Source organism: Achromobacter sp. NFACC18-2 (assembly GCF_900108985.1).
Classification (GTDB): domain Bacteria; phylum Pseudomonadota; class Gammaproteobacteria; order Burkholderiales; family Burkholderiaceae_B; genus Achromobacter.
On sequence record NZ_FNYM01000009.1, the window covers coordinates 1 to 114,242 of the forward strand.

Here is a 114,242-nt window from a genome sequence, read left to right on the forward strand (position 1 = left end):
ATGTGTTCGGCACGTTCAAGCACTGGATGGGCTATACGCACTTCCTGACTCGTCGCCTGGGGAATGTGAGCACGGAAATGAGCTTGAATGTACTGGCCTATAACCTCAAGCGGGTCATGCAAATCCTGGGCTACCAGCAGACCATGAAAGCGGTGCTGGCGATGGGCGGCTGAGCCCTTCATGTGACCCATAACGCACCTCAGGCCCTATCCGGGCCGCCCAAACGGCCTTGAGTGAGCCCCGCTTCGAAAAATCGAAGTGAAGACCGCCCAAGGTGATGCGGATCAGGCTATTGCGCTGTAGCTGGCAGGACGAAAAGCGTTTCCACACAGCCTCGACCCGAAGCGGTCAGGCGGTCAACGCGCCGTTATCGGCTCTTAGAAATCACATCGCTCATGTACTTGTTCAAATCGCGAAAATCCTGAACGGTCCAGGAGTGCGGTGCCAGCTTTACGCCGTTCTCCCTCAACGTTCTCGGAATCAGGTCTCCGTTCGGACGATGTATTACCGACGAGACAATGACGCCAGGATAATCATTGAGCCGCTTTTTGAACGCAGCAGTTGTGAGGTCAGGAGTGGGAGGATTGCTTTTCTTAGCCAATGGCCCTGTGCCCTTGATATCTGCACCGTGGCACATCGCGCATCTCTGCGTGTAGAGAGTCTTCCCGTTGATGTTTTGTGCGAAGGATCGTGACGGTTGAGTCAAAACCAACGTTCCTAGCGTAGCGATGAGTAATTCTCTTGCTTTTATGGGCCCTGGCTTATCACGCAAATTGGCGGGGCGCCGAGTATAGACTCCTAAGCTAGGAATGGCTCGTCTTGGCCGCTATTGGCCGAGAGCCGCCTCCAACTGCCCAAACCCGCTCCCGAACCATCGCGGTCCTTCTAATTTCTCAGCGCAGTAGGTGGAGTGGGTCTCCCAGGAGTAACCACGCGTGTTCTCGTTTGCACGCGCTGACATTCGAGCGATTCGTGCGCGAATGAGATTGGCGTTGCGCCACGAGGAATCACACCTAGCCTCCGGGCGGTGGGCGAAAATTGGTAGTTAAATGGGCCCTTCGCGCAGCAGCCATTCCCGGAACGCCACCAACTTCGGCAAGCTGGCGCACTCCGTGCGATAAATGACGTAGTACGCGAGCGACGACGCAACCTGAATCTCTGGAAAGAGCCGCACCAGCCGTCCCGCCGTCAAGTCGTCTCGCGCCATCACGCTGCGAGCCAGCGCAATTCCATGGCCTTCCGCAGCGGCCTGCAATACCGCCGCAGAGTTGTTGATCTTCATGCCCCGAGAGGTGCTGATATCAGACACGCCAGCTGCTTGAAACCAAGTCTTCCACGTAGGAAAACCGGTGTGCCCGTCCATTGAAAGATCGTGGATGAGCGTTTCGCTCGACAAGCTTTCAGGCCCTTCAAAGCCTCCGCGTCCGCGCAACAACTCTGGCGAGCAGACTGGGTAGATCTCTTCGTCCATCAGCTTTTCCGCCACCAGTCCGGGCCACTGACCCAAGCCGTAACGCACACCAATGTCCACCCCTTGCGCCACGAAATCGACGGGTTTGAGATTGGTGTCAAGACGGACATCGGTATCGGGCCACGCGCTTTGAAAGCCGTCGATTCTTGGCAGTAGCCATTTGGCTGCGAAAGCCGGACTGACAGCGACAGTCAACACGCCGCTTGCCGAGCCTTCTTTCAGTGTTTCCAACCCCAGTCGCAATCTGTCGAATCCGGCTCGGATGTCGGGCAGGGCGCGTTGCGCCGCCTCGGTGACAACGAGTCTCGCCCGGCCGCTGGTGCTGCGCCGAAACAGCGGTACGCCCAGCCATTCTTCAAGCGTCCGTACGAGTTGGCCGACGGCAGCCGGCGTCACGTTTAATTCCGCCGCTGCGGCGGAAAAACTTTGATGGCGCGCACTGGCCTCGAATGCCCGCAACGCGTTCAAGTGAACAGGAGACTTCATAGCGGTAAAGATTTTCTATGCCGAACGGACACTTTATCTCGTTTGTTGAGCGAAGGCGATAAGAGAAAAATGACATCCAGATCAAGGAGTGGCCAAGCGTGACCCCTGGTCGGCATCCGGCACTTCCATCAAGCGTGGACGGGTATGGATAGCTTTTCTTGTTTGAAGTGTCGTATTTCCTAAACCAAGCCTGCCATTGGGCATATCGAAGAGGTTTCACTATGAGCAATCAATTTAACGGAAAGAAGCTGCTGGTCGTTGGCGGTACCAGCGGCATGGGCCTGGAAACGGCCAAGATGGTGTTGTCGCAGGGCGGCAGCGCCGTGATCGTGGGTCATCGGCCGGAGAAGACCGAGGAAGCCCGTAAGGAATTGTCGGCGCTGGGCACAGTCGACTCGATCACCGCGGATCTGTCCAGCCGCGAAGGCCTGGATGCGCTCCTCCAAACCATCGATGTGCAGCACGCGGACGTGGACCTATTGGTCAATGCGGCGGGGTTGTTCTTGCCCAAGCCGTTTCTGGAGCACACGGACGCCGACTATGACCAGTACATGGCCCTGAACAAGGCGATCTACTTCGTCTCGCAGCGGGTCGCCGCCAACCTCGTGGCTAATGGTCGTCCGGGTGCCATCGTCAACATCGGCTCAATGTGGGCGAAGCAGGCAATTGCTGCTACGCCGTCCTCGGCTTACTCGATGGCCAAGGCAGGCCTGCATTCGCTGACCCAGCATATGGCGATGGAACTGGCGGGCAAGCATATCCGAGTCAACGCGGTGTCGCCGGCAGTGGTGCAAACGCCCATCTATGAGGGCTTCATTCCGAAGGCTGAGGTGCACGCGGCGCTGCAAGGCTTCAACAGCTTCCATCCCATCGGCCGCGTGGGCACCCCGCAAGACGTGGCGCAAGTCGTCGCGTTCCTGCTTTCGGACAAGGCGGGCTGGGTCACCGGCGCTATCTGGGACGTGGACGGCGGCGTGATGGCTGGCCGCAACTAATGCACTGTGGGCAAGCGCGCCGCGCTTGCCCACGACAGTGTCTGTTTTATCTACCCTGATTCGCAAGGAGCAATGCAAATGGTCTATCTGCAAATCACGCTGAAAATTGCTGATTCCAACCGCGCAGCCGCCGCGGCCATCTACCAAAAGTACAAGGCGCCTTTCCTTGGCACGATCGCGGGCGCCGAACGCAAGGAACTCTTGGTGCGAGACGAGGACGTCCAAGTGCTGCATGGGTTCGACAGCAAGGAAAATGCGAGCGCGTATTTGGAAAGCGAACTGTTCAACGTTGACGTAGTCGGCAGCCTCAGTCCGCTGCTAGACAGCGCGCCTGCCGTGCGGATCTATCAAGTTGCATGAGTCCTGATTTCGGGTGCCGACCGGGCACCCGAAAATGAACGAAACAAGAGAAAACCTATGATGCAAGACTGGAACACCTATCGCGATTCCCTCCTGGGTCGCGTGGGCGAATTCGCCAATCTGAACCCCAACGTGATGAAGGGATTGGCGACGATTGATGGCGCGGCAGCTAAATCCGGCCATCTCGAACCGAAAATGCACGAGTTGATCGCGTTGGCCGTGGCGGTGACCACGCGGTGCGACGGCTGCATTTCCGTTCATACAAAAAAGGCGGTCGAACATGGCGCAACGCTCGAAGAAATTTCTGAGGCGCTTGGTGTCGCAATCGCATTGAATGCCGGGGCAGCGCTGGTGTATTCAGCGCGCGTTCTGGAAGCTCACGGACAACTTCTGAACACCTAAGCCGCCGCGAGTGGTTCGCCAACCGCATGATCGGCGAACCACTCCAGTAGCTTTGAGGGAAATTTATGCTCGTCAACGCCGACTTCTCGCGTCGCGCCATCGTCGCTCCTGACCAGTATGTCTGGATTACGTCGCCCCAGAGCGGGGTCGAACGTGTGATGCTCGATAGGCTGGGCGGGGAAAAAGCTCGGGCCACCAGCATTGTGCGGTACGTGCCAGACTCCCATTTCCCCCACCATCAACATCCAGGCGGGGAAGAGATCTTCGTGTTGTCTGGCACTTTCTCGGACGACGACGCGAACTATCCCTCTGGATGGTACCTGCGCAATCCGCCCGGCTCTTCGCATCGTCCCTTCACGGACGCCGGCGCGATCATCTTCGTCAAGCTGTGGCAGATGCCTGCCGGCGAGGATCGGCGGATCCGCATTGACACGGGTTCGTCTGACAATTGGACAGGCCCACAAGGTCAAGAATCGTGCATGCTGTTTGCGTCAGAACACGAGCAAGTGCGGCTGCAGCGCTTCTCGCCGCAGCAGAGCATTATCTCCGCGGAAGCGGGCGGTTCAGAGTTGCTGGTTCTCGCGGGTGAAGTGATGTTGGACGGAAGTTCGTACCAACGAGGATCCTGGATGCGGCTGCCCGCCGGCGACGCGTTGGACTTGGCATCTGGCTCCCGCGGCGCGACCCTCTATCTGAAAACTGGCCGATTCATCAATACCCAGCTGGAGGCCTGAACGTGAACAAAGTTCGAATCGCAATTGTTGGCGGTGGCCTGAGTGGCTTGCATGCGGCCCGGCGACTGGAGCGTCAAGGCATTCATGACTATGTTCTGCTGGAGGCGCGCGATGCGCTCGGCGGCCGGATTGCGTCATTAGATGCTTCGGGCACGAGCACACTAGATCTCGCCAGTGTTGCAGGCCCGTTCGATCTTGGTCCGACCTGGTTCTGGCCCGACTACCAGCGCCAACTGCACCGTCTGGTGGAGGAACTGGGCCTCGCGCATTTCGCGCAGTTCGAATCCGGGGATACCGTTGTTGAAAATTCGCCGACTGCCCCACCTGTGCGCGTTCGTGGGTACGTGAATTCTCCAACGTCCATGCGACTGATCGGCGGTATGAGCGCTCTGATCGATGCTGTACGCGCAGGTATCGACCCGGAACGGATCATTACCGGTCTGGTGGTCCGCTCCCTTCGGAGCGAGAAGGATTTTGTCGATCTAACCTCGGTCGATTCTGCCGGTCGGACCTCCACTTGGCGGGCCGAGCATGTGCTGCTCGCGCTGCCACCCCGGCTAGCGGCTCAGACGATCAGGTTCGAGCCGCCTTTACCCGAACCCTTGGCAGATGAGTGGAATTCGACTGCTACCTGGATGGCGGCTCAGGCGAAGTACGTCGCCGTGTATGACACGCCGTTCTGGCGGGAGCAGGGACTCTCGGGCGAGGGCCGCAGCAGAAGGGGGCCGATGGTTGAGATTCACGACGCTTCCATGCCCGGTGGCAGCGCGGCCTTGTTCGGCTTCATTGGCATACCGGCCCAAGCACGCAAGACCGTGGACGATGACGTGATGCGCGCGCTTTGTCGCGCGCAAATGGCACGGCTCTTCGGCCCGCAGGCGGGCACGCCGCGCGCTGACGTGGTGAAAGACTGGGCACGGGAACCGTTTACGGCCGTTCCCGCTGACTTGGCTGGTGAGGCAAGCCACGGGCCGGCGCCTTCGAGCATGGCGTCCTCCGGCCCGTGGCATGGACGTTTGATTGGTATGGCCAGCGAATGGTCGCCTCAGTTTCCTGGCTATGTCGCAGGGGCCATCGAGGCGGCTGAACTTGGCTTGAAGGTCGTGTTGTCTGCGATGGCCGACACTGCCGGACGCGAATAGGAGCAACGAAGATGAAAGCAACTTATCGCGCAATGCAGGTTGCGCAGCCCGGAATCTTGCAACTTGTCGAGCGTCCGGCTCCCTCGCCCGGTGCAGGCGAGGTGCTCATCGCGGTCGAAGCCTGCGGCATCTGCGGCGCCGACATTGGCGACATTGAAAGGCCCGATGCAGCCGTGCCGTTGCCGCGGGTGCCTGGCCATGAGGTGGTGGGACGAATTGCAGCCATTGGCCCAGCCACGTCCTCTATGTGGAAGGTCGGGCAACGGGTTGGGGTTGGACGCCTCGGTGGGCATTGCAATGAATGCGTCCAATGCCGGCAGGGCAATTTTCAGCTGTGTCTGAGCCAGCCCGTCGTAGGCCGGTCCTGCGATGGCGGCTATGCGGAGATGATGCTCGCCCGAAGCACAGGCCTGGTGGCGATTCCCGACGAATTGAACTCAGAAGAGGCCGCGCCGATCTTGTGCGCCGGCATTGCTACCTTCAATGCACTCAAGAAATGTGGCGCTCAGGCGGGCGATGTCGTTGCCATCCTGGGGATCGGTGGACTAGGGCACCTGGCCGTGCAATATGCGCGGAAAATGGGTTTCAAGGTTGTTGCGATCGGGCGCGGTCAAGATATCGTTCAGGAAGTAATGAACCTTGGTGCGCATGTGTACGTGGACACCAATCAACAGGATGCTGGCGAGGCCCTCAAGCACCTGGGCGGTGCTGCCGCCGTCGTGACAACGATCAGCAATCCGGCCGCCGTGGCGAGCGCACTGGCGGGGCTTGCCCCTAAGGGGCGACTAGTCGTGCTGGGTGCGGGTAAGGACGAGCTTGCCGTGCCCCCGGGATTTCTGGTGGGAGGCGAACGCCGGCTACTGGGATCGATAACGGGTACGCCCTACGAGAACGAGCGGGCGCTGAAATTTGGCGTGTTGGCTGACGTGCACCCGTGGATAGAACTGATGGCCCTGGAACAAGCCAACGAGGCCTACCAACGAATGAAGTCCGGAAAAGCGAAGTTCCGCATGGTACTGACCGTGGCTGCGAACAGTTGAATCGAATCGCCTGACCGCTACGTCGTTTGAAGAACGGAGATCGACGAGACGCTCATGATGAGTCCAGTTGCGGCAAGCAGTGTGCGCACAAGCAACCGCAGGACTACTGCCGAGAATGGAGGCGGCCTACGTGCGGTCGGCATCGTGACCAATAGCACGATCGGCACGGACATGATCGTCAGTTCGAATGACAGCTCGGTGAAGCCGATCGTCGGCATCATGACGGCGAATCGAATCAGTCCGGCGGCGCCGTTGAGGAACATCAGGGATTCCCGTGTTTTAGCCAGATCCCAAGGCTGCCGGTACAACAGGAATACAAGCGGCGGGCCGCCTGCCGCGAATAGACCGTTCATCAGACCGGAAAGGAAGCCGACTGCAAGAAAGGCGCCTGGTGAAGACGCACAGGCCCGCTGTTGGTTGCTCCGCCCTAGCATCCGGGCGCAATAGATGATGCTCAGGCCGAGTAGAAGACGCAGTAGCTCATAAGCGTTCCCCATGATCCACGCCAAGGCCGCTATCCCCAACATCGTGCCTATCATGCTGGCAATCAGGAGCGGCCACAACTTCCGGTCCAGCCGTAATGCTCGCCGCTTGTAAAGAAACACGGCCGCGTTGACCACTGCAATGATCGAAACGGCATTGGCGACATCCGGCAGCGGCAAGATTCCGCCGGCGCCGGTGAGGCCGAGCAGGACCAGCGCGAGCGCGAAGCCTGTCAGGTTCTGCGCATACACCGCCACCGCGACGAAGAAGAGGAACAGCATGCTGTTCAGCATGGTTCAATCTCCTCGCCGCGACGGTTCGACGTCATTTTGGCGCATGCCGGTCGAGCGTGAACCTCTTGTGGATGCGCGGCTTCATGGGCTCAGTGCCACGGCCTTTCTGCGCATGGCAACGCCAAGGGCGGCGACGGACAGCGCCAGCGGAATGAACGACACCCACAGCACGGTGTTCCAACCGAACGCCGACAGCAGGCCCCCGGATGAAAAGGAGCCGATTGCCATCAAGCCGAAGACGATGAAGTCATTCAGGGACTGGACGCGTGTTTTCTCCTCGGGCCGATGGCATTCCAGCACCAGCGCGGACGCGCCCAGAAACCCGAAGTTCCATCCCACGCCGAGCAGGATCAGCGACCACCAGAAGTGCATGACGTCGATACCTCCCAGGCCCACCGCAGCCGCCACGCCAATCAACACGAGGCCCATGGTTGCTACCCGTCCCGCACCGAAGCGGGAGATCAGTCTGCCGGTGAAGAAACTTGGCGCGTACATGGCAATGACATGCCACTGCAATCCCAGATTGGCCGACTCCTGCGAGTGGCCGCAGATGTGCATGGCCAGCGGTGCGGCCGTCATGAGGAAGTTCATGAGCATGTATGAGACGGCGCCGGCGATCACTGCGGCGATGAACCGCGGTTGCAGCGCAATCTCGGAAAGCGGGCGCCCGCCCGCGACCTCTTCAGCAGTGGGTGCCGGCAGTCTGACGCCGATAAGAATGAACGCGGAAATCGCTGCAACCGCCGCTTGCGCTAGAAAGGTGGCGGCAAACATGTGCGGAGGCCACAGGTTCATGGTCATGGTGACGAGTTGTGGCCCGACTACCCCGGCGGCGACGCCACCCGCCATGACCAGTGATAGCGCGCGCGCCCGTCGCTTTGGTTCCACGCCGTCCGCGGCGGCGAAGCGGAAGGACAGGACCACTGCCGCATAAACGCCGCCGAAGAACGTGGCCAGGCTGAATAGCCAGAAGCTTCCGATCATGACTGCCAGCATCGCCAGCAGACCGGTGAGCACGCCAGCGCCGGTGCCCAGCAGAAATGCCGCACGCCTGCCGTGGCGCCTGGCGACGGCGCCCATGGGCAGCGTGCATGTCGCCATGCCCACCACAAAAATGGAAATCGGCAGGGTCGCGAGCATGGGCGTCGGGGCAAGCATATTGCCGACGATGGAGCCGGTTGCATAAACGACCACCGAATTCGCGCCCGCCAGGGCCTGGGCGGTGGTCAGTCGCCAGATATTGCCGTGTTGGACGCCCTCGGGCAGAACAGCGGGGCGATCATGCCCTGGGGAGGCGCTACTTTGTGTCATTGCTGAGAACGGCGTGAGATGGGGATTGGGGAGAGGGCATTACAACTCAAGGTTACGTTGATGATCTATCGAGAGATTGCCAAGTTATATAGAATCGGCGACATATGAACGCGCTCATGCAGTGGAAAGCCATCACCGCTCCGCCGGATGTCCCGTCGCCTTCGCCTATGACCATGAGGGTGCAGTCGATCGGCGCGCGGCATTATTTCGCTGCGCATACGCATGAATGGCATCAGGTCGTGTACGCGGTTTCCGGCGTACTCATGGTGACGGCGGACGGGAGTTCGTTCGCCATATCGCCGAATCAGGCGGCGTGGGTTCCGTCAGGAACCGAGCATAGCGTTGGGTCTTTCCTTGGTGCCGAATATCGCAGTCTGTGGCTTGCCGATCACCCTGGGGGAACGCTTTCCGAGGGTGGCGTGGCGGTGTTTAGCGTTTCAGCCCTGTTGAAGGCGCTGCTTGTCGAGGCGGCGACGCTTCAAGGCAATCCGGACGAGGAAGGATATTTCGGTCGAATTTACAGGCTGGTGCTCGACCAGCTCTGCCGTGCAACCCCGATTTCATTGGTCTTGGCCTGGCCGTCAAGCGCTGCGTTGCTGACCCTTTGCGAGACCTTGTACAACCAGCCGGCAGATCCAAGAGGCCCCAACGATTGGGGCCGCGAGCTGGGGATGTCCGGCCGCACACTGGCCAGGAAGTTCTTCGCAGAAACCGGTCTGACCCTGCGCGATTGGCGCCGCCGGCTGAAGTTGTTCAGAGCCATCGAGCTTCTGGAAAGCGGACTCGACGTAACGGGGATCGCGCTGGAACTGGGCTATAGCTCCGCATCGTCCTTCATCTTCGCATTCCGTTCCGAAATGAAGTGCAGCCCGATGGCATATAAGCGGGAACGGGCACCAAATCGTGCCGCTTCGCCCGACGAGGACTAGCCGCGGAGACCGGATCTGCCTGACCCCACCGAAAGGTTAATCGGCGGAGCATACCGCCATCCCTGGCGGTATGCGGCTCACTCTGCCTTGATGCCCGCGGCTTCGATGACCGCGCGCCAGCGTGCAACTTCATCGCTCCAGAAGGTTGCGAACTCCGCCGGCCCTCGCGCGTCCACGCGGAAGCCGAGCGAGCGCGTTTTTTCAGCGACTGCGGGAACTTCCATGATGTTCACCAGCTCCTTCCCCAAACGTTGAACGATGGCGTCAGGCGTGCCGCTGGGTAGCATGACCGCGGTCCACTGCTCGACGTTCAGCTTTGGCATACCGGCTTCAGCTGACGTGGGCACATTGGGAAGCTGCGGATTCCTTTCCGAACTAGCGATCGCAATGGCACGAAGTTTGCCTGATTGAACATACGGCAGCGATTCAGCGTAATTGCTGAAGATCACATCCAGCTGTCCGCCCATCAGGTCTGTCAATGACGGGGAACCTCCGCTATAGGGGATGTGCAGGATCTTTGTGCCGTTTAGCTGATTGAATAGGGCCAGCGACAGGTGAGACGGTGTGCCCACGCCGCTGGACCCCGAATTCAAATCCTTGGCTTTCGCTGCCTTGACCAGGTCGTCGAGCGTGTGGATGCTGCTGTTCGCGGGCACTACAACCAGGATCGGCGTCGACGCCAGTAACGCTACGGGCTTCAGGTCTTTCGTGATGTCAAAGCGGCTCCTGTCGCGCAGCAACGTGGCATTGACGGAGTGGGTCATGGTGATAGCCAGCAGCGTGTTGCCATCTGGCGTCGCCCGCGAAACCTGCTCGGCGCCGATCATTGCTCCAGCGCCTGGGCGATTTTCGACGACGACCGACACATTCATCCGTTCGCCGAGCTGCTGGCCGACCAGACGTGCCATGACGTCGGTAAGCCCGCCCGGGGGGAAAGGAACGACATATCGCAAGACGCTACCCTTCTTCAGGTAGTCGGTGGCCTGCGCGTTGACAACGGGCGCGATGGCGGCAAGGGCCAGCGCCGATGCAAGCAGCATTCTTCTGGTAATCATTATGTCTCCTGTCTGTACGCTTCTTATGGTGGCGTCGCAGAGTCAACCCAGTGCTTCGAGGACCTTCTCTGCAACTAGACTGCTTACTCGTTGGTTTGACTCAAGCGTCAAGCCGGCAGTGTGGGGAGTGAGGATCAGATTCGGGCAATCGCGGAAATGCGTTGAATCGGGAAGCGGCTCTTTATCGAAAACATCAAGGGCGGCGCCTCCCAATTGACCGCTTCGTAGCGCCGTCGCCACGGCGATTTCATCGACGATTCCGCCCCGAGCCGTGTTGATCAGCACGGCTCCCGGCTTCATTGCATTGATGCGGCGTTCGTCGAAGAAATTGCGAGTCGACTCGAGCAGGGGCATGTGCAGGCTGATGACGTCCGATTCCTCGATCAGGCTATCCAGACCCGAAATGGCAACGCCGAGCTTCGCGAAAATCGGATTGTCGTGCGCCATACCGGGATCGAAAGCCACGACGGACATTCCAAGCGCCTTCGCGAGCCGTGCGGTCAGCTGGCCGATCGAACCGAAACCGAGTAGTCCTAATGTCTTTCCTGCGATCTCGCGACCCTTTGACAACGCGTCCCGAGGCCATTCGCCGGCGGCGACGGCCGCTGTTGATCCGTACGAGCCACGCAACAGTACCAAGGCAGTTGCGATGACGTACTCAGCGACACTGTTTGCGTTTGCACCGGTTGCTGGGAAGACTTGAATGTCTTGCCGCTTGCAGCCGTCGAGATCGATGTTGTCCAAGCCGACGCCAAGGCGGCCCACCACTTTGCATCGCTTAAGAGATGCCAGCAGCTCGCCCCGCACCTGCGTACGGTTCCTCACGATAAGCGCGTCGCAATCCGCCGCATGCTCGATCATTCGCGGCAGGTCGTTTACCAGTTGGGGGTCGTATGTTACTTGCGCCCTTGACATCAGCCGATCGACTGCCGGGGCATCCATGAATTCGGTTACGACTATTTTCAACGAGCTCTCCTTCTGGCGCTATGAAATGATTTGCACTCGACCGTTGCGGATGATTTGGCCAATCGGGTCGGCGTCACGAGGCAATCCCATAGTAAAAAGGCGCAAGGTTTACCAAAAGCAAATTTTTGTGCATGTGAGCATCGGATATTGCGATGCTCACGGGCGGGAGAGGGCAATCCTGATGCTCTCAAACGGGCTTATTTCGAAAGCGGGGAATTTTGGCCAAATGCTCTGAAGCAGGCGATGAGAACCTGCGTGGCGCGGCTTTCGATATTCGCGGGTCTGACGGCAAGACACACGGTCCGGAATGTCCCAGGCAGATCGACGAATCTCAGTGCGTCATCGTGTCGCGCCGGCCCTTTCAACACGGGTAAGACAGTCACGCCGATGTCGTGCCGGACCAAGGAGAGGACGGCGTCGTGAGAGTCCAGTTCCATGACGGGATGAACCGTTATGCCGGAGTCTGAGATGAACGACTCGATTTGCTTGCCTATCCAGGTGGTCTTATCGAAAGCAATGTACGGATGCTCTTCGAGCGCCGCCTTGACGCTGGTGAAGCTTCGTTGCGCATTCATTACCAGAGCCAGCGGTTCCGTATAGAGCTCGTGAAAGCTCAGCGATGTGGCCACATGCGGAGGGGGCATGGAAATCACCGCCGCGTCGAGCACGCCGGCTTCCACTTGCAGCGCCAGGTCGGGCGATCTTTTCGCGGTGATGCGCAGCTCCAATGATGGATGGTCAGCGCTCAGCCGCTTCAAGACTCCCGGAAGTCCGCCCGACAACGTGCTCGTTATGACGCCCAGGGCCAGCCTTCCTTTGAGCGTACTGCTGCTGCCGAGTGAAGCCATTTCCGCCTGCAGATCCAATATCTGGCGCGCCAGAGGCACAAGCTGGTGCGCCCGGTCGTTCAGCATGATGGATCGGCCGGTGCGTACGAATAGTTCCACACCGAGTTCGTCCTCGAGGTTTCTGAGCTGGACGCTGACGGCGGCGGGGGAAAGGTGCACGGCTTGCGCGGCGGCGCTCACTGTACCGAATTGATGGAGCGCCAGGAAAGCGCGCAGTGAACGGCTCTGCATGATGGATTTTGGCTATTGGGACTGCCAGTCACGGTAGCATTAAAACAAAGTTCTAAAGGCCGAATGACCGCTTTTGGCCGAACGCAGTCGGTCGCCAATCGCTTAAGGCTCACTACTGTCTGAAAGGTAAGTGATCTGGGAGGAGGTCTGCTTTGGATGTGTCGACACAAAGCGGCGCCTAAGTTCAATGAACTTTCTGCGAAAAAGATATTGGGTTCAATGAACCATGAACACCAAGGTGGATGAGCCGAAATTTGCTAAGTCTTTGATCTAAAAGACGTCAAGGTATTACCTTCGATGAACTTCGACATCAAGGCTTTGCCTTCAGTGAACTTCGATAGCGCGGTCGTCGAATCCCCTCCCGACGTTGCCGGCGTAGCGCAAGTCGCCGCTGGAATGCCGCTTGCCGCCCGCCAGTCCGCCAGCGCCTTTGCAGCCTCGCCAAGAATCGGCTTCTGGACCTGAGCCCGAACGGCGCCAGTCTGGTTGGTCTTGGAATGTGCCATCGTATATAGAGATAGCCATCGCCTATCCGTCGGGTGTATTGCACCGTGCCACGCACCGCCTCCTTTCGGGCGGGCGCCACGGCGCGACATGTGGGCTTGGCACCGGGTGCGGTGCTACGATTTCCGCACGTGTGTCAACTTCCGGCGCTGGGGGCAAACCGTAGCGATAAGTGTCCCGGCGGCGTTCCTTCAAGGAGCATTCCATGGCCGCAACCGTCGCAGATTATCTTGTTAAAGTGCTTGCCGAAGTTGGGGTTCGCCGCATCTGGGGCGTGACGGGCGACAGTCTCAATGGACTGAACGACAGCCTTCGAAGGATGGACCAGATCGAGTGGATGCACACCCGCCACGAAGAGACCGCGGCTTTCGCCGCCGGCGCCGAGGCCGCGATTACGGGCACGCTGGCGGTATGCGCAGGCAGTTGCGGTCCCGGCAATCTGCACCTGATCAACGGCCTGTTCGACTGCCAACGCAGCCGCGTCCCGGTGCTGGCCATCGCCGCCCACATTCCGTCGTCTGAAATCGGGCTGGGGTACTTCCAGGAAACCCATCCCCAGGACTTGTTCAAGGAATGCTCGGAATTTGTCGAACTCGTCACCAATCCTGCGCAACTTCCTGGGGTGCTGGCCCGCGCCATCAACACGGCGATCGGCAAACAGGGGGTGGCGGTCCTGGTGATACCCGGCGACGTGGCGCTCGCCGCCGCGCCTTCGGACGTGCCGGCGTCTTGGCCTTTGCCACCCGCGCGCCCGCACATCCGCCCGGACGCAATGGCGGTGCAGGAAATGGTCCAACTGTTGAACGGGGCAGGGAAGGTGTCGATACTGGCCGGCAGCGGCTGCGCCGGCAGCCACGACGCGGTCGTCGCGCTGGCCCAGCGCCTCAAGGCGCCCGTCGTCCATGCGCTGCGCGGCAAAGAGCACGTCGAGTGGAACAACCCCTACGATGTCGGCATGACGGGCTTCATCGGCTTTTCGTCCGGCTACCACGCGATGGAAAACGCCGACCTCCTGCTGATGCTGGGCACGGACTTTCCCTATCGCCCGTTCTATCCCAAACACGCAAAGATCGTGCAGGTCGATCGCGATCCAAGCGCGCTCGGCCGGCGTGCACCGCTGACGTTGGGCATTGCCGCCGACGTGGACGAGACCATCGCCGCGCTGCTGGAGCAGCTTGACGAGCGCCAAGACAGCGCCTTCCTCGACGCCGCGCTCCGGCATTACCGGGATTCCCGCAAAGAACTCGACAACCTTGCCGCACCGGCGCCGGCAGGCCGCCCTTTGCATCCCCAGTATCTGGCCCGCCGCATCAACGAACTGGCCGATGACGACGCCATCTTCGCAGTGGACGTCGGCTCGCCAACCGTGTGGGCGGCCCGATACCTCACCATGAATGGCAAGCGCCGATTGCTGGGTTCCTTCAACCACGGCTCGATGGCCAATGCGATGCTCCAGGCGCTTGGCGCGCAGGCAGCGGCGCCTGGCCGGCAGGTAATTTCAATGTCCGGCGACGGCGGGTTCACGATGATGATGGGAGACTTCCTGTCCCTGTGCCAGTTGCAGCTTCCCGTAAAGATCGTCGTCTTCAACAACGGCGCTCTCGGCTTTGTTTCCATGGAAATGAAAGCCGCGGGGTTTCTGGATACGGGAACCGACCTGTCAAATCCCGATTTCGCCGCCATGGCCGAAGCGGTCGGCGTACGAGGCATCCGAGTCGAATCGTCCGAATTCCTTGATGCCGCGCTGCAGGAGGCGCTTGCTCACCCCGGCCCGGTTCTGGTCGACGTGCTGACCTCGGCGCAAGAGCTGATCGTCCCCCCCAAGATCAAGCTCGAACAGGCCAAGGGGTTTGGCTTGTACATGCTGAAGGCCATCATGAACGGCAGGGGCGACGAGGTGATTGAGTTGGCCAGGACGAATCTGGGGCGGTGAGGGGCGTCTTTATGCTTGGATTTTTGTGAAAGCACGAATACACGCGCAAGCTCATCGCGGCGGTGCCTCGGCCGGATCCCGCTCGGAGGCGCTTGAGAAAGACGCCTGAATAGATCTGGCGTGGTTCATGCGGGCGCGTGGCCGACGGCGGTTACGCTGACCGGATCGACTGCCGTGGGAAAACGGGTGGCCTTGCAGGCGGGCAGCCTGCTGAAGAGGCAGGTGCTGAAGCTGGGCGGGTCGGATCTTTTCATTGTGCCGGCGGATGCAGACATCGCTACTAAAGCCACTCGAGTTTGCCCGCCCACCGAATACTCTAAATAGAGTATGGATCGACCCTTCCCTCTTAATTATCTTTCGCTCTTATGTACAAGCTCGAAGCGCAGTGGCGAAGCGCAAGACTTGCGGACGTGGGGTTGGCTTTCCTATCCATCAGACTGACCGGGCGAGATAACGGTCAACTGCTGGCGAAGAATCGTGGGCCTGCATCGGAGCGCAATGATGACGCAAGAATGCCAGGTGCGTGTGGCGTATCCCCGGTGGCGCGGGCTTTGGGCTCTCGTCCTGGCGGGCAGCCTGCTGGGAGGCTGTACTGCGCTGCCCGATACGCGCGGCTTCACGGCGGCCACCATCCAACTCAAGGACGCGGTGGGAACAACCGGCGAGGCAGTCAGAACGGAGGTCGCGTCCGCGAGCAGCGCCGGCGCCATCGCGCTCGACGACGCCTCGATCAAGAAACTGGACGCGGCGTGGTTGGCAACCATGAATTCGCTGGAAGCGATGGTCGCCTACGCGCAGTCCATCGAACAGATTGTCGACTCGGGCAATAGAGGGGCCGAGAGCGCAAGGCAGGTGGCGGATTCTGTCAAGCGACTGGTTGACACAGTCAAGATTGATGCGACAACGGGAGCCAGCGCGGAGGTAGTGGGTCTCGCGGCAGACACCGTTGCATTCGTCTATGGGGAATACGCCAAGCACGTCGCCGCACAGTCACTCGAGGAAGCACTAATCAAGTTTGGCCCCTCGATGGTCAAGATCACCGCCCTGGTCAAAGCGCAAGTCGCAGATGCACGGCGTCTGTTTGTCCTGCAAATCGAGACCCAGGTTCAACACCTGAAAAGCGGCAATGTATATGGGGATTGGATCAAGCGAAACGATGAGCTCGGCATGCAGCAGAAGAGCGCCACGCTGCAATTGCTTGCCTTGACCTCGGGGCCTGCGAGACAGCCTGCCAAGACCAATGAGCTGAAGGCCAAACTCGCCCAACTGGACATCGTCCGCCAGCAGATCGCCCCTCACATGGACGAGTACAACGACAAGCTCAAGGCAATTCGGCAACGCGAGAAGGCCGGGCTGTCGATAATTTTGGCCGCCGAGAATGCGCTCGCCACGTGGGGTGCAACGCAGTCCCAGTTGGCACTAGCCGTGAAGGAACGCAAACCTGTCAATGTGGATTCGCTCATCGCGGCGGTCGCCGAAATCAAGACCCTTACGCAAAGGTGGCGTGAACTATGAGCAATATCATCGGATTCGCGGCATGTAGCAAAGAGCTAAAGCGGTTGCTCGACGATGTTGCCAAGATAATTAATGCCGCTAAAGACAAGGACTCGGCAGCGTTTGACGAGGCGGTAATTACGCAGTCGAAAAGGCTCGTGGACTTTACGAATCAGACCGAGGCCGAGGACATCTTCGATGCAGTGGAAGTGGACAACATAAGGAGCATCGACGAGCAAGCGGAAGCAGCACGAAAAGAGATTATGGGCAAAACCGCTGCGGAAATTATCAACGTCATGCATGGCCGGATTGTGTTGCTGAATCAGCTGGAGAAGACGGTCAAGCAGCAAACCGCTGAAAACGAGCATAACGCCAAGCGGATCCGCTTGATCCCGGTACGTAACGCGATTGACGCCGTTACCGAAACGATCGACGCGTTCAAAAAGGCCAGAGACGCGCTGGCCGACGACCAACCGAATGAAGCGAACGTCAAAGCGAGAATCGACGCCGTCCTGCGTGCGATCAGCGCAGTGGAGAAGGCTGCCCAGGATTTATAGCGGCGCGCTGAACACTTGAGAGTAGAGAAGATCATGGCATCAGTGCGTAGGGCGCGACATGCGGCTGTATGGCATCAGTTCGCCAGCCGGCCTGGAGCGCCAGCGCGCGTCGGTTTCCGAACACTACGAAATGATCGAGCTGGCCGCGACGCATCAATGCGAGGCGATTTCCGCGTTGATCACCCGTCATATCGATTCATGGAAACCGTTGATGACCTCGGCGCTAGAGGCGCTGTTTAGCGATAGGCCGGGAACGAAACCACGCTAATCGTGAAGGTTTGGTTGCAGTGAACGGCCTTGGGAATCGCGAAGGCTCGCACTCTTGGGAGAGTGCGAGCCATGATCAAGAACACCGCGAACAAGCTTTCCCCTGAAAGGCGCGAGCGCGCGGGGATGCTGCCTAGTCGATGCGGGCGCCGGAGATCTTGACCGCCTCGGCCCACTTCGCAATTTCCTTCTGCACGAAGGCCTGGAACTGCTCGGGCGTGCTGGGCGTGAACTCGCTACCGGCGGCGATCATCTTTTCCTTCGCCTTCGGGTCGGACATGGCTTCGCGTATGTCCGCCGAGATCTTATCCACCAACGGCTTGGGCGTGCCCTTGGGAGCAAAGAAGCCAGACCAGGGCGGTGCGGCATAGCCTGCGAAGCCCTGCTCAGCCACCGTCGGGTAGTCCGGCGCGCTTGCAAAACGCTCCGCCGTGGTTACCGCCACGATCTTCAGCTTGCCGCTCTTGGCGTAGGCCTGCACGGCGGGCAGGCCGGTGATGCCCACCTGGATCTGACCGCCCAGCAGGTCGGTCACCATCGGCGCACTGCCGCGATACGGAATGTGCGAGAGCTCGAACTTGCCCTGGCTCTTGATCAGTTCCATGCCCAGGTGCGAAGCGGTGCCGTTGCCGTCGGAGCCATACGAATAGTGCGCATCGGGCTTCTTCAGCAGTGCGATGAGTTCTTGCAGGTTGTTGGCCGGCACATCATTGTTGACGATGATGGCATTGGGATAGAGCGTGGCTTGCGAGACGGCTTCGAAGTCCTTGATCGGGTCGTAGCGCATGTTCTTGTAGAGCGAGGTGTTGATGCCGTGCGACCCCGTGACACCCAGCACAAGGGTGTAGCCATCGGGCGCGGCGCGCGCCACGTATTCCGAGCCGACGTTGCCGCCCGCGCCCGGCTTGTTCTCGACGACGACTGGCTGACCCCACTTTTTGGACAGGCCTTCGGCTACCAGGCGCGCGGTGAGGTCGGTGGCGCCGCCGGCCGGGAACGGCACCACGATGGTTACCGGTCGCGTGGGAAAGTTGTCGATACCCTGCGCAAAGGCAGGGGCGGTGACAAGCCCGACGGCCCCGGCAAGCGTGGCCAGCATGCCGAGGGCTCTGCGGCGCGACATGCGCGTGTGCGTTGCGGAAGTAATCGAGTGCGTCATGATTCAAGCCCCTTGTTATGTGGTGTAAGCACTGCGTGAATAAAACGGTGACCACGCTATTGCGCGGTGTAGCCGCCGTCGGCACGAATATCCGTGCCCGTGATGAACGAGGCATCCTCGCTGATCAGAAAAACTGCGGTCCGCGCGATCTCTTCAGCGGTGCCGAGCCGCCCGACCGGATATTTGCTGGCTAACGCCGCGTTGGCTGCGTGCGCGCCGCCGTAGCGATCCACCAGGCGGCTGGTCAAGACCGCGCCGGGCGACAGGCTCAAGGCGCGGACGCCGTCGGCGGCATGGTCGACCGCGATGGCGCGCGCCAGTGCGATCAGGCCTGCCTTGCTCGCGCCATAGGCGCCGCGGCCAGGCGCGGCCACGCTTCCTAATTGCGAAGCAATGTTCAGCACGACGCCGCCGCCCGCGCGCGCCATATGCGCAATTGCCCACTTGCTCATCAGCCATGCACCGGTCAGGTTCACGTCCAGCGCAAGCCGCCATTGTTCCGGTGTCAGGTCAGCGACCTTCACGCCTGGCGTGACCGTGGCGGCGTTGTTCACCAACGTGTCGATGGCGCCCCAGTGCGCAGCCACCTGCTCCACGGCCGCCCGCGAGGCGGAGACGTCCGCGATGTCGCAGCTCAGGGCCAGGATTCGGGATGGCGCGACGGCCAGAGTCCGGCAGCATTGCGCCAGCATGTCCGCGTCCCGATCCAGTAAAGCCACGCGGGCGCCCGCATCCAGGCAATGCCTGGCGATGGCCTGGCCCAGCCCGCCGGCAGCGCCGGTCACAATCACAACCTTTCCGTCCAGCACGGGTGCGTTCGTCGTTGTCATGACGTCATTGCTCCCAACGAGGCGCCGCCGCAGACGTAGAGCGTCTGCCCTGTGATGGCTCCCGCCTCGTCGCTCAGAAAGAAGGCGATGGTCGCGGCGACTTCGCGCGCGTCGATCAGGCGGCCCAGCGGCAGGTTCACGCTCGGCGCGGCGCCGCGTTTCGGATCGTGCAACATGGGGGTGTCGACCGCGCCGGGCGCGATCACGTTGACCGTGATGCCACGGCCGACGAGTTCTGCGGCCAAACTTCGCGCCATGCCAATCTGTGCGGACTTGGTGGCGGCATACGCCAAGCGGTGCGCGCGACCCAGCACGGCGCGGCTGGACACCAGCACGATGCGGCCGCGACGGTCGGGGAGTTGCGGCGCCAAGGCCTGGACCAGCGCCATCGGCGCGGCACCATGCAGGCGCCAGAGCAGCTCTGCGTCTTCCGGTCGCGTATCCAGCGCGCCGCCCGTGCGCACCAGGCCCGCGCAGTGCACCAGCGCGGTCGGACCGCAGCCGTCCAGGTCCGCGCACAAAGCGTGCAATGCGGCAGGGTCGGACAGGTCGCAAACAAGGTGGCGGTACTGCGGGTTGTCCTGGACGGCGGCTGGCGCGATGTCCACGCCGGTCACCTGCCAGCCCGCCGCCAGCAGCCGCTGGGTCAACGCAAGGCCGATGCCGGATGCCGCGCCTGTCAGGACGCAATGCGCCGACGCGCTACGCTCGATCATGTCAGTGCCTGGTCAGTTGTCCAGCGTCGTCAGGCGCTTTTCCAGGGCGCGCATCTGCTCGTAGCCCATGAGCTGCATGATGTCTTCGATGCCTACCAGCAAATCGGGACGATCCGCCGGTTCGCCCGTGGTGATCACGCCTTGCATGACCTGCAGGGCCTGGCGCATGCCGTGGATGGCGGCGGCAGGCAGCATGCGTGGGAGGCTGATGCGCTTGACGCCGATTTCCTTCAGGCGCGGCAGTGGAATCAGCGGAGTGGTTGGGCGGTTGCGGATGCCGAAGCCCATGTTGATGCTGACGGGGATGCCCGCGGCGTCCACAAGCCGCTTGATATCGTCCTCGGTGCGCACCGCATCGGGGAACAGCATGTCCGCGCCCGCCTGCGCATAGGCGCGGGCACGCTTGACCGCGCCGTCAATGCCCTCGATGGCGAGCGAGTCCGTGCGGGCGATGATGACGAAATCGTCGTCACGTCGTGCCAGGCAGGCGGCTTCGATTTTCTTGACCATCTCGGCCTGGCTGACAACGTCTTTGCCGGGCATGTGGCCGCAGCGCTTGGGGCTGACTTGGTCCTCAAGGTTGATGCCTGCCACGCCGGCTTCCTCGAACATCTGCACCGTGTGGTAGACATTGACCGGATTGCCGTAGCCGGTATCCGCGTCGGCGGTAATCGGGATGGAGACGGACCTTGCCAGATGGCGGCAGTGGGTGACGTTTTCGGCCAGACCCATTACGCCGATATCGGCGATGCCCAGCAGCGCATTCGACACGGCCGCGCCGCTGGTGCAGGCGGTCTTGAAACCAGCAGCTTCAACCAGGCGGACGCTGTATCCATCGTAGACACCGGGGGACACGAGGAAGGGTTCGTTCTTCAGCAATTGCCGGAACTGGTGGCGCGGGTTGTTCATGTCGTGCTGCTCCAAAGGGCGTTATGCGGCCGAGACGGGATGCCCGGCAATGCCGGATGCCCCTTCTGCCAGGTGTTCAAAGAGATGTTGCGCTGCGCGTTCGATGTGAGACCGCATGAGCGACTCCGCCAGCTCAGCATCGCGCGCGCGGATGGCGCGCAAGATCTGCCAGTGTTCGGCGTAGGCGTCGTCCTTGCGCTCAAGCACGGTGCCGGAGTGCCGGCGATAGACGCGCAACAGGTGATAGAGGTCGCCGCACAGGGCGTTGATGATGCGGGTGTTGCCGCTGGCCAGCACGATGCGCTCGTGGAAGTCGAAGACACGGGGAGCCGGCGCGCCGTCGCTAGCGGCGGCCAGGCGGCGCTGGCGGTCCTGCTCCAGCTCGACCAGCAACTGCGCGATTTCCTCGTCGCTCATGCGGCGAGTGGCCAAGTTGCAGGCCACGCCTTCCAGCGCCATCCGCATTTGGAACAGTTCCAGCGCCGACTCCGCCGACAGCGTCACGACGCGCGCCTTGATGTAGGGCTCGCGCGTGACCAGTTGAATGCCTTGCAAGCGGCGCACCGCTTCGCGAACCGGGCCGCGGCTGACGCCGAACTCCTGCGCCAGCGCGACCTCATTGATGACGCTGCCCGGCGCAAGCCGGCCTTGGTAGATCGCTTCCAGCACTCGGTCGAACACCACGTCGGCCAACGGGCCGGAGGCGTCTTCCTTGGTGGTGATGGGGGGCGTGGAGATGTTCATAGTGTTAACAGCCTATCAAGGGAGTTATTAAAGTGTCAACTCTTTTGGGATCCGGCTTGGCGCGATGCAGCCCGTCGTTTCCGGGGATTTCTACGGAGAAAAATGGATTTTATGCCTATTTATCAGGGTCTTCCCTAAGTGGTGGGCAAGAACTTCGTTGTAGGCACTTTTGGTGTGAGGGATGGATGGACCCGGCAAAGTCCGTAGTCCCATTCTTAGATTCCGCCATAGTGTTGACACTATTGTTTTTAAGGTCGTAAGATGGCCTCAATTGATATTCTCCCGATTACGATTGCCATGATCCAGTCTTTCTCCTGTAGCGGCAGGGCGCTGCGCTACGCGGATCTGTCCGTCGCCGCCCGAGCAGAAGGCCGCGACATCCAGACATATCCCTATGTCATCCGCGTGCTGCTGGAGAACCTTCTGCGGCACCGAGCATGGGGCGCGGCCGTATCCGAAGCGGAAATCACCAGGCTGTGGGATTGGGGAAAGCACCCCGGGGCTGATCTGCCGCTGCATGTTGCCCGCGTGATCCTGCCGGACTCCAGCGGGCTGCCGGTGCTGCAAGACCTGGCAGCCTTGCGCGACGCTGTCGCCCAGGCAGGCGGCGACGCCGCGCAGGTCGACACCCGAATTCCCGTGGATCTGATCGTGGATCACTCGCTTCAGGTCGACTATTGGGGCCAGGCAGGGGCGTTGCAGCGCAATCTGCGCCGCGAATTCGAACGTAACGACGAACGCTACCGATTCCTGAAGTGGGCGCAGCAGGCCTTCAAGGGACTGCGCGTCATCACGCCGGGCATCGGAATTATTCATCAGGTCAACCTGGAGTATTTGGCGCCGGTGGTAGCGCGCCAGACACGACAGGGCGGCGAGTGGGTCTACCCAGATTTCGTGATCGGCGGCGATTCCCACACGCCCATGGTCAACGCGCTGGGCGTGCTGGGTTGGGGAGTGGGCGGCATCGACGCCGAGGCGGCCCTGCTGGGCCACGCCTACACCTTCCCCATTCCGGAGGTTGTGGGAGTGCGGCTGCACGGCGCCATTGAAGCGCCAGCCCTCACCACGGATGCCGCGCTGCTGGTTACGCAGCAACTTCGCGCCGCGGGCGTGGTGGGCAGCATGGTCGAATTCTTCGGCCCGGCGGTGGCGGCGCTCAGTGTGCCCGAGCGAGCCACGATCGCCAACATGGCGCCGGAATACGGCGCCACCTGCGGCTTTTTTCCGATCGACGCGCGCACGCTGGATTACGCACGCATGACCGGGCGCGACGAAGAGCAGCTGGCGTTGATTGAAGCCTACGCGCGCGTCAACCTGTTGTGGCGTGACGATTCGCAAGCGGCGCCCGCCTATAGTCGGGTGGTCGATATCGATCTGTCGGCGGCGCGTCCCAGCTTGGCCGGTCCGCGCCGCCCGCAGGACCGCATGGATGTGGCGGATGTTGCCGCAGACTTCCTGCGCCGTCTGAGCGAGCCGCAGTCGGAAGGCGGGTTCGATGTGAATATGGACACCGCACGTCCGGCGAGTCGGGACGTCGTCGGCCATGGCTCGGTGGCACTGGCGGCGATTACCTCTTGCACCAATACGTCCAACCCCAGTGTGATGCTGGCGGCGGGCCTGATCGCACAGAAGGCGCTGGCGCTTGGCCTGACGCCGCCCGCCTGGGTCAAGCGATCGCTGGCGCCCGGCTCGCGTGCTGTCACCCGCTATCTGGAAGCCGCGGGGCTGCTAACGGCTCTGCAAGCCCAGGGCTTTCACGTGATCGGCTACGGCTGCACGACTTGCGGCGGCAAATCAGGTCCCCTGGATTCCGGGGTGGCTGACGCCATTGTCGAAGGCGGCCTGGTTGCCGCCGCCGTGCTGTCGGGAAATCGGAATTTCGAAGGACGCATCCACAAACTGCTGCGCGCCAACTACATCGGGTCGCCCGCGATGGTGGTGCTGTACGCGCTGGCGGGCCGCATCGACGTGGATTTCGAGCACGAGCCGCTGGGGCCGGGCGCGGACGGTGCGCCGGTCTATCTGCGCGATGTCTGGCCCAGCCAAGACGAGATCACGGCCTTGATGCCGTTGGCGTCGGACCCATCGCTGTTCGCCGAAGTCTATGACCCTGCCAGCCTGGACAGCGCGATCTGGCGAGACTTGTCCGCGCCGGCCGGCTTGCGCTTTCCTTGGGACCCGGATTCGCAATACCTGGTCGAACCTCCGTTCTTCAAAACCGAACCCGGCCGCGACGCGCTGGGCGACCTGGCGGCTGCCCTGGCGCATGGGCGGGTGCTGGCCGCGTTCGGCGATTCGCTGACCACCGACCATATTTCGCCCAGCGGCGAGATCCCCTCCGACACGCCCGCGGGCATGTACCTGATCGGCAAGGGAGTGGCGCCGCGCGACTTCAATACGTATGTGGCCCGCCGTTGCAACCACCACGTCATGACGCGTGGCACCTTCGCCAACATCCGCATCAAGAACGCGCTGACACCGGGCGTGGAAGGCGGCGTCACCCGCCACTATCCAAGCGGCAGGCTCATGCCGATTGTCGATGCTGCGACTGCTTACCGCGAGGCCGGCGAGGCCTGCGTCATCCTGGGCGGCAAGGACTACGGCATGGGCAGCAGCCGCGATTGGGCTGCGAAGGGCTCGGCACTGCTGGGCGTGCGCGCCGTGATCGCGGAGTCGTTTGAACGCATCCATCGCGCCAATCTGGTGGGCATGGGCGTGCTGCCGCTGGCGTTCGCGCCCGGCCATGGCTGGCGTCAGTTGGGGCTGACCGGCGCGGAGACGCTGCGCTTGGAGAATGTGACGAATGGCGTGTTGAAGGGGGAACCCATCGACGTGATTGCCGAGGAAGGGGACCGCCAGGTGCGCTTCCAGGCCTATGCCCAGGTACTCACGCACGCTGAACGCAAGCTCATCGCGGAAGGCGGGATCCCCGCCAGCGTCCTCAACGCATTTTTGACCGACACGGCGGCCGCCGACGCGGCCCATTGCTGACAACGCGCATCACTCTGGAAACTCGACATCATGCTGGATCTCTTACTGAAGAATGCAAGGCTGCTGCTGCCGCAGCAGGGCCTGACCGAGGGCGTGCTGGGCGTCATTGACGGCCGCATTGCCATCATCGCCGAACCAGGCACACCGCTTGAGGCCCGCGAAACGATCGACTGCCAGGGGCTGTGGGTGCTGCCCGGCCTGATCGACCCTCACGTGCACTTCGGCTTCGGCTCGCCGGAAACCGACTTCGAGACTGAGTCGCGCTTCGCCGCGCTGGGTGGCACCACCACCGTGCTGTCGTTCCATCGGTCCGCAGACATCCGCGAATCATTTGAAAAGGTGCGCGACCGCGCGCTGTCGCAAAGCTGCATCGACTTCGGCTTCCATTTCGGCATCACCAGCAATCTGCATGTGGAAACGCTCGAGGAAATCTCACGCCGTTTCGGCGTGTCGTCCTACAAGCTCTACATGATGTACAAAGGCGCGGCGGGCCTGTCCAAGGGATTTACCGACATCGACGACGGCCTGCTGTATTCGGCCTTGCGCGCCACGGCCGCCATTCCCGGCGCGATCATGGGCGTGCACTGCGAAAACGTCGAGGTCATCCCCGTACTGAGAGATCCCCTGCGCGCGGCCGGCCGCGACGATTTGAAGGCCTGGAACGAGCAGAGCCCGGACTTCCTGGAAGCCGAGAACGTACATCGTGTGTGCTATTTCGCGGCGAAGACGGGCGCCGCGGTCAATATCGTGCACCTGAGCAGCCGCGAAGCGCTGGACGAGGCGCGGCGCCATCGGCGCACGCCCGGCGCGCCGCCCATTTACGTCGAGACCTGCCCGCACTACCTCTTCCTGAACGACGAGTCGCCCGCGGGGACCTATGCCAAGGTCAACCCGCCGGTGCGAGGCCAAAGCGATGTGGAAGCCATGTGGGAGGGCGTGCTGGACGGCTCCATCACCACGATCGGCACCGACCACGTGCCCCGCAAGCGGGCCACCAAGGACACAGATATCTGGGCGGCCAGCAACGGGTTTCCGGGCACCGGCCTGATGTTGCCGATCTTGCTGCACGAAGGCTATCACCGCCGCGGCGTCCCTCTGGAAACGCTGATGAAGGTCAGTGCCGAGAGCTCAGCCCGCATCTATCGCATGCCGGGCAAGGGCAGCATCGAGATCGGCAAGGACGCAGACCTGGTGATCGTGGACCCCCACCTGCAACGCACCGTCGATCCGGCCACCCTGGAATCGAACTCCGACTATTCGCCTTACGAAGGCATGACCCTGAAAGGCTGGCCCATACGCACCCTGGTGCGCGGGCGCACCGTGGCGCAGGACGGCCGCATCACAGATGCGGCCCGTGCCAATCCTGGCGGCCGCTATCTCAAGCGTCTTTGAACTGAACCCATCTCCTTTCCGACGGAAACCACTATGAGCGACAACAAGCGAATCTGGGACGACTTCCTCACCGAACGCGACAAGCAAGTGCTGGCTCAGGCCGGCTACGGCAAGCGCGGCGGTTTCGGCAAGCGTCCCGCGCTTTTCATCATCGACGTGCAATACAACTTTTGTGGCGACACGCCCCAGGACATCCTGGAAGGCCTGAAGCAATATCGCACCCACTGCGGCCGCGAGGCCTGGGACGCGGTCGCGCATATTGTGCCGCTGCTGGAACTGGCGCGCGACAAGAACATTCCCGTCTTCTATACCGAGAGCGGCCGGCGCGCCGACCTGCTGGATAGTGGCGTGCAGGTGGGCAAGAACCACCGGGGCGGTGAAAAGACCGTGCTGGCAAACACCCATGCGACGCAGACCGTGGAGCCGCTGGCCCCGCGCCCGCAAGACATCCGCATCACCAAGCAGAAGCCATCCTGCTTCTTCGGCACGATCTTCATGAGCCACCTGAACTTCCTCGACGTGGACACGCTGATCCTGGTGGGCTGCACGTCGTCTGGATGCCTGCGCGCCACCACGGTTGACGCCTACTCCTACAATTTCAAGGTAATCATCCCCGAAGAGGCGGCGTTCGACCGCTTCCAGGCCAGCCACGCCATGAGCTTGTTCGATCTGAACTGCAAGTATGCGGACGTGATTCCATCCCGCGAAGTGCAGGACTACCTGCGCGGCCTGCCCGCGCCCGCCGATGCGGCCCGTGACTGAACTGGAGCAGGATGCAGACGCCATGGCCATCAATGCCGGACCGCTTCCCGTCTACCTGTTGACCGGCTTCCTGGGAAGCGGCAAGACCACGCTCTTGTCGCGTCTGGTGCGCAGCTCGCGTTTTGCCGATACGGCGGTGGTCATCAACGAGTTCGGCGAGATCGGCCTGGATCACATGCTGGTCGGCAAGGCGGATGACACCGACGTCGTGTTGCTGGATTCCGGCTGCCTCTGCTGCGCGGCGACGAGCTCCCTGCAAGACACGCTGGAGTCGTTGTACTACCGTCGCCTGCGCGGTGAGATTCCGGAATTCAAGCGGGTAGTGGTGGAGACCTCGGGGCTGGCTGATCCGTGTCCGGTCATCAACACGCTATCTGCCGATCCGCTGATCGCCCGCCACTACCGCTTCGGCGGCGTGGTGGCGACGGCGGACGCGCTGCACGGAATGGCCACGCTGGACGCCTATCGCGAAGCCAGCACCCAGGTCGCGATCGCCGACCGCATCGCGCTGACCAAGGTTGATCTGGCCGAGGACGCCGCGATCCAGGCGGTGAAGACAGCGCTGCGGGGATACAACGCCAGCGCTCCGATTCGGGCGGTATCGCCCGACACGGTGGATGAAGACGCGCCCGCGCTGTTTGACGGCCTGCGCCCAGAACATCTGGACGCCGCCGTGTTGAGGGAGGCCCCGCCAGCCGCCGTGAGGCCGGTGGCGCACGTGTTGCGCTACGGTATCGTGTCCTATGCATTTCGGCAGCATGCGCCGGTAAGCTGGGAGGCCTATGCGAACTGGACCCGGCATATGCAACGCCAGGTCGGAGAACGCCTGTTGCGGGCCAAGGGCTTGCTGCGTTGGGACGACGGAAGTCTGCGCGCGGCGCATGGCGTGCGGCTTGTCTTCGCCACGCCCGAGCCTATTGCCGAGCGGGAAGGCGCTGCGCGGGCGACGGGCGCCATGGTCCTGATCGTGCGAGATCTGTCGGCGGAAGAGGTTGAGCAGGCGATGCAGCCCCTCGGCATGTGAGACCCGGCAGACGCTTCGCCGAAGGTGCGTTGCTATCCAGCATGCTGCGCAAGTGGCCGACCGCAGTGGGGGCCGGTAAGGCTGAATCTCGCGGCCCATTCACGTTGAGCCCGGTTCAAGCTACGACATGAGCAACCACTTTCTATTCAGTGACGGTCTGCTCCGCCCGCGCTCGTCCCCGTAACACTAGGGTTATCCGGGATTCTTTATGCTTAAACTTTTGTGAAGAATGAGCGGCAGATGCAGGACCGCCGCCACAATGAGGCATCAAGGCGGTTCACCGTGGTGCGGCACGTGACGCACCACTTGAGGGATCGCGGGGTTCCCCCCCCCACTAAGGAGAGTCGCATGCTGCTGCGTAGACGTTGTCTGGCCTTGATGATGCTGGCGCTGACTGGCTGGGCGACGGCCAGCCATGCGCAAACGCCGTCTCAGGCCTGGCCCGTCAAGCCCGTGCGCCTGGTCGTGGGGCTGGCACCCGGCGGGCTGGTCGACGTGCTCGCGCGCACCGTGCAGCCGCACTTGGCCGAGGCCTTGAAGCAGACCGTTATCGTGGAGAACCGGGGCGGTGCGGGCGGCAACGTGGCGGGAGCCGAGGTGGTGCGCAACGGTAGAGACAACCATACCTTCCTGCTCAATCCATCGACGACCGAATCGGTCAACCCCCTGATGTTCTCCAGCATGCCGTTCGATCCGCAGCGTGACCTGCGGCCGGTCGCCTTGCTGGCCAACAGCCAGTTGTTCCTGTTTGTCCGGTCCTCGCTGGGCGTCAATACGCTCGAAGAGTTCGTGGAGTACGCGCGCAAGCGGCCCGATCCGCTGAATTACGGTTCGGCCGGCAACGGCACGACGCCGCATCTGGCCGGCGAGCTGCTCAAGCAGGCGACTGGCATGCAGGCCACCCATGCGCCGTATCGCGGCGTGGCGCCGGCGATACAAGACCTGGCAGCGGGCCAGATCGACTTCGCGTTTGGGCCCGCCACGGTCTTTCCCATGGTGCAAGCGGGCAAACTCAAGGTACTGGCGGTGGCGAGCCGGAAACGCGCCGCCGTCGCGCCCGACATACGGACCTTTTCCGAGGCGGGCATCGACGGCGTTTTCGCGGACAGCCTGTTCGGCGTGTATGCCGCCGCTGGCACCCGCGATGATGTGGTCGATCACATGAACGCCGAAATCAACAAGGTGCTTGCCCGGCCGGAGATCCAGGCGCGCTTTCTGGATGCGGGCGCCGAGGCGATCCCGCTGCGCGTGACCGACTATGCCGCGCGCGTGCAGGACGAAAAGAAGTTGTTCGCCCCGTTGATGAAATCGTTGGGGTTAAAGGAACAGTAGATAGCCAACGCTACAAAAGCCGCCGTCTCCTTGCCGTTATCCGGCGCGCGCAGGCTTACGCCCAAGCGGCTACATCACCTTTACCGCCCGGCCGATGAACTGGATCGGGCCGGTCGGTTTGCCGGTGGGCGAGCCCGTTGGCGGTTCCAGCGTCAATTCAAATAACTGGTTCGCCTCCAGTGGGGGCAGCTTGTCCAGGGCGATGCGGACCGGCTCGCCGGGTTTGATCAGGCCTAGCGACACCGGGCCGTCCCAGCCGTCGGCCTTGGTCCAGAATTCCAGCGCGCGATCGGCCGGCACCTGCATGGCGGCGATCGGCACCAGTTGCACCTCGCGTTGACCCGCGCTGGCCTGCACCACCCAGCCTGGGGTCTGCGACTGTGGCGCGACCAGCACCACCATGTACTGCACGGGCCCCGGGGCTGGCGCGGGCCGCAGCGCCAGGGTGCCAGCCAGCGCCAGTGCGGCGGCCAGGCCGCTGGCGGCCGCGCCGCGCCAGAAGAACAGGCTGTCCCACCAGCCCGGACGCGTCGGCCGGCGGGTTTGCCGGGCAGCGTTCTGGCGATCCAGCGTCCTGGCGATGCGCGGCCACAGGAGGGGCGACGGCTCGATCGGCACGGCCAGGTCGGTCAGCGGCAGCAGACGCGCTTCCCAGCGGTCCACGGCGGCGCGCAGCGCGGCATCGTGCGGCAGACGGGCGTTGACCTCGTGACGGCGCGCGCCGGACAAGGTGCCAAGCACGTATTCACCGGCCAGTTCGTCCAGGTTTTCGGGGGGGACTGTCGGGGCGCTCATGCCAGGCATTCCTTCAGCGCTTTCAGGCTGCGTTTGATCCAGGCTTTCACGGAGCCGAGGGGGGCGCCCAGGCGCTGTGCGATTTCGCTGTGCGACAGGCCGTCCACGTAGGCATGCAGCACGCAGTTGCGGCGCACGGGTTCCAGTTGTTCGAGGCACGGGCCCAGGCGGCCGGCGCTGTCACGCCATTCGAAGGCGTCGCGCGTGTCGTGCCAGGCGTCGATCGCATCGCGCGCATCCAGCGCGGCGGCGGTCTCGTCGTCGACGGCGGTTTCGTGGCGGCCGTCCCGCACCGCGTTCAGCGCCAGATTGCGTGTGACGCTGTAGAGCCAGCCGCGCGCCGAGCCGCGCGCGGCATCGAAGCTGTCAGCCCGATTCCAGACATTGACGAAGGTGTCGTGCACGATATCTTCCGCTTGGGTGCGGTCACGAACGATGCGCTGGGCAACGCCCAGCAGCCGTGGGCCTTCCTGTCGGTACAGGGCTTCGAGCGCCGAGCGGTGCCCCGCGGCGCACTGCTCGAGGGCGGCTTTGTAGTCGAAATCCGGTACAGGTCGGTTCGGCATGCGCGCGGGGCAAGGGGTGAGGGATACGGGCCGGGCGGGCAAGCCCCGGGCGGCGGGAAATCCAGGCACATGTTAGCGGACTCCCGCCGCCGTGGCCCGGCCGGGTGTCAGTTCGCCTTCCAGAAAATGTAGTCGGCTTGGTACGACACCTGGCTGCGCTGGCCGGCCTGGGTGCAAGGCGTCTGGGGCGCGACGCCGCCCTTGAGCGCCGTGCGCTGGATGTAGGCGACGCCCGTCAGCGCGCCGGCGCCCATGGCGGGATTGGCTTTGACCAGTTGATAGGGCAGGTTGCCCGCGCCGGCCGGCGCCACGGCGACCTGTGTGCCGGTCAGCTTGGAGCCGTCCGAGGCCTCCCAGGTGGCGGGCGGGCCATAGTAGGTGCCAACCTGCTTGCCCTGGCGGTCTTTCAGGACCGCCTTCGGACCGGCGAAAACCCATTCCATCTGATCCTTGGCGTCGGCCTTCGCGCGGCATTCATAGGTGATGTCTCCCGTGCCTACGGTTTCCCAGGCCACTTTGTGGCCCGCGGGCACCTGGACAGCGGCGGGCAGGGCGTCTTGCGAGGCGGCCATGGCCGGGGCTTGCAGCATGCCGCAAGCGGCGAGCAGGGCGGCGGTGAAAAGGCCGGTGGCGGGGGCGGGGCGAGTCGTCATGAGCGGTCTCCTGCGGAATAGGAATCTTCAAGTACGGCGCACGGAATGCGCGCCGTTGCAGGTACTACACGCGAGGGCCGCTTTTGGATGCAGGGCGACAGAATTTTTTTTTGGCGCGAGGGAAGGGCTTGGCCTTGTTGGCGCAAGAGGGAGCCATCTTGCCCAGGGGGGGCTCATGGCTCCCGGCGATTCAAGCCACGTCGGTCGACCCGGCAGCCCCCCATGCAATGGGTGTCCGCACCCGCGTGGCGTCCGACAGGCTGCTCACCGCATCCAGGCGCGCAATCTGCTCGGCGGAGAGGTCCACCGTCAGCGCACCCAGATTGTCCTGCAACTGCTCGTTCGAGCGTGGGCCGACGATAGGAATGGAGCCGTGCGTGCCCGCCCACGCAATGGCGACCTGGCTTGGTGTGACGCCCAGGTCGTTGGCGATGGCAATGACGGTGTCAAGCACCGCCGTGCGCTGAGGCGAGTTTTCTGGTTGGAACACGTTGCCTCCGAAGGCTTCCGCGCGACCCTTTACACCCTCGCGGTATTTGCCCGTCAACACGCCGCCGCCCAGCGGCGACCACGTCACGACGCCCAGGCCTAATGCGTTGGAGGCAGGGAACAGATCGGCCTCGGCTTCCCGGCGCACCAGACTGTGCTCGAACTGCGCGGCGGCAATGGGAACGGTGCGGGTCAGTTCGGCCAGCGTCACTGCACGGGCGAGGCGCCACGCTGGAAAATTCGACATTCCGGCATACAGGATCTTGCCCGCCCGGGCCAGATCTTCGAAGCCGCGCACGATCTCTTCGGTGGGCGTCACGTGATCCGGCCAGTGCACCCAATAGATGTCGATGCGGTCCGTCTTCAGCCGCTTGAGACTTGCCTCAAGCGACGCAACCATCGCTTTGCGGCTGTTTCCCGTAACAAGGCGATTCGCGTTGGGTACCGCGCCGCGTGTGAACTTCGTCGTCAATACGAAATCCTCGCGTCGCCCTTGAAGCAGGTTTCCGAGCAGTTCCTCGGACTGGCCGAACTGGTAGACATCCGCCGTGTCGATGAAGTTGCCGCCGGCATCGCTGTAGCTGTTGAAGACGGCTTCGGCCGTATCCGGATCGGCGCCATGCCCCCAGCCGGTTCCGAAGTTTCCTGTGCCCAACGCGACTTGCGAAACCTGAAGGCCTGTCTTGCCAAATGTGGTGTATTTCATGTCTGTTTCGATCGAAATGTTGATTCAGGGATTGCTCGACGGCGTCGTCCTGCGCAGTACGACAAGGTTGCTCACCGATGTCTGTACGACTTCGCCGTCTTGGTTGAATGTGCTCGTCCGTACTTTGACCAGTCCTTGCCCCGGCCGGGATTTCGATGGTCTGACCTCAAGCACTTCACTTTCCACGCGGAGTTCGTCGCCGGGACGCACGGGCCGCGGCCAGCGCAATTCGTCGATGCAAGCCCCGACGATGCCGCCCGCGGGCTTGAACTCGCTGTTCACCAGCAGGCGCATGGTCACTGCGGCGGTGTGCCAGCCGCTGGCGGCCAGGCCCCGAAAGATCGACGCCGCCGCGTCGGTCTCATCGAGATGAAAGGGTTGGGGATCGAACTCGGACGCGAAGCGCTTGATACCGCTTTCGTCGATGCGGATACGCGTGGTTCCAGGGTATCGCTGGCCGGGCTCCAGGTCTTCCAGGTAGAGGAATGTCATGGTTGATCGCTCCCGCTAGAGCGCTTCGAGCGCCAGAGCAATGCCCTGACCGCCACCAATGCACAAGGTCACCACGCCGCGCCTGACCCCATCGCGGCGCATCGAATGCAGGAGCCGCGTGGTGAGTACCGCGCCCGTGGCGCCGATGGCGTGTCCGTGGGCGATTGCGCCGCCTTCGACGTTGACGATTTCCTCCGGCAAGCTCAGTTCGCGCAGGCACGCCAAGGTGATCGCTGCAAAGGCCTCGTTGATCTCGATGCGCTCGATGTCTGTGTGTGTCCAGCCTGCGCGGGCCAATGCAAGCTTGACCGCCGGGATCGGCCCCAGCCCAAACAACCCGGGTTCCACGGCGGCCACGCCGAAAGAAGCCAACCTGGCCCAGGGTTGTAGCCCTTGAGCTTCGGCGTAACCGCGCTCGGCCACGATCAGCGCCGCGGCACCGCTGTTGAGCCCCGGGGCGTTGCCTGCCGTGATCGTGCCATCTTTCCGAAACGCCGGCTTCAGCCTGGCCAGCGTGTCCACCGTGGTATCGGGACGATTGGTTTCGTCACGCTCGAACCGAATCGTGCCTTTGCGGTTGGCAAGCTCGATGGCGACGATCTCGTCGTCGAACTTGCCCGCGGCTTGCGCCGCGCTGAAGCGCTGCTGGGAACGCGCGGCCCAGCGATCTTGATCTTCCCGAGTAATCTCATGTTGGCTGACCAGGTCTTCGGTATGCCAACCGGAATGCTGGCCGCTGAAGGCGTCGTTCAGTCCGTCGCGCAACATGCTGTCAAGCATGAGCGCATCGCCCATGCGGACCCCCCAGCGCCCGCCTGGAACCAGATGGGGAGCCTGATCCATGTTTTCCATGCCGCCCGCGATCACCGCGTTGGCATAGCCCGCCGCGATCTCGAGTGCGGCACTGGCGATGGCTTGCGCGCCGGAACCGCAGACTCGATTCACTGTCAATGCAGGCACCGTGACGGGCAGGCCGCCGCCAATGGCAGCCTGCCTGGCAGGGTTCATCTTCACCCCAGCCTGGATCACGTTGCCCAGCACGACGGCATCGATCTTGTCGGCGGCCAAGCCCGAGCGGCGCAGTGTTTCGCGCACCACCGCCGCACCCAGTTCGGGCGCAGGGGTTTCCTTCAGCGAGCCGCCGTAGGCGCCGATGGGCGTGCGCACCGGTGCGCACAAGACGATTTCAGGATTGCTCATGGGAACTCCTTTCGGTACGAGCAGGGACATCGAGAAGCAGGCAGGTCGGGTTGCCTCGCGTCGGGCAAGGTGGCGAACCGACCGCCATGCAGAGCACCCGGTATTGCGGCGCTTCATTCACCATATGTTTGTATCTGCAATAGTTGCAGGTACAATATATAGCATGAATAACGCCATCAAGCCGCAAGGCTGTACCAACTTGAAGCTGCGCCAGCTTGATCGCGTGGTGACGCGGCACTACGACCAGTATGTCGCCAGGGCAGGGCTGAAAAACACGCAGTACGCCTTGCTGTCGCACGTGATCAGGCTAGGCCCTATCCGGCCGGGGGATTTGGCGCGTCACATGCAGATGGATGCTTCGACGCTCACGCGCAATTTGCAGCCGCTGGCCGCCCAGGGCTGGCTTGTGATTGGCGCGGGCCCTGATTCGCGCAGCCGTCTGGTTGAAGCGACCGAGGCGGGCATCGCCAAACGCGCGGAGGGGCAGCGCGCGTGGAGGCTGGCGCAAACAGCGCTCAATGAACGTCTTGGCGAGGAGCGCGTTGCCGAGCTGCACCGGTTGCTCGACGCTTGCATGGCCTGCCTGGCTGACGAGGCGGGAGAAGACAGCCAATGAGGCGCGGGCAGTCCGGGATGTGGCTTCTTGTGACGGGGAGTGCCGCGGCGGTTATGGGCCGCGCATGAAAACAGCGCCCACACGTTGGGGCGCTGCTTCAGGTTGCGGCCATGCAAACCGGCCGCGGATACTGGCGGCGATCAGCAGCGACCGATGTTCAGGTCAGAGATCAGGTTGTTGAAATTCTGGCGCAGGTCGTTGGCGTCTTCCACGATCGTGAGACGAATCATCTTGAACGCGCCCGTGCGCGCCGCCTCTTCCTTGTAGCGGCCATTGTTGGTGTGCTCCAGGATCTTGCGGCCGGCGGCCAGAAAGCCGTTGACGTCCATCATCATGCTGCTGCAGCCCTTGGGGTCGGCTTCGCGCGTCTTCTTGTCAAAGCCCAGCGCCATTTCATTCATCTTGTCCAACTGCTGCTTGAACGCTTCCTGGTCGGCACCCAGGCCCTTGCCGTCAAAGACGCCCGACGCCTTGTCCATCGTGGCCTTGCCGTAATAGACCATGCCGGCGCGGTAGTAGGCGACCGTGTCCTTCTTGGCCTTTTCGAAGGCCTCCTTGGTGTTGGCCGTGTCCTTGATGGAGATGCCGCGGTAGAAGCCGTTTTCCGCCTTTACGACTTCCGTCAGCGCCGCCACGTAGGCCGGGCTTTTCTCGCGCGCCAGCGTGCCGTTGTCCGACAGGAAGGTCTTCGCGGCCGAATAGTTCTGCAGTTCGTTGCTCAGTGGCGCCAGCTTGCCCAGCGCATCCGAGAATTCCTTGGCCGGTGCGTCGATCTCGGGGATGGGCGTCGTCATCGCCAGCGCGCGGTCGAGTTTCTCTTTGGTGCGCAGGATGGTCGTGTCATTGCTGATGACGAAATCCTTGAGCGGCTTGTTGCTCTTGAGCGCCGGGATGGCATAGGTCTCGTAGCGGTCCAGCGCCTGTTCGAAGGTGGTGGAGATGCTGTTGGCGGTGTCCACGTACAGGTTGTACTTGATGATCTCGGCTTGAGCGGTGGTCGGCTCGGGCGCCTTCGCTTCCTTCTTGGCGCTATCGTCGCCGCACGCGGCGAGCGCCAGCGTAACGGCCAGAATGGCGGACATGCGCAAGGGGCGCGGCATATACATCTTTGTTTCCTGTTGCGGGTGTTATGAAAGGGGACGGATGATATTCCCTTCATTTCGTTAACACGCTACAAAATACTTCGCCGCTGTCACAAGATTTTTCAGGGCGTCCAGGTCGGCCGCCAGATGTGGGCACTTCCACGCAATCGGGCCACTTTGCGCCGCCTGGCCTGCCCCAGATTTCTAGGTTGCCGGCCGAAAGTCCTGGTGCAAGGCAACGATTTCTGTGCTGCCCGTCATGACGGCGGGATATCTTGAGCGCACGAGCGGGTCGTGCCCCGGCACGATGTGATCCGGGGATTCGGCAAACTTCAACAGGGTCTCATAGCCCGCCAGCATGTCAGCCACGTTCAGCACAATTGGAAAGGGCGCATCCAACCCCATGTTGTCGTAGTAGTGGCTGGCGTCGGACGCCAGCACGATCCAGCCGCGTGCGGTGTGCACGCGCACGGCTTGCAGCCCTTGCGTATGTCCACCGATGTGCAGCAGCTGCAGACCCGGAGCGAGTTCATCGTGCCCTTGGTAGAACGAGACCCGCTTGTCGTACACCCCCCGCACCACGTCGATGACGTCTTCCACGGCGTAGGCGTGGCGCAGCATGTCGAAGCGCATATTGCAGCCGCAGGCGTATTGCAATTCGCTCTCCTGCAGGTGCAGTCGCGCGTGGGGCAATTTCCGGATGTTGCCGGCGTGGTCGTAATGCAGGTGAGTCACGATGACATCGCGGATGTCCTCAGGCTTGATGCCCACCGTCTCCAGTGCGTCGATCGGACACCTCAGGAACTCGCGCCCGCGCGCGTCGGCGGCCGCTTTGTTGAACCCCGTGTCGACGAGCCAGACGCGCTGGCCGTCCCTGATTATCCAGACGAAGTAATCCATCGGCATCGGACCGTCATGCGGGTCAGGAGGGGTGATGAAATTCTGCGTACGCTGCCTTGCGACGGTGGCGTAGCGCAATGCATAGACTTCGTAGGTAGGCAGCGTCATGCGATTCCCCGGGCGGCGCGGATCAGGTCCAGTTCTGGTTTCAGGTAGTGCATCAGGCGCTGCGGATTTTCAACCATTGGGAAATGGCCGAGGTCAGGCATGGCCGTGAAGCGCGCACCGGGTATCAGCGCGGCGACGCGACGCGAGTCCTCGGGGCTTGCCGAGTAATCGTAGGCTCCCGTCAGCAGGGATACGCCGAATGCGCTGGCATCGAGACCGTCAAGATGCTCGGTCGCGTCGAAATCCTCGCTGTAGAACCAGAGATCATCCGCATAGGTGCCGAACCCCCCTTGCGCGTATATCCAGGCGGCCTCGCGGCGGGCATCCAACGGCGAAGCGGGACCCATCAGCCCACGTACATAAGCGGGATTGTGCGCAGCCTGATTGACCTGCGGGTGGCACAGCAGTGGGGTGCGCCGGCCGGCCGCCTTGCAGGGAGCTTCAAGCGCCACCACGCCTGCCACTTCCGCGGGGCTGGATGCGGCGATGACCAGCGCCATCGCTGCGCCCATCGAGCAGCCGAGCAGAACCGCAGGCGCGCCTACGATCTGGTGGATGACGGCAAGGCAAGTGTTCAGGTAGGCGTCGCGTGTCAGCCCGGTCTGGGTCCAGGCTTGGCCAGGAAGCGGCATGCTGCGGCCGTGGGCGGGCATGTCGAAGGCAATCATGCGCCACTGGCTCCGTAACTCGGCGTCGGCCATCAATGCGTGGAATTGGCGGGAATCGGCACCGGCGGTGTGCAGCATCAAAAGCGCAGGGCCTTCGGCCAAACCGCTCGTTTCGTAGTACAGAGACGTTTGGGCATGCCCGATATCGAGCGTGACGTAATGGCCGGCAATAGGGCTGCGGTCAAGCAAAACAGGTGAAACATCCACCTGCCCCCGCAGGATTTCAAACAGCCTTTCCAAGGCATGCAGGGCCTGCGCGACAGCCAAGGCGTCCCCCTTCACGTGCAGGCCCTGAGCATGACGGTTCGCAGCGGTGAAGGAGTGATAGCCGGCGGGAGGAGTGGGGTCCAGTAGTTTGCGCCAGGTTTCGGGAGGGGCTGAGATGACGATGCACTGCGAAGGCGTGGCAGGCTGGCCGGCCCAGGCGCTGACCTTGTCGCCGGGATCGGTCCCGGCGTGGAGCCAAATGGCGCAAGGCAGGCCTTTGGCTGCGAGTTTGAACTCGCTATCCTGATGCGCCAGCGTCACGCCGGCTTTCAGTTCCTGAACGATCGTCTTCACTTGGGGCGGTCTCCTCTTGTTGGCGCCTCAGCACTTCGAGTGCGGTGCGTTGCGCATTGACGATATGGCTCTGAGCCGCCGCCTGGGCGCCCAGGGGGTCGCGAGCCAGGATGCGCTCGAAGATGTGATCGATTTCCGCCATGCTTTCGGGTAGCCGGTCGGGGCGCGCGAAAGACGTCGCACGCAGCAAGTTGATGCGCGACAGCAGGCCCGGAAGCATGTCTTTCACCAGGTCGTTTTCGCAACCGGAAAGCAGGACGTCGTAGAAATCGCGTTTGGCCGCGAGCAGGGCGGACTTATTGCTGCCTTTGGCCTGGCGGTTCAGGGCTTGGACGGCCTTGCGAAGGCGTTCCACGTCGGCATCGCTGGCAAGACGGGCGAACTCATGCGCGGCGAAACCTTCCAGCAGCGCCCGCAAGGCGTAGAGGTCGCGAGCCGCCTTTTCGGTGATACGGACGACCGTCGGGCCGCGGTGCGGCTCGATGGAAATCAGGCGTTCGGCTTCCAGCGTTCGCAGCGCCTCGCGCAGCGTGCTCCGGCTGATATTCAATTGCTCACAGAGTTCCACTTCACGCAGGCGCTCGCCGCCCTTGATGCGCCCGTCCATGATGGATGTGCGCAGGAATTCCTCGACGCGGGTGCGCAAGGTGGAAGGTTTCTCGAAAACGGCGCCGGAGGGGCTGGGCATGGCTGTCTCTCGCTTAACTTGGCGGCAGGCTCCAGCAGCAGTCCAGGCTTGTGGCCCGGACAGTGCGAGCCGTCGGTTCAACGTAAAGACGCAATATATCCCGCCAGCGGGCCATGGTCACAGTCCCAGGTAGGCTGCACGCACGCGGCTGTCTTCCAGCAGCCCGCTGCTGGGGCCGGACAGCACCATCACGCCTGACTGCAGCACATAGGCGTGATCGGCCACCGACAGCGCGAGGCGGGTGTTCTGCTCCACCAGCAGGATCGTCAGGCCGCTTCGATGGATATCGATCATGGCCCGATGCATTTCCTCGACCACCTTGGGCGCCAGCCCGTGGCTCGGTTCGTCCAGCAACAGCAGACGGGGGTTGAGCATCAGCGCGCGGCCGAATGCCACCATCTGCTGTTCGCCCCCCGACAGGGTGCCCGCCAGTTGCCGGCGGCGTTCCTGCAGCCGGGGAAAGAGGGCGTAGACCTGGTCGCAGCCGCGTTTGAGCCCAGCGGCATCCTTGCGACGGGAATATCCGCCCAGGTACAGGTTTTCCTCGACGGTCATTTCGGGAAAGACGTGTCGGCCCTCTGGCACGTGCGCAATGCCCAGCTCCGGGATCCTGTGTGGGGGCAGGCGTAGGATGTCCTGGCCGTCGAACACAATCCGGCCGCTGACCTTGCCGAGCAAACCGGATATGCAGCGCAGCAGCGTGCTTTTTCCGGCGGTGTTGGCGCCGACCACCGCGATGAAGCCGCCTTCGGGCACCTCCAATGACACGTCATGCAAGACGGGACTGCGGTCGTAAGAGGCCGTCAGGCCCTGGATCTGCAACAAGCTCATGCCGCCACCTCCGCCTGTTCCATCGATTTGCCCAGGTAAACCTCGATCACCTTGGGGTTGGCCGCGATCTCGACCGGGCTTCCTTCCGCGATCTTCTGGCCGAACGACAGCACCAGGATCCGGTTGCAGAGCCGCATGATGGCGCGCATGTGGTGTTCGACCACGATGAAGGTAATGCCCGACTCATCGCGCAGGGTGCGGATCAAATCCAGCAAGGCGTCCATTTCGGATTCGTTCAGCGCCGCCATGACCTCGTCCAGCAGGAAGACCTTGGGATCGGTGCACAGCGCGCGCGCCAGTTCGACCCGCGCCTGCTCGGGGAAGGACAGTTCGCCCGCCGGTTTGGCGGCGATGGCGGACAGTCCCACGCGGTCCAGGCTGTCGCGGGCCAGTTTCCGCGCGCGCGGCACGTCATGACGCAGCAGGCCCCCGACCAGTACGTTGTCCAGCACAGTCATCTCGGGAAAGAGCGCCACGTTCTGGAAGGTCTTCGTCATGCCCAACGCGGCAATCTGGTGGGGCCGCAGGCCGCTGACATCCCGGCCTTCGAGTTCGATGCGTCCGCCCTGGCTGCGGTACAGGCCGACCAGTAGGTTGAACAGGGTTGTCTTGCCGGCGCCATTGGGTCCGATCAGGCCCAGGATGTCGCCCTTGGCGACACGGAACGACACGTCGTCGACGGCCTTCAGACCGCCGAAGCGCCGCTGAATGTTCGATACTTTCAGGATGTCAGGCATGCTGGCCCCGCGTCAGATTGCGCAGTCGCGCCCACAGTGCGGATAGACCGCGCGGCTCGATCAGGATGATGGCGATCAGGATCAGACCAAACGCCAGCTGGGACACGCCCGCCGTCTGGCCCGACAGCCAGTCGTTGAACACCTCCTCCAGCGGAATGATGACCAGCGCGCCGATGAGCGGCCCGGCAACCGTACCCACGCCGCCGATGATGCAGATCAGCGCCACACGCACCGAAATGCCCACCAGCGAGAACACGGTATCCGGGTCAAAGAAGTAGATGAACTGCGCATAGAGCGTGCCGCAAGCACCCATCAATGCGGCGGATATGACCGCGGCAAGGATGCGCGTCCGGGCCGTGTTCACGCCGATGACTTCCGCCGCCTGCGGATTGGCTTTTACGGCGCGCAGCCGGTAACCCAGCCGTGATCGGCTGATCAACGCGAACACAATCGACGTAATCAACGCGGCGCCAAGCATCAGGTAGTAATAGGGGATGCTGGACTTGAATTGCATCTGCGCGAAACCTTCCGCGAACGGGATGGACAGCCCCACCGGTCCGCCCGTGACCGATGCCCAGGTATTGGCGATGGCGCGCAGCACTTCGCCGAATGCCAGCGTCGCCAGCGCGAAGTAATGCCCGCGCAGCCGCATGGTGGGCAGGCTGAGCAGGCCGCCCGCCACGGCGGCTACGGCCATGGCGGCCACGATGCCCAGCCAAGGCGATATGCCATAACGCATCAACAAGAGCGTGGACGTGTACGCGCCCAGCCCAAAGAAGGCGGCGTGCCCCAGCGAGATCTGGTTGGCCAAGCCGCCTACGATGTTCCACGACTGCCCCATCGCCGCAAACAGCAGAACCAGCGTCAGAACCCGGATGCCGTAGCCTTGGTCCTCCATCATCCAGGGCGCAGCCACGGCGATCATCACCAGCACCGCCCAAGGCAGGAATTGTCGAATCGACGTCATGATGTAGCCCTTTTCAAGAGACCTTCCGGGCGCACCGCCAGGACCAGAATGAAGATGGCGAACAGGACGAGGTTCTGAAGCTGCATCGGCAGAACCAGCGAGGACAAGGATTGGATGACGCCGACCGCCACGCCTCCCACCACCGCGCCCATTACGCTGCCCAGTCCTCCCAGGACCACCGCCGTAAACATCAACACGCTGAACTGCGCGCCGACGGTCGTTGATGCGGTGAGATAGGGCAGGATGATGCCGCCGCCCAATGCCGTCAGACCCACGCCCAGCCCGAAAGCCAACTGGTGCACGCGATGGGTGGAGATTCCCGAAAGGCGGGCCGCCATCGGGTCTTGCGCCGTTGCGCGCACCGCCATGCCCCACCAGGTCTTCTTCAGCACCCACCACAGCGTCAGGCCGGCCACCGCCGCCACGACAAAGGCCAGCAGATAAGGCGCGCTGAGCAGGAGGGGGCCGATCGCCAGCGCCGTCATCTGATAGGACGTCTGCACGGAACGGAATTCCGATCCGAACAGGATCAGCGCCAGGTTTTCCATCACGATGAGCAGCCCGACCGTCAGAAATATCTGCGCGACCGCGGGCGCCTTCAACACGCGGTCGATCAGGAATTTCTGTGTCAGCACCCCGAGCAGGAAGGCCACGGCGAAGGACAGCAGGGAGCCCAGCAGCGGGTCCAGGCCCAACAGCTTCCAGGCGAAGTACGCCACGAACATGCCCACCATCAGGAACTCGGCCTGGGCGAAATTGACAATGGAGACCACCCCGAATACGAGCGTCAGGCCGATTGAAATGACTGCGTAAACGCCGCCCAGCAGAATGCCGTCCACCAGCGCCTGCAAAAATTGCATGACTGTCCTCCTTGCGTCCTTCGTCCTGTGCGCGGCGCGTCAGCTGGCGGTGATGACGCGGCCCTTGGCCAGCGCCTGCGGCCACACCGAGACCAGTTCGTTGTTCTGCCACTGGACCATGATGGGTTGGGCCAAGGTGTTAAGGCCATTGGCGTCGAAATGCACGCCGCCACCTGACATCACGCCAGACCAGCCCTGGTCATACTTCTGCGCGCGCAGTGCCTTGGATACCGCGTCGGGTTTGTCCGACGCCGCTACCTCCAGCGCCTGGGCGAGCACGCCCGCGCACACGGCATGCTCCAGGGCTTCGTGCGGCATGAATGTCCCAAAGCGCTTGCGGTAGCGCTCGGTATATGCCGGCGCCTGGTCGTAGTTGGCGGGTGCGATGGACAGCACGGCCTGGGCATATTGGCCCAGCGCCTTGGCGAAGTCAGGAATCACGTAGCCCGCCGCCCCGCCGACGATAGGGACCGTCAGCCGTTGCTGGCGCATCACGCGAATGATCAGCAGGCTGTCATTCAAGTAAGAGATAGGAAATACGATCTGCGCGTCGGAGCCGCGCAATTTGCTGATCAGCGGCGTCACATCGGTGATGCCCAGCGGATAGGCCTCATCGAGCACGATCTGGGCGCCTGCCGCCTTGGCGGCATTGCGCACGCCGACGGCCTGCGACGTCCCGTAGGCCGTGTCCTCGTACAGCAGCGCAATTTTCTTGATGTCGGACGCTCCGGCCACGACGGATGCGGCGTAGTCGTACTGCGCCTTGCCCAGCACCGATCCCTTCGATACCACTTGGAAGATGTGATTGAAACCACGTTCGGTCAGCACGTCGGAGAACGACATGGTCAGCAAGGGTATGCCGCGGCGTTCGGTGACTTCGGAGACGGCCAGCGTCAGCGATGATGCATAGGCGCCAATGATGGCCACGCAGCGGTTCTGCGTGATCAGCCGCTGCGCGACCGTGGCGGCGGTGGTGGGCTGCGACGTCGCGTCCGCAACGATCAGCTTGAGCTTGGCGCCGCCCAGCGACTTGATGCCGCCCGCGGCATTGATCTCATCCGCTGCCAGTTCCAGGCCTTGGCGTGAATTGATGCCGAACTGCGCATTGGCGCCGGACAGGGGCAGGATCACGCCGACGTTGATCTCTGTGGGCGCGGCCAGGACCCGGCCGGGCAGGGATGTCGCCAGGGCAGCCGCACCCAGTCCGGCCACAAATTCCCGGCGCCCGTGGCGCACGGCCTGCTTGGGGAGTTCTTTCATGTTTGTCTCCTGTTTTTTGTGGGTATTGGCGCGCGGCAGCCAGCCCGGCGCTTTGCCGCATTATTCGTTTCATCTTTTGATCAGTCAAGAAGATTGTCAGACAATCGGACTGTTGACGGATCGCGATTGATTGTCAGACAATCCGATCATCGACAAGCGGCGGGCGTTTGCAGATCAGGCGCCGCCATCACCACGAGGAACGTATGGCAGACATCAAATCCGAAACCCAAGCCCTGTTCGATCAAGGCCTGAATCTTCGCCGCGAAGTATTGGGAACCGAGTACGTGGACGGCTCCCTGGCGCGCGCCAATGACTTCATGATGGCGTTTCAGCACATCACGACGGAATGGTGCTGGGGCTACACCTGGGGGCGCGCCGGGCTGGAGAAGAAGACGCGCAGCATGCTGAACCTGGCCATGCTGACGGCGCTCAACCGCCCGGCCGAAATCAAGTTGCACGTCAAGGGTGCGCTGAACAACGGCGTGACGGTGGAGGAGATCAAGGAGATCCTGCTGCAAGCGACCGTCTACTGCGGCATTCCCGCCGGCCTGGACGCGTTCAAGGTGGCCAACCAGGTGCTGGAAGAAGAGGGCGCGTTCAAGGAGCAGCAAGCATGACCACGCAGCGAGAACGCGTGGGCCTGGTCGGCATCGGCAGCATGGGATGGCCGATGGCGGCCCGTCTGGTGCAAGCCGGCTATGCCGTGACCGTGTTTGATGCCGTGCCGGGTCAGGCTCAGAAATTCGCCCAGGAGGTGGGCGGGCAGGCGGCCGCGACCTGCGCAGCGCTGGCCGCGCAGAGCGACATCATTTTCACCATGCTGCCCACCAGCGCCATTGTCGAACAGGTGTTAAGCGGGCCGGACGGCGTGCTCGCGGGTTTGCGCGCCGGCAGTGTCGTGGTGGAAATGAGTTCGGGCGTGCCTGCCCACACGCAGCGGCTGGCGACCGCCGTGGCTGCCGCAGGCGGCCAGATGGTGGACGCGCCCGTATCCGGCGGAGTGCCGCGGGCGCGCACCGGTGAACTGGCCATCATGTTCGGCGGCCCCGCCGCGACCCTGGAGCGCGTGCGTCCGGCGCTGTCCGCGATGGGCTCTTCCATCACGGCGGTCGGAGACGTCGGCAGCGCCCACGCCATGAAGGCGCTCAACAATCTGGTGTCGGCGGGCGGCTTTCTCATTGGCGTTGAAGCCATGTTGATTGGCCAGCAGTTTGGCCTGGATCCGAACGTGATCGTGGACGTGCTGAATGCGTCCACCGGCATGAACAACTCCACCCAAAAGAAGTTCAAGCAGTTCGTGTTGTCGCGCCAGTTCAATTCAGGCTTCGGCCTTGACCTGATGGTCAAAGATCTGGGGATTGCCCTGGGAATTGCTACCGATGCGGGAACGCCGACGCCGTTCGCATCGTTGTGCCGCGAGCTCTGGGCGGCGGCGGGAAAGTCCCTGGGGCCGGGCCAGGACCATACCGCCGTGGCACGCCTGTCGGAACAGTTGGCCGGCGTTGAGCTGGCCAACAAGCAGGACTAGGCCGACTCACAAGGATAGCGGCGCGGCAGTGACCGCGCCGTCCCTTCAACCTGCAACACCAAGACCGCCAAGACAAGGCGGAGGACCGGCTGTCGCCGGCAAAAACAGCGAGGAGCAAACATGAAGAAGATTATTCTGGCGGCCTTGAGTGCCGGCATGATCGGGCATGGCGCCTATGCCGCCGCACAAAGCTATCCGACACGCGCCATTTCGATGGTGGTGCCGTACGCCGCGGGCGGGTCGACTGACGGCCTGGCCCGGATCGTTGCACAGGCCATGGGGGACAACCTTGGGCAGACCGTCGTGGTCGAGAACCTGGGCGGCGGCGGCACCATGATCGGCAACCAGCGCGTGACGCGGGCCGAGCCTGATGGCTATACGATCACGTTCGGCAACATGGGCTCCTTGGCCATCGCGCCGTCGCTGTACCCCAAGAGCAAGTTCGACCCGCGCCGCGATCTGACGGCGATCGGCTTGGTGGCGACCGTGCCGATGGTGCTGTCGGTGAGTAAAAAAAGTGGAATCACCACGCTATCCGACTTTGTCGCGCGCCTGCAGAAGCACGGCGCCGATGTGAATTTCGGGAATGCGGGCAACGGATCGACCAGTCATATTTCGGCCGCCTATTTCATGCATGTCACCAAAACCCAAGGCATGCAGATCCCCTACCGTGGTGCGGGGCCGGCTATTGCCGACCTGATGGCCGGCACCGTGGACGCGGTGATTGACCAGACGGTCACGATGATTCCCCTTCATGAAGGCCAGCGCGTCACCGCGCTGGCAGTGGCTTCGGCCTCCCGTCTGCCCCAGATTCCCGACGTGCCGACGTTTGCAGAGGCGGGCGTGCCCCAATTCAATATGAGTGTGTGGAACGGCATCGCAGCGCCCGCCGGCACGCCGCCAGCCGTCATCGCGCGGCTGGAACAAGCGCTGGCCGCTGCGCTGAAGAGTCCGGGCGTGCGAGAGTCATTGGACAAGCTGGCGGCGCAGGCGCCCGACGAAAAAGACCAGGGCGGGGCTGCCTTTCAGGCGCTCATTGCCAGAGATGTCCCGCGCTTCGCTGGCCTGATCAAAGAGGCGAACATCACAGTCAACTAAGGCGTGCCCACTGTCAGGGGCACCCCGGGGCTATGCTGCGGCGATTACGTCTTGCAGTGTGCCCCGGACCGGCGGATGGGCGGCTATGACGTTCGACGCTGGATAGGGAAGAGGTCGTCTACCGCGCGGCGACAAGATTTTTCAACCCCTCATTGCGCCAGGAACCGCTGCGCCAGCCGCACAAAATACGCCGCACCCAAGGGAATCGCGTCGTCATTGAAGTCGTACGACGGATTGTGCAGGCGACAAGGGCCCGGGCCATGTCCGGCATCGCGATGCACGCCGGCGCCGTTGCCCAGCAGCACGTAACAGCCGGGCCTTTCGGCCAGCATGAACGAGAAGTCCTCCGACCCCATCAGCCGTGCAAGATCGTCCGATACTCGGTCCGGGCCAGCGACCTCGCGCATTACCTCGACCGCGAAGCGGGTCTGTTCTATGTCGTTCACCAGAGACGGGTAGCAGCGCTCGAATTTCAGCGTTGCCGTGCAGCCGAAGGTGGCTGCCGCGCCCTCGGCGATTTCACCGATGCGCCGCTCGATCATGTCCAGCGTGTCGTCGCGATGCGTGCGAACGGATCCGCCCAGCCACGCCTCTTGCGGGATGACGTTGACCGCGTCGCCACCGTGAATCTGCGTGACGGACAGCACCGCGGGCTCATCAGGCGCGCGGTTGCGCGATATGACGGTTTGCAGGGCGGTCAGGATGTGGCCCGCGCAGACCAGCGGATCCGCGCTCAGCTCGGGCTGCGAGGCATGGGCGCCCTTGCCGGCGATGTCGATGCGAAAGCGGTTGCTCGATCCCATGAAGGGACCGGCGCGCACGCCCATGCTGCCGACCGGCAGGTCGGGCCAGTTATGCAGCGCGAAGACGGCATCGCAGGGAAACCGCTGGAACAGCCCGTCTTCAATCATGGCGCGCGCGCCCGCCTGGCCGCCTTCCTCGGCGGGCTGGAAGATGCAATGGATGGTGCCGTCGAACTGGGCGTGATGCGCCAGATACCAGGCGGTGGCGAGCAGGATCGCAGTATGTCCGTCGTGGCCACAGGCATGCATGCGGTTGTCGCGCTGCGACCGATGCGCGAAGTGATTGGCCTCGGGCATCGCCAATGCATCCATGTCGGCGCGCAGGCCGATGCGGCGGGATCCTGCGCCGCGCGTCAGGGTTCCGACAACGCCGGTGCCGCCTATGCCGGTCGATACCTCCCAGCCCCAGGCAGCCAGTTCGCGGGCAACCATCGAAGCGGTGCGATGTTCCTCAAAGCCGATTTCGGGGTTGGCGTGCAGATCGCGCCGGATGGCCCGAAAGGCCGGGTTTGCGGCGATGGTGTCGAGAATGTCGTGGACCGGGGGCATGGGGATCCTCAAGGTTGGATGGTGAGATTCAGGGCGCGCAGGACGGAAAGATCGTCGCGAATGCGGGTATCGAAGCTGGCCTTGCTGTAGGACGTTGCCGACTCCATGCCCATCGCCTGCACACGCTCGCGCACGGCAGGCGTTTCCATGACGGCGGCCAGCGCATCGCGCACGCGTTGCAGGCGCTCGGGCGGTACGCCCTTGGGCGCCAGCACGCCCACCCAGCCGGTCATTTCCATGCCTTGCACGGCGCCACTTTCATTGATGGTGGGCAGGTCAGGGTAGGCCGACAGCCGTTGGCCGCTGATCACGCCGAGGGATTTGATGCGACCCTGCTGCAAATGCGGCAAGGCGGTGGGCGGCGCCATGACCGCCATGTCGATCTGGCCGCCCAACAGGTCGTTGACCAGGGGCGCAGCGCCCTTGTAGGGCACGTGCAGCATCTTTGTGGTGGTGCGCCGCTGCAGATCTTCAATGACGACATGCTGGAACGTGCCTTGCCCCGGACTGCCGTAGCTCAGGCTTTCCGGGTCGGCGCGCAGCGCCTGCACGACCTCGTCGATGTTCGATTGCGGCAAGTCCTTGCGGGCGACCAGGATCACCGGCGACGTGAAGACGAGCGAGACGGGTTCGAAATCGTCGGTGCCATAGCGCAGGTGGCTGTTGACCAGCGGCTGCAAGACCACGTCGTTGATGCTGCCGGCCAGCAGCGTCGTGCCGTCAGGCTTGGCTTGCGCGACGCGCCCCGCGCCAATCGAGCCGCTGGCTCCGCCCACGTTTTCGATCACGACCGTCTGGCCCAGTCGTTCACTCAATTGCGGAGAAATCGCCCGCATCACCGCGTCGATGGATCCTCCGGCCGGGAACGGAATGATGAACGTGACGGGCTTGTCGGGCCACGTTGTTGTCTCGGCGGCCGCTGCCGTTGCATTCAGGACCAGCGCAGCGCAGAGGGCGGCGCCTACGCGCGCGCCCCGTAGGAAATGCGACATCGGAAAACCCCTTGAAGTATTGGTATGAGGTTGGTATTGCGCCTTGAATAGCTATACTTGAAAAGTGAAATATCACAAGTAGATATGCCAGTTCGGAATAGGTAGATTCATGCTCAGCCCATCAACCAGCGACCGCTCGTCCGCGGCAACCCTCTTCAATCGTCTGGTTGCGCGCACGCGATTGCGTCATTTGCAATTGATCGTGCTGGTGGCCGAGCTGGGCAGCGTGCAGCATGCGGCAGTGCAGATCGGCCTGAGCCAATCCGCCGCGACGAAAATGGTGCTGGAGGTCGAGCGCGCGCTGGAGACGCGCCTGTTCGAGCGGCACGCGCGCGGCATGCGGCCTACCTTTGCCTGTCGCGACCTGCTGCCCCTGCTGCGTAGTGTGATGAACAATCTGACGGGATGTGCGGAGTCGCTGGCGGCGGCGGGGGCCGGTTTTGAAGGGACAGTGAGAGTGGGCGCCATTACGGCGGGCATTACCGGCGTCATCAACCCCGCGTTGCCGGCGCTTTTCTCTGCCCAGCCCCAAGTGCGGCTGGAGCTGTTTGAAGACGCGCTGCCCGTGTTGCTTGGACGCTATGCGGACGGCGAGCTGGATATGCTGGTGGCGCGCGAACCGGCTCAACTGGCGCCCGATTCGCGGTTTCAGGCCTTGCTGGCCGATGTTTGCGTCGTGGCCTCTGGCCCCAGTCATCCTCTGGCGAAGCGTCGACACCTGCGACCGGTCGATCTGCTGGATTTCCCGTGGGCCAGTCCGCCGCCGGACAGCCAGACGCATAAAGCCTTTGAAGCCTTGTTCGCCGATTGCGGCGCGCTGCCCGCGCTTCAGCCCCTGAGCACGCGCTCGTTGGCGGCCATGGTGCATTACCTGAGGGCCAGCAACGCGCTAATGATGGGACCGCTCAGTTTCGTGCGTGAGGCGCTGGATGCAGGGGCGCTGCGCAGGTTGGACTGCGCAGTGGCCAGTACCCTCCCGCCCTTGGGGCTGGTCAGCCGGCATGAGCCCCGCAACCGCAGCGTTGCGGCTTTCCACGCGCAACTGGTGACGATGGGCGTGGCCGCTTAGAAAGGGATGGGATTGGCCGTGGACATAATCGTGGCTGAACGGACAAACGGCAACCAGGCGGGTGCACCCCGCCTGGTTGCCGTCGGTCTTATCGCGTAAGAATCAGGTCAACCCAAATCGGGCCAACCCCAAATCAGCCCAACCCCAAATCAGCCCGCGGCGTCCAGGCGGACCTGCACGCTGTCCGCGTTGTAGATCGGCGTTGCCTTGAAGCCCTTGACAGTGATGCCATCGAACTTGCCGTGCACCTTGGTGGCTCGCAACACCGTGATCGTCGAGCCGGCCGTGGCCGTGTAGCCCGGACGGAACGCGATGTTCAGCTGGCCGGCCAGCGCGGCATCGGAACTGACCGCCACTTGGCCCGCTTCATCGTCGCCAACATGGGCTTCAAGCGTGCCTGCGGACGTCTGGGTATAACTTCCCTGAACCTGGACGGCCTCTTTTGCGTTCAGTACCAGCACACCTGCGCTGATGTAGACCGCGCCGGTACCCAATGCCTTGTCCGAATCGGCGCGCAGGGATCCGGAAGCGATCACGGTGCCGCCCGAATAGGTGTTTGCGCCCGCCATGGCCAACGTGCCGGTGCCGCTCTTGGTCAGCTTTCCCGCACCGCTGATGTCGTTGCGCCACACGTCCAAGGCGTTGAAGCCGCCGAGGCTGGCGTTCATGGTGACATCCACATCGCCATTGAATGCGCCGTAGCCGTCGGCGGCCGCAAACAGGTTCATGCGGCCAAAGCCTTCCGCGTCGTCAAGAATGGGATAGCCGGAAGGCAGTGCGGTGGTTTTCAGGACAACCCGGCGTTGGTCGTTGTTCAGGTACGGCAGGCGGGTTTCCAATATCACTTCGGCGCCCTTGGGCACCACGGCCGGTTTGCCCGTGTCGCCGATCTGCGTGAAGCTGAACGTCAGGCGGCGGCGGTATTCGGCCTTGTTGGCGTCATGATCGGCAAACCGGTCTTCGCTGAGGTCTTTCGAATGCGCGAAGGCCAGGAACGCTTCGGGCGTGCTGGCGCCCACTGCGGCCATCAGGGTCTGGCGGGCCTGCGCGTACGCAACGGCACGCGTGCCTTCGCTGGCGGCGAAGATGTTGCCTGTCGCCGAGGCCTGGCCCAGGATGCGGCCGCTCATGACATCCAGCGGCGAGTGCATGCCGGCGATGATCCGGCTTTCACCCAATTCAACGCCGCGGGCCACGAGTTCCTGGAAGCGCTCGGGCACCAGATAGGCCATGGCAATGGCATTGCGCACGGATTCGGCGGTGTGGCCGCTGGGGTAGCCGCCGTCGGTGGCGGGGGAAGAACTCTTGGCGGGCTCCAGTTCCGGGACGACCTGCACGCTGGCGCTCCACCGCCACGGGCGCGCATATTTGTAGAAGCGCTTGCTGGGCTCGGTGGAGGCATTGTTGCCCATGCTCTGCACGAACGCGATGGCGTCGCCGAAGGCCGGGTTTGCGGCGCCCGACACGCCCGTGTTGTTGCCGGTGTCGTCGTACTTCACCGTGGCGGCGTCGGGCGCGACGTCGTTGATGCTGGTGGTTTGCTGAGCCGCCGTGCGCCAGGCTGCGGTCAAGGGGCCCAGGCCATCGGTGACGCTGTAGTTCTTGCCGCGGCGGTCGTCCAGATAGGCGGCCTTGGCCTGCTCGGCGGTCCGGCTGGCGGTTGTGCGCACGACAAAGTCGATGTTTTCTTCATGCACGGCCTGGTTCTTGACCCGACCGTCAGTTGCGTCACCGGGAATGCCGGTCCAGTCAGAGGCAATGATGCCGGGGAAGCCATCGGCGCCCGCGGCGTTCACGCCCGCATCGACCAGACGCGTGCGGGGCTCCCAGATTTCCAGGAAGCCGCCCAGCACGCGAACGCCAGCGTTCGAGTCCAGCGTCGCATAGCGCGGATCGCCGCGTTGATTGGTGGCCGCAAAATCGACGAAGGCGGGCGCATCCGGCAGCGGCGCGGTGTCGACCTTGCCCAGACCCGCGGGCGGGGCGGGAATGACGTAGGCGACTTCCCCGCCGTTGCCTGCGTTGCTGTCGTCGTCTCCGTCGTCGTCACCGCCGCAAGCCGACAATGCAAGCACGACCGCCAAGGTGGTAACGCGCAAAGAGTAGAAGGGAAGTGCGTGCCGCAGGAATCTTGCGTGGTGCATGGATGGCGACCGTTTCGGTTGAAGGAGGCGGCATGGTAGGAAACGATTGTTTACTGCTGATGACATGCTTTGGCCGCTGCTTCACCGGCTGAAATCCACGTTTCGTCGAATCGACAAAAGGCCCTTGGATGTGCGTGGTAAAAACCCCGAGCAGAATTAATCAGAAAACTAATGCGGCCTGTTGTTACGGGCTTGCCACAGGGGTTGAAGATGAAGAAGCCGACCGCCAAGCGGACGTCGCGTAACCGGGCCGCGTTTGCTCGGATTCTGGAACCGCGGCGGACGTTGCCGCGACCGGCGGGCTGGATGGGGCTGTTTTCCGTCACCGCGGTCGGCCTGGTCATGGCGCAGCCTGCCGCCGCGGCGTTGAGTTGCCCTGCGGTCAATACCAGCCCCTCGACGTCCACCACCTGCACCATTTCGTCCAGCCAGGGCGGGGCGGGGGCCCAGGTCAGCATCATCAATACCGCCAGCGCCGGCACCGGCGACAACGTTGGCGACTACGGCGGCAACTACACGGTGATCAATAACGGGGCTGTGCTGCAGCCCAGCGCGCCGCAGGGCGGCATCTTCGTGCGCCTGACGGGCGGGATGGGGTCCAGCGATACCAGCAATAACGCCACGAACGGCGGCAATGGCGGCACCATCACCCTCACAAACAATGGCGGGTCCATCACGGTGCAGAACGCGCCGACCTCCAGCGCGCAAGGCAGCGGCCCGGGCATCTGGGCCGACTCGGGCTCGCAGTTCGGCATGTATGGCGCGTCGGTGGGCGGCATCGGCGCCAACGCCAATGAAACGGTGATCGGCGGCGGCAACGGCGGCCGGGGGGGCGAAGGTTCCGCCGTCACGATCACGAACAGCGGCAATATCAGCGTGCAGAACCTGCCGTATGGCGGCGTAGGCATCTACGGCGCCAGCATCGGTGCGCTGGGCGGGAACCAGGACAAAGCGGCGACCGGCGACCAGAATGGCGGCAACGGCGGCAGCAGCAATATCGTCAACATCACCAACTCCGCCGCGGTCTCGGTCACCGGTTCGACGCAGCGCTATGCGTGGGGCATCGGCGCCGAATCGATCAGCGGCGATGGCGGCCAGGACAACGGCAGCGGCGCCAGCGCCGGCGCGGCCAATGCCTCGAATCCGACGATCATCACCAATACCGGCAACGTATCGGTGAATGTCAGCGGGTCTGCACTGAGCAGCATCCGTGGTTTGTATGTCCTGAGCCAGGGTGGCGAAGGCAAGACGTCCGAGGACGGCAGCGACAATGGCGGCACCGGCGGCCAATTCGGCGCGATGAGCGTCGTGAACGGGGGCCAGGTATCCGTGGCGAGCACGTCGACGGTACAACCCGCAAGCCTGTCGAAAGTGTCCGGCGGGATCGTCGTGATCGGGCTCGGGGGCAATGGGGGCATGGGCCCGCAGACGATCACCAACACCAGTGGCGAGATAGGCGGATACGGCGGCGGCGACGGCGGCACCACGACATCGGTGACGCTGAACAGCGGGTCGTCGGTCACGACCTCCGGTGACTACCTGCCCGGCGTCAACGTGATCACGCAGGGCGGCAATGGAGGCGCCGGGCGCGAGGACAGCGACGGTGCGGTGGGCGGCGGTGGCGGCAAGGTGAACATCGTCATGGACGGCACTGCCAGCATCCGCACCAATGGCCTGCAGTCCACCGGCATCTCGGCGAGCAGCCTGGGCGGCGCGGGCGGCGGCGTCGAGACCAGCAGCGGCATCATCGATTTCACGCCCGAGAATGCCGGCAGCGGCGGCGCAGGCGGGGCAGTCACCGTGACCACCACCGGCGGCTCCATTCAGACGCTGAACGACTACTCCATCGGCATCCTGGGCCAGTCCATGGGCGGCATCGGCGGCGCCACCACGGCCAACTTCGAACTCTTCGGCAATGCTGGCGCGGATGCGGGTATCGGCGGGGCCAGCGGCTCGGTCACGATCAGCAGCCTGTCGACGATCTCGACCGCCGGGCAGTCCTCGCATGGCATTTCGGCGCAGGCCATCGGCGGCGGCGGGGGAACGGCGGGCGTCAGCAGCGGCATCATCGCATTGGGCGGCGCGGGCGGCTCCGCGGTCGCCGGCGGCACGGTCAATATCAGCCAGTCCGGCGGGCTGACCACCAGCGGGGCGGGCTCGATCGGGATCCTGGCCCAGTCCATCGGCGGCGGGGGCGGGGACGGCGGCGCGGCGAGCGGTGTCGCCGTCATCGGCGGCCAGGGCGGCGGCGGCGGCAATGGTGGTTCATCCACCGTCGGCATGAACGGCTACACCTTGAATACGGGCGGTGACCATGCCTACGGCATCGTGTCGCAGTCCATCGGCGGCGGCGGCGGGACCGGGGGCGCGGCGTCGTCCTACGACGCCAGCGTCGGGTTTGCCATGTCCGTCGCGGTGGGCGGCACCGGCGGCAACGGGGGCGCGGGCGGCACCGCGGTGGGCAATGTGTCCAACGCCAGCCTGACGACCGGTTCGTCGGGCACCACCAATGGCGATGCGCACGGCGTGGTCGTGCAATCCATCGGCGGAGGCGGCGGAGCGGGCGGCGCTTCCGTGGCAAAGGCCCTGGCGATCGCCGTTCCGGACGAGGACCTGTCCTTCGGCGTGGCGGTGACGTTTGCCATGGGCGGTTCCGGCGCAACGGGCGGCGCCGGTGGCACGGCGTCGTCGGCCATCAACAACTCGATCCTCACCACCTATGGCCCCAACTCGCAAGGCGTGCTGGTGCAGTCCATCGGGGGCGGGGGCGGCCTGGGCGGCAGCGCCTCGGCGCTGTCGACGGTGGTCGGCACCGGCGACTCCGTGGGAGGCACCGTGCAGTCGTCGGTGGGCGGCAGCGGCGGGCCGGGGAGTTATGGCGGCAATGCCACGCTCAGCCTGGCGGGCAGCTCCATCACCACGTGGGGAGACTCCGCGAATGCGCTGGTGCTGCAAAGCATTGGGGGCGGGGGCGGCGCGGGTGGCGTAGGGTCCGCCACCGGACGCAGCCCGAATGTGGACGCCAACGTCTCCATCACGGCGAACGTGGGCGGCGTCGGCGGCGCCGGCGGGCAGGGCGGCACGGCGTCGCTCACCGTCGATCCATCCAGCACGATCGTCACCCACGGCGACGGCGCGCGCGCGGTGCTGGTCCAGTCTATCGGCGGCGGCGGCGGGGCGTCGCAAGGCGGCCAGGTCGGGCTTGCCGTCAATAGCGAAAGCGAGGACGGCACGACCGATGTCCGGGGCACCGTGTCGGTGGGCCGCGGCGGTACCGGCGGCGGCTATGGCGGCACCATCAATCTGAACAGCGACGGCAATGTCACCACGCATGGCGCGGATGCGGACGGCTTGCTGGTGCAGAGCATCGGCGGCTCGGGAGGCCTGGGCGGCGCGGTCGGCGGAACCAGCGAGAACAACGCGTCGGGGTCGCTGGGCGACGCCGGCACGACGTACCAGTTCAACGTTTCGGTGGGCGGCAGCGGTGGCGCCGGCGGCGCGGGCGGCGCGATCGGAAGCACGTCCAATGCTGCGAGCATCGGCGCTTCCACGAATACCTTCGGTGACTACGCGGACGCCGCGGTGCTGCAATCCATCGGCGGAGGCGGCGGCGCGGGCGGCGCATCGACCGCGTCGTCCAGCATCTCGTCATCGAATGTGTCGATTTCGGTGGGCGGTTCCGGCGGAAGCGGCGGCGCGGGCAACAGCATCGTTGCGTTCGTGAATGGCAATGGATCCAACAGCTTCAACACCTCCGGCTACGGGGCTATGGGCATCGTCATGCAGTCCATCGGCGGGGGCGGCGGCATGGGGGCCACCGGATCGCCGCTGGCGCATGGCGCGCTGCGCGCCGGGGCCACGGGCGGCAGCGGCGGAGCGGGCGGCAACGTCACGGTGACCGGCGGCAGCTATGCGTCCATCGGCACCACCGGCGACAGCGCCCACGGCCTGGTGGTGCAGTCCATCGGCGGGGGCGGCGGCATTGCGATGGCGGGCAGCACGGCATCGGCCGCGAATCCCGGCAGTCAGCAATTCGACCTGCACGCGGGCAGCGCGGGCGTCGGCGGCACGGGCGGCGCGATCAATGTGTCTACCGGCCTGAACCTGAACACCTATGGCGATCGCGCGATCGGCGTGATCGCGCAATCGATCGGCGGCGGCGGCGGGATCGTCACGTCCGGCACCGCGACCGGCGTGGGCACGACGGTGCTGGGTGGCGGCAATTCCAATGGCGGCTCGGTCAGCCTGGACCTGCAGTACACCCTGAACACGCATGGCGCGGGCGCGCACGGTATCGTGGCGCAGTCCATCGCGGACGGCGGCGGCATCCTGGGCGACACGACCAAGCTCATCACCACCAACCCGGCCGGATTCCTGCCGACCACGTTCAATTCCAGTTCCGCCGGCAGCGTGTCGGTTTCCTATAACGGCAATCTCACGACCGTGGGCGCCAGCGCCTACGGCATCATCGCGCAGTCGATTGGCGGGGGCGGCGGCCTGGCCGGCGGCCCGCAGGGGGGCTTTGCGGGGTCGGTTAGCAGCAGTGCCGGCAACGCCAGCAGCGTCACGGTGAACCAGAGCGGCACGCTCAGCGCCACGGGTTCGGACTCGACCGGCATCATGGCGCAGAGCCAGGGCGGACAAAGCGAACAGTCCGTCACGGTCAACATCAACGGCAGCGTGGCGGGCGGCACGAACAGCGGCAAGGGCGTGTGGATACTGGATGGCCGCAACAACGTCGTCAATGTCAATGCGGGCGGGTCGCTCAGCGCGCTGTCGAACACGGCGCTGACGTTCAACGGAGACTCCACGACGGCGGCGGGGTCGTTTCTGACGATCAACACCTACGGCACTGTCAGCGGCAACGTCTATTGCGGCAACAGCGATTCCAGCAGCGCCTGCGACTACATCGTTCAGCCAGGCGGCGTGGCCAACGCGGCCGTCGCCTACCAGGCCAACGTCGTCAACGCGGGGCTCATCGTGATCGGCTCGCCCGGCCAATTCCAGACCCTGACCGTGAGCGGCGATTTCAGGCAGGCCGCGGGCGGCGTGCTGCGCGCCGACGTGGATTTTGATGCGATGCGCGCCTCGCAGATGGTGGTGCAGGGCAATGGCGATCTGAATGGCAAGGTCGATGTGCTGGCCGCGGCGCTGCTGCCGGACCGCGAGTTGACGGTGCTGACGGTGCAGGGCGATTCCCAGGGCAGCGTGGACGCCGTGGACAGTCCGGTCTTCGATTACGCGACCCGCCAGGTCGGCCAGTCCACGCGCATCCGGGTGGCGGCCGCCGACTTCAATGCGCTGTCGATGGCGCTGCAGTCGAACCAGCGGCAGGTCGCGGACCACCTTCAGCGCATCTGGCAAGCCGGGGGCAACGCCGCGCTGGCGCCGCTGTTTGGCCAACTGGACCAGGCTTCGCGTCAGGGGGCGGGCGTCTACCGGGACAACGTGGCCAGCCTGTCGCCGGGTGTGACGGCCGCGCCGGCCGTGCAGTCGGCCGCCAATTTGGGGCAATTCACCGGCGCGATGATGTCGTGCCCCACGTTCACCGGCGTCGACGCCTTGACGGGCGAGCAGAACTGCTTCTGGGGCCAGGTCACCGGCCGCTCGACCAGCCAGGATGCCAGCAATGGCACTGCGGGCTTCGACTATGACACGATGACCTACCAGTTCGGCGGCCAGCGCGAGGTCAGCCCGGGCTGGTTCGTGGGCGGCTCGGTGGCCTATGAAAGCAGCAAGGTGCGCGCCACCGACGGCGGCGTGCGCGGGGATGGCGACAGCGGCTACGCGGGCGCGGTGGTCAAGCGCGAGGAAGGAAAGTGGGTGTTCTCGGCGGCGGTGGGGGGCGGCTACGGGGGCTATCGCATGGATCGCAACATCGACATCGTGGGATACCAGGACACCCTCACCAGCCGTCCCGATGTCTATGGTTTCAACGCCCGCCTGCGCGCCGCACGCACCTTCGCGTACGACAACATGTATGTGAAGCCGTACCTGGACTTCGATGCCAGCTATACCCGCATGTCGGGGTACAAGGAGTCGGGTTCGAATCCGCTGGCCTTGTCGGTGGATGGCAGCGACCAGTTCATCCTGGGCCTGTCGCCCATGATCGAATTCGGCGGACGCGCCGAGCTGTCCAACGGCGCCGTGCTTCGGCCGTTCCTGTATGCCGGCGTGTCTTTCCTGTCGCAGGACGATTGGACGTCCAGCGCCCGCCTGCGCGGCGCGCCTGCCGGCACGGCTGCGTTCGACACGACGCTGCCTATCGACGATGTGGTGGGCAAGGTGGGGGCGGGCATGCACGTCATGCGGGCGGGCGGCGTGGATTTCCGCCTGCAGTACGACGGCCAGTTCTCCGAGCACGTGCGCAGCCACAGCGGCACCTTGAAGGTCATGGTGCCGTTCTGAGGAAGCAGGGGCGGCCGGCTTGGCCGCCGGCAGCGCCCGGCGGCGCGTCAGCATGTCCGCTTTCGATTTCGCGTACGCTCTGGGGCTGGCAATTTCTGGACGACACGAAATGTGGCGCACGTTCTTCAAGCTGTCGCTGGCGGTGGGGTGGGGGCTTTGGCTGGCCGCCATGGCGTGGTTCGCGCTGGGCATGCTGCGGTACATACCGTCCGCCGACGCGACGCTGACGCCGATCACCCTTGCGCTCGGGCAGACCGCGCAAGCCGAGGTTTACCGCATCCGCGAAGCGCCGCTGTGGATGGAGGCGCGCTTCGGCGGCCCGATGGGCCGGGAGCGGCCCGAACTGGGGGAGTATTCGACCCGGGCGGGCGCGGGGGACGCGCTGCCGCGCTTCGCCAACCCGGGAGAGCCGGTGCGGATCCGGGTGCGCGACGGCAAGGGGTTGGACGTGGTCCTTGTCGCGGCCCCGCGCAGCGCCGCCAGCGCCACCCATTTCTACCGCAAGCTCTGGCCTGAAACCCATGCCGATGGCGCGGCGCGTGAGAGCGCGCCGCCGTTCCCCGCACTGGCGAAGGGAACCTCGCATCTCACCTTCACGGTGCTAGCGGCCGGGCCCGCGTTGCTGGGCGAAAAGATCGAACTGGAAATCAGCGCGCCCATCGGCCTGAAGCGTACCGCGCCTGGCTGGGACGACGTGTCGGCCTTCATCTTCTGGCCTTTCTACGCCGCGATCCTGGGCGTGTGGGCCTTGGCGTGGGCGGGACTCACGTGGTGGTATCGCCGCCGGGCGGGCGCCCGGAAGCGCCCGCCCGGCCTTGCCGGCTGAACTGCCTCAATACTGATAGCGCAGCGTCAGCATCACGCTGCGCGGTTGGCCGTAGTAGTTCTGCCGCGAGGCGCCGCCGAGCTTTTCGTAGTACTTGCGGTCGAACAGGTTGTCGACCGTCAGCGTGCCCTCGAGATGGCGGTTGTAGCGATAGCCGATCTGGGCCGAGACGAGCGCATAGCTGCCCTGGTCCCAACGCACGTTGCCGCTGCGCAGATAGTTGCCGCTGTTCCAGCGCACGCCGGTGCCCACGCTGAAACCTTGCAGCGCCGGCTGGGTGAAGCGGTAGCGGGTCCAGAGGTTGATGGCGTGGCGCGGGGTGATCGTGCTGTACGAGAGGCCTTCCGTGCCTTCGTTCGCTTCGAGGTATTTGGTCTGGGTGTAGGCATAGCCCGCCACGATGTCCCAGTTCGGCAGCAGCGCGCCGCTGACCTCGGTCTCGAAGCCCTGGCTGCGCACCTTGCCCGCCGCCACCGAATACATCGGGTTGTCCAGGTCACTCATGGCGCGGTTACGGTCCACGATCTGGAACAGCGCGGCGTGCGCGTTGAGCGCGCCGTCCATGAATGCGCCCTTCAGGCCGGTTTCGATCTGGCGTCCCACGCGCGGCGACAGCGTGTTGCCTTGCGCGTCGATTTCGGTCTGCGGCTGGAAGATGCTGGTGTAGCTGGCATAAGCGGACACCTGCGGCGTGAACTCGTAGACCAGCCCGGCATAGGGCGAGGGGCGGGCGGAGATGCGCGTCGTCGTCTGGCTGAAGTCGCCGAAGTACTGGTTGGCGTTGCGTGCGTCGTTCTTCCACCACGACAGGCGGGCGCCCGCGATGACCTTCAGATTGTCGGTCGCCTGGATGTTGGCACGCGTGTAGAGGCCGAACTCGCTCGTGCGGCCGTCATTGCCGTTGACCTGCTCCATCTCGGGCTGGGGCATGTTGATGACCGGCTCGTACACATTGGTCGGGAAGATGCTGCCGCCGCCGTAGTTGAATTGCTTGTGCGTGTAGCTGTAGTCGGCGCCGACCAGCAGGCTGTGCTCGCGGCCGAATGCCTGGAAGGGCTGGTTCACGTGGGCGTCCGCGCCGGTGGTCTGCCAGTGATTGCGGTACGACCAGGCGATGAGGTTGGTGTCGCCGGTGACCGGGTCGACGGCTTTATTGGGCCAGGTGGTCACGCGCGTCGGCGTATCGGTGTCGCGGTGGAACACGCTTGCCTTCACCGAGCCGCCGCCTTCGAACCGGTGCTCCAGGTCGGCGAAGACCTCGGTGGTCTCCTCCTTGATGTAATTCCATTCCGCGCTGAGATTGGTGCTGCGGCGCACGTCGAGCAGCGACCCATCGGCATAGGCCGGCAGGCCGAACGCCGGCGTAATGTTGGAGCGTTGATGCGTGATGCCGGCGGCCAGTGTGGTGTTGGGGGTGAGGTCGGCCTCGATGATGCCGTAGAGCGTGGGGCGTTCCGAACTTACCCGGTCCACGAACGAGCCGCGGTCTTCGTAGGCGGCGATGAAGCGGCCCCGGAGCTTGCCTTCGCTGTCGAACGGCGTGCTCAGGTCGGCCACCGCGCGGTAGTAGTCCCACGATCCCACGCTGGCCTGCGCGCCAAAGGCGAATTCCTGCAGCGGGCGCTTGCGCACGAGGTTCACGCTGCCGCCCGGCTCGCCGGTGCCTTGATAAAGACCCGAGGGGCCGCGCAGCACTTCGATGCGGTCGTAGATGGCAAGGTCAAAGCCCGCCGACAGGTTGCCCGCGCCGGCCGGCGCGCGCATGCCGTCCACCTGGATCGAGTCGAGCGTATAGCCGCGGGAAATGAACCCGGACATGTTGCCGCCGCTTGAGAGCGTCTCGACGGTGATGCCGGTGACATTGCGCATGGCGTCCGACAGGCTGTTGAGGTTCTGGTCGTCGAGCTGCTGGCGCGTGACGACGGACACCGACTGCGGAATCTCCTTGAGCGTCTGCGTGCCCTTGCCGATCGTGACCGCGCGGGTAGCGTACGAGCCCGTTCCTTCGCTGGTGGCGCGTTCGGCGGTGCCCGTCACGGTCACGGGTTCCAATTGCGCGATGCCGCTTTGCGGGGCGGCCTGCAGGGCATAGGTGCCTGCCGCGGTGGGGACGGCGCGGTAGCCGGTGCCCGCCAGCAGGCGGTCAAAGCCCTGCTGCACGCTCATCTCGCCCGAGAGGCCCGGGCTCTGGCGGCCAGCCAGCCAGGCGGGGTCGTAGACGATCTGCACGCCCGCCGCGGCCGCGTATCGCGCCAGCACGGCATCGAGCGGACCCGCTGCGATTGCGACGGTGCGCGCCTGCGCGGCCGTTGCCGCGCCGGGCTGCGCCGCGGACTGGGCGCCCGCCGTCGCGCTTGCCATGGCCGTGCACCAGACCGCCGACCACATCAATGCCTTGCGGGATCCGCTGCCCCGCGCTGCGCGTACACGTGCCATCACTCTTTCATCCTTTCATCGTCAAGCAAGAAGCGCCCGCATCCCCTTGATGCGGTCTTACTTCCTACTCCGCACGACGGCGGAAAAGTGATCACCTGGACGCAAAATATTTTTCACGCGGGCGCTCATGCGTCGGCCGGTCCGACCGAGACCCAGTACCGGGTAAGTCGCTGCACGGCGATCGGCAGGCGTTCCGCCAGGGCGCGCAGGGCCGCATCGGTATCGCGCAGCGACAGCGCGCCCGACACCCGCAGGTCGGCGACCTCTGGATCGCAGCGCAGAAATCCCGGGCGATGGCGCGCCAGCTCCGCCACCACATCGGCAAGGCGCTGGTCGCGCACGACCAGCATGCCTTGCTCCCAGAGCGCCGCGCTGTCGTCCACCGGCGCCAGCGCGCCGGCCCGGGCGAGCGTGAAGCTGCCCCGCTGGCCCGCGTCGATGCGCAAGGGCGCGGCGTGCGCCGGGCGCGCCAGCACCGCGTGCTCGAACACCATGATCTCGGTGCGGTCGTCGACCAGGCGCACCGAAAAGCGCGTGCCCAACGCCTGCACCTCGCCCTGCGGGGTCTGCACCACAAACGGCCGATACGCGGGCTGCTGTTCCTGCCCGGTGGTCACCAGCACCTCGCCCGCCACCAGCACCAGGCGGCGCTCGGCGGTTCCGTAACGCACATCGACGGCGCTGCCGCTGTTCAGGACCAGCCGCGTGCCGTCGTCGAGCGTGCGTGTCAGTTGTTCGCCCGCGGCGGTGCGCAGATCGGCCCGCCAGGCGGGCGCCTCGCGCCAGGCGATCCAGCCGGCCGGCGCGACGACGCCCAGCCCGAGCGCCGCGCGCAGGACGGCGCGCCGGCCCTGGCGCTTGCGGGTGGCGCGCAGCACGCGATGTCCGATCGGCGCGGGCAGAGCGTCGAACGCGCCCAGCACCTGTTCGGCGCGTGCCCAGGCACGGGCATAGGCCTCGCCCTGCGCGAGCCAACGCTCGAACGCCCGCCGGGTGACCGCATCGGCGGGTTCGTAGCGCAGCCGGATCACCCAGTCGGCCGCTTCCTCGAGCAATGCGTCGCCCGGCGCGGTCATTCTGCGGCCGTCATGCAGGCCATCAGGGCCTTGCGCAGATGGCGGCGCACCGTAATCACGGGTTTGCCGGTCCGCTCGGAAAGCTCCTGCAGCGTCAGCCCATCGAGCTGGGCGAGCAGGAACAGGTCGCGCGTGGCCGCGGGCAGGCGCTGCAGCATGGCGTCGACCGCCACCAGCGTCTGCACGATCATGAGGCCGGTTTCCGGAGACGGCACCTGCGGCTCGGGCAGGTGCGCGATGGCGTCCAGATAGGCCTGCTGCACCGCCCGGCGGCGCCAATGGTCGACCAGCAGGCCCTTGGCGATATGCGTGATCAGCGCGCGCGGTTCCTCCCGCAGCACGGGCGGCCGGCGCGCCGCCATCAGCCGCACGAACGTGTCCTGCGCCAGATCGGCTGCGTCGCCGCTGTCGCCCAGCTTGCGATGGAGCCAGCCTTGCAGCCAGCCATGGTGGTGGCGATACAACTGCTCGACCGAGGGGAGGGAAAGGGAGTCGGAAGATTGCAAGATGCCCTGCAGTCTACCTAATGCGAATAAGAAATACTATTAATTAGAGTGGGGCGGGAGGGGTGACGCGGCGTGCGCGCAACAATCATGCCCCTGACGAGCCGCAGGTTGTTTCATGGGGCAGGGGAAGCGGCTGGCGGCCGAAGCCCGGGAGGGAGGGCTGCCGCAAGCGCGTGCGAGGCGGCGCGCCCTACTGGCGGGGATACGAACCAAGCAGCCGGAATTCGGGGTGCGCCTTCAATACCGTCGCCAGCGGTTCCTGCCGGGCGTGGCCCGCCACTTCGATGAGATACCGATGCGTATCCAGGGTCTTTTTGCTGGGGCGTTCATAGATCGTGAGCACCTGCACGTTGGCTTGGACGAGCGCGCGCAACGCGTCGTTCAGGCCGTCGTCCGCGGTGGAGAGCACCAGCGAGGTCTTGTCATGCCCGCTCGGCGCCGGGATGTTTCTCCCCAGCACCCACCAGCGCGTCACATTGTGCGGTCCTTCCTCGATCCCATCGACCAGCGCGTCCAGCGCATACACGGCGGCGCCCACTTTCGGCCCGAAGGAGGCCTTGTCCAGGGTGGCGCTTTCGGCGACAGTCTTGGCCGCCGCGCCGCCGCTTGCGGACTCGGTGCGCCGCACGGCGGGCATTTCACGGTCGAGCCAGGGTTTGACCTCTTCGAAGGCGACCGGATGCGCAAACACTTCCTGGATGTCCTTCAGCGTCGTGCCGGGCCGCGCCAACAGGCTGTAGCCGAGCATCTTGGGGTATTCGCCGACGACGGTCGCGTTGGGCAGATCCAGGACCGCGTCCAGGTACGGCGTGACGCCGACGACCGAGGTCGTCACGGGAACGCACGCCTGTGGCAGCGTGCCCGATGCGTAGCCGGAAAACAGTTCGTCGCGGGTCAGCGCGACCAGCTCGGCGGGCCCGAAAAGGTCGAGGCACGCTTGATGGGTCCAGGAGCCTGCCGGCCCCAGGTAACCAATGGAACCAGCAACACTGGGTGTCATCGTCATCATCCCGATCATGAAACCGGCTGCCGCCGTGAGAAGTTTCCTTGCCATGTCGTCACCTTCGATGTGTGCGGCGCGGGCGGCCGCAAGACGTCATGAAGCGCCAAGACGCTATGAGACTACAGGCGGGTTGAATCTGTATACCGCTGTTTCGCTGCGTCTGGGGCGTTGACCCGGGGGCGTTGACCCGGGGGCGTCGATCGCCGGGCAAGGCAGCGGCATGACACCGGGGCGAGGCCGCGATAGGATGTCCGCTTCCTAGCATCGGGAGGCATCATGGATTGTTCAGTCGAAGGGAAAGTTGCGTTTGCGCAGGGCCATGCCTATCACTTCGCCACGGTGGACGCGGCGCTCGCGTTTCAAGCGTGCGTGACAGGCGGCGGCGCGGTGGAGCAGTGCGCGGCTCAACATGGCTGCACCCGCCGCGTCGAGCTGGAGGATGTGGAGGCGCAGGAAGAGGCGGAACGCCGCGAGAACGACAGGCCGGGAGCAAGACCGAAAGCGTGAGCACGCCGTCAGCGCGCCGAGGGCGTCGCGACGGCGGCGTCCAGGCGCGGCGGCGTTGGCGCCGGACGCGTTGCATCGTCCGGCACCGCCTAGCGCGTCATGCCGGCCTGTCTTCGCGTATCACCACCGCATCCAGGGCGACCACGCCCTGGCCCTCGGGCAGCGCCAGCAAGGGGTTGATCTCCACCGAGCGGAAGTCCGCCCTGTGCGCATGGGCGAACCGTGACAGGGCGGCCAGCGCGTCGGCCAGCGCGTCGATGTCGCACGCAGGCGCGCCGCGCGCGCCTTGCAGCAGGGCGTAGCCCTTGATCTCGCGGATCATCGCCAGGGCGTCGTCGCGGCCGAAGGGGGCCAGGCGGAAGCTCACGTCCTTGAGGACTTCGACGAAGACGCCGCCCAGCCCGAACATCACGACCGGTCCGAATACCGGGTCGCCATGCACGCCCGCGATGCATTCCACGCCTTTGGGCGCCATGGGGGCGACCAGCACGCCGTCGATGCGGGCGTCGGGCCGGTGCTGGCGCACGCTGGCCATGATGTCGGCGTAGGCGCGCCGCACGGCGTCCTCGCCGCGGAGGTTGAGCTTGACGCCGCCCACGTCGCTCTTGTGCGTGATGTCGGGCGATACCACCTTGAGCACCACGGGCATGTCGTTGCCGGCGGCCTGCAGGCCGGCGACGGCGCGCACGGCCGCGTCGGCGTCGCTTGCCAGGGTGCAGGGGGAGGCGGGCAAGCCGGCCTGTTGCAGAAGCGCCATGGCCTGGACTTCGTTATAGGCGTCCTGCAGGGGCGGTGCGTCGGCGGGCGCGGAGGCGGGTGTGGGTGCGGGCGCGTCGTCGATCCCGTCGCGGCCGGCCTGGGCGGCCAGGCCGGCCACCGCGCCGATCGTGCGAACGGCGGCGCTGGGGTCGGGGAACACCAGGCAGCCAAGCTGTTCCAGTTCGCGCCGCCGCGCGGGCGGAAACAGCGCGCTGATCGCCAGCGGCACGTCCGGATGGCGCGCCTGCATCTGCCGGGCGAAGGCTTCGAAGGTGGGCCACAGGGCTTCCGACGAGCCGGCGGCCGCCAGGAACACGGCCAGGGCGTCGTAGCGGCCGTCCGCCAGCATGTCGTCGGCGGTGGCCAGCAGCAATCCCGGTTCGGACACGGCCTGGCCGGTGACGTCGACGGGATTGCGGCCGCTGGCGAAGGGCACGCGCTGCAGCAGCCGGGCCTGCGCGTCGGCGGCGGGTTCGGGCAGCGCCAGCCCGGTGTCGGCGGCTTCGTCGGCCATCAGCGCGCCCACGCCGCCGGAGATGGTGAAGATCCCCAGCCGGCGGCCTTGCGGCGGGCGCTTCCAGGTGTCCAGCGCATAGCCCAGGTTGAAGAACTCCTCGATGGTGCGCGCGCGCAGGGCGCCGTACTGGCGGAACAGCGCGTCGTACACGGCGTCGTCGCCGGCCAGGGCCGCCGTGTGCGAGGCGGCGGCCTGCGCGCCGGCCTGGGTGCGGCCGATCTTGGTGATGACGACGGGCTTGCCGGCAGCGCGGGCCGCGGCCAGGGCGCGGCGCAGCTTGGCGCCGTCGCGGCAGCCTTCCATGTAGGCCATGATGACGCGGGTGTCGGTGTCCCGGGTCAGCCATTCGATGCAGTCGGCCACGTCGATGTCGGCCTCGTTGCCGGTGCTGATCCAGTGCGACAGGCCCAGGCCGCGCTCGCGCGCCATGCTGTACGCGTAGGCGCCGAACGCGCCGCTCTGCGAGACCATGCCGATGCCGCCGGGGGCGACGGCGCCGTTGGCGGGCGCGGGCGAGAACGTCGCGTAGACGTTGCGCCGCACATTCATGAAGCCCAGGCAATTCGGGCCCAGCAGCCGGATGCCGCGTTCGCGCGCGATGGCGCAGAGCCGGTCCTGTTCGGCCGCCCCTTGCGCGCCCGTCTCGGAAAAGCCGGAGGTGAACACCACGGCCGCGCCCACCTGGCCGGGCCGGGCGCGTTCGAGCGCCTGCGCGGCATGGGCGGCGGGCACGGCCAGGATGGCCAGGTCCACGTCCGCGTCGAGCGCGTCCAGGCCGGGCAGGGCCGGCAGGCCGGCAATGGTGTCCGCGCGCGGATTCACGGGGATGATGCGGCCGCCGTAGCCGTGCTGCAGCAGCAGGCTGATGGGCATGGCGCCGATCTTGCCCGGCGTGGCCGAGGCGCCGACGATGGCGATGCCTTGCGGATCGAAGAGGCGGGAGAGCGAGGAGTCGGGAGCGTGGGTCATGGGTATCGGAAATCAGGAGTAGCGCACGACGCTGCGGCCGGTGCTGCCGCGTTCGAGCAGGGCGGTCAGCGCCTGCGGCAGTTCACGGGGGGCGATGACGCGCGCGATCAGGTCCAGATGCGCGGGGCGGTATTCGGCGGCAAGCTTGTTCCACACCTGGCGCCGCAATGGCATGGGGCTGTTGGCGTTGATGCCCAGCAGCTTGACGCCGCGCAGGATGAAGGGAATGACGGAAGTGGGCAGGTCCGCGCCGCCCGCATTGCCGAAGGCGGCGGCCACGCCGTCGGGCTTCAGGCTGGCCAGCGCGTGGGCCAGCAGCGGGCCGCCCACGGAGTCGATCACGCCGGCCCAGCGCGCGCTCATGAGCGGCTTGATCGGGGCCGACGGATCGGGCGGGGCGATCACCTCCTGCGCGCCCAAGGATCGCAGATAGTCCGCCGCGTCCGGTTTGCCGGACATGGCGCAGACGCGGTAGCCGCGCTGGCTCAGGATGTCGATGGCGACGCCGGCGACGCCGCCGGTGGCGCCGGTGACCAGCACCTCGCCGTGGTCCGGCGTCAGTCCGCAGTGTTCCATCCAGTGCAGCGACAGCGCGGCGGTGTAGCCGGCCGCGCCCAGCACGGCGGCGTCGCGCAGCCCGATGCCGGCAGGCAGGGGCAGCACCCAGTCATGGCGCACCCGCGCATATTCGGCGTAGCCGCCGTCGCACTCCACGCCGATGCCGAAGCCGTGCACCACGACCTCCTGGCCGGGCGCGAGCGCCGGGTCGGCCGAATGCACCACGGTGCCCGACAGGTCGATGCCGCCGATGCGGGGATACTCGCGGATGATGCCGCCGCGTCCGGCCTGGGCCAGCGCGTCCTTGTAGTTCAGCCCCGCATAAGCCACCTTGATGAGCGTGTCGCCCGCGGAAAGCTGGTCCACGGTCAGGGTGTCGTAGCGGCCTTGCGGCGGTTCGCCCGGCGCGCCGGCGTGCAGGCGGTAGGCCTGGAATTCAGGGTGTTCCATCGTTGTCTCTCCTGAGGCTCAGGCTTGCGCCAGCAGCCGGCGCGCCAGGGTGGCGCGGTGCAGTTCGTTGGCGCCGTCGTAGATGCGGAAAGGGCGCATCTCCTGCCAGATCATGGACACGGGCGTGTCCTCGGACAGGCCCGACGCGCCCATCATCTGCACGGCGCGGTCGGCCACGCGGTTCACGGCTTCGGACACGAAGACCTTGGTCATGGCGCTGTGCTGCTTCACCGGCAGGCCCTCGTCCATGCGGCCGGCGCAGTCCAGCGTCATGAGGCGGCTGGCGTGCAGGTCGATGTGGGAATCCGCGACCATGGCCTGGATCTGCTGCAGGTCCGCCAGGCGCGCGCCGAACGATTCACGCCGCAGCACATAGGCCTGCGCGGTTTCCAGCGCGCGCCGCGCGCGGCCGATGTATCGCATGCAATGGGACAGCCGCGCCGGCTCCAGCCGCAACTGCGCATGGGCCAGGCCACGGCCGGGCTCGCCCAGCACGGCCTCGTCGCCGACTTCGCAGTCCTGCAGCAGGATCTCGGCGTGGCCGCCGATCTGGTAGCCCGTGACCATGCCGATGTCGCGCACCACCTGGTAGCCCGGCGTGTCGGCCGGCACCAGGAACAGCGTGGCGCCGTCGTCGGTGCGGGCCAGCACCAGCGCAAAATCCGCGCCCACGCCGCCGCTGATGAACTGCTTGTGGCCGTTCAGCACCCAGCGCGTGCCGCGCCGCTGCGCGCGGGTGCGCAGCATGGACGGGTCGGAGCCGGCGCCGGGGGCGGGTTCGGTCATGGCGAAGCAGGCCCGCTGCTCGCCGCGCACCAGCGGCGCAAGAAAACGTTCCTGCTGGGCGGCGTTGCCCAGGCGCAGCAGCGTCAGCATGTTGGGCTGGTCGGGCGCGGCGCAGTTCAACGCGGCCGGACCCAGGAAGCCGCGGCCGGCCTCTTCCAGCACCTGGGCCAGGTCGCGCCAGCCCAGGCCCAGTCCGCCCCATTCCTCGGGCAACTGGGGCGGGTACAGGCCTGCCTCGCGCGCCTGGACGCGCAGCCGGGCGACGCAGCGGTCCAGCGCGGCCACGTCGCGGGCGATGGCGGGGGATTCCGCCGGTATCGCCACGTCGTCGACGAACTGGCGCACGCGCGCGCACAGCGTGTGAAGGTTGGGTTGCATGGCGCTCTCCCTGCGCGGCCTATTGGACGCGGGTGCCGGTGGACTTCACCAGCTTGCCCCACCAGGCGGTCTCGTCCGCGATCTGCTTGGCGAACTCGGCGGGCGTGCTGGCCAGCGGTTCGGCGCCCAGTTCCTGGAAACGGGCGCGCAGCTGCGGGTCCTGCAGCGCCTTGACCACGGCCGCGTGCAGGCGCTCGATCACCGCCGGGTCGGTGCCCGCGGGCGCCATCAGGCCTTTCCAGGCCATCACCACAAAGCCCTTCTGGCCGGCTTCATCGAAGGTGGGGATGTCGGGCGCGGCGGTGGCGCGCTGGTCGCTGGGCACGGCCAGCGCGCGCAGGCCGCCCGCTTTGACCTGCGGCAGCAGGGCCGGCATGTTGTCGATCATGAAATCGATGTGGCCGGCCACCAGGTCGGTGATCGCGGGGCCGCTGCCCTTGTAGGGCACGTGCTCGGCCTGGATCCCGGTCCGCTGCTTGAGCAGTTCGCCCGCCAGTTGCGCGGGGGAGCCGTTGCCCGGCGAGCCGAAGGACAGCTTGCCGGGGTTGGCGCGCGCGTATTGCAGGAATTCCTCCAGCGTCTTCACAGGCATGGATTTGGTCACCACCATCAGGTTGTGCTCGCGTTCCAGGCAGGTGATGGGCGCCAGGTCCTTGGCCGGATCGAACGGCATGTTGGCGTACAGGCTGGGGTTGATGACGGTGGGGCCGGCCGCCGCCAGCAGCAGCGTATAGCCGTCGGGCGCGGCGCGCGCCACGTAGTCGCCGCCGATGTTGCCGCCCGCGCCGGGCTTGTTCTCGACGATGACGGGCTGGCCCAGGATGGGATGCAGGGCCTCGGCCAACAGGCGGCCCAGGATGTCGGTCGAGCCGCCCGGAGCGAACGGCACGATCAGCCTCACGGGCTTGTCGGGGTAGGCCGCGGCGGCCTGGGGCGGCAGCGCCGCGCAGGTAAAGGCCGCGGCGATGGCGCCGATCCATTTCGGCAGGTGCTTGTTCAGCATGATGGAAGTCTCCTTTGGTAGGGCGGGCCGGCGGCTTCTTGCGGCCGCGGTCCCTGTGCAGGCCTTAGCGGCCGGGCGTGTAACCCGCCTGGGTCAGCGTGTGGCGGGCGATGGTCAGTTGATGGATCTGGCTGGTGCCTTCGTACAGCCGGAACAGGCGCACGTCGCGGTAGAAGCGCTCGATGCCGTAATCGGCGATGTAGCCATAGCCGCCATGCATCTGCACGCAGCGGTCGGCCACGCGGCCGCACATCTCCGACGCGAAGTACTTGCAGATCGAGGCGTTCAGCGTCACGTCCACGCCCGCGTCGCGTTCCCGGGCGGTCTGCAGCACCAGCGCGCGGGCGGCCTGGATCTCGGTCTGGCAATCGGCCAGCATGGCCTGGATGAGCTGGAAATCCATCAGCGGCTTGCCGAATTGCTGGCGCTCGGCCACGAAGCGCAGCGTGTCGTCCAGCATGCGGATGGCCGGGCCGATGCACAGCGCGGCCAGATGGATGCGCTGCTTGTTCAGCACCTTCATCGCGGTCTTGAAGCCCATGCCCTCCTGGCCGCCGATGATGTTGGCGGCCGGCACGCGGCAATCCTGGAAGTGCACGGCGGACACGGGCGAGCCGGCCTGGCCCATCTTGTCGTAGGGCTGGCCGGTGGACAGGCCCGGCGTGCCGCGTTCCACGATGAAGGCGGTGATGCCCTTGGCGCCGGGCGCCTGCGGATCGGTGCGCGCCATGACGGTGAACAGGCCGGCCAGCGGCGCATTGGTGATGAAGCACTTTTCGCCGTTCAGCACGTAGTGGTCGCCGTCGCGCACGGCGGTGGTCCGTAGCGCCGTGGCATCGGAGCCCGCTTGCGGCTCGGTCAGGGCGAAGCAGCCGGTGAGTTCGCCGGATGCCAGCCGCGGCAGGTAGCGGGCTTTCTGCGCTTCGGTGCCGTCGGCCACCAGCGCCTCGGAGCCGATGCCGGTGTTGGTGCCGACGCGAGCGCGGAACGCCACCGAGCATTGGGACAGTTCCATGGCGGCCAGGATCAGTTCTTCGGTGGTCATGCCCGCGCCGCCGTATTGCTCGGGGATGGAGTATCCGAACAGGCCCTGCGCGGCCATGCCGGCCACCAGGTCCTGCGGCACCTCGTCCAGGCGGGCGACCTCGGCCTCGCGCGGCGCCAGTTGTTCGCGCACGTAGCGGCGCAGCGATTCGAGGAATTGGGGGAAGCCGTCAGGGTCCCTGATCATGGTTGTCTCCGTTTTATCGTGGGCGCCGATGCGTGTCGCGCCGCGTTGAATCCAGGCTAGCAAAACGCCGCCAAATGCGAGACAACTGTTTCGATATCTTGAACGTCCCCGCATTTGGTCCGGCCGCCGCTGCTCTATGATCCGCAGGAACGGCCAGCGCATTCCGCACAGGCCGGAATCAGGACCGCGACCATGACCACCCGCCCAGGCGAACGCCATGCCGACCCCGCCTTCGCCACCACGCTGGCGCATGGCCTGTCGGTGCTGCAGGCGTTCCGGCATGGCGAACCGGCGCTCAGCAACCGCGAACTGGCGGACCGCACGGGCCTGTCCAAAGCGACGATTTCGCGCCTGACCACCACGTTGATGCAGCGCGGCCTCTTGCGCTATGACGCGGGTTTGCGACGCTATCGCCTGGGAACCGCCGTGCTGTCGCTGAGCTATCCGCTGTTGGCCAGCATCAAAATCCGCCAATTGGCGCGCCCCTTGATGAAGCGGCTGGCGGACGCGGCCGGCGGCTCGGCTTCGCTGGGCATGCATCACGGCCTGCACATGGTGTACGTGGAAACCTGCCGTGGGCACGACGCCGTGTCGTTTCGCCCGGATATCGGGGCCTTGCTGCCGCTGCTGCCGTCGGCGATGGGGCGCGCGTGGCTGGCGCAGGCGCCGGCAGACGAGGCCGAGCCCGTGCTTGCCGCGCTGCGGCGGCAGGACCCCGCCGTCTGGCGGCGCCATGCGCCGGACCTGGAGCAGGCGCGGCGTGACTACGCCGAGCACGGATATTGCGTGGGGCAGGGCGATTGGCATTCGGACGTGCATGCGGTCGCGGTGCCGATGCGGACACGGGTCGATGGCCAGGCGCTGGTGTTCAATTGCGGCGTGCCCGTGACGCGGCTGCGGCCGGGCGACCTGCGCGGCCGCATCGCGCCCCGCCTGCTGACGCTTGTGGCGCGCGTGGAAAAAATGCTGGAGCGCCAGAATGAAGGGTGACCAGGACCGCGAGTTCACCAGCACGCTGGCGCACGGTATCGATATCCTGGCGTGCTTTCGCGCTGACCGGCCGGTGCTGGCCAACAAGGATTTCGCGCAGCAGACCGGCCTGTCGCGCAGCGCCGTGGCGCGCCTGACCCACACGCTGGTGGAATTGGGCTTTCTACAGCGCGAAGGCGAGCCGGCGCGTTACCGGTTGGGGGCGTCGGTGCTGGCGTTGAGTTATCCCTTGCTTGCCAGCATGCAGATCCGGCAACTGGCGCGGCCGTTGATGAAGCAGCTTGCCGACCATGCGCGCGGCGCCGTGTCGCTGGTGGTGAGGGACTGCCTGCAGATGGTGTACGTGGAAACCGCCCGCTCCAATGAGGCCCTGCAGACGCGGCCCGACATCGGCGCTTCGCTGCCGCTGCTGTCCAGCGCCGCCGGCAAGGCATGGCTGGCGCGGGCGCCGGACGATGAGCGGGCCGCGGTGCTGAACCAGTTGCGGGTGGCCGACCCCCGGCATTACGAGGCTCACTTTCCCAATCTGGCGGCTGCGCGCCGCGACCTGGAACGCAAGGGCTATTGCGGCAACAACCTGGAGTGGCGTCCGGACGCCTACGGGTTTGCCGCGCCGTTGGGGCGGCCCTATCAGTCCCTGTTGTACGTGTTCAATTGCGGCGTGCCGACGCAGGACGGGCCTTATCGAGAGCGCGCCGCCGACATCGGACCGCGCCTGGTCGCGCTTGCGCGCGAGACGGAAAGGCTGCTGGGCGTGGGCTGACGCGGCCCCGTTGCGTGCCGAAGGCTCAAGCCTGCGCCCGCCGCGGCAGCCAGCGCCAGAACACGCCGGCCGCCACCAGGCCCAGGGTGCCGACGCCGAACGACGCGCCGCCCAGCGACAGCAGCGCGGTCAGCACCGACAACGCCACCGGCCCGCCGCTTGCCCCGAGATCGGACATGAAGCGCCAGATGCCGAGGAACTGCGTGCGCGCGCCCGGCGGGGCGGCGTCGGCGCCCAGCGTCATGACGATGCCCGATCCGATCCCGTTGCCGAAACCCAGCAGCACCGACACCAGGATGAAGCTCGTGACGCCTGCGGTCAGCGGGATCGCCATCAGGCTCAATCCCATCAGCAGCGTGCACGGCAGCGCCACCCACAGGCGGCCGCGCTGGTCCATCACCTTGCCCGCCGGATAGAACACCGACATGTCGACCGCGGCGACCAGCCCGTAGACCAGCGAGGTGGTGGTGGCGTCTAGGCCCAGATGGTCGGCCCACAGCGGGATCACCACCTGGCGCGACGCGCGCAGCGCGCTGATCAGCATCACGCCCACGCCCAGCGTGGCATACACGCTGCGATGGTCGCGCGCGACCTCGCCGATGCGGGCGCGCGGCGCGCCCGCGGACTTGCCGTGCACAGGCTCGATGTCGGGCGCCTTGATGGCGATGAAACCCGCGCCGAGCATGGCGCAGACGGCAATCCAATAAGCGCCGTCGAGCCCGATGAAATGGATCAGCGCCGCGCCCGCGAAGGGGCCGATGAAGGTCCCGATCCGCGTCGTGCCGCCGAGCGTGGACAGGGCGCGCGCCCGGTACGCTATTGGCACGACCTCGATCATGTAGCTCTGGCGGGCCAGCTGGAACACCGACTGCGCGCACCCCTGCATCAGCATGGCCAGGGCCAGCACCCAGAGATTGGGCACGCCGATCACGAGCAACAGGCCAGCCACGCTCAACAGCGCCGCGCCGGCCATGGCGTGCTTTTCGCCAAAGCGCTCGGTGATCAGCGCGGAGGGAATGTTGGAGAGCAGCGAGCCGATTCCGATGAGGGCGGCGATCAGGCCGGCAGCCGCCACCGACGCCCCTTGGTCACGCGCGGTGAGCGCGATCACGGGCAGGATGGCGCCATTGCTGATGCCATAGAGCAGCGACGGGCCGAACGCCGGCACGGCGATCTGCTTCAGATTGAACGAATCGGGTTGCGGCATGGGGGAAGCAAGCAGGTTCGGCCGCCCGCCGGTCGCCGCCAGCAACGGGGCGCGGGGCCGGCACGGGGCCAGGGCGTGGGATCCCGTGAGTGTAGCGAACGTCTTGCGCTTGCGGCTGTCTGCTGGCTGAACCTGGAGGGGGGCCGCGATTCACGATCAGGATGCGGCGGGCGAATGCCCGCCGCGTCATGGTTGTGGCAATTGCGCCTGCAGCAGCGTGCCCGAGGCGGATTCGGTCATCAAGACGGCGCCTGCGTCGGGCGTGACCGCGATGTTGGTGACCGTCTGACCGCCGGGGCTGCGCAGGAAATGCGTAATGTTCCCGCGCGCGTCCAGCAGGAAGGCGCCGCCCAGGCTGGCATGCGCAACCAGCAGGCCGCCTCGCGGAGCAAGCGCCAGTCCGTCCGGGCCGCTGCTGCCAAAGAAGGTCTGGAAGGCGCCCATCTTGCTGAGGGATCCGTCGCCGAGCAAAGGCGCGCGCCATACCTGGTTGGCGCGTGTCACCGCCACGTAAAGAACGCCGGCCTGCTCGTCCAGGGCGATGCCATTGGGGCTGGGGGCGTTGGCGACCAGCAGGTCAAGGCGGCCGTTGGCGCAATCGTAGCGGTAGACGCGGCCGCTGGGATCGTGCAGTCCGGTCTGCCCCTGGTCGGTGAAGTACAGGCGGCCGGCCTTGTCGAACACGAGATCGTTCACGCCCTTGAACGACTCGCTGTTGCGGTGGCCAAGCATCGTATCGATCCTGCCGCTATCCGGTTCGCACCGCAGGATGCCCAGACGGTAGTCCGCGATCCAGAGGCTGCCGTCGGTGTGCCGCGCCAGGCCGTTGGGCCAGCCGCCGGTCTGCGCGACCACGTGCCAGTCGCCGCCGCCGTCCAGGCAGAGGATGCGGCCGTGCGGTATGTCGGTCACGTATATCCGACCTTGCGCGTCGAACACGGGGCCTTCCAGGAAGCTGTCGACGACGTGGCCGGGCTTGTTCGCCGCGGCCCAGGCGCTCGCCCTGGGCAGGCGCAGCGGGTCCGGCAGGCGCGAAAGCTCGGTGGCCTCGATGATGGCGGGCGGAGTAAAGCTCATGTTCCACATGGCGTCACTCGGGCTTGATGTTCACGCGCTTGCCCACGTCGGCCCAGAGGGTGACTTGCTGGTTAACGTACTCGCCGAACTGCGCGGCGGTCATGTCGCGATGGCGCGCGCCCTGTGCGTTCATCTGATTGCGCATGGCGGGGTCGTTCATGACCTGGCCCACCAGCCGGTTCATTTCCTGCACGATGGCATCGGGCGTGCCTTTCGGCGCAGCCAAGCCGAACCAGTTCAGCACCTGGTAGGACGGCAGGCCGGCCTGCGCGAATGTGGGCACCTCTGGCAGGGCGTCCAGGCGGCTTTCGCCGCTGACCGCCAGCGCGCGCACGCGTCCGCCCTGCACGGGCGGAATGGCGGTGGGGGCGGCCGTGATCAGCACGTCGATCTGCCCAGCCATGACGTCCGCCAATGCCGCGCCCGCGCCGCGGTAGGGGATATGGGTGAGTGTGACCTTGGCTTCGTTCTTGAAAACCTCGGCGGCCAGGTGGGTGGAACTGGCCTGTCCGCCCGAGCCAAAGTTGAGCTTGCCCGGGTTGGCCCGGGCGTGGCGGATCAGCGCATCCAGGGTCTTGAAGGGCGACGTCGCCGGCACGATCAGCACCAGCGGTGTTTCGATGATCTCCGCCACGTGCACCAGGTCGCTGCGGTGATCCCAGGGCAGCTTGGCGAACAGCAACGGCAGCATGGTGTAGGTCGTGTCGGTCACCAGGAAGGTGCTGCCGTCGGCCGGCGAACGCGCCACGTCCAGGGTGCCGATCGTGCCGGATGCGCCCGTCTTGTTGTCGACGATGAATGTCTTGCCGGTCAGTTCGGACAGCCGCTGCGCGACCTGGCGTCCCGCGTAGTCGGTCGTTCCGCCGGGGGAATAGGGCACCACCAGTCGGACCGGCTTTGTTGGCCAGTCGGCTGCGGTGGCGCATAGGGGCGCCGCGGCGCTGGCCGCCAGGGCCAGGCGGGCGAACAGTTGGAAGGCGCGGCTGCCGCGCCGGTTTCGCATTGCATGCATGGATGTGTCTCCGTGGTCGTTGTCGTTGTTGTTGTCGTTGTCGTTGAGGTCGTCGCCGCCGAACCGGCGGCTCAGGTGGCCGTCTGGATGCCGGCCTCGCGAATCAGCCGCGCCCACTTCTGCTGTTCTTCCTGGATATAGCGCACGGCCGCATCGGGCGCGCCGCCGAGCGTCGTGCTGCCTTCGGCCGTGAACATCGCCACGGTGGCCGGGTCCGCCAGCACCTTGGCCAGCGCGGCATTGATGCTGGCGATGACGGCGGGGGGCGTGCCCGCGGGCGCGACCACCGCCTTCCAGTCCACGGCGGCGAAGCCGTCATAGCCGGACTCGGCCACCGTGGGCACGTCGGGCAGGATCGGCAGGCGCGACGGCGCGGTGACGGCCAGCGGGCGCAGCAGTTTGCCCTTGAGCATTTCCTGCGCGGCCTGGGGCGTGGCGAACATGTAGTCGGTGTTGCCGCCAAGCAGATCGTTCAGAGCGGGCGCCGCCCCGCGATACGGCACATTGAGCACCTTGAAACCGGCCTGGTTGGCAAGCAGTTCGCCTGCCATATGGCCCACGGTTCCCGAGCCCGCCAGGGCCTGCTTGAGCTCGCCGGGCGCAGCCTTGGCATCGCGCACCAGGTCGGCCAGCGTCTTCCACCGCGCATCCGCCTTGACGACCAGCATGACCGGCAGCGAGGCCACCAGGACCACGGGCGAAAAATCCTTGGCGGGGTCGAAGGGCACGTTCGGCATCAGCGCGGGGTTGATGGCCAGGTTCGCGGTCTGGCCCAGGGCCAGCGTCAGGCCGTCCGGCTTGGATTTGGCGACCAGGTCCAGGCCGATATTGCCGCTGGCACCGGGACGGTTTTCGACCACGACCGACCAGCCTGCCACCGAAGTGGTCTTGGCGGCGATGGCGCGCGCGACCGTGTCGGTGCCGCCACCGGGCGTGTAGGGAACGATGAGCCGCACCGGGCGACCATTGGGATAGGCATTGGCGGCGCGCAGGGGCAAGGCCGCCGCGCACAGCGCGGCGCCGACGAATGCGCGGCGGGTGAGGGTGAACATGGGTCAGTCTCCTTGGGCTATGTGTTGGGCTTTCAGGGCCTCTATCTCTTGTTCGCTGTAGCCGACGCCCATCAGCAGCGCGTCGGTGTGTTGTCCGGCCGCGGGGGGCTGGAGCCGGATGCCGGGCTGCTCTCCATCGAGCGTGAAGGGCGCCAGCGGTACTTTGGACGTGCGCCCGTCGCCCAGCGAGATCGGCGCCAGGCCGCCGGTGCTCGCCAGATGGGGATCGTCGAACAGGTCTTCAGGCTTCGTGATGGGGGCGTAGGGCAGCCCCTCGCGTTCGAACACTTCGGCCAGCGATGCGGCGCTGTAGTCGGCCATGCGGCTGCGCAGGATCGGCATGAGCCAGTCGCGCGCCTGTACGCGGTCATTGTTGGTTTGCAGGCGCGGATCGCCGTGCAGATCCGACAGGCCCAGGGCGTCGCAATAGATCGTCCACTGCTTGTCGCTCACCACGGCCAGGAAGATCTGCTCTCCGTTCTTCACGGTAAAGACGTCGTAGACCGCCCACGCGGAAATGCGGCTGGGCATGGGGGCAGGGGCGCGGCCCGTCATTGCGTACTGCATCATGTGCTGGCCGACCAGGAAGACGTTGTTCTCGAAGAGCGACGCCTGCACCTCGCCGCCCGCGCCGGTGCTTTCGCGCCGGGCCAGCGCGGCCATCGCGCCGATGGCGCCGAACATGCCGCCCATGATGTCGTTGACGCTGGAACCAGCGCGCAGGGGATCGCCGGCGCGTCCCGTCATGTAGGCCAGGCCGCCCATCATCTGCACCACTTCGTCCAGGGCGGTGCGCTGTTCGTAGGGGCCGGGCAGGAAGCCTTTGTGGCTGACGTAGATGAGGCGGGGATGCTGGTGCCGCAGCGAGGCGTAGTCCAGGCCGAGCTTGGCCATGACGCCGGGCTTGAAGTTTTCGCTGACGATGTCGGCCGACGCGATCAGGCGTCTGGCCGCCTCGCGGCCTTCGGCGCGCTTGAGGTCCAGGACGATGCTCTTCTTGTTCCGGTTGAACATGGGGAAGAAGCCTGCGCCGGAACCGAGCAGCCGCCGCGTGCTGTCGCCGCCCGGGGGTTCCACCTTGATCACTTCGGCACCCAGGTCGCCCAGGATCATGCCGCAGGTCGGCCCCATCACCATGTGGGTGAATTCGATGACGCGCACGCCCTCGTAGGGCAGGCGGGTGGGTGTGTTGCTGGTCATGGATGTCCTGGTTCAGTGCGCGGGCGCGAAATTCCGGGGCAGGCCCGCGTCCGGCGTCATGCCGTAGAGCGGTTCGCCCGGCAGGCCGGCCGCCAGCGGCGCTCGCGCGGCAAACAGGGCCGTCAGGTCGATGCCGGTGTCGATGGCCATGGCCTCGAACATGAAGACGAGGTCTTCGGTGACCACGTTGCCCGAAGCGCCGGGCGCGTAAGGGCATCCGCCCAGCCCGCCCAGCGAACTGTCGAAAGTGCGCACGCCTTCGTCGTAAGCCGCCAGGCAATTGGCCAGTCCCAGCCCACGCGTGTTGTGCAGATGGGCCGCGCCGGCGTGCTCGCCCAATTCCTCGCGCAGGCGGCGAAAGCGCTGGCGCACCTGGGCGGGGTTGGCGTAACCCACCGTGTCGGACAGGCCGGACTCATCGGCGCCGGCGGCGATGCATTGCACCGCCAGGCGGATCACGTCGTCCTCGGCAACGTCGCCCTGCAGCGTGCAGCCGAAGGCGGTCGAAATGCCCGCCTCCAGTTTGACGCTCGGCGCCATCTCGTCGCGCAGCCGGGCGATGGCGCGGACTTCCTCGACCATCTCTTCCGGCGTCTTGCGCACGTTCGCGAGCGAATGGGCGCGGCTGGCGGACACGGGCATGGTCAGCTTGTGCACGCCGGCGTTCAACGCGGCCTGGGCGCCACGCAGGTTGGGCACCAGGGCCATGACAGTCAGGCCGGGATGGGTCAAGGCATGGCGCACGACGTCGGCGGCGTCCGCCATCTGCGGCAACAGTCTGGGCGGCACGAACGAGGCCACTTCGATTTCGCGCACACCCGCGGCCACCAGCGCGTCGATCCAGCGGCACTTCGCCTCGGTCGGCATCGTGGCCTTGACCGACTGCAGGCCGTCGCGCGGACCCACTTCACTGATGAGGACGAAAGGGCGGGGTGGCATGGGTGTGTCTCCGTATGGTTTGTTCTATCTTATAGAATGAGGTTCTATAAGTTGAAATGATGCAGCAGGCGCAAAGCGGTTGTCAAGCGCCGCCTACAATGCAACGTTCTAATAGATGGAATGCAGGAGCCACCATGCCGCGTAAAGCCGCGACGGAATCATTGGCTGACCGCGATGCCGCAGAGGGCGGCGTGGCCGCGGTGGATCGGGCGTTGAGCCTGATGTCGGTGTTTGGCGAGGGGGATGCCTCGCTGTCGCTGATCGAGCTTGCCGAGCGCACACAGTTGTACAAAAGCACGGTGCTGCGGCTGCTGGCGTCATTGATGCATGCCGGCTGGGTGCAGCGGCTCGAGGACGGCCGCTTTGCGCTGGGCCCCGAGATTGCGCGCCTGCACGGGCTTTACGCCGCGTCTTTCTCTCTGGAGCGCATCGTGATGCCGGTGCTGCGCGACCTGGTTGCGGCAACCGGCGAAAGCGCCGCCTATCACGTGCGCCAGGGCGATGCGCGGCTATGCCTGTACCGCGTGGATTCTCCGCACCCGGTGCGCGACCACATCCGCGCCGGCGACCTGCTGCCACTGGACCGGGGAACGGGGGGGCGGGTGCTGACCGCGTTTGACCCGGTGCTGGGTGTCGCCCCGGGGGCCGACCAGGCCTTGTACGCCCGTATCCGCGCCGATGGCTACATCGTCGCGGTCGGGGATCGCCTGGCGGAAGTGGCGGGCATTTCCGCGCCGGTGTTCCTGGCGGATGGGGGCGTCGCCGCTGCGGTGACGCTGACCGCGCCGGTGCATCGGCATCGGCATGCGCACCTTGAGGCGGTCTTGCAGGCGGCGAGACGCCTGAGCGGAAAAGTGGGGTGATGCGCCCGGCAGCGCCGGGCGGTCTTCCCTGTAAGGATCGGGAGTGAACGCCCGGGCTGCGGGGGGCTTGGGGTCAACGTCGAAAGACGGCGGCCGCTTCAGAACCTGTACGTCGCCTGTAGCTGGAATGCTTGCGCCGACACGTTGCCCGTGTCGAACAGGCGGTCGTAGCTAGCGGTCAGATCCATCGCCTTGCTGATGGGCAGCGTCATGCCCAGACCCGCCGAGAACATGCCGCGCGTGGGCGCCACGCCGGGCAGCGTGAAGCCCGTGCCGTCGCTCGCCGTTGCGCGAAAGCCGCGGTTGGTGTCCAGCGTTTCGTAGGCGTATCCGACGCGAGCTTCAACGACGGCGAGCTTGTCCGCCTTCATGCTGAAGGGGATACCCACGACCAGCTGCGCATAGGGCTGCAGGCTGTTGAAGTCCTTCGCGTCGACGTCCAGGTTCTGGCTGGTCGGTCCCGTTTCGCCGAAGCCTTCTGCATGGAAGTACTGGTAGCGTAGGCCGAGACGCGGCGTGACCGTCAGCGGGCCGGCGGCCAGGGGCAGGCTGGCTTGCAGGCCAGCGGTGATTTCCTGACCGGCGGAGTCCCCGCGTGCGCTGCCAAGACCGGCGAAAGAACGACGCGACTTCAGGAAGTCGTAGGCTGCGCCCACCGTCGCGGCGATGTTCACGGCGCCAACGCGGCGGCTGCCGTAGCCGGCGATGCGCAGAGTGTCGATCTTGCCGCTGGCCTCATCTTCGGTGACGTCGACATGGCTGTAGCCGCCGGCGATACCCAGCGTCCAGGCGCCGACCTGCTGGTCCAGGCCAGCCAGGAAGCCGTAATGGCTGTCCTTGTAGCTGGGGGCGTTGTCGTCGCCACGCACGTGCGCGGTGTTGGAGACGACCTGGGCCCAGGCCTGGCGGCTGGGGCGCGCGCAATTGGCCGCAGTCGAGGACTCGGCGCAATCCTGGCCCAGGCGCGAGAGCAACGTATCGTTCACGCGTTGGCCTTCACGGATGGCGGCCGAGGCGACGGCGCCGAAGATCGTAGCGTTGGTGGGGGCGATGACGACGCTGCCGCCGCCGCTGTCGTCGCTGCCGCCACTGCCGCCACTGCCGCCGCTGTCGTCGCTGTCGCCGCCGCCGGTGTTGTCGGCGGCCAGGTTGAGCGTGCTGCCGTCGGCCAGGTTCTGCACGCTCTGCGCCAGATTGGCCGGCGCGTTGCTGGTTACGGTAGCGAACTGGCCGTTGACGTTCGCCGCGTCAACGATGCGGTAGGACGCCGCGCTGTAGGTGCCGGGGCCATAAAGCAGGTTCAAGGTGCCGCCCAGCGTCGCGGTGCCGCCCACCTTCAGTTGCGAGGCGGTGGAAGGGCTGACGTCGACGAACAGGGTGCCGGAGGAAGACTGCGTGTAGTTGCCGTTGATCGTCAATGTGCCGATGGAACCGCCCGGGCGCACGATGCCGTCGTTGGTGACATTGCCGGCGATGGAGCCATGCCCGCGCAGTGTGCCGGCGCTGCCGACCGCCACGTCGCCCAGGATGCTGGCGGTGGGATGGTCGGCGTCGCCGATTTCGAGCGTGCCGGCGTGCACCGACGTGCCGCCCGAGTAGGTATTCACGCCGTTCAGGATCAACATGCCGCTGCCGGTCTTGGCCAGCGCGCCGCTACCCTTGAGTTCCGAATCAATGATGGCCGTGGCGTTGGCATCGACTTCGATGGCGGAAGTGGCTGCCGACAGGCCGATGGCGCCACCCGTCACACGGTAGCCATCGGTGGAAAACTGCATGCCGCTGACATTTATCGGACCATGGCTGGTATCCACCGTCACGGTGCCCGCGGCCGCGCCGAACACGGGGCGCACGTCGGTCTGGTCGAGCGTGCCGTTGCGCGTGCCGTCGGTCGTGGTCCAGTTGGTGCCGTTCGCCGTCCAGGTGCCGGAGCCGCCGGCAATCGTGCCGTCGGCGACGGTATTGGCGCCATCCCAATAGTGGCGGCTGGCGTCGGGGGCCAATGTCACGATCAGCTCGCCGTTCACGTCGCTCAGGCGCGCAAGCAGGCCATTGTTGGTGGAGACGAAGGCCGTGTTGTTGCTGTACGTGCCGGAGCCCGTCGGTCGCACGACCGCATAGGTCTGGCCCTCCGCCAATCCGGTACCGTTCAGGCTGATCGCGGCATTGCTGACCGCGGCGGTGCCATTTACCGCCAGGTAGCCATAGCTGGAGGGATTGGCGACGTTGAACGTCAGTCCGCCACCGGTCTGGGTGTAGCTGCCCGTCACCGTGACGGGGTTGTTGAACTGAAGGGTGGCGCCGTTGTTGATGACGGAACGGCCCACCGCGGCGATGTCGTCGTTCAGCAGCAGGTTGCCGCCCGAAAACACCAGGTCCGAACCCGTCACCTTGATGAGACCTTTGTCGGCCACGCCCAGGCCGCCGCTCGCGCCGGTGAGGGTGCCGACGACGGTGCCGCTGCCGCCTGCGATGGCGAGGGGGATGGTGCTGGCGGAGGTCAGGTCGCCCGCGATGAGACCGCTGTTGGCGATCGTACCGATCGCGCTGTCGCCATCGATCTGGATTGCCGCACTCCGGCCCGTGATGGTGCCGCTATTGTCGATCAGGCCCACGGTGCTGGCGCGCGAAAGGTAGATGCCGGCATCGAACGACCCGCCCATGGCACTGCTGGGCGCGCCCACGATCAGGCCCGTGTTGGTGATGGTGCCGACCGTGCTGGTATCCATGAAGATGCCTGCAATGTCGCCCGAGATGGTCCCGGAATTGGTGAGCGTGCCCACCCGCCCGTTGTCCTGCGCCAGCAAGCCGAGCTGGCCCACGATGGTCCCGGTGTTCTCCAGCGTTTCGATGGCGCCGTTTTCGGTGACCACACCGAAACCCTGAAGCAAGCCGCCGATTTTGGCGCTTTGCAAGGTGCCGTAGTTGGTCAAGCTGGTGATCGTTCCGCCGTCGTTCCAGATCGCCGCAATAGTCCCTCCGAAGGTACTGTTGCTGGAGATCATCCCGGAATTGCTGAGCGCGGCGATGGTGCCCGTGTTGAAAATGCCGGCTCGCGCCCCGGAGAGGGTGGCGCCGGTGGTGTTGACCACGCGGGTGATGCTTGCGCCGCTGGAGTTCACGATGCCCGCTACGGTGACGCCCGTTCCGGTGGATGAGAGCAAATTGCTGTTGGTCACTTCATACAAAATGGCGTCGTTCTGCAGGCCGGCCAGCGTGCCGACGATGGTGCCGAAGTTCTCCAGCGTGGTGCCGGGGTTGGTGATGGAGGCGTGCAAACCGATGTTTTCGCCGGAAATGGTGCCGATGCTGATGACCTTAAGGTTACTTTGCGTCCAATCGATGCAATTGACTTCGCCTACGACGGTCGTGTCGCCCGGGAAGTCAACAGCGACGCACGCCGCTGCATGGGCCATGCCGGGAAGCAGGCTGGCGGCCACGAGAGAAACACCCGATAGCAGTTGCAGCGATCGGGCAGGGACCGCCGTCGAGCCGGCCCGCGCGGATGCCATGGAAAAGAAGTTGGTACGTTTTTTTCGGTTTTTCAGCTTCAAGGCAAGCTCCCGCCTGGGACGATGTCATGGGATATCAGGCGGCGACCGGAGAAGCAATGGGCGATCCACGCGGCAGGCGCCAGGGTACGAGGTCAGACTGGTGGCCATTTGGTGGGCGCACGACCTCATCCTGCAAATTACCGGCGAAGGCGCATCTTCAAAGCGTGCAACAAGGGCGAAACACCGGCTTTAATTTCGCTTGGCGCGGTCGACGCGCCGGCTTGGCCAGCGGCTGAACCCTGCTGTTCAGGCCTCGGACCCCGGAAAGCGCTTTGCCAGCGCCTGGCTGACGTCGTGCAGGACCGTCTTCCAATCGCCTGGCGCGAGCTGGCGGAATAGCCGCAGCGACGGATACCAGGGCGTGTCGGACCGGTGCAACAACCAGCGCCAGTCGGGCAGGAAGGGCAGCATCACCCAGGCGGGGCGATTCAACCCGCCCGCCAGATGCACGGGTGACGAGTCGACCGAGATGAGCAGGTCGGCCAAGGACAGGATGGCTGCGGTGTCCTCGAAATCGGCGATCTCCGTGTCCAGCGGCACGATGTTCATGCCGGGCGGCGCCGCGGCAGCCTGGGCTGCGGCAGGGCCTTTCTGGATGGCGAGATACGTTATGCCGGGCAAGGCGAGCGGCGCCAGGTCCGCCAGGGCAAGAGAGCGGTTGGCGTCGTTGGAGTGCGTGGGTCTGCCGGCCCAGGCCAGCGCCACCCAGGGCCGCGGCAAGCCGGCAAGCCGCTGCCGCCATTTCTCCACCCGGGCCTCATCGGCCGACAGGTAGGCGACCTGGCAAGGCAGGTCGGCCATGCGCAGGCCAATCGCCATGGGCAGGGACATCAACTCGCAGTGCTCGTCGAACGGCGGCGGGACCTGGCCGCGCGGGAAGGCGTCCGAGCCGACGAGTCGCTGGGCGATCGGCAGCAGGTCGGGATGCACTTCCAGCACGACACGAGCGCCGCTGCGGTCCCGGGCCGCACTGACCAGGCGTATGAATTGCAGCGTGTCGCCGTAGCCTTGTTCGTCATGGATGAGTAGCGTCCGGCCCGCAATGCGGCCCCCGCTCCAGCGCGGCCGCTGGACCTTGCGGTCCATCGCGACCGTGTGGGAAAGGCTGTAGCGCCATCGGTATTCCGGCCAGCCGCGTTCAAAATCGCCTTGCAGCAAGCGCGTCTCGGCCAGGTCGAAGCGCGCGGACAGGTCGCCCGGCATGGCCGTGGCGATCATCTCCTGGATTTCGGCCGCCTCCTTGACCCGTCCTTGGTACTTCAACGCCAAGCCGAGAAGGCGCCACAGCACGGAGGGTGCGCCGCGCGGGTCGATGCCGGCGCGGAGCAGGCGTTCGGCTTCGGCGTACTGCCGTTGCGTCAGCAGGCCGCTGGCGTGGCGCGCCAATTTTTGCGGGTCTTGCGGGTCTTGCGGGTCCTGTGGGAGGGAATCCGCCGCGGGTTGCGCGTCTTGCTCGGCCCGCGCGGCGCGCGAAGCGGCCGGGAGCGTCGACCGGGCGGCGGCATTCGGTGGTTCGCCCTCCGGCCGCAAGCGGGTCCGGAGTTCCAGCGCTTTGGGGTGGGCCGGCGCGAAGGCCAGCAAGGCCTCGATCCAGCGCAGCGCCTCGTGCGGCCGGGATCGCGCCGCTTCGATACCGGCGAGATTGAGATAGGCGTTGGCCAGGCGCGGGCTGCATTCGATGGCGCGTAGCGCGGCGCTTGCCGCCGCGTCATATTCGCCCAGTTCGCCGAGCACGAAAGCGAGGTTGCTGTGGGCTTCCGCGTAGTCGCCCCGCATCGCCAGGGCCTGGAAGTATTGCTCGCGGGCTTCATGCAGGCGCTTCATGCCCACGTACGAGTTGCCGAGGTTGTTGCGCGCCTCTGGATTGTCCGGATGCGTTGCCACCACCCGCTCCAGGCAACCGATGCTGTCTGCGAAATGCCCGGCCTCCTGCAGGATGATCCCAAGGTTGTTCCACGCCATTACCAGCCCGGGATCACGTTGCGTGGCCTGCCGCGCGGCGGCCTCGCCCTCGGCGAGCAGGCCCTGCTGACGGCAGATCTCGGCCAGATTGCCGAAATAGACCGCGGGCGCGGCGCTGGGCCGGCATGCCTGGCGCAGCAGATCGAGCGCGAGCGCGGACTTGCCGTAGCTGTGCGCGATCAGGCCCAGGAGGTGCGAGGCATCGGCCTGTCCGGGCGACGCCGCGAGAATGCGGCGGCACAGAATCTCGGCCTGGTTTGCCTGTCCGGCGTTCCAGTGCGCGTGAGCCTGTTGCAAGGCCTCGGAAAGGGAAAGCGGCGAGCCTGCCTTTGGATGGGACGGTGCGGGCTTGTGATCCATGGAGATGACAACGGCCGCCATTAAGGCCGCCCTGGATGGGAACGTGGAGGGGAGATTCTAGTTCCTCCGCCCGGGCGAGCCATGCCGTGCCCGGCGCCTTTGTGCTCCCGTCCGCAGGCAAGCAGGGTTACGCGCAGGACGGGCTTGTTCGCCGTATTACCGCCGCGCCATGGTTCCGGCAATTGCGCCTGCAGCAGCGCGGGGGTTCTATAAGTTATGGGTGAAATCGCCGGCGTTGTGGATTACCGTTGGAGTGCAATCGGCTAATCCGCTTTTCGGAGCATCGTCTGCCGGATAGCCGTGGTGTGAATGATTGCGATGTCTTGAGAGTCTTGGGTCTATGCCAATGCAAACAAGGAGAATGTCATGTACGCCAGGCTTATTTCCGCGATGGTCTTGTCGGTCGCATTTTCGGCGTCCGCGCTTGCACAGTTTTCAGGGCCCAGCAAATCCGGGTCCAATACCACGGTGACGCAAGCCGCCGGCAATCTGCGTGTGGGCACATATGTCACGTTGACCGGAAACGTTATCGAGCACTTGCGCGAGGAGTACTTCACCTTTCGCGATAAAAGCGGCAGCATGCGCGTCGAGATTCCGGACCGGGTCTTCCGGGGCCAGCGCGTGGAACCCAGCACCACCGTTCGTATTACTGGCGAGATCGACGTGGGTCGCGCCGGCCGCTACGTCTACGTCAACGCGTTGGAGGTGGTTTCACCCTAGGGCGCGCAGTTTCTGGCTGATGCGTCAGCGCGGCGGTATTGCGCACTAGCCCGCATCGCCGTGATACCCGTATTTGATGCCGCCCAGCACGCGCGTACGCACGGCCTCGTTGAAGGGGTAGGTGTAGGCCTGCCCCACCACGACCACATGGGCCACGTTGGCCAGCACGCGCCGCCGCAGTGCCTGGCCGATGGACTCGTCTTCGCTGCCGCCTTCCACGCGCGACATCTGCTGGAAGAGTTCGCTTCGCGTCACGCCGTTCTGCATGAAAGAGAACGCCGTCCAGACGCAGGCCAGCGTCAACACCAGCGCCAGGCCCGCCGCGCGCGTGGCGGTGCGCCCCGGCTGCTGGCCCGCCGGCGTGCGCAGCCAGACGACGAGCTTGGCGATCAGATAGAGCAGCTTGGCGAAGTGGCCCACCGCGCCCAATAGCGAACACAGCAGCGCCACCGGCGGCACGATCGCCGCGCGCGCGGCGTCCTCCCCCAGCTTGTCGTGCAGTCCGCCGCGCCCGAAGTCCGCGCTGCTGGCGGAAAAGCGGGGCAGGGCTTCGTCCACGGCCCGGTCCAGCATGCCTTCGTAAAGCCGCTTGAAGCCGGCCACATCCGTGTAGTTGGGCGCAACGTTCATCGTGGCCGGCACCATCAAGGCCTGGCGCAGCAGCTTCTGGACGCCGGGGCGCGCGACGAAGTCTTCGTACGCCAGGCCGGGCGGGATGGCGTCGCCCTCGACATGCACCGTACGGCTGCGCATGGTCCTCCAGTACTGCTGCGCCACCGCCTCATTGAAGGTGGCGCGGTCATGCGGTTGCCAGTCGCCGGGCACGGGAATGCGCTTGCGCACATCCTGCACCACGCGGCCCTTGTAGCGCGCCGGTACGTTGTCGGGGGTCCAGCCGCGGCGCGACAGGCTGCGGCGGTAGTCACCCCAGGCGCGATCCTGTTCGCGCGCCAGGCCAATGTCCGACGCCACCGGCACACCCGCATACTTCTTCCAGCGCTCGGCCACGGAACCCATCACGCTGGTGTAGACCTGGTGATAACCGCGTATGCCAGGGGCGGTCATGCGGACTTCGCGGCCATCGAAGGTAAACGTCTTCATCTGGCGCTGCAGATCGGTGCGGATGACCTGCCGCTTCTTCGGTTCGACTTTTTCGTCCAGGTCGTCGATGTTGGACAGCAGCACCTGGAACACGGCCAGGAACGCCTTGCCCTCGGGGCGGGCGTAGACGTCGTCGTCGTCCACCAGGCCGTCCAGTTGCAGGTCGCCCTGCACCAGCGACCGTTGCAGCAAGCCGGCGTTGGTGGCGATGCGGCGGAACTCGCCATCGCGTGTATCGACGAGCACGTTCACCAGCAGCTTGATGGCGCTGAAGACAAGGAGTGCCGTCACGACACAAGCGACGGCGATCTTCAGCGTGGAGGGGCGGCCGCCCGTGGCGAGCCGACGGGTCGACATCAGTTGCAGCACCACCAGCGCGGCGGCGATGCCTGACAGGGTTCGGCCGAAGAATTCCAGTTCTTCGATATCGTGCGGCGTGGCGCGGCTGCCCACCACATCGAGCAGGCGGGCATTGAAGCCGAGTTCGAAAGCGAGGTAGATGACCGTCAGTACGATCAGGAAAAGGATCTGGCGAATCTGGGCTTGCCGCACGGTCAATCCCTCAGGTCCAGGCGCGTCGAGGTGATTTCCTCGTCGGGCAGGTCCAGCTTGGCCGGCGCGCGCGATGCCGCGCCTGTGCGTGGCGAGCTGCCGGTCGCCGCAGTGGGCGCGCCGGTCGCGGGCGCGCGCTGCGGTGGCGGAGCAACAGCGCGACCACCGGATGCATTGCCGCCGGACGCCCGGGTCTGCACCGTATCGGGCGAGGCGCTGCGGCCGGGTCGGCCCGACCTGCCGGAGCGAGCCGCCGGCGCCGCGGGCGGCGGGTAGACCCCATACAGGCGCAATGACTCCTGATACCCGGGCGGGTACAGCGATTCATCGGCGAACGGCTTGGCGCGCGGATTCATGCCCGCGACCGTCTTCACATCGCCCCGGCGCATCCGGCCGTCTTGCGTGTAGATGAACCGTTCGATCCTGGCGCCCTTGGGAAAGTCCAGGGTCATGGCGCTGCGGTCGTCCTGGACCAGCACCGCCGGCCGGTCCCGGCAATTGCCCAGGTCCCACGACAGCACGTCGGAGCCTTCGATGGCCAGCACCGTATAGCGGTAATCGCAGTTGCGGCGCTGCGTTTCGATGACGACCACGGTGCGCGGCCCCACGTTTTCTGTGCGCGCGATCCGTGCGGACTCCACGTTGTTCAAGGGCACCACCCGCTGGTTGCCCGATAGCTTCACCGAGAAGTTCTTGCCCTCGCGGCGCAGCGTGCCGGTCCCCCCGTCCTGCAAGGGAAACTGGCTGATCTCGGTGCCAAACAGGGCGGCGGTATCCACGCCATAGACGAAGTTGCCGCGGGAATTGGTCTTGACCGCGCAGGCAGACAGCCCGGCAAGGAGCAGCAAACCGGTGATAAGGCGAAGGATCGACGAACAGGATACGGGCAGGCGCATTGACATCATGGGGAAGGCGGGAAACCAGGCGCGGCGAGGCGCCGTTTCCGTCAAAGCCCTGCAATGTATCGCAAAGTTACAAGGCAGGACCAGGGTTGTTTCAATTGCGCAGGCCCGGTCGGCCGTGTCGGGCCGCCGGACAGCCGCGCTTAGCTGGCGGGCTGCTTCAGTTCCATCGCCAGCTTGATCAGTTCGCGCGCGCCGTGGCGCACGGCGGACACGCAGCGCTCGACGATGGCGCGGAGCAGGGCGGCATCCGGCAGGGTGTTGGGCCCGGCCACAAAGCTTTCCACCGAGGCCGACAAACGCCCGGCCCGTTCCGCGCTGTCTTGCGACAGCGTCAGCTTGATCGCCTTGCAGCGGTTGTTGACGGTGTTGATCACCTCCAGCAGTTGTTCGCGGGTCAAACCCAGTTCGTCGGCCTGCACGAAGCTTGGGTAGACCAAACGCAGGAATTCCGGATCCGAATCGCTGAGGCTGAAGTACATGATGCCCAGGTCGGGATACTTGAAGACCACATCGCCTTCATCGTCAAAGCGGGCGACCAGGCCCAGTTCTTCTTGCACCACGGTTTGGTACAGGGCGGCCAGCGGGGTGGGGGTGGACATTATTGAACGCTCCGTTCTTGGTCAGTGGGACTTTTCAGTCGGTGGGGCATGCCGGGCTTTGTCGGCAAGCGGGGCGGAAAAGCCGCGCCCTTGATTGTTGCTACGCGCCACCTCGGGAAAAGTTCGAAAAAAAGTCGCGCCGAAGCATAAACCCATCCGGAAAAAAACAATCGCCCGAAAAACGCCCACAAAAAAACCGAACCTTTTCGGCCGCCATGCGTAGCCATGAATACCGGCATCCCGCCACAACCAGACAAGGAAAGACCATGCAAGGCAAAGCACAGGACGTATTGACGCAGGCCAGGACCCATGCGGCGCGGTGGGCGGGCATCGCGGCCCGGCGCGTCCATCGTGGCGACGCCGTGGGCGCGCTGCTGTTCCTTTTGGCCACTACGGTGTTTGCCGTGGTCTCGCTAAGCATGATGGGGTCGAATGCAAGCCTGAGCTTCTACGACCTGTTGCGGTTGCAGAACGGCGGCAGCATGCAAGGCGCGATGGCGGGCCGAGATTCGGGCGCGGGCATTTATGCACTGCTGTGGCTGCTGGCCGTGGCGGGGCCTTTGCTGCCCTCGCTGCTCACTCATCGCGCGGCGCGCCTGGGCTACTTTGCGCCCCTCGCGCTGTGGGCCATTGCGCTGGCCGGCGTGGTGTCGCAGGTACGCGAGCTCATGAACGCCACGCGCCAGTTTGCGGGCTTCATGGGCAATTCGCGGTCCAGTCGCAGCCTGGCGGGAGACATGGCGTCCAATCTGTGGGACAGCCTGTCGTTCGGGTTCGGCTTCTATCTGTCCTTGGCCATCGCCGTCGCATTCACTGTCCGCGGCATCGCCGTGCTGCGCCGCCGCGCTTGATTTTCCGCCCCTGCACGGCTAATGTGCCGCAGCCCGCGTTTTGCCGGGTTGCGGCTGGTGCCGCCGGTGGGCTGACGTTCCGCGTCCAGTTCGACATCTAGAATCTGAACCATGAACTCGCTCGATTCCAAGCGCTACGTCATTGAAAACGTTGACGCGTTGCTGCGCATCATGCATGCCGACCCCCACTACGCGCTGGCGTTTCGCAACAAGGCCGAGCAGCACATCACGCTGAAATTGCGCAGGAAATTCTTCAACGCGTCGCCCGATGGCGTGGTGGATGCGTTCAACAATGCGCTCATGAAGTTCTTGCACACGCGCACGTTCAAGGACGAGGGGTTCAAGCAGGGTCAGCCCGAGGGCGGATGGACGGCGCACGAACTGGCCGTCGGCACGCTGGGCGGCTACTTGTATCGCGGGTCGCTGCACGAGCTGATCCAGATGCATCGCCGCACGCGGCACGAAGTGCAATGGACCTATCCCGAGGACGGCGGCGAGCACGATGACACGGCGTTCGACGACATCCGGAACGTGGGCGACCCCTCCCGCTTCGCCGATCCCGCGCACGCCTACGAGCATCTATCTATCGTCAAGCGCATGCGCGAATGCCTCAATAGGCTCAGCGACACCCTGCGCGCCACGATGTTCCTGTACCTGGACGACATGCCGATGGAACAGATCGCCCGGCAGCAGGACCTGCACGTGCCTACCGTGAAAAGCCGTCTGCACGCCGCGCGCAAGCTGGTGACGGAATGCACGCGCAAAGGAATGGACTGATCATGCCTGAAGACCGAGTGCTGTCCTATCTGTCGGGCGAGCTTGATGCCCCGGCCCGCCGCGCCTTCGAAGCTGAACTCGCGCGCGACCCCGCGTTGCGGGCCGAGCTCGATGCGTGGCGCGATCTGGCCCAGGCGCGCCAGTTGGCCCGCAACGAGATCGGCCAGGCCGAGCGCGATGCCGCCTTTCTGCGCGCGCTGGCGCAACGCCCGCGGGTGGTGCGCGCGCCGATGTCCCGCGCGCGCCGGCTGTGGCAATGGCTATGGCCGACGCCCGCCAGCCCCTTGATGCCGCTGGGTTGGGCGCTGGCGATCATGCTGTCCGTCATGGTGGTCCAGCAAGCGCCGACGGATGCGCCGGGCATCGCCGCGCCGGACGGCGTGCTGACGCGTGGCGGCGCGTCCTGCCCTCGGCTGGTGGTGGATCTGCCCGATACGCTGACGGCCCGGCAACTGCGCAACACCTTGTCCCAGTACGCCGTGTCCATCGTCGACGGTCCCGACGCGGACGGCCATTACGTCCTGGCCGCGGCGCGCGAATCATCTCTGCGCGACGCCGCCACGGCGCTGGGCGCCTTGTCCGCCACGGCCGCGCCAGCCGGCGCTTGTCCCAAACCCTGAGGCCTCGCATGAAGTCCTTGAACAATCCTGCGGGCGCCGGCGTGGCGCATGCACCAACGTGTCCACCCATGCGGCGGCGATTGTTGACGGCGCTGATCGGCGCGAGCCTGTGGGCAGCGCATCCGGCGGCCTTGCGCGCGGCGGGAGCAAATGCGAGGGGACTCAACACAAGAAACATGGCCGATCCGGATCCGGCGCCCACCGAGGCGCTGACCTCAACGGCCCCTGCGCCGACGCCCGAGGACGATGCGCCTGTGGCGGCAACCACTGCGTCGCCGGCCAGGCGCCGTTATGCGCTGGTGATCGGCAACGCGCGCTACGCCATCCCGGCCAACGCGCTCGTCAACCCGGTCAACGACGCCCGGCTGATCGCCGATTCGCTGCGCCAGCGCAGCTTCGACGTGACCTTGCTCACGGACCTGACCACCGCGCAGATGGAAACCGCCGTCGATGACTTCGCGGCGCGTGCCACGGGCGGGGACCTGGCCTTGGTGTATTTCGCCGGACACGCCGTCGCCGTGGATGACGTGAACTATCTGTTTGGCGTGGACCTGCCCTTGCCGCTGGGCGAAGTACGCATCCGCACGGCGCAGCAGAGCTCGCTGAGCCTCAGGCGCGTGTCGCAGGCGTTGCGGCGCGCGAACGTCCGTGCCCGCCTGATGGTGCTTGACGCCTGCCGCACGAACCTGACCCGGGGTGCGGCCGCCGCCGGCCTCGTCCACGCCGTGCCCGCGGGCGGAGAGCTGATCGCCTTCTCGACGCAGCCCGGCGCTACCGCGGAAGACGGATTTGGCAACGATGGGCCGCGTCACAGCCCCTATGCGTATTACTTCGCGCAGGGGCTGCGCGCGTTGCCCGGCTCCGCCCCGGTGGAGAGCTTCTTCAAGCAACTGACCGCCGACGTGCAGGTGGCCACCGCCTACCGTCAGATTCCCCACTACGCCAGCAGCCTGGTCGGCACCGTTACCTTCACGACGCTGGCCGACGGCACAACGCCCGCGAAGCCCGGAGAAAAGCCGGGCCAGGCGGGACGCGGCCCGTCGCCCACGCTGGGCCGCGATCTGATCAAGGCGCGCATGAGCGCATGGGAATACGAAATCGAGCGGGGCGCGCAATATGTGGACGAGCCGCGATTGGCGTCGTTGCAGGCGCGCGCCAAGGCGGGCGATGTGGTCGCCATGACCACCCTGGGATTGATCGCCGAGAACGGCGAGTATGTGGAGAAGAACTACCCGGTCGCCGCCCGCTGGTATCGGCGCGCCGCCGATCAAGGGTTCGCGCCCGCGCAGACCTATCTGGGCGAGCTGACCGGCATGGGCCGGGGCGTGCCCAGGAACTATGCCGAGGCCGAACGCCTGTTCCGCGACGCGGCCGAGGCGGGCCACCGGCGGGCCGCGCTGGATCTGCTGGACGTGCGCGCGCGCATGGGAGAACCCATAGACCCGCAGGAATGGGCCAGGGTGCTGCAGGACGCCGCGCTCAATCCTGTCGGCCTGCCCCTGCCGGGCATGGCGCCCGTGCAGGGCCTGCCCGACATGCCTTGGATGCGCGCGCTGGGCGTGCGGCCTCCCGGCCAGCGCTGAGTCTGCCGTTCAACGCCCAACGAACACCGGCTTGCGTTTTTCAGCGAAGGCGGTCGCTGGAGCGCATCGTGATGCCGGTGCTCGACGTGGCGCTAATGGCCGCGGCGCGCGGTGTGGACTGAGCACGCCGCGCGCCGCGTCAACCTTCATTGCTTAAAAGCTTTCCCAATCGTCGTTCGGCTGCGCGGGCTTGCGATCGCCCGGAACCCGCAGCGGGGCGGTCGTGGCGGGCGCGGGCTTGGGTGGCGCGCGGCGGGCTTGGACGGGCTTTTCGGCGGCGGCGGCCCGGGTGGGTGCCGGCTTGGCCAAGGCGCGCAGCGGCTTTGCGGCCTGCGGGTGCACGGGCTGCGATTTCACGGGCTGGGCCTCGCGAGGGGTCGCGATACTTGGGCGCGGCTGTGCCTGTACCTGCGGCTGTGCCTGCGCCACGGGACGGAAGGCGCCGTCGTCGGCCAGGCGGAACACGCTGACCAATTGCACCAGCGTCGCGGCCTGCCCGTTCAGGCTGTGGGCCGCGGCGGCCGACTCTTCCACCAGCGCGGCGTTCTGCTGGGTGGTCTGGTCGAGCTGGTTGATGGCATCGCCGACTTGCGAGATGCCTTGTCCCTGCTCGTGGGCGGCGGCGCCGATTTCGGCGATCAGGTCGGCAACGCGGCGCACCTGCGTCACGATGTCGTTCATGGTGTTTCCGGCCTCGCCGACCAGGGTGGAGCCGGCTTCGACGTTGCCCACGCTGTCGCTGATCAGTTGCTTGATTTCCTTGGCGGCGCCCGCGCTGCGCTGGGCGAGCGCGCGCACTTCGCTGGCCACGACGGCAAAGCCCCGGCCCTGTTCGCCCGCGCGGGCCGCCTCCACCGCCGCGTTCAGGGCGAGGATGTTGGTCTGAAAGGCGATCGAGTCGATGACGGCGATGATGTCGACGATCTTGCGCGAGCTGGCGGAGATGGCGTCCATGGTGCTGACCACGTTGCCGACGACCTCGCCGCCGCGCGCGGCCGCCGCGCTGGCGGACCCGGCCAGGCTTGCGGCCATCTGCACGGATTCAAGGTTCTGCTTGACCGCGGCATTCATCTCTTCCATCGAGGCTGCGGTTTCTTCGACGTTGGCGGCCTGTTCTTCCGTGCGCTGGCTGAGGTCGCTGTTGCCGGAGGTGATCTGGGTGGCGCCCGTGGCGATCGACTCGCTGGACTGGCGCACCTGGCTCACCAGGCGCGCCAGGTTGGCGCGCATGGCTTCCATGTTGGCCAGCACGCTGGTCTGGTCGCCATCGCGGCGCTGCACGCGCACGGCCAGGTTGCCCTTGGCGACTTCCTGGGCGATGTGGGCGGCGTAGGCCGGCTCGCCGCCCAGGCGGCGCATCACGGACCGCACCAGGACCAGGCCCAGGACGCCGCCGATCAAGGCGCACAGGACGATCAGTGCCGTCAGCGTCCAGAACGTGCGTTCGACCGATGCCGCGGCGTCTTCGGTGTCCAGCCTGGCCAGCTCTTCCTGCCGCTTGGCCGCTTCCATCAGGAGGTTGCGCACGGCGACATGCAGCTCTGCCGAGTCCTTGTGCAGCACGGCCATCGCGGTCGGGTCGTTGCGGTCGGCAAGGCCTTTCACGTTGTCCACGGCCGACTTGTAGCGGGTCCAGGTGTCGGCCAGCTTGCCGCCCAACGCGCGCAGCGTCGGGTCCTGCTCCTGCTGCAGGCGGTCGCGCGCTTGCAGCACGGACTTTTCGGAATCTTCGTTCAGGCGAAGTTCGTTCTGGCGGCCTTTCGGATCGGTATTCCAGATGTAGACGTACATGCGCCGGAAGTGCGTGGCGCCTTGCCGTGCGGCGTCGACGACGACACGCAGCGGCATGACGGTTTCCGTGTACATGGCGCGCTGCTTCTGGCTGATGCTCCAGAGCTGCTGCATGGCGATGGCGCCCACCACGACCAGCGTGGCGGTGAAGAAGAGCACCAGCGCGGTCAGGCTGCCCCGGAGAGAGAGATTTCTGAGTTTGGACATGATGGTCACGCGACGAGGCCGCGGAATGCGTCCTCCACGCGTGAACTACAGCACATCATGTTGCGGTGCAATACGGCGAACTGCGGGATAAAAAGCCAGGTCGGCGCGCCCGGCCGGTCCGGCGTTCCACTATTCGGGATTCGCCGGGAGGCAGGGGCGAATCCCGGGCCTCAACGCCCAACGAACACCGGCTTGCGCTTTTCAGCGAAGGCGGTCGCGGCGTTGCGATAGTCCTCGCTCTGATTGGCCTGGTCGGACAGCGCCTGGATGCGCGCCGCGTCTTCGACCAGCGTGCCGGCCGAGATCGCGTTGAGCTGGAGCTTGCTGCCGGCAATCGAAAGCGGCGCGTTGTCCATCATGTCCGCCCCGAAGGCCAGCGCGCCGGCCACCGGATCGTCGTGGAGGGCATCGATGAAGCCTGCCTGGTGCGCCGCGGCGGCGTCCACGAACTCCCCGGTGTAGAGCCAGCGGCGGGTCTGGCTCACGCCGATGAGCTGGGACAGGCGCTGGAGCTGGACGGTGGGGTAGACCAGGCCCAGGCGCGCCACCGGCACGCTGACCCGCGCGCTGCCGTCGCCCACGCGGAAGTCGCAGCACAGCGCCAGGCTCGCGCCGCCGCCCACGCACACGCCGCGCATCGCCGCGATCACCGGCACCGGCGCGGCCTGCACGGCCGCAAAGCACTCCTGGATTACCGCGCGATAGGCGTCGGCGCGCGCCGGGTCGGACAGCGCCTCGCGAAACGCGAGGATGTCGTCGCCCGCGCAGAAGTGGCCCTGGGCGCCGGTCAGCACCGCCAGCCGCAATCCGCGGTCTTGCGCAAAGCCGCGGAAGATGTCGCGCAGGTCGCGCCAGGCCGCCAGGTCGCAGGCATTGCGCCGGTGCGGCCGATCGATCGTGACGACGGCCACGCGGCCGGCGTCACGGCTTTCCAGACGAATTTCAGATGCCAATGCAGTCTCCTGTGCCGGGCTCGCGGCGTATCAATTCAGCGTGATGTGCGTGGCATCGACCACGCTGTTCCATTTCTCGACCTCGGCCCGCAGCGCCGCGTCGGCCCGGGCGGTGTCGGTGTAGACCGGCACCACCCCTTGCAGCCGCAGTTTCTCGGCCAGCGCCGGCCCTTCGTTCAGCCGCTTGAGCGCGCCATTGAGCGCCTGCACGACGGGCTCGGGCGTGTTGCGCGACACGAGAATGGCGTAGACCGACGACGCGGTGAAGTCCGGCAGCCCTTGTTCGATCAGGGTCGGCGTGTCGGGCAGCGAGGCCAGCCGGTTGCGCGAGGCCACGCCCACCGGAACGATGCGGCCGCCGGGCAGGTTGGCCAGCGCCGTGGGGGCCGTGGCGAACATCATCTGCACCTGGCCGGCCAGCAGGTCGACCATGGCGGGCGCGGCGCCGCGATACGGGACGTGCAGCAGCTCGAGTTTTTCGCGCAGGCGGAACATCTCGGCGACGGCATGCTCCAACGTGCCCGGCCCCGAGGAACCGTAGGCGAACTCGCCCGGCGCCGACCGCACCTTGCTGACCAGTTCGGCCAGGGTCTTCACGCCCATGCCCTGGTTTGCCACCAGCACGACGGGAAGCTCGCCCACCACGCCCACTGAGCGGAAATCCTTGAGCAGATCGAAACCCACGACGTCCTTGCCCATCAGCCGGCTGTTCAGCACATACGACGTGGTGGGCGCCATCAGCAGCGTGTAGCCGTCGGCCTTGGCGCGCCGCACCTGCTGCGCGCCGATGTTGCCGCTGGCGCCCGCCTTGTTCTCGACCACGACGGTCTGGCCGAGCTGCTCGCCCATCGCCGTGGCGAGGATGCGGCCGACGACGTCGACCGCGCCGCCGGGCGCGAACGGCACGATCAGCGTGATCGGGCGTTCGGGATACTCGGCTTGCGCCGGCGATGCCGTCAGGCCCAGCCCCATGCCCAGGCCCAAACTGATTGCGCCCGCCGCGAACCTGGCGGCCCAGCGCGGCTTCCGATTGAAAATGGTGTTCATAGACTTCCCCTTGATGCGGCGCGTTGTCGTCCGCGGATTCTGATGTGTCCGTTGAACTGCAGTGGTTGTACGTTATTTGCCGACCCGGTAGCCCGAGGTCTGCAGATCCCACACGCCGGCGGTCTGGCGCGACAGTTCCTTTTTCTGGATCCGCTGCGTCGGCGTCTTTGGAAATTCGTCGATGAACGCCACGAAGCGCGGGATCTGGTAGTACGGCAGGCGCGGTTCGCTCCAGCGGATGAGGTCGAGCGGCGTCAGCGCGCGGCCCTCGCGCAAGCGCACGAACAGCTTGAGCTCGTCCTCGCCCAGGTCGCTGGGCACGCCCACCAGGGCGGTCTCTTCGATGTCGGGATGCTCGGCAATCACGCGCTCGACCTCCCAGGCCGAGATGTTGATGCCGCGCCGGCGCAGCATGTCCTTCTTGCGGCCGGCGTAGTAGAGAAAGCCCTGTTCATCCTGGCGTGCGAGGTCGCCGGTGCAGAACCACTCGCCGCGCCGGGCCTCGCGCTCGGCGTCGGGATTGCGGAAGTAGCCGAGGAACCCCAGGCCGGGCACGCGTGCGCGCACGGTGATTTCGCCGCTTTCGCCGACGGGCACGGGTTCGCCGTCGTCGCCGGTGAGCCGCACGTCGTAGTAATCGAGCGGCTTGCCCACGGAGCCCGCGGGGCCGGCCGGGTTGACGGTGACGAAGGTGATCAGCTCCGACAGGCCGTAACCCTCGCGCATCTCCACGCCGAAGCGTTGCGAGAACGCCTGCCACAGCTCCGGCGGGCAGCCGCCGCCCCAGGCGATGCGCACGCCGTGGTCGCGGTCGTCCGGACGCGGGGGCTGCTTGAGCAGCATCGGAATCACGGTGCCCAGATAGTGGATATGCGTCACGCCGTAGCGGCGGGCGTCGTCCCAGAAGCGCGATGCGCTGAAGCGTTCGACCATCGCGAGACGGGTTCCGCCCAGCAGCGCCGAGATGATCACCGCGACGCCGGCGCCATGGTGCAGGGATTCCCACAACAGGAACACGTTGCCGGGCGCGGCGCCGGTCAGCCGCAGGATCGCGAGCGGGCCGGCGCGCAGGGTGCGGTCGGATTTCAACACGCCCTTGGGCGCGCCCGTCGTGCCCGAGCTGGGCGTGAGCGCAAGGATGTCGTCAGGCCCGGGCGAGACCGGCAACGGGTCGGCCGGTGTGTCGAGATAGCGCTCGAATGCGCGGCCCGCATTGCCGTCAGGGCCTTGTCCGCCGCGCCACAGCACGACGTCCAGCCGGTGCAGCTCGGGCGCCAGCGCGTCGGCGTGTTCCGCGTCGGCGATGAGGGCGCGCGGCGCCAGGTGCTCGAACAGATGCGTGAGCGACGCGCCCTTCAGGTGCACGTTCACCGGCACCCGCACCAGGCCCAGCGCGGCCAGCGCGAAGATGGCGACGATATGGTCGGGGTGGCTGGGCAGCATCAGCGCCACGCGGTCGCCGGGGCGCAGGCCCTCGCGCCACAGCAGGTTGGCCAGGCGCAGCACGCGCTGGTGCAGCATGGCCAGCGTGAGGGGCTCGTCATTGAAGAGGCAATACACCTCGTCCGGCGCCTCGGCGGCGCGGCGCGCGATGAGCTGCGCGAGCGTTTCGTCGGAGACCGGCGGGATATCGATATGGGTGTCTGAGGTCATGATGCCGAAAGCGGTCGAAGAATCCAAAGGCGCGGCCACGTCAGTGGGCGGCGGGGCGGCGCTGTTCGCGCTCGGCAAAGAAGGCTTGCATCATGCGGGCGGGTTCTCCGCTCTCGTACGATTCGTGGTGCAGCCGCGCGGCGGCCTGCATGGCGTCGCGAAAGCCGGCCTCGGTCATTTCCTGGAAGCGCTGCTTGTCCAGGCGCAACGCCACGGGCGGCTTGGCCGCCAGTTGGGCGGCGATCTCCAGCGCGCGCGCACGCACCTCGTCGGCCGCGACCAGGTGGTGAATCAGGCCCAGTTGGTGGCATTCGCGCGCATCCATCATGCGGCCGGTCAGCGTGAGCTCGATGGTGCGCGACAGGCCCAGCATCTCGCGCATGATCCACGGACCGGTGACGCTGGCGATGCCGGCGTTGATTTCGGGCTGCCCCATTTTCACGCCGTCGTGCGCCACCCGGATGTCGCCGAGCAGCGCCACCTGGAAGGCCGAACCCGCGGCCGTGCCATTGAGCGCCATGACCAGCGGCTTCGGGAAGCTGCGCAGCAGGTGGTAATAGGTCTCCCATTCGCCGATCCAGGTTTTGGCGCGGGCGCCGTCGAAATCGCGCGCCTCGTTCAGGTCCTGGCCTGCGCAGAAGGCGCGGTCGCCGGCGCCGGTCATCACCAGCGCGCCCACGTCCGGATCCGTCGCGGCCTCGCGCAGCACCTGCATGATCTCGGCACGCATTGCCGTATGCCAGGCATTGAGGCAATCGGGCCGATTCAACGTCAGCACGGTCACGTTGCCAACGCGTTCCAACTTGATGAAGTCCATGGTGTTCGTCCTTTACGAAAGCATCTGCCGCCGCCGGCAGGTGTAATTGCATAGTAATTTATAAAATTACTATTTAATTTTTATGGATCATACGCCGGATTTTTGGACGAACAAGCGAGGGCTTTCCCGTAGGGAATGCGCAAGCCATGGCAATTAAATTGCCATGCAATTTTCTTAAAAGAGGGGGAGGATTACGCCGCGATGAGGTCGCGCGCGGTCTGGATGACGAGGGGAAGCAGGCGGGTGCGCACGGCGTGCGCGTCGTGGCGCGCGGCCAGCGTGGAAAGATTGATGGCGGCGATGGTCTGGCCGCGGCCGTCGACGACCGGCACGGAGATCGACACGCTGCCTTGGCCCAGGTTCTTCTCGGTCATCGAATGGCCCTGCGCCCGGGCCTTGGTGAAGAAGCTCAGGATCTCGTCGTCGTCGCGATCGCCGAACCGGGCGCGTACGCTGGCAGGCATGGCGGCGATCCGCACGCGCAGCGTGGCGTCGGGTAGATGGGCCAGCAGCACCTGTCCCGACGAGGCCGGCATGGCCGCGAAGCGGCTGCCCACCGGCAGGTTCACCGACACCGGGTGCACGCTGGGGATGTTGCCCAGGACGATGATGTCGTCGCCGTCGAGCTCCACCCACGAGATCGACTCGCCGGTTTCGCGCGCCAGTTCGACCAGGTTCGGCCAGGCATGTTGCAGGGGCGCATTTCCGCCCAGCGTGGTGCCGGCCAGGCCGACCAGCTTGGCCGACAGGCGATACGTCTTGGCGCCCGCCAGCCGCTGCAGGTAGCCCAGCCGGTGCAAGGTGTAGACGAAGCGCTGGGTCGCGCTGCGGCCCAGTCCGGTGCGGTCGTTGAGTTCCAGAATCGACAGCGCCTGGTTGTCGCGATCAAAGCTCTCAAGCACGCGCATCGCCTTTTCCACCGACGCCACGAACAGGCGTTCGTCCACCCCGTCCTCGCGGGCGATGGGGGAGGCGGGTGCGGCAGCGGAGGTACTCGGGGCGGTGGACACGGTTGGACAGGAAGCGCTCTGGGGCCAGTGAGCGCACAGTGTACCGTCCTGCCCGGGCGCGGCGGCGCGCCCGGGCCGCCCGCGTCGGGGTCAACGCGGCGGACCGCCCCGGTAGATCTGCTGCTGCAGCATCTGTTCCATCATCATTTGCTGCATGCCCATGTACTGATCCCGCATGTACTGGCGTTCCCTGACCTGTTCGGGATTCAGATTCGAATAATTTCCCCGCATGGCGTTCCACCCCATCATGGGTCCGCCGCGATGTTGACGCCCGCCGCCGCCCGCCATGGCGCAGCAACCCATTGCGCCGCTGCCCCACATCTGGTTCATCATGCCCATGTTCTTCTGCATCAACTCCTGGTGTTCGCGCAGGAGCTTCTGGCGTTCGGCGGGGTCGGTGGATTTCTGGATCTGGCCCATCGTGGCCTGCATCTTTTCCAGGTTCTCCCGGATCTGCGCCGCCTGCTTGTCAAACTGCTCGACACTCTCTTGCGGCGGCGCCGCCGCGGGCGAGGCAGCCGATGGCTCGGTGGGCGGGGCGGCTGGCGCCAAAACGGGAACCATCGCGGCGGCGAGTGCAAGTCCGGCCAATCTGCGCATCTTCATGGTCATTCTCCCCATGGTTGATATTCCTGGACTCCTCCGCGCACTGAGCGGACGAGTAGGGCAAGCGTAGATCTGCCAGGATGGCCGACATTGACGATCGTCAACGAATCGTCGGCGCCGGCCTGAAACGGGCTATCGCGTCATGGCGCGGCGTCATGCCGGTCGGCGGGCGCGGTGTCGTTCGCTGCCGCCGGCGGGCTGATTGACGCCAGCAGGCTCTCGCGGCAAGCCGCCAGGATTTCGTCGGCCAGGGGGGAATCGTCCGGGCAGGCGCGCGACAGGACGATGGCGCCGACCAGGTGCGCCATCCGGTCAAGGATCCGGGCGCGCGCCTGGCGCGCCTGCGCCGGGTCCGACGCCGCGCTTTCCGGGACCAGCGCGGTCAACAGCCCCTCGATGCCGGCCGCGAACGTGTCGCGGACGGCGGGCGGCTGGCGCGCCGCATCGGCGCCCAACGCCGCCATCGTGCACCCGGTGGCGCGGCCGTCGCGGTGCTCGCGGGACAGGTACGACTCCACAAATGCCGCCAGGTCCGCGTCTTTGCTCAGCGCCACCGTCTGCGCGATGCCGCAGGCGGCCGCTTCGGCCATCAGGTCGGATTTGGAGCGGAATTGCTTGTAGAAGCCGCCGTGGGTGAAACCGGCGGCGGCCATCAGATCGGCGACGCCGACGCCGTCGTAGCCGCGTTCCCGAAACAGCCTGGATGCTGTTTCGACGACGTGCTGGCGGTTCGCCTGTGCCTGTGCCCGGGTGATCTTCATGGTGTGACCACGCTGAATACCTGTCGAAGAAGGCTTGCATCATACATTGATGACGGTCATCATCAAAACCGTTGACAGTTTAGATGATGGTCGTCATCATTGAGCCCGATTTCATTCCTGAAGGGTTGCACATGAGCCACCACACACTGTTCGAGTCCTATGTCCTGGGCGGGCTGACGCTTGCGAATCGCATCGTCATGGCGCCGCTGACCCGCAATCGCGCTGGCGCCGGGCTGGTGCCCGGCGAGCTGGCCGCGACCTACTACGCGCAGCGGGCATCGGCCGGCCTCATCATCACGGAGGCGACGCAGGTGTCGGCCCAGGCGCAGGGCTACCAGGACACCCCGGGCCTGTACACCCCCGAGCAGATCGCCGGCTGGCGCAAGGTCACCGACGCGGTGCATGCCAAGGGGGGACGCATCTTCGTCCAGCTCTGGCACGTCGGCCGCGTCTCGCATGTCGATCTGCAGCCGGGCGGCGCCGCGCCGGTCGCGCCGTCCGCGATTCGCGCGGAGACGAAAACCTTCGTCAACAATGCGTTTGCCGAGGTGTCGCAGCCGCGCGCCCTCGAACTCGATGAACTGCCGGGCATCGTCAACGACTTCCGCCAGGCCGCGGCCAACGCCATGGCGGCGGGCTTCGATGGCGTCGAGGTCCACGGCGCGAACGGCTATCTGCTGGAGCAGTTCATCAAGGATGGGGCCAACCGGCGCACCGACGCCTACGGCGGCACCATCGAGAACCGCGCGCGCCTGCTGCTGGAGGTCGTCGCCGCGGTGGCGCAGGAAATTGGCGCCGATCGCACCGGCGTGCGGATTTCGCCCGTGTCGCCGGCCAACGGCATCTCCTGCTCGGATCCCCAGGCGCAATACGACTACATCGTCGGGCAGCTCAGCGGGCTGGGCATCGTTTACCTGCACGTGGTCGAGGGCGCGACGGGCGGCCCGCGCGATGTCGCGCCGTTCGACTATGACGCGCTGCGGCAGCGGTTCGGACAAGCCTATCTGGCCAACAACGGCTATGACCTGGAACTGGCAACCCAATCGCTGAACGCGGGCCGTGCGGATCTTTTCGCGTTCGGCCGCCCGTTCATCAGCAACCCCGATCTGGTCGAACGCCTGAAGGCGGGGGCGCCGCTGGCCCGACCGGACGTGGCCACGCTCTATGGGGGCGGCGCCGCGGGATACACCGACTACCCGACCCTGGCCGCCTGAAGCGGCGCCGGCCGCTTTTCGCACCCGGACCCTTCTGCAAAGGAATACACCCATGACTTCGCTTCCCACCGTTCTCATCACCGGCGCCTCTTCCGGCATCGGCGCCACTTATGCCGAGCGCTTCGCCCGCCGCGGCCACAATCTCGTCCTGGTTGCGCGCGACCTGGCGCGCATGCAGGCCCTGGCCGCGCGGCTGCAGCAAGATGCAGGCGTAAAGGTCGACGTCTTGCAGGCGGACCTGACCCAGGCGGCAGACCTGGCCCGTGTCGAAGCCAGGCTGCGCGATGACGATCAGATAGGCATCCTGATCAACAACGCCGGCATGGCGCAGTCGGGCAGCTTCGTGCACCAGAGCGCCGACGCCATCGACCAGCTGATCGCCCTGAACGCGACGGCGCCCACCCGGCTGGCGGCGGCCGTCGCGCCGCGCTTTGTCCGATCGGGGGGCGGCGCCATCGTCAATATCGGCTCGGTGGTGGGCTTTGCGCCCGAGTTCGGCATGTCGATCTATGGCGCCTCCAAGGCCTTTGTGCTGTTCCTGTCGCAGGGATTGAACCTCGAACTGGCGCCCAGCGGCGTCTATGTGCAGGCGGTGCTGCCTGCCGCGACGCGCACGGAGATCTGGGAACGCGCCGGTATCGACATCGATACGCTCGCCGAGTCGATGGAGGTGGGGGAATTGGTCGATGCCGCGCTGGCGGGCTTTGATCGCCGCGAACTCGTCACCATCCCGCCGCTGCATGTGGCCGGGCGCTGGGACTCGCTGGAAAGCGCGCGTCTGGGCCTGATGTCCGACATCCGGCAGGCGCACGCCGCCGAACGCTATCGGCCGCACGCCTGAACCGGGCGGCGTCCGCCCACCTGCTCGCTGTTTTCGGGAATCTGCAAACAAGATGAAAGCGCTTACCTTCCAACGCTATGGCAAGGCCCCCGGGATCGGCTTTGCCGAGGTGGCTCGCCCCGTCCTGAAGCCGGACGAACTGCTGGTGGAGGTTCACGCGGCGGGCGTGAACCCCATCGACAACATGATTCCGGCGGGGACGTTCCGGCCCGTGTTGAAGTTCGACCTGCCCGCCACGCTGGGCAGCGACGTCGCGGGGGTCGTGATCGAGGTCGGCAGCGCCGTGACGCGCTTCAAGCCCGGCGATGCGGTCTTTGCCAGTGTTTTCGACCTGGGCAAAGGCACATTCGCGGAGCTGGCGGCGGTGCCCGAGCACGCCGCCGCGCACAAGCCCGACAACCTGGATTTCGTGCAGGCCGCGGCCGTTCCGATGGTCGCGCTGACGTCGTGGCAGGCGCTGAAGGAACGCGCCGGGCTCCAGGCTGGCCAGAAGGTGTTCGTTCCCGCCGGGTCCGGCGGGATCGGTTCCTTCGCGATCCAGTTGGCCAGGCATTTCGGCGCCACGGTGGGCACGACCACCAGCACCGCCAACGTCCCGTGGGTGGCCGACCTGGGCGCGGACGAGGTCGTCGACTACAAGACGCAGGCGTTTGAACAGGTGCTGCACGGCTATGACGTCGTCCTGGGCACGCTCCGGGGGGATGCGATCGAGCGGTCGATGGACATTCTCAAGCCCGCAGGCAAGGTGGTGTCGCTGATCGGCCCCCTGGACCCCGCCTTCGCGCGCGCCCGCCGGCTGAATCCCGTTCTGAGGTGGGTCCTTGGGCTCATGAGCCGCAGGATCCGGCGGCTGGCCAGGCAGCGGGACGTGTCGTATTCCTTTCTCTTCGTGCGCCCCGACGGCGCGCAGCTCGCTGAAATCGGCGCGCTGCTTTCGACCGGGCGCATCCGGCCCGTGATAGACCGGGTGTTCCCGTTTGACGAAGCGAAGGAAGCGCTTGGCTATCTGGCGCAGGGACGCGCCAAGGGCAAGGTCGTCCTGCGGATCCGCTGACCGGCGCCAGGAGCGGCGCGGCGCTGCCGGGCCGCAGTTCGAAATGAAACCTGAAAAGTATTGAAAAACCGCGCCATGCCCCTAGAGTTGCGCGGTTTATTTATGCCTTTCAGGTATCAATTTGGATTTTCAAAGTATTGGACGGCAAAAGTCGGGCGGTCTTATAACTGCCTTCTGACTCTCTGACTTCCATTGCCCGCCATGCCCGCCGCCTTTATCGAACGCATCGAAACTTCTCTCGTCGACCTGCCGACCATCCGCCCGCACAGGCTGTCGGTGGCCACGATGTATGGCCAGACGCTGATGCTGGTGAAGGTTTACTGCAGCGACGGCGTGGTGGGAATCGGGGAAGGCACCACCATTGCCGGCATGGCGTATGGCCCGGAAAGCCCCGAGGCGATGAAGCTGTCCATCGACGCGTATTTCGCGCCCGCCATGATCGGCCAGGACGCCACGCGCATCCAGGCGCTGATGGCGCACCTGGGCAAACTGGTCAAGGTGAACCATTTCGCCAAGAGCGCGCTGGAAACCGCCTTGCTGGACGCGCACGGCAAGCGGCTGGGCGTGCCGGTGAGCGAACTGCTGGGCGGACGCCAGCGGGACCGCCTGCCGGTGGCCTGGACGCTGGCGTCGGGCGACACCGCGCGCGACATCGACGAGGCCGAAAAGATGCTGGACGCGCGCCGGCATCGCATTTTCAAGCTGAAGATCGGGGCCAGGGATCCGCAGGTCGACATCGCCCACGTGGCTGCCATCAAGGCGGCGCTGGGCGATCGCGGCGCGGTCCGGGTGGATGTGAACATGGCGTGGAGCGAGACGCAGGCGGCCTGGGCCATTCCGGCGTTGGCGCAGGCGGGCTGCGAACTGGTTGAGCAACCGGTGGCCAGCGCCGCGGCGCTGGCGCGGCTGATGCGCCGGTTCCCGGTGGCCCTGATGGCCGACGAGCTGCTGCAAGGCCCCGACACCGCCTTCGAGATCGCGCGCCAGCATGGCGCCGACGTGTTCGCCATCAAGATCGAGCAGAACGGCGGCCTGTTTGCGGCCCAGCGCGTGGCGGCGATCGCCGACGCGGCGGGCATCGAACTGTACGGCGGCACGATGCTCGAAGGCGCGGTCAGCACGATTGCGTCGGCGCACCTGTTTGCCAGCCTGCCCAGTCTGCAATGGGGCACGGAGCTGTTCGGCCCCTTGCTGATCACCGAAGAAATCCTCACGCAGCCGCTGGACTACAGCGACTTTGAACTGACGGTGCCGGCCGGACCGGGGCTGGGGATCGAGCTGGATGAAGCCAAGCTCAAGCGCTTTACGCGGGATGGGCTGGTGAAGGCGACGGACAGGAAGCATTGACCAGGCGCGGACGCGCGGCCCGGTCGCAAAACGGATAACCCACTGGAGACAGACATGAGCCTCGACGTATTCAACACCAAGGAAGTGCAGGACTTGCTGAAGGCCGCCACCAATCTGGAAGGCGGCAGTGGCAATCCGCGCGTCAAGCAGATCCTGAATCGCCTGCTGAGCGATCTGTTCAAAGCCATCGACGACCTGGACATCACGCCCGACGAGGTGTGGGCGGGGGTGAACTACCTGAACCAGCTTGGCCGCGATGGCGAGGCCGCGCTGCTGGCCGCCGGCCTGGGCCTGGAGAAGTACCTCGACGTCCGGATGGATCGCGAGGACGAGCTGGCCGGCCTGGATGGCGGCACGCCGCGCACCATCGAAGGTCCGCTCTACGTGGCCGGCGCGCCGGTGCGCGACGGTGTCTCGCGCATCGATCTCGATCCGGATCCCGACGCCGGCCCGCTCGTGATCCGCGGCGTCGTGCGCGACACCCGCGGCGCGCCGCTGGCCAACGCGGTGGTCGAATGCTGGCATGCCAATTCCAAGGGCTTTTATTCGCACTTCGACCCGACCGGCGCGCAGTCCAAGTTCAACCTGCGCGGCGCGGTCCGGACCGACGCCGACGGCAGGTATGAGTTCCGTACGCTGATGCCCGTGGGCTACGGCTGTCCGCCGCAGGGCGCCACCCAGCAACTGCTGGACGCGCTGGGCCGGCACGGCAACCGACCGGCGCATGTGCACTTCTTCGTCAGCGCCGACGGGCATCGCAAGCTGACGACGCAATTCAACATCGAGGGCGATCCCCTCATTTGGGACGACTTCGCCTATGCCACCCGCGAAGCGCTGATCCCGCCCGTGGTCGACAAGACTGGCGGCGCCGGGCTGGGCCTGAAGGCGGACGCCTATAAAGAGATCGAATTCAACTTCGTGCTCACCGGGCTGCTGCAAGGCAAGGACAACCAGGTCGTCAACCGCCTGCGCGCCAGCGCCCAGGCCTGAACCCGGCGGCAGGCGTACGCGCGACGCGTCAGGCCGTCAGGCCGTCAGGCCGGGCACGCCTGGAGGCTTTGCGCCGAGCCCGCCGCGTGGCCGAGCGGGCCGGCGTATGTCTGCGCGCGCAAGGACCGCTCCGACTCCGCGAGCAGGCGGCGAACCGCTTCCAGCACCTCGGGCGGCTGCGCCGGCTTGCGCATGAGCGTCGCGCGGCCTTCGCAGGCCGCCATGATCTCGTACTCGGGGCGGCCGCTCAGCACCAGCACCGGGGTTTCGTGCAGGTACGCGTTCTCGCGCATCGCGGTCAGGAGCGCGCCGCCGTCCATGCCCGGCATGGAAAAGTCGGTGATGACCAGGTCGGGACGCAGGGCGATCATCTGCTGCAGCGCGGTCAGACCGTCGGTGTGCGTCGTGACGTCATAGCCTTCGCTGCTCAAGAACTCGCTCATCAGGGCGACCAACGTGGGTTGGTCGTCGACCAAAAGGATTTTCGTCATGATTATTCAGTGCCACGGCGGCGGCGATTCGGTTGTCGGCCCACCGGCTGTCGCCAGGGTCATGCAGGGATGCCTGTGGGCGTTGCGCCGGCCATGGAAGCGGCAGCCACGCGAATAGGCGGTCGGGAGACCGTGAAGGCGGAATCCTAGGGCATGCGGGCGCCGCGTTGGTGTTGTAGTTGTATCCGGACGCAACCGGTGCGCGCCGCTGCCTGTATAGTTCACCAGTTAGCAGGATGGTTGAGCGGCTCTCCGTCCCTATAATTCTTCCTGCTCTCGCATCGCGCAAATCGCGCGCTTTCCCCCTGAATCGGTAAATCGACCTCATGCTGAAATCGCCGCAGCCCGCCAGCCGCCTTGCTTTTCCCCGCACCCTGATGGCCGGGTTCGTGCTGGCCGCCGTAGCCACGTTGGTTATCGCCTTCGTCAACGTGCGCTCCGCGGACACGCGGACCCGCGCGGTCCAGGCGATGGACCGCGCCACCGAGTCGCTGCGCCAGCTCAGCCTGTTCAATTCGGCCCTGAAAGACGCCGAGATCGGGCAACGGGGTTACCTCCTGACCGGCGATGCGAACTACCTGGAACCCTACGTGCGCTCGGTGCCGCTGATCGAGCAGCGCCTGGAGACCATCAAGGAAGTCGCGCAGCAGGACGCCGCGCAGCGCCGGATCGTCAATGACATCGCGGGCATCACGCGGCAGAAGCTGAGCGAACTGCACAATACGATCGAGATGCGCCGGGCCGGCGACGTGGAAGGCGCGATGGCCGTGGTGCGGACCGACTCGGGCAAGGAAGCGATGGACCGGCTGCGCGAGCTGGTTGCCGATCTGTACGCGATCCAGATGAACCAGATCCAGCAGGAGCGGGATTCCTGGAATTCGGCCGCGACGACGTCGACGTATTACTCGTGGGGCGGCGCGGTGTTGCTGCTTTTCCTGATCGCCGGCTCGGCCGCCATGACCATCCGCGAGTACCGCGTCAAGGCTCGCCAGGCCTGGGTGACGACGGGCCTGTCGGGCCTGAGCCTGCAGCTTCGGGGCGATCACCGCCTGGACGAGATCGGCAAGCGGGCCCTGGCCTACATGGCCGAATACCTGAACGCGAGCGTCGGCGCGGGCTATGTCGTCAACGGCGGCGAGCTGGAGCTTTTTGGCGGCTTTGCGCTGCCGCCCGAACGGCTCGCGCAGAAGATCCCGCCGGCGCAGGGCTTGGCGGGCCAAGCGGTCGCGTCGCGCAAGCTGCTGCATGTGCGCAACGTGCCGGCCAGCCATCTGGAGGTCTCGTCGGCGACGGGCCGCTCCACGCCGGTCGAGCTGGTGGTGGCGCCCGCGATGCAATATGACCGCGTGTATGCCGTGATCGAACTGGGTTTCAATCATCCGGTGAGCGAAAGCGAGCGCAACCTGCTGGAAGGCGCGTCGGAAATGCTGGCGTCGGCGATCCGGGCCGGGATGGACCGGACGCGGCTGGAATCGCTGCTGGCGGAAACGCAGCGCCAGTCGGAAGAACTGCAGACCCAGCAGGAAGAGCTGCGCGTCAGCAATGAAGAACTGGAGCAGCAGAGCCGCATCCTGCAGGAATCGCAGGCGCGCATGGAGCTGCAGCAGACCGAACTCGAACAGACCAACGTCAACCTGGAATCCCAGGCCGAGCAGCTGCTGCGGGTGCAGAGCGCGCTTACGGACAAGGCCCGTCTGCTCGCGCAGGCCAGCCAGTACAAGAGCGAATTCCTGGCCAACATGAGCCACGAGCTGCGCACGCCGCTCAATTCCACGCTGATCCTGGCCAAGCTGCTTTCCGACAACAAGCCGGGCAATCTGACGGCCGAGCAGGTGAAGTACGCGCAGACCATCCTGGCCGCGGGGCGGGACCTGCTGGCGCTCATCAACGACATCCTGGATCTGGCCAAGATCGAAGCCGGCCAGGCGACCGTGGACCTCGAGGAAGTGCCCATCGCGCCGGCGCTCCAGCGGCTGCTGGAACCGCTGCGGCCGCTGGCGCACGACAAGGGGCTGGCGCTGGAGCTGGACATCGCGCGCGACGTGCCGGACACGCTGCACACCGATCCGCAGCGTCTGGGGCAGGTGCTCAAGAATCTGCTGTCGAACGCCATCAAGTTCACTGAACAGGGCTTCGTCGCGCTGCGCGTGACGCGGGCGCCGGGAAGAATGCTGTCGTTCGCGGTGCAGGACACCGGCATCGGTGTGGCCGAAGACCAGCACGAACTGATATTCGAAGCCTTCCGGCAGGCCGACGGCAGCACCCATCGCAAGCACGGCGGAACGGGACTGGGGCTGTCTATCTCGCGCGATCTGAGCAAGCTCCTGGGCGGCACGCTGACGCTGGTCAGCGCGCCGGGGCAGGGCAGCGTGTTCACGTTGCTGCTGCCGATGGACCAGCCGGCCGCCGCGCCGTCCGCGGCGCCGCGCGCCCGCGCCGAGGCGTCCGCCGCGCCTGCGCGGCGTGCTTTTGCCACGCCGGCGGATGCGGCCGATGCCGCGCTCACGGTGCCGCTGTTGGCGCCGGCGGCCCCTGCCGTGGCTGCCGACCCCGAACCCGTCGAGACCGCTGGCCGCACCATCCTCGTTATCGAGGACGATGAGCGTTTTTCCAGCATCCTGGCCGATCTGGCCAAGGAGATGGGCTTTGGCTGCCTGACCGCGCACACCGCGACCGACGGCCTGGCGCTGGCGGCCCAGCGGCGGCCCGACGCCATCGTGCTGGACGTCAACCTGCCGGACTTTTCCGGCCTGGGCGTCCTGGACCAGCTCAAGCGCAATCCGGTCACCCGCCATATCCCGGTGCATATCGTGTCGGTGGCCGATTATGCGCAGGAGGCCCTGGTCCGCGGCGCGGTCGGTTATGCGCTCAAGCCGGTCAAGCGCGAGGAACTGGTCCAGGCGCTGCAGCGCCTGGAGGCCAAGTTCACGCAGAACGTGCGGCGCGTGCTGGTCGTCGAGGACGACGACCGGCAGCGCGACAGCGTGCGCGAGCTGCTGGCCCGCGACGACGTGCAGATCGTGCTGGCGGCCAATGCCGGCGACGCGCTGGCGTTGCTGCGCGAGACCACCTACGACTGCGTGGTGATGGACCTGAACCTGCCCGACATGAGCGGCTATGAGCTCTTGCGCGAAATGGCCGAACAGGAAGCCGTGTCGTTCCCGCCCGTAATCGTCTACACCGGCCGGGCGCTGTCGCGCGACGAGGAGCAGCAGCTTCGCCGCTTCTCCAAGTCGATCATCATCAAGGACGCCCGTTCGCCCGAACGCCTGCTGGACGAGGTGACGCTTTTCCTGCATCAGGTCGAGGCCGAACTGCCGCCGCAACAGCGCCAGATGCTGGAGCTTGCGCGCAGCCGCGACACCGCGCTGGAGGGCCGCACGGTGCTGGTGGTGGAAGACGACGTGCGCAACGTGTTCGCGCTGTCGAGCATCCTGGAGCCCACCGGCCTGCACGTGGAAATCGCGCGCAATGGGCGCGAGGCGCTGGAAGCCCTGGGTCGTGCCGGCGTGAACGGCCACCGCTCGGTCGACCTGGTGCTGATGGACATCATGATGCCCGAGATGGACGGCTATACGGCCATGCGCGAGATCCGCGCGCGGCCCGAATGGCGCCGGCTGCCCATCATCGCCCTGACCGCCAAGGCCATGAAGGACGACCAGGAAAAATGCCTGGCGGCGGGCGCGAACGACTACATCGCCAAGCCGCTGGACGTGGAGCGCCTGCTGTCCCTGGTGCGCGTCTGGATGCGCAAGTAAGCCGCGCCGCCCGGACCCAGCGATCGCCACCATGCCCACACAGAACAAGGCGCACATCGAAGACATCGAGCAGCGGCTGCTGCTCGATGCGATCTATCACCGCTTCCACTACGACTTCCGCGAATATGCGCAGGCATCGCTGAAGCGGCGCCTGCGCGCCGCGCTGACGGAGTTCGGCTGCAAGACGCTGTCCCAGTTGCAGGACCGGGTGTTGCACGATCCGTCGGTGTTCACGGGATTGCTGCAGTACCTGACGGTGCAGGTCAGCGACATGTTCCGCGATCCCAGCTACTTTCTTGCGCTGCGCAATGAGGTGGTGCCCATCCTGCGCACCTATCCGTCGATCAAGGTGTGGGTGGCCGGCTGCAGCACGGGCGAAGAGGTCTATTCGCTTGCGATCCTGCTGCTCGAGGAAGGGCTGCTGGACCGCACGCTGATCTACGCCACCGACATCAACCCGCATGCGCTGCGCGCGGCCGAGCAGGGCGTCTTCGACCTGGACCGCGCCGCGGCCTTCACGGCCAACCATGCGCAGGCCGGCGGGCGCAGTTCGCTGTCCGACTACTACACGGCGCGGTATGGCCGCGTGGTGTTCGACAAGAAGCTGCGCGAGCACATGGTGTTCTCCGATCACAGCCTGTCCACGGACAGCGTGTTCGCCGAAGTGCACCTGGTGTCGTGCCGCAACGTGCTGATCTACTTCGAGCGCGACCTGCAGAACCGGGCGCTCGGACTATTCCACGAGGCGTTGGTGCATCGGGGATTCCTGGGCCTGGGCTCGCGGGAATCGGTGCGCTTTTCGGCGCAGGCCGACGGCTTTGACGACTTCGTGCTGGCAGACCGCATCTACCGAAAAAAGGCCGACCTGTGAACGGGGGCGCGCCTGATCCTCGCGCCGACCCGCAAGACGAGGTCCAGTGGGACGCCATCGTGATCGGCGGCTCGTCGGGCGCGATCGACGCCTTGAACGTCCTGCTGCCGGCGCTTCCCGCCGGCCTGCGGGCCGGGGTCATCGTGCTGCTGCACCTGCCGTGCAACCGCCGCAGCCGGCTGGTCGAGATCTTCGGCTACCGCTGCGCCCTGCCGGTGCAGGAGGCCGAGGACCAGCAACCCATCCTGCCCGGGCATGTGTATTTCGGCCCGCCCGGCTATCACCTGCTGGTGGACCGTGGTCCGCGCCTGGCGCTGTCCATCGATCCGCCGGTGCTTTTTTCGCGGCCGTCCATCGACGTGCTGTTCCAGTCCGCCGCCGATGGCTATGGCGATCGGCTGCTGGGCGTGCTTCTTTCGGGGGCGAACGAGGATGGCGCCGAAGGCCTGGCCGCCATTCATGCGGCAGGCGGCCGCACGCTGGTGCAGGCGCCGGACACGGCGGCCATGCGCACCATGCCCGATGCCGCCCTGGCGCGGGTCCCGACGGCGCAGCCCCTGACGCCCGAGGAGATCGCCGCCGTTTTTGCGCAGTTGCCCACGGAGCCTCTGCCCTGAAACCCACCTGCAATGACACTATGAACCCGACATCAGCCCAATCCCCCGATGACCGCATCAAGTGCCTGCTGGTCGACGACGTTCCGGAGAACCTGATCGCGCTCGAGGCGTTGCTGGCAAGCGACCGTGTCGAGGTCTTGAAGGCGCAGTCCGGCCCGCAGGCGCTGGAGCTGCTCTTGCGCCACGGCGACGTCGCGCTGGCGCTGCTGGACGTGCAGATGCCCGACATGAACGGCTTTGAACTAGCCGAACTGATCCGCGGCAGCGAACGCACCCGCCATATTCCGCTGATCTTCATCACCGCGGGGTCGCGTGAACAGAACTGGCAGTTCCGCGGCTACGAGAGCGGCGCGGTGGACTTCCTGTACAAGCCCATCGACCCGTACATGCTGCGG

General features: G+C 65.7%; 102 protein-coding genes and 1 pseudogene (1 of these 103 running past the window's edge). 44 read left to right on the top strand and 59 right to left on the bottom strand.

The genetic code is table 11. From position 1 onward, the window contains the following. Positions 1-173 (top strand): annotated as a pseudogene (locus tag BMW75_RS29140) (IS5/IS1182 family transposase); the annotation flags it as partial. A 194-nt stretch (positions 174-367) separates the two neighbouring features. Here the strand turns inward: BMW75_RS29140 and BMW75_RS15150 are convergent. Then, entirely contained in the window at positions 368-751 is a 384-nt protein-coding gene (locus BMW75_RS15150; RefSeq protein ID WP_092580777.1) for a c-type cytochrome, read from the bottom strand. A gap of 294 nt (positions 752-1,045) precedes the next feature. Continuing rightward, positions 1,046-1,957 (bottom strand): transcriptional regulator GcvA, encoded by a 912-nt coding sequence (gene gcvA / locus BMW75_RS15155; protein WP_092580438.1) that lies wholly within the window; start codon positions 1,955-1,957, stop codon positions 1,046-1,048. Between the two features lie 221 nt (positions 1,958-2,178). Here gcvA and BMW75_RS15160 point away from each other — a divergent pair, with 221 nt between their 5' ends. The 6 genes from BMW75_RS15160 (at position 2,179) to BMW75_RS15185 (ending at position 6,630) form a co-directional block, all read left to right on the top strand. After that, positions 2,179-2,952 carry an SDR family NAD(P)-dependent oxidoreductase gene (locus tag BMW75_RS15160; protein WP_092580440.1) on the top strand — a complete coding sequence of 258 codons (774 nt, stop codon included), beginning with the start codon at positions 2,179-2,181 and terminating at the stop codon, positions 2,950-2,952. Between the two features lie 78 nt (positions 2,953-3,030). Beyond that, a complete protein-coding gene (locus tag BMW75_RS15165; RefSeq protein WP_092580442.1) occupies positions 3,031-3,312 on the top strand; it encodes a hypothetical protein in 282 nt (93 codons plus the stop codon). 57 nt (positions 3,313-3,369) lie between these two features. Beyond that, entirely contained in the window at positions 3,370-3,714 is a 345-nt protein-coding gene (locus tag BMW75_RS15170) for a carboxymuconolactone decarboxylase family protein (RefSeq protein ID WP_092580444.1), read from the top strand. A 65-nt stretch (positions 3,715-3,779) separates the two neighbouring features. Then, positions 3,780-4,448, top strand: coding sequence for a cupin domain-containing protein (locus BMW75_RS15175; protein WP_092580446.1), 669 nt, complete (start codon positions 3,780-3,782; stop codon positions 4,446-4,448). Positions 4,449-4,450: 2 nt separating this feature from the next. Next, positions 4,451-5,590 (top strand): flavin monoamine oxidase family protein, encoded by a 1,140-nt coding sequence (locus BMW75_RS15180; protein WP_092580448.1) that lies wholly within the window; start codon positions 4,451-4,453, stop codon positions 5,588-5,590. Between the two features lie 11 nt (positions 5,591-5,601). Then, positions 5,602-6,630: an alcohol dehydrogenase catalytic domain-containing protein gene (locus tag BMW75_RS15185; RefSeq protein WP_092580450.1), complete on the top strand. Its 1,029-nt coding sequence runs from the start codon at positions 5,602-5,604 to the stop codon at positions 6,628-6,630. Positions 6,631-6,647: 17 nt separating this feature from the next. Here the strand turns inward: BMW75_RS15185 and BMW75_RS15190 are convergent, their stop codons facing one another. Further along, a complete protein-coding gene (locus tag BMW75_RS15190; RefSeq protein ID WP_092580452.1) occupies positions 6,648-7,406 on the bottom strand; it encodes a TSUP family transporter in 759 nt (252 codons plus the stop codon). A gap of 81 nt (positions 7,407-7,487) precedes the next feature. Then, positions 7,488-8,717: an MFS transporter gene (locus BMW75_RS15195; protein ID WP_092580454.1), complete on the bottom strand. Its 1,230-nt coding sequence runs from the start codon at positions 8,715-8,717 to the stop codon at positions 7,488-7,490. A 104-nt stretch (positions 8,718-8,821) separates the two neighbouring features. Between BMW75_RS15195 and BMW75_RS15200 the strand changes: the two genes are divergently transcribed. Next, positions 8,822-9,646 (top strand): AraC family transcriptional regulator, encoded by an 825-nt coding sequence (locus tag BMW75_RS15200; RefSeq protein ID WP_092580456.1) that lies wholly within the window; start codon positions 8,822-8,824, stop codon positions 9,644-9,646. A gap of 77 nt (positions 9,647-9,723) precedes the next feature. Here BMW75_RS15200 and BMW75_RS15205 read toward each other — a convergent pair whose 3' ends face one another. From BMW75_RS15205 to BMW75_RS15215, 3 genes are all read right to left on the bottom strand, one after another. Further along, positions 9,724-10,701: a Bug family tripartite tricarboxylate transporter substrate binding protein gene (locus BMW75_RS15205; RefSeq protein WP_092580458.1), complete on the bottom strand. Its 978-nt coding sequence runs from the start codon at positions 10,699-10,701 to the stop codon at positions 9,724-9,726. Positions 10,702-10,743: 42 nt separating this feature from the next. Continuing rightward, a complete protein-coding gene (locus BMW75_RS15210) occupies positions 10,744-11,667 on the bottom strand; it encodes a hydroxyacid dehydrogenase (protein ID WP_254792026.1) in 924 nt (307 codons plus the stop codon). A 197-nt stretch (positions 11,668-11,864) separates the two neighbouring features. Further along, positions 11,865-12,746 carry a LysR substrate-binding domain-containing protein gene (locus tag BMW75_RS15215; protein WP_092580460.1) on the bottom strand — a complete coding sequence of 294 codons (882 nt, stop codon included), beginning with the start codon at positions 12,744-12,746 and terminating at the stop codon, positions 11,865-11,867. 297 nt (positions 12,747-13,043) lie between these two features. On the opposite strand from BMW75_RS15215, the gene BMW75_RS29460 reads away from it, so the two are divergent. The 6 genes from BMW75_RS29460 to BMW75_RS15240 all read left to right on the top strand — a co-directional run bounded on the left by BMW75_RS29460 (position 13,044) and on the right by BMW75_RS15240 (position 17,502). Beyond that, complete coding sequence (locus tag BMW75_RS29460) at positions 13,044-13,211, top strand: hypothetical protein (RefSeq protein ID WP_175493176.1); 168 nt, start codon at positions 13,044-13,046, stop codon at positions 13,209-13,211. A gap of 244 nt (positions 13,212-13,455) precedes the next feature. After that, the gene (poxB, locus tag BMW75_RS15220; protein ID WP_092580462.1) at positions 13,456-15,183 is read left to right on the top strand and encodes a ubiquinone-dependent pyruvate dehydrogenase; all 1,728 of its coding nucleotides are present in this window, start codon (positions 13,456-13,458) and stop codon (positions 15,181-15,183) included. Positions 15,184-15,303: 120 nt separating this feature from the next. Continuing rightward, a complete protein-coding gene (locus BMW75_RS29710; RefSeq protein ID WP_092580464.1) occupies positions 15,304-15,507 on the top strand; it encodes an aldehyde dehydrogenase family protein in 204 nt (67 codons plus the stop codon). Between the two features lie 174 nt (positions 15,508-15,681). Further along, complete coding sequence (locus BMW75_RS15230; RefSeq protein ID WP_092580466.1) at positions 15,682-16,698, top strand: hypothetical protein; 1,017 nt, start codon at positions 15,682-15,684, stop codon at positions 16,696-16,698. Then, on the top strand, positions 16,695-17,234 hold the full coding sequence (locus BMW75_RS15235; protein WP_092580468.1) for a hypothetical protein: 540 nt from the start codon (positions 16,695-16,697) through the stop codon (positions 17,232-17,234). The genes BMW75_RS15230 and BMW75_RS15235 overlap by 4 nt, the downstream gene beginning before the upstream one ends. A 58-nt stretch (positions 17,235-17,292) precedes the next feature. Next, positions 17,293-17,502, top strand: coding sequence for a GntR family transcriptional regulator (locus tag BMW75_RS15240; RefSeq protein WP_254792027.1), 210 nt, complete (start codon positions 17,293-17,295; stop codon positions 17,500-17,502). A 132-nt stretch (positions 17,503-17,634) separates the two neighbouring features. On the opposite strand, the gene BMW75_RS15245 is transcribed toward BMW75_RS15240, so the two are convergent. The 5 genes from BMW75_RS15245 to BMW75_RS15265 are packed head-to-tail and all read right to left on the bottom strand — an operon-like array spanning position 17,635 to position 21,859. Then, positions 17,635-18,660 (bottom strand): Bug family tripartite tricarboxylate transporter substrate binding protein, encoded by a 1,026-nt coding sequence (locus BMW75_RS15245; protein ID WP_092580470.1) that lies wholly within the window; start codon positions 18,658-18,660, stop codon positions 17,635-17,637. Between the two features lie 56 nt (positions 18,661-18,716). Further along, a complete protein-coding gene (locus tag BMW75_RS15250; protein ID WP_092580472.1) occupies positions 18,717-19,490 on the bottom strand; it encodes an SDR family NAD(P)-dependent oxidoreductase in 774 nt (257 codons plus the stop codon). Then, on the bottom strand, positions 19,487-20,206 hold the full coding sequence (locus BMW75_RS15255; protein WP_092580474.1) for an SDR family NAD(P)-dependent oxidoreductase: 720 nt from the start codon (positions 20,204-20,206) through the stop codon (positions 19,487-19,489). The genes BMW75_RS15250 and BMW75_RS15255 overlap by 4 nt, the downstream gene beginning before the upstream one ends. A 12-nt stretch (positions 20,207-20,218) precedes the next feature. Next, on the bottom strand, positions 20,219-21,115 hold the full coding sequence (locus tag BMW75_RS15260; protein WP_092580476.1) for an isocitrate lyase/PEP mutase family protein: 897 nt from the start codon (positions 21,113-21,115) through the stop codon (positions 20,219-20,221). A gap of 21 nt (positions 21,116-21,136) precedes the next feature. After that, on the bottom strand, positions 21,137-21,859 hold the full coding sequence (locus BMW75_RS15265) for a GntR family transcriptional regulator (RefSeq protein WP_092580478.1): 723 nt from the start codon (positions 21,857-21,859) through the stop codon (positions 21,137-21,139). A gap of 297 nt (positions 21,860-22,156) precedes the next feature. Here BMW75_RS15265 and acnA point away from each other — a divergent pair, with 297 nt between their 5' ends. From acnA to BMW75_RS15290, 5 genes are all read left to right on the top strand, one after another. Further along, a complete protein-coding gene (gene acnA, locus BMW75_RS15270) occupies positions 22,157-24,850 on the top strand; it encodes an aconitate hydratase AcnA (protein ID WP_254792028.1) in 2,694 nt (897 codons plus the stop codon). A 30-nt stretch (positions 24,851-24,880) separates the two neighbouring features. Beyond that, a complete protein-coding gene (locus BMW75_RS15275) occupies positions 24,881-26,242 on the top strand; it encodes a dihydroorotase (RefSeq protein ID WP_092580482.1) in 1,362 nt (453 codons plus the stop codon). Positions 26,243-26,275: 33 nt separating this feature from the next. After that, entirely contained in the window at positions 26,276-27,004 is a 729-nt protein-coding gene (locus BMW75_RS15280) for an isochorismatase family protein (protein ID WP_092580484.1), read from the top strand. Beyond that, entirely contained in the window at positions 26,988-28,028 is a 1,041-nt protein-coding gene (locus BMW75_RS15285; RefSeq protein ID WP_254792029.1) for a CobW family GTP-binding protein, read from the top strand. The genes BMW75_RS15280 and BMW75_RS15285 overlap by 17 nt, the downstream gene beginning before the upstream one ends. Before the next feature lie 348 nt (positions 28,029-28,376). Next, the gene (locus BMW75_RS15290; protein ID WP_092580486.1) at positions 28,377-29,360 is read left to right on the top strand and encodes a Bug family tripartite tricarboxylate transporter substrate binding protein; all 984 of its coding nucleotides are present in this window, start codon (positions 28,377-28,379) and stop codon (positions 29,358-29,360) included. Between the two features lie 69 nt (positions 29,361-29,429). Here the strand turns inward: BMW75_RS15290 and BMW75_RS15295 are convergent, their stop codons facing one another. The 6 genes from BMW75_RS15295 to BMW75_RS15320 all read right to left on the bottom strand — a co-directional run bounded on the left by BMW75_RS15295 (position 29,430) and on the right by BMW75_RS15320 (position 34,261). Beyond that, positions 29,430-30,155, bottom strand: coding sequence for an anti-sigma factor (locus BMW75_RS15295; protein WP_092580488.1), 726 nt, complete (start codon positions 30,153-30,155; stop codon positions 29,430-29,432). Then, positions 30,152-30,721, bottom strand: coding sequence for a sigma-70 family RNA polymerase sigma factor (locus tag BMW75_RS15300; protein ID WP_092580490.1), 570 nt, complete (start codon positions 30,719-30,721; stop codon positions 30,152-30,154). Before BMW75_RS15300 ends, BMW75_RS15295 begins: the two co-directional genes overlap by 4 nt. Before the next feature lie 107 nt (positions 30,722-30,828). Beyond that, on the bottom strand, positions 30,829-31,374 hold the full coding sequence (locus BMW75_RS15305; protein WP_092580492.1) for a DUF3455 domain-containing protein: 546 nt from the start codon (positions 31,372-31,374) through the stop codon (positions 30,829-30,831). 190 nt (positions 31,375-31,564) lie between these two features. Beyond that, positions 31,565-32,569: an aldo/keto reductase gene (locus BMW75_RS15310; protein WP_092580494.1), complete on the bottom strand. Its 1,005-nt coding sequence runs from the start codon at positions 32,567-32,569 to the stop codon at positions 31,565-31,567. Positions 32,570-32,593: 24 nt separating this feature from the next. Beyond that, on the bottom strand, positions 32,594-33,061 hold the full coding sequence (locus tag BMW75_RS15315) for a MaoC family dehydratase (RefSeq protein WP_092580496.1): 468 nt from the start codon (positions 33,059-33,061) through the stop codon (positions 32,594-32,596). A 15-nt stretch (positions 33,062-33,076) separates the two neighbouring features. Next, entirely contained in the window at positions 33,077-34,261 is a 1,185-nt protein-coding gene (locus tag BMW75_RS15320) for a thiolase family protein (protein ID WP_092580498.1), read from the bottom strand. A gap of 163 nt (positions 34,262-34,424) precedes the next feature. Here BMW75_RS15320 and BMW75_RS15325 point away from each other — a divergent pair, with 163 nt between their 5' ends. Beyond that, a complete protein-coding gene (locus BMW75_RS15325; protein WP_092580500.1) occupies positions 34,425-34,877 on the top strand; it encodes a MarR family winged helix-turn-helix transcriptional regulator in 453 nt (150 codons plus the stop codon). 140 nt (positions 34,878-35,017) lie between these two features. On the opposite strand, the gene BMW75_RS15330 is transcribed toward BMW75_RS15325, so the two are convergent. From BMW75_RS15330 to BMW75_RS15370, 9 genes are all read right to left on the bottom strand, one after another. Beyond that, a complete protein-coding gene (locus BMW75_RS15330) occupies positions 35,018-35,983 on the bottom strand; it encodes a DUF3829 domain-containing protein (protein WP_092580502.1) in 966 nt (321 codons plus the stop codon). A gap of 180 nt (positions 35,984-36,163) precedes the next feature. After that, entirely contained in the window at positions 36,164-36,967 is an 804-nt protein-coding gene (locus BMW75_RS15335) for an N-acyl homoserine lactonase family protein (protein WP_092580504.1), read from the bottom strand. Next, positions 36,964-38,196: an alpha/beta fold hydrolase gene (locus BMW75_RS15340; RefSeq protein WP_092580506.1), complete on the bottom strand. Its 1,233-nt coding sequence runs from the start codon at positions 38,194-38,196 to the stop codon at positions 36,964-36,966. Before BMW75_RS15340 ends, BMW75_RS15335 begins: the two co-directional genes overlap by 4 nt. Next, positions 38,141-38,884 (bottom strand): GntR family transcriptional regulator, encoded by a 744-nt coding sequence (locus tag BMW75_RS15345; protein WP_076516606.1) that lies wholly within the window; start codon positions 38,882-38,884, stop codon positions 38,141-38,143. Before BMW75_RS15345 ends, BMW75_RS15340 begins: the two co-directional genes overlap by 56 nt. A 117-nt stretch (positions 38,885-39,001) precedes the next feature. Beyond that, positions 39,002-39,715 carry an ABC transporter ATP-binding protein gene (locus tag BMW75_RS15350; protein WP_092580508.1) on the bottom strand — a complete coding sequence of 238 codons (714 nt, stop codon included), beginning with the start codon at positions 39,713-39,715 and terminating at the stop codon, positions 39,002-39,004. After that, a complete protein-coding gene (locus tag BMW75_RS15355; protein ID WP_076516604.1) occupies positions 39,712-40,452 on the bottom strand; it encodes an ABC transporter ATP-binding protein in 741 nt (246 codons plus the stop codon). The genes BMW75_RS15350 and BMW75_RS15355 overlap by 4 nt, the downstream gene beginning before the upstream one ends. Beyond that, a complete protein-coding gene (locus BMW75_RS15360; RefSeq protein ID WP_092580510.1) occupies positions 40,445-41,419 on the bottom strand; it encodes a branched-chain amino acid ABC transporter permease in 975 nt (324 codons plus the stop codon). Before BMW75_RS15360 ends, BMW75_RS15355 begins: the two co-directional genes overlap by 8 nt. After that, positions 41,416-42,279: a branched-chain amino acid ABC transporter permease gene (locus BMW75_RS15365; protein ID WP_076516601.1), complete on the bottom strand. Its 864-nt coding sequence runs from the start codon at positions 42,277-42,279 to the stop codon at positions 41,416-41,418. Before BMW75_RS15365 ends, BMW75_RS15360 begins: the two co-directional genes overlap by 4 nt. A gap of 39 nt (positions 42,280-42,318) precedes the next feature. After that, entirely contained in the window at positions 42,319-43,539 is a 1,221-nt protein-coding gene (locus BMW75_RS15370) for an ABC transporter substrate-binding protein (RefSeq protein ID WP_092580512.1), read from the bottom strand. A 203-nt stretch (positions 43,540-43,742) separates the two neighbouring features. Here BMW75_RS15370 and BMW75_RS15375 point away from each other — a divergent pair, with 203 nt between their 5' ends. The 3 genes from BMW75_RS15375 to BMW75_RS15385 all read left to right on the top strand — a co-directional run bounded on the left by BMW75_RS15375 (position 43,743) and on the right by BMW75_RS15385 (position 46,165). Then, entirely contained in the window at positions 43,743-44,156 is a 414-nt protein-coding gene (locus BMW75_RS15375) for a carboxymuconolactone decarboxylase family protein (RefSeq protein WP_076516597.1), read from the top strand. Continuing rightward, entirely contained in the window at positions 44,153-45,067 is a 915-nt protein-coding gene (locus BMW75_RS15380) for an NAD(P)-dependent oxidoreductase (protein ID WP_092580514.1), read from the top strand. Before BMW75_RS15375 ends, BMW75_RS15380 begins: the two co-directional genes overlap by 4 nt. Before the next feature lie 120 nt (positions 45,068-45,187). Continuing rightward, on the top strand, positions 45,188-46,165 hold the full coding sequence (locus tag BMW75_RS15385) for a Bug family tripartite tricarboxylate transporter substrate binding protein (RefSeq protein WP_092580516.1): 978 nt from the start codon (positions 45,188-45,190) through the stop codon (positions 46,163-46,165). Between the two features lie 149 nt (positions 46,166-46,314). On the opposite strand, the gene BMW75_RS15390 is transcribed toward BMW75_RS15385, so the two are convergent. Both BMW75_RS15390 and BMW75_RS15395 read right to left on the bottom strand, forming a co-directional pair. Continuing rightward, the gene (locus BMW75_RS15390; RefSeq protein ID WP_092580517.1) at positions 46,315-47,517 is read right to left on the bottom strand and encodes a M20 aminoacylase family protein; all 1,203 of its coding nucleotides are present in this window, start codon (positions 47,515-47,517) and stop codon (positions 46,315-46,317) included. A gap of 8 nt (positions 47,518-47,525) precedes the next feature. After that, on the bottom strand, positions 47,526-48,509 hold the full coding sequence (locus BMW75_RS15395) for a Bug family tripartite tricarboxylate transporter substrate binding protein (protein ID WP_092580519.1): 984 nt from the start codon (positions 48,507-48,509) through the stop codon (positions 47,526-47,528). 109 nt (positions 48,510-48,618) lie between these two features. Between BMW75_RS15395 and BMW75_RS15400 the strand changes: the two genes are divergently transcribed. After that, positions 48,619-49,578, top strand: a complete 960-nt coding sequence (locus BMW75_RS15400; protein ID WP_092580521.1) for a LysR family transcriptional regulator — start codon at positions 48,619-48,621, stop codon at positions 49,576-49,578. A gap of 149 nt (positions 49,579-49,727) precedes the next feature. Here BMW75_RS15400 and BMW75_RS15405 read toward each other — a convergent pair whose 3' ends face one another. After that, entirely contained in the window at positions 49,728-51,722 is a 1,995-nt protein-coding gene (locus BMW75_RS15405; protein WP_092580523.1) for an acid phosphatase, read from the bottom strand. A gap of 306 nt (positions 51,723-52,028) precedes the next feature. Here BMW75_RS15405 and BMW75_RS15410 point away from each other — a divergent pair, with 306 nt between their 5' ends. Then, complete coding sequence (locus BMW75_RS15410) at positions 52,029-58,130, top strand: autotransporter outer membrane beta-barrel domain-containing protein (protein WP_092580525.1); 6,102 nt, start codon at positions 52,029-52,031, stop codon at positions 58,128-58,130. Positions 58,131-58,182: 52 nt separating this feature from the next. Next, positions 58,183-58,956 carry a hypothetical protein gene (locus BMW75_RS15415; RefSeq protein WP_254792030.1) on the top strand — a complete coding sequence of 258 codons (774 nt, stop codon included), beginning with the start codon at positions 58,183-58,185 and terminating at the stop codon, positions 58,954-58,956. Positions 58,957-58,962: 6 nt separating this feature from the next. Here the strand turns inward: BMW75_RS15415 and BMW75_RS15420 are convergent, their stop codons facing one another. The 4 genes from BMW75_RS15420 to BMW75_RS15435 form a co-directional block, all read right to left on the bottom strand. Further along, positions 58,963-61,392, bottom strand: a complete 2,430-nt coding sequence (locus BMW75_RS15420) for a TonB-dependent siderophore receptor (RefSeq protein ID WP_254792031.1) — start codon at positions 61,390-61,392, stop codon at positions 58,963-58,965. A 125-nt stretch (positions 61,393-61,517) separates the two neighbouring features. Further along, positions 61,518-62,468, bottom strand: coding sequence for a FecR domain-containing protein (locus BMW75_RS15425; RefSeq protein ID WP_092580529.1), 951 nt, complete (start codon positions 62,466-62,468; stop codon positions 61,518-61,520). Then, positions 62,465-62,974, bottom strand: a complete 510-nt coding sequence (locus BMW75_RS15430; protein ID WP_092580531.1) for a sigma-70 family RNA polymerase sigma factor — start codon at positions 62,972-62,974, stop codon at positions 62,465-62,467. Before BMW75_RS15430 ends, BMW75_RS15425 begins: the two co-directional genes overlap by 4 nt. A 190-nt stretch (positions 62,975-63,164) precedes the next feature. Beyond that, positions 63,165-64,028 carry a prephenate dehydratase gene (locus tag BMW75_RS15435; RefSeq protein WP_092580533.1) on the bottom strand — a complete coding sequence of 288 codons (864 nt, stop codon included), beginning with the start codon at positions 64,026-64,028 and terminating at the stop codon, positions 63,165-63,167. Positions 64,029-64,253: 225 nt separating this feature from the next. Here BMW75_RS15435 and BMW75_RS15440 point away from each other — a divergent pair, with 225 nt between their 5' ends. Then, positions 64,254-64,484: a hypothetical protein gene (locus tag BMW75_RS15440; protein WP_092580535.1), complete on the top strand. Its 231-nt coding sequence runs from the start codon at positions 64,254-64,256 to the stop codon at positions 64,482-64,484. Positions 64,485-64,581: 97 nt separating this feature from the next. Here the strand turns inward: BMW75_RS15440 and BMW75_RS15445 are convergent, their stop codons facing one another. The 5 genes from BMW75_RS15445 to BMW75_RS15465 form a co-directional block, all read right to left on the bottom strand. Continuing rightward, positions 64,582-66,729: an acetate--CoA ligase family protein gene (locus BMW75_RS15445; RefSeq protein WP_175493177.1), complete on the bottom strand. Its 2,148-nt coding sequence runs from the start codon at positions 66,727-66,729 to the stop codon at positions 64,582-64,584. A 12-nt stretch (positions 66,730-66,741) separates the two neighbouring features. Beyond that, complete coding sequence (locus BMW75_RS15450) at positions 66,742-67,737, bottom strand: acrylyl-CoA reductase family protein (RefSeq protein WP_092580539.1); 996 nt, start codon at positions 67,735-67,737, stop codon at positions 66,742-66,744. A gap of 18 nt (positions 67,738-67,755) precedes the next feature. Further along, positions 67,756-68,901, bottom strand: coding sequence for an acyl-CoA dehydrogenase family protein (locus tag BMW75_RS15455; RefSeq protein ID WP_092580541.1), 1,146 nt, complete (start codon positions 68,899-68,901; stop codon positions 67,756-67,758). 19 nt (positions 68,902-68,920) lie between these two features. Beyond that, positions 68,921-69,904: a Bug family tripartite tricarboxylate transporter substrate binding protein gene (locus BMW75_RS15460; RefSeq protein WP_092580543.1), complete on the bottom strand. Its 984-nt coding sequence runs from the start codon at positions 69,902-69,904 to the stop codon at positions 68,921-68,923. Between the two features lie 64 nt (positions 69,905-69,968). Further along, positions 69,969-71,135 carry an acyl-CoA dehydrogenase family protein gene (locus BMW75_RS15465; RefSeq protein ID WP_076516562.1) on the bottom strand — a complete coding sequence of 389 codons (1,167 nt, stop codon included), beginning with the start codon at positions 71,133-71,135 and terminating at the stop codon, positions 69,969-69,971. Between the two features lie 192 nt (positions 71,136-71,327). Here BMW75_RS15465 and BMW75_RS15470 point away from each other — a divergent pair, with 192 nt between their 5' ends. Together BMW75_RS15470 and BMW75_RS15475 are read left to right on the top strand one after the other, a co-directional pair. After that, positions 71,328-72,125 (top strand): IclR family transcriptional regulator, encoded by a 798-nt coding sequence (locus tag BMW75_RS15470; RefSeq protein WP_092580545.1) that lies wholly within the window; start codon positions 71,328-71,330, stop codon positions 72,123-72,125. Further along, positions 72,115-72,888 (top strand): IclR family transcriptional regulator, encoded by a 774-nt coding sequence (locus BMW75_RS15475; protein ID WP_092580547.1) that lies wholly within the window; start codon positions 72,115-72,117, stop codon positions 72,886-72,888. The genes BMW75_RS15470 and BMW75_RS15475 overlap by 11 nt, the downstream gene beginning before the upstream one ends. Before the next feature lie 25 nt (positions 72,889-72,913). Here BMW75_RS15475 and BMW75_RS15480 read toward each other — a convergent pair whose 3' ends face one another. The 6 genes from BMW75_RS15480 to BMW75_RS29720 all read right to left on the bottom strand — a co-directional run bounded on the left by BMW75_RS15480 (position 72,914) and on the right by BMW75_RS29720 (position 79,375). Then, a complete protein-coding gene (locus BMW75_RS15480) occupies positions 72,914-74,095 on the bottom strand; it encodes an MFS transporter (protein WP_092580549.1) in 1,182 nt (393 codons plus the stop codon). A gap of 186 nt (positions 74,096-74,281) precedes the next feature. Continuing rightward, positions 74,282-75,181, bottom strand: coding sequence for an SMP-30/gluconolactonase/LRE family protein (locus BMW75_RS15485; RefSeq protein ID WP_175493178.1), 900 nt, complete (start codon positions 75,179-75,181; stop codon positions 74,282-74,284). A gap of 4 nt (positions 75,182-75,185) precedes the next feature. Continuing rightward, positions 75,186-76,184, bottom strand: coding sequence for a Bug family tripartite tricarboxylate transporter substrate binding protein (locus BMW75_RS15490; RefSeq protein WP_254792032.1), 999 nt, complete (start codon positions 76,182-76,184; stop codon positions 75,186-75,188). 71 nt (positions 76,185-76,255) lie between these two features. Beyond that, a complete protein-coding gene (locus tag BMW75_RS15495; RefSeq protein WP_092580551.1) occupies positions 76,256-77,236 on the bottom strand; it encodes a Bug family tripartite tricarboxylate transporter substrate binding protein in 981 nt (326 codons plus the stop codon). A gap of 3 nt (positions 77,237-77,239) precedes the next feature. Further along, entirely contained in the window at positions 77,240-78,436 is a 1,197-nt protein-coding gene (locus BMW75_RS29715) for a CaiB/BaiF CoA transferase family protein (protein WP_254792033.1), read from the bottom strand. A 12-nt stretch (positions 78,437-78,448) separates the two neighbouring features. Beyond that, positions 78,449-79,375 carry a hydroxymethylglutaryl-CoA lyase gene (locus tag BMW75_RS29720; RefSeq protein ID WP_254792034.1) on the bottom strand — a complete coding sequence of 309 codons (927 nt, stop codon included), beginning with the start codon at positions 79,373-79,375 and terminating at the stop codon, positions 78,449-78,451. 134 nt (positions 79,376-79,509) lie between these two features. Between BMW75_RS29720 and BMW75_RS15505 the strand changes: the two genes are divergently transcribed. Beyond that, positions 79,510-80,238: an IclR family transcriptional regulator gene (locus BMW75_RS15505; RefSeq protein WP_092580553.1), complete on the top strand. Its 729-nt coding sequence runs from the start codon at positions 79,510-79,512 to the stop codon at positions 80,236-80,238. Positions 80,239-80,336: 98 nt separating this feature from the next. On the opposite strand, the gene BMW75_RS15510 is transcribed toward BMW75_RS15505, so the two are convergent. Both BMW75_RS15510 and BMW75_RS15515 read right to left on the bottom strand, forming a co-directional pair. Further along, positions 80,337-83,747: an autotransporter outer membrane beta-barrel domain-containing protein gene (locus tag BMW75_RS15510; protein ID WP_092580555.1), complete on the bottom strand. Its 3,411-nt coding sequence runs from the start codon at positions 83,745-83,747 to the stop codon at positions 80,337-80,339. A gap of 288 nt (positions 83,748-84,035) precedes the next feature. Further along, entirely contained in the window at positions 84,036-86,048 is a 2,013-nt protein-coding gene (locus tag BMW75_RS15515) for a tetratricopeptide repeat protein (RefSeq protein ID WP_254792035.1), read from the bottom strand. Between the two features lie 429 nt (positions 86,049-86,477). Between BMW75_RS15515 and BMW75_RS15520 the strand changes: the two genes are divergently transcribed. Next, positions 86,478-86,831, top strand: coding sequence for a YgiW/YdeI family stress tolerance OB fold protein (locus tag BMW75_RS15520; protein ID WP_092580557.1), 354 nt, complete (start codon positions 86,478-86,480; stop codon positions 86,829-86,831). A gap of 45 nt (positions 86,832-86,876) precedes the next feature. Here BMW75_RS15520 and BMW75_RS15525 read toward each other — a convergent pair whose 3' ends face one another. The 3 genes from BMW75_RS15525 to BMW75_RS15535 all read right to left on the bottom strand — a co-directional run bounded on the left by BMW75_RS15525 (position 86,877) and on the right by BMW75_RS15535 (position 89,988). Then, positions 86,877-88,484 (bottom strand): hypothetical protein, encoded by a 1,608-nt coding sequence (locus tag BMW75_RS15525; protein ID WP_092580792.1) that lies wholly within the window; start codon positions 88,482-88,484, stop codon positions 86,877-86,879. A gap of 2 nt (positions 88,485-88,486) precedes the next feature. Continuing rightward, positions 88,487-89,380: a hypothetical protein gene (locus BMW75_RS15530; RefSeq protein ID WP_092580794.1), complete on the bottom strand. Its 894-nt coding sequence runs from the start codon at positions 89,378-89,380 to the stop codon at positions 88,487-88,489. A 149-nt stretch (positions 89,381-89,529) separates the two neighbouring features. Next, a complete protein-coding gene (locus tag BMW75_RS15535; protein ID WP_092580559.1) occupies positions 89,530-89,988 on the bottom strand; it encodes a hypothetical protein in 459 nt (152 codons plus the stop codon). 266 nt (positions 89,989-90,254) lie between these two features. Between BMW75_RS15535 and BMW75_RS15540 the strand changes: the two genes are divergently transcribed. The 4 genes from BMW75_RS15540 (at position 90,255) to BMW75_RS15555 (ending at position 93,819) form a co-directional block, all read left to right on the top strand. After that, positions 90,255-90,839, top strand: a complete 585-nt coding sequence (locus BMW75_RS15540; RefSeq protein WP_092580561.1) for a hypothetical protein — start codon at positions 90,255-90,257, stop codon at positions 90,837-90,839. 111 nt (positions 90,840-90,950) lie between these two features. After that, positions 90,951-91,616, top strand: a complete 666-nt coding sequence (locus BMW75_RS15545; protein ID WP_092580563.1) for an RNA polymerase sigma factor — start codon at positions 90,951-90,953, stop codon at positions 91,614-91,616. A gap of 2 nt (positions 91,617-91,618) precedes the next feature. Further along, the gene (locus tag BMW75_RS15550) at positions 91,619-92,236 is read left to right on the top strand and encodes an anti-sigma factor (RefSeq protein WP_092580565.1); all 618 of its coding nucleotides are present in this window, start codon (positions 91,619-91,621) and stop codon (positions 92,234-92,236) included. Between the two features lie 176 nt (positions 92,237-92,412). Continuing rightward, positions 92,413-93,819 (top strand): caspase family protein, encoded by a 1,407-nt coding sequence (locus BMW75_RS15555; protein WP_092580567.1) that lies wholly within the window; start codon positions 92,413-92,415, stop codon positions 93,817-93,819. Positions 93,820-93,972: 153 nt separating this feature from the next. On the opposite strand, the gene BMW75_RS15560 is transcribed toward BMW75_RS15555, so the two are convergent. From BMW75_RS15560 to BMW75_RS15595, 8 genes are all read right to left on the bottom strand, one after another. Next, the gene (locus BMW75_RS15560; RefSeq protein WP_092580796.1) at positions 93,973-95,817 is read right to left on the bottom strand and encodes a methyl-accepting chemotaxis protein; all 1,845 of its coding nucleotides are present in this window, start codon (positions 95,815-95,817) and stop codon (positions 93,973-93,975) included. Positions 95,818-95,987: 170 nt separating this feature from the next. Continuing rightward, complete coding sequence (locus BMW75_RS15565; protein ID WP_092580569.1) at positions 95,988-96,770, bottom strand: enoyl-CoA hydratase/isomerase family protein; 783 nt, start codon at positions 96,768-96,770, stop codon at positions 95,988-95,990. A gap of 30 nt (positions 96,771-96,800) precedes the next feature. Continuing rightward, positions 96,801-97,817, bottom strand: coding sequence for a Bug family tripartite tricarboxylate transporter substrate binding protein (locus tag BMW75_RS15570; RefSeq protein ID WP_092580571.1), 1,017 nt, complete (start codon positions 97,815-97,817; stop codon positions 96,801-96,803). Positions 97,818-97,889: 72 nt separating this feature from the next. Further along, a complete protein-coding gene (locus tag BMW75_RS15575; protein WP_092580798.1) occupies positions 97,890-99,470 on the bottom strand; it encodes an AMP-binding protein in 1,581 nt (526 codons plus the stop codon). A 40-nt stretch (positions 99,471-99,510) separates the two neighbouring features. After that, on the bottom strand, positions 99,511-100,287 hold the full coding sequence (locus BMW75_RS15580) for an enoyl-CoA hydratase/isomerase family protein (protein WP_092580573.1): 777 nt from the start codon (positions 100,285-100,287) through the stop codon (positions 99,511-99,513). A gap of 191 nt (positions 100,288-100,478) precedes the next feature. Further along, positions 100,479-101,297, bottom strand: coding sequence for an IclR family transcriptional regulator (locus BMW75_RS15585; RefSeq protein WP_139208542.1), 819 nt, complete (start codon positions 101,295-101,297; stop codon positions 100,479-100,481). 90 nt (positions 101,298-101,387) lie between these two features. Then, positions 101,388-101,903 carry a hypothetical protein gene (locus BMW75_RS15590; protein WP_092580800.1) on the bottom strand — a complete coding sequence of 172 codons (516 nt, stop codon included), beginning with the start codon at positions 101,901-101,903 and terminating at the stop codon, positions 101,388-101,390. A 140-nt stretch (positions 101,904-102,043) separates the two neighbouring features. Next, a complete protein-coding gene (locus BMW75_RS15595; protein WP_092580577.1) occupies positions 102,044-102,664 on the bottom strand; it encodes a TetR family transcriptional regulator in 621 nt (206 codons plus the stop codon). A gap of 131 nt (positions 102,665-102,795) precedes the next feature. On the opposite strand from BMW75_RS15595, the gene BMW75_RS15600 reads away from it, so the two are divergent. The 5 genes from BMW75_RS15600 (at position 102,796) to catA (ending at position 108,110) form a co-directional block, all read left to right on the top strand. Continuing rightward, the gene (locus BMW75_RS15600; protein WP_092580802.1) at positions 102,796-103,878 is read left to right on the top strand and encodes an alkene reductase; all 1,083 of its coding nucleotides are present in this window, start codon (positions 102,796-102,798) and stop codon (positions 103,876-103,878) included. Positions 103,879-103,930: 52 nt separating this feature from the next. Beyond that, the gene (locus BMW75_RS15605; RefSeq protein WP_092580579.1) at positions 103,931-104,719 is read left to right on the top strand and encodes an SDR family NAD(P)-dependent oxidoreductase; all 789 of its coding nucleotides are present in this window, start codon (positions 103,931-103,933) and stop codon (positions 104,717-104,719) included. Positions 104,720-104,771: 52 nt separating this feature from the next. Beyond that, a complete protein-coding gene (locus BMW75_RS15610; RefSeq protein ID WP_092580581.1) occupies positions 104,772-105,773 on the top strand; it encodes an NADP-dependent oxidoreductase in 1,002 nt (333 codons plus the stop codon). A gap of 201 nt (positions 105,774-105,974) precedes the next feature. After that, positions 105,975-107,120: a muconate/chloromuconate family cycloisomerase gene (locus tag BMW75_RS15615; RefSeq protein WP_092580583.1), complete on the top strand. Its 1,146-nt coding sequence runs from the start codon at positions 105,975-105,977 to the stop codon at positions 107,118-107,120. 54 nt (positions 107,121-107,174) lie between these two features. Then, complete coding sequence (gene catA, locus BMW75_RS15620; RefSeq protein WP_092580585.1) at positions 107,175-108,110, top strand: catechol 1,2-dioxygenase; 936 nt, start codon at positions 107,175-107,177, stop codon at positions 108,108-108,110. A 44-nt stretch (positions 108,111-108,154) separates the two neighbouring features. Here catA and BMW75_RS15625 read toward each other — a convergent pair whose 3' ends face one another. Beyond that, positions 108,155-108,601 carry a response regulator gene (locus BMW75_RS15625; protein ID WP_254792036.1) on the bottom strand — a complete coding sequence of 149 codons (447 nt, stop codon included), beginning with the start codon at positions 108,599-108,601 and terminating at the stop codon, positions 108,155-108,157. 326 nt (positions 108,602-108,927) lie between these two features. Here BMW75_RS15625 and BMW75_RS15630 point away from each other — a divergent pair, with 326 nt between their 5' ends. The 4 genes in view from BMW75_RS15630 to BMW75_RS15645 are tightly spaced (at most 31 nt apart) and all read left to right on the top strand, a layout consistent with a single transcriptional unit that may run on beyond the window. Beyond that, the gene (locus BMW75_RS15630; RefSeq protein WP_092580587.1) at positions 108,928-112,359 is read left to right on the top strand and encodes a response regulator; all 3,432 of its coding nucleotides are present in this window, start codon (positions 108,928-108,930) and stop codon (positions 112,357-112,359) included. Positions 112,360-112,390: 31 nt separating this feature from the next. Then, the gene (locus tag BMW75_RS15635) at positions 112,391-113,230 is read left to right on the top strand and encodes a CheR family methyltransferase (protein ID WP_076516505.1); all 840 of its coding nucleotides are present in this window, start codon (positions 112,391-112,393) and stop codon (positions 113,228-113,230) included. Further along, a complete protein-coding gene (locus BMW75_RS15640) occupies positions 113,227-113,847 on the top strand; it encodes a chemotaxis protein CheB (protein ID WP_092580589.1) in 621 nt (206 codons plus the stop codon). Before BMW75_RS15635 ends, BMW75_RS15640 begins: the two co-directional genes overlap by 4 nt. Before the next feature lie 20 nt (positions 113,848-113,867). Then, positions 113,868-114,242, top strand: the 5' portion of a protein-coding gene (locus BMW75_RS15645) for a hybrid sensor histidine kinase/response regulator (protein ID WP_092580591.1). Its footprint extends 804 nt past the window's final position; only the first 375 of its 1,179 coding nucleotides appear in the window; the start codon lies at positions 113,868-113,870; its stop codon lies off the right edge, out of view.

Coding starts and splice junctions, on each gene's coding strand:
- BMW75_RS15560 (WP_092580796.1), bottom strand. CDS start 95,817: ATGTCCAAACTCAGAAATCTCTCTCTCCGGGGCAGCCTGACCGCGCTG.
- BMW75_RS15345 (WP_076516606.1), bottom strand. CDS start 38,884: ATGCCCAGCCCCTCCGGCGCCGTTTTCGAGAAACCTTCCACCTTGCGC.
- BMW75_RS15265 (WP_092580478.1), bottom strand. CDS start 21,859: ATGAACATCTCCACGCCCCCCATCACCACCAAGGAAGACGCCTCCGGC.
- BMW75_RS15280 (WP_092580484.1), top strand. CDS start 26,276: ATGAGCGACAACAAGCGAATCTGGGACGACTTCCTCACCGAACGCGAC.
- BMW75_RS15315 (WP_092580496.1), bottom strand. CDS start 33,061: ATGACATTCCTCTACCTGGAAGACCTGGAGCCCGGCCAGCGATACCCT.
- BMW75_RS15185 (WP_092580450.1), top strand. CDS start 5,602: ATGAAAGCAACTTATCGCGCAATGCAGGTTGCGCAGCCCGGAATCTTG.
- BMW75_RS15575 (WP_092580798.1), bottom strand. CDS start 99,470: ATGACCTCAGACACCCATATCGATATCCCGCCGGTCTCCGACGAAACG.
- BMW75_RS15420 (WP_254792031.1), bottom strand. CDS start 61,392: ATGGCACGTGTACGCGCAGCGCGGGGCAGCGGATCCCGCAAGGCATTG.
- BMW75_RS15495 (WP_092580551.1), bottom strand. CDS start 77,236: ATGTTCACCCTCACCCGCCGCGCATTCGTCGGCGCCGCGCTGTGCGCG.
- BMW75_RS15520 (WP_092580557.1), top strand. CDS start 86,478: ATGTACGCCAGGCTTATTTCCGCGATGGTCTTGTCGGTCGCATTTTCG.
- BMW75_RS15295 (WP_092580488.1), bottom strand. CDS start 30,155: ATGAGCGCCCCGACAGTCCCCCCCGAAAACCTGGACGAACTGGCCGGT.
- BMW75_RS15355 (WP_076516604.1), bottom strand. CDS start 40,452: ATGCCTGACATCCTGAAAGTATCGAACATTCAGCGGCGCTTCGGCGGT.
- BMW75_RS15330 (WP_092580502.1), bottom strand. CDS start 35,983: ATGTATATGCCGCGCCCCTTGCGCATGTCCGCCATTCTGGCCGTTACG.
- BMW75_RS15335 (WP_092580504.1), bottom strand. CDS start 36,967: ATGACGCTGCCTACCTACGAAGTCTATGCATTGCGCTACGCCACCGTC.
- BMW75_RS15385 (WP_092580516.1), top strand. CDS start 45,188: ATGAAGAAGATTATTCTGGCGGCCTTGAGTGCCGGCATGATCGGGCAT.
- BMW75_RS15630 (WP_092580587.1), top strand. CDS start 108,928: ATGCTGAAATCGCCGCAGCCCGCCAGCCGCCTTGCTTTTCCCCGCACC.
- BMW75_RS15535 (WP_092580559.1), bottom strand. CDS start 89,988: ATGTCCACCCCCACCCCGCTGGCCGCCCTGTACCAAACCGTGGTGCAA.
- acnA (WP_254792028.1), top strand. CDS start 22,157: ATGATCCAGTCTTTCTCCTGTAGCGGCAGGGCGCTGCGCTACGCGGAT.
- BMW75_RS15590 (WP_092580800.1), bottom strand. CDS start 101,903: ATGAAGATGCGCAGATTGGCCGGACTTGCACTCGCCGCCGCGATGGTT.
- BMW75_RS15530 (WP_092580794.1), bottom strand. CDS start 89,380: ATGCGCCTGCCCGTATCCTGTTCGTCGATCCTTCGCCTTATCACCGGT.
- BMW75_RS15445 (WP_175493177.1), bottom strand. CDS start 66,729: ATGACCCACGCTCCCGACTCCTCGCTCTCCCGCCTCTTCGATCCGCAA.
- BMW75_RS15455 (WP_092580541.1), bottom strand. CDS start 68,901: ATGCAACCCAACCTTCACACGCTGTGCGCGCGCGTGCGCCAGTTCGTC.
- BMW75_RS15260 (WP_092580476.1), bottom strand. CDS start 21,115: ATGAACAACCCGCGCCACCAGTTCCGGCAATTGCTGAAGAACGAACCC.
- BMW75_RS15550 (WP_092580565.1), top strand. CDS start 91,619: ATGCCTGAAGACCGAGTGCTGTCCTATCTGTCGGGCGAGCTTGATGCC.
- BMW75_RS15285 (WP_254792029.1), top strand. CDS start 26,988: ATGCGGCCCGTGACTGAACTGGAGCAGGATGCAGACGCCATGGCCATC.
- BMW75_RS15290 (WP_092580486.1), top strand. CDS start 28,377: ATGCTGCTGCGTAGACGTTGTCTGGCCTTGATGATGCTGGCGCTGACT.
- BMW75_RS15555 (WP_092580567.1), top strand. CDS start 92,413: ATGGCCGATCCGGATCCGGCGCCCACCGAGGCGCTGACCTCAACGGCC.
- BMW75_RS15635 (WP_076516505.1), top strand. CDS start 112,391: ATGCCCACACAGAACAAGGCGCACATCGAAGACATCGAGCAGCGGCTG.
- BMW75_RS15610 (WP_092580581.1), top strand. CDS start 104,772: ATGAAAGCGCTTACCTTCCAACGCTATGGCAAGGCCCCCGGGATCGGC.
- gcvA (WP_092580438.1), bottom strand. CDS start 1,957: ATGAAGTCTCCTGTTCACTTGAACGCGTTGCGGGCATTCGAGGCCAGT.
- BMW75_RS15605 (WP_092580579.1), top strand. CDS start 103,931: ATGACTTCGCTTCCCACCGTTCTCATCACCGGCGCCTCTTCCGGCATC.
- BMW75_RS15510 (WP_092580555.1), bottom strand. CDS start 83,747: ATGGCATCCGCGCGGGCCGGCTCGACGGCGGTCCCTGCCCGATCGCTG.
- BMW75_RS15230 (WP_092580466.1), top strand. CDS start 15,682: ATGATGACGCAAGAATGCCAGGTGCGTGTGGCGTATCCCCGGTGGCGC.
- BMW75_RS15160 (WP_092580440.1), top strand. CDS start 2,179: ATGAGCAATCAATTTAACGGAAAGAAGCTGCTGGTCGTTGGCGGTACC.
- BMW75_RS15615 (WP_092580583.1), top strand. CDS start 105,975: ATGCCCGCCGCCTTTATCGAACGCATCGAAACTTCTCTCGTCGACCTG.
- BMW75_RS15625 (WP_254792036.1), bottom strand. CDS start 108,601: ATGACGAAAATCCTTTTGGTCGACGACCAACCCACGTTGGTCGCCCTG.
- BMW75_RS15545 (WP_092580563.1), top strand. CDS start 90,951: ATGAACTCGCTCGATTCCAAGCGCTACGTCATTGAAAACGTTGACGCG.
- BMW75_RS15205 (WP_092580458.1), bottom strand. CDS start 10,701: ATGATTACCAGAAGAATGCTGCTTGCATCGGCGCTGGCCCTTGCCGCC.
- BMW75_RS15275 (WP_092580482.1), top strand. CDS start 24,881: ATGCTGGATCTCTTACTGAAGAATGCAAGGCTGCTGCTGCCGCAGCAG.
- poxB (WP_092580462.1), top strand. CDS start 13,456: ATGGCCGCAACCGTCGCAGATTATCTTGTTAAAGTGCTTGCCGAAGTT.
- BMW75_RS15425 (WP_092580529.1), bottom strand. CDS start 62,468: ATGACCGCGCCGGGCGACGCATTGCTCGAGGAAGCGGCCGACTGGGTG.
- BMW75_RS15475 (WP_092580547.1), top strand. CDS start 72,115: ATGAAGGGTGACCAGGACCGCGAGTTCACCAGCACGCTGGCGCACGGT.
- BMW75_RS15380 (WP_092580514.1), top strand. CDS start 44,153: ATGACCACGCAGCGAGAACGCGTGGGCCTGGTCGGCATCGGCAGCATG.
- BMW75_RS15305 (WP_092580492.1), bottom strand. CDS start 31,374: ATGACGACTCGCCCCGCCCCCGCCACCGGCCTTTTCACCGCCGCCCTG.
- BMW75_RS15410 (WP_092580525.1), top strand. CDS start 52,029: ATGGGGCTGTTTTCCGTCACCGCGGTCGGCCTGGTCATGGCGCAGCCT.
- BMW75_RS15390 (WP_092580517.1), bottom strand. CDS start 47,517: ATGCCCCCGGTCCACGACATTCTCGACACCATCGCCGCAAACCCGGCC.
- BMW75_RS29715 (WP_254792033.1), bottom strand. CDS start 78,436: ATGACCAGCAACACACCCACCCGCCTGCCCTACGAGGGCGTGCGCGTC.
- BMW75_RS15375 (WP_076516597.1), top strand. CDS start 43,743: ATGGCAGACATCAAATCCGAAACCCAAGCCCTGTTCGATCAAGGCCTG.
- BMW75_RS15245 (WP_092580470.1), bottom strand. CDS start 18,660: ATGACGCACTCGATTACTTCCGCAACGCACACGCGCATGTCGCGCCGC.
- BMW75_RS15320 (WP_092580498.1), bottom strand. CDS start 34,261: ATGAGCAATCCTGAAATCGTCTTGTGCGCACCGGTGCGCACGCCCATC.
- BMW75_RS15405 (WP_092580523.1), bottom strand. CDS start 51,722: ATGCACCACGCAAGATTCCTGCGGCACGCACTTCCCTTCTACTCTTTG.
- BMW75_RS15600 (WP_092580802.1), top strand. CDS start 102,796: ATGAGCCACCACACACTGTTCGAGTCCTATGTCCTGGGCGGGCTGACG.
- BMW75_RS15595 (WP_092580577.1), bottom strand. CDS start 102,664: ATGAAGATCACCCGGGCACAGGCACAGGCGAACCGCCAGCACGTCGTC.
- BMW75_RS15200 (WP_092580456.1), top strand. CDS start 8,822: ATGAACGCGCTCATGCAGTGGAAAGCCATCACCGCTCCGCCGGATGTC.
- BMW75_RS15580 (WP_092580573.1), bottom strand. CDS start 100,287: ATGGACTTCATCAAGTTGGAACGCGTTGGCAACGTGACCGTGCTGACG.
- BMW75_RS15215 (WP_092580460.1), bottom strand. CDS start 12,746: ATGCAGAGCCGTTCACTGCGCGCTTTCCTGGCGCTCCATCAATTCGGT.
- BMW75_RS15490 (WP_254792032.1), bottom strand. CDS start 76,184: ATGCATGCAATGCGAAACCGGCGCGGCAGCCGCGCCTTCCAACTGTTC.
- BMW75_RS15350 (WP_092580508.1), bottom strand. CDS start 39,715: ATGAGCTTGTTGCAGATCCAGGGCCTGACGGCCTCTTACGACCGCAGT.
- BMW75_RS15505 (WP_092580553.1), top strand. CDS start 79,510: ATGCCGCGTAAAGCCGCGACGGAATCATTGGCTGACCGCGATGCCGCA.
- BMW75_RS15175 (WP_092580446.1), top strand. CDS start 3,780: ATGCTCGTCAACGCCGACTTCTCGCGTCGCGCCATCGTCGCTCCTGAC.
- BMW75_RS15485 (WP_175493178.1), bottom strand. CDS start 75,181: ATGTGGAACATGAGCTTTACTCCGCCCGCCATCATCGAGGCCACCGAG.
- BMW75_RS15370 (WP_092580512.1), bottom strand. CDS start 43,539: ATGAAAGAACTCCCCAAGCAGGCCGTGCGCCACGGGCGCCGGGAATTT.
- BMW75_RS15365 (WP_076516601.1), bottom strand. CDS start 42,279: ATGCAATTTTTGCAGGCGCTGGTGGACGGCATTCTGCTGGGCGGCGTT.
- BMW75_RS15450 (WP_092580539.1), bottom strand. CDS start 67,737: ATGGAACACCCTGAATTCCAGGCCTACCGCCTGCACGCCGGCGCGCCG.
- BMW75_RS15465 (WP_076516562.1), bottom strand. CDS start 71,135: ATGATCAGGGACCCTGACGGCTTCCCCCAATTCCTCGAATCGCTGCGC.
- BMW75_RS15460 (WP_092580543.1), bottom strand. CDS start 69,904: ATGCTGAACAAGCACCTGCCGAAATGGATCGGCGCCATCGCCGCGGCC.
- BMW75_RS15440 (WP_092580535.1), top strand. CDS start 64,254: ATGGATTGTTCAGTCGAAGGGAAAGTTGCGTTTGCGCAGGGCCATGCC.
- BMW75_RS15300 (WP_092580490.1), bottom strand. CDS start 30,721: ATGCCGAACCGACCTGTACCGGATTTCGACTACAAAGCCGCCCTCGAG.
- BMW75_RS15480 (WP_092580549.1), bottom strand. CDS start 74,095: ATGCCGCAACCCGATTCGTTCAATCTGAAGCAGATCGCCGTGCCGGCG.
- BMW75_RS15255 (WP_092580474.1), bottom strand. CDS start 20,206: ATGATCGAGCGTAGCGCGTCGGCGCATTGCGTCCTGACAGGCGCGGCA.
- BMW75_RS15435 (WP_092580533.1), bottom strand. CDS start 64,028: ATGGCAAGGAAACTTCTCACGGCGGCAGCCGGTTTCATGATCGGGATG.
- BMW75_RS15360 (WP_092580510.1), bottom strand. CDS start 41,419: ATGACGTCGATTCGACAATTCCTGCCTTGGGCGGTGCTGGTGATGATC.
- BMW75_RS15415 (WP_254792030.1), top strand. CDS start 58,183: ATGTCCGCTTTCGATTTCGCGTACGCTCTGGGGCTGGCAATTTCTGGA.
- BMW75_RS15250 (WP_092580472.1), bottom strand. CDS start 19,490: ATGACAACGACGAACGCACCCGTGCTGGACGGAAAGGTTGTGATTGTG.
- BMW75_RS15170 (WP_092580444.1), top strand. CDS start 3,370: ATGATGCAAGACTGGAACACCTATCGCGATTCCCTCCTGGGTCGCGTG.
- BMW75_RS15190 (WP_092580452.1), bottom strand. CDS start 7,406: ATGCTGAACAGCATGCTGTTCCTCTTCTTCGTCGCGGTGGCGGTGTAT.
- BMW75_RS15325 (WP_092580500.1), top strand. CDS start 34,425: ATGAATAACGCCATCAAGCCGCAAGGCTGTACCAACTTGAAGCTGCGC.
- BMW75_RS15195 (WP_092580454.1), bottom strand. CDS start 8,717: ATGACACAAAGTAGCGCCTCCCCAGGGCATGATCGCCCCGCTGTTCTG.
- catA (WP_092580585.1), top strand. CDS start 107,175: ATGAGCCTCGACGTATTCAACACCAAGGAAGTGCAGGACTTGCTGAAG.
- BMW75_RS15240 (WP_254792027.1), top strand. CDS start 17,293: ATGCGGCTGTATGGCATCAGTTCGCCAGCCGGCCTGGAGCGCCAGCGC.
- BMW75_RS15400 (WP_092580521.1), top strand. CDS start 48,619: ATGCTCAGCCCATCAACCAGCGACCGCTCGTCCGCGGCAACCCTCTTC.
- BMW75_RS15395 (WP_092580519.1), bottom strand. CDS start 48,509: ATGTCGCATTTCCTACGGGGCGCGCGCGTAGGCGCCGCCCTCTGCGCT.
- BMW75_RS15165 (WP_092580442.1), top strand. CDS start 3,031: ATGGTCTATCTGCAAATCACGCTGAAAATTGCTGATTCCAACCGCGCA.
- BMW75_RS29460 (WP_175493176.1), top strand. CDS start 13,044: ATGAACTTCGACATCAAGGCTTTGCCTTCAGTGAACTTCGATAGCGCG.
- BMW75_RS15570 (WP_092580571.1), bottom strand. CDS start 97,817: ATGAACACCATTTTCAATCGGAAGCCGCGCTGGGCCGCCAGGTTCGCG.
- BMW75_RS15235 (WP_092580468.1), top strand. CDS start 16,695: ATGAGCAATATCATCGGATTCGCGGCATGTAGCAAAGAGCTAAAGCGG.
- BMW75_RS29720 (WP_254792034.1), bottom strand. CDS start 79,375: ATGCCACCCCGCCCTTTCGTCCTCATCAGTGAAGTGGGTCCGCGCGAC.
- BMW75_RS15310 (WP_092580494.1), bottom strand. CDS start 32,569: ATGAAATACACCACATTTGGCAAGACAGGCCTTCAGGTTTCGCAAGTC.
- BMW75_RS15540 (WP_092580561.1), top strand. CDS start 90,255: ATGCAAGGCAAAGCACAGGACGTATTGACGCAGGCCAGGACCCATGCG.
- BMW75_RS15470 (WP_092580545.1), top strand. CDS start 71,328: ATGACCACCCGCCCAGGCGAACGCCATGCCGACCCCGCCTTCGCCACC.